Origin of the sequence: Actinocrinis puniceicyclus (assembly GCF_018283645.1) — a bacterium.
GTDB lineage: Bacteria > Actinomycetota > Actinomycetes > Streptomycetales > Catenulisporaceae > Actinocrinis > Actinocrinis puniceicyclus.
Genome location: NZ_JAGSXH010000007.1, coordinates 1 through 100,633, shown reverse-complemented (window position 1 = coordinate 100,633; position 100,633 = coordinate 1). Strand labels below are relative to the sequence as shown.

Annotated in this window: 93 protein-coding genes and 3 tRNA genes; 53 read left to right on the top strand and 43 right to left on the bottom strand. The window is 67.8% G+C overall.

What is annotated here, in order from left to right:
* From KGA66_RS03795 to hutH, 3 genes are all read right to left on the bottom strand, one after another.
* On the bottom strand, positions 1 to 2,209 hold a 2,209-nt coding region (locus KGA66_RS03795; protein ID WP_211464508.1), incomplete at its 3' end, for a (Fe-S)-binding protein.
* A gap of 164 nt (positions 2,210 to 2,373) precedes the next feature.
* The gene (locus KGA66_RS03790; protein WP_211464506.1) at positions 2,374 to 3,243 is read right to left on the bottom strand and encodes a MurR/RpiR family transcriptional regulator; all 870 of its coding nucleotides are present in this window, start codon (positions 3,241 to 3,243) and stop codon (positions 2,374 to 2,376) included.
* A 146-nt stretch (positions 3,244 to 3,389) separates the two neighbouring features.
* Positions 3,390 to 4,952 (bottom strand): histidine ammonia-lyase, encoded by a 1,563-nt coding sequence (gene hutH, locus KGA66_RS03785; RefSeq protein WP_211464504.1) that lies wholly within the window; start codon positions 4,950 to 4,952, stop codon positions 3,390 to 3,392.
* 201 nt (positions 4,953 to 5,153) lie between these two features.
* On the opposite strand from hutH, the gene hutU reads away from it, so the two are divergent.
* From hutU to KGA66_RS03735, 10 genes are all read left to right on the top strand, one after another.
* On the top strand, positions 5,154 to 6,845 hold the full coding sequence (gene hutU / locus KGA66_RS03780) for a urocanate hydratase (protein WP_211464502.1): 1,692 nt from the start codon (positions 5,154 to 5,156) through the stop codon (positions 6,843 to 6,845).
* Positions 6,842 to 8,131 carry an allantoate amidohydrolase gene (locus KGA66_RS03775; RefSeq protein WP_211464500.1) on the top strand — a complete coding sequence of 430 codons (1,290 nt, stop codon included), beginning with the start codon at positions 6,842 to 6,844 and terminating at the stop codon, positions 8,129 to 8,131. The genes hutU and KGA66_RS03775 overlap by 4 nt, the downstream gene beginning before the upstream one ends.
* Positions 8,132 to 8,144: 13 nt before the next feature.
* Positions 8,145 to 9,575 (top strand): formimidoylglutamate deiminase, encoded by a 1,431-nt coding sequence (locus tag KGA66_RS03770; RefSeq protein WP_211464498.1) that lies wholly within the window; start codon positions 8,145 to 8,147, stop codon positions 9,573 to 9,575.
* Positions 9,544 to 10,800 (top strand): imidazolonepropionase, encoded by a 1,257-nt coding sequence (gene hutI, locus KGA66_RS03765; protein WP_211464496.1) that lies wholly within the window; start codon positions 9,544 to 9,546, stop codon positions 10,798 to 10,800. The genes KGA66_RS03770 and hutI overlap by 32 nt, the downstream gene beginning before the upstream one ends.
* A gap of 143 nt (positions 10,801 to 10,943) precedes the next feature.
* Complete coding sequence (dnaK, locus tag KGA66_RS03760; protein ID WP_211464494.1) at positions 10,944 to 12,812, top strand: molecular chaperone DnaK; 1,869 nt, start codon at positions 10,944 to 10,946, stop codon at positions 12,810 to 12,812.
* Between the two features lie 169 nt (positions 12,813 to 12,981).
* The gene (grpE, locus tag KGA66_RS03755; RefSeq protein WP_312886724.1) at positions 12,982 to 13,629 is read left to right on the top strand and encodes a nucleotide exchange factor GrpE; all 648 of its coding nucleotides are present in this window, start codon (positions 12,982 to 12,984) and stop codon (positions 13,627 to 13,629) included.
* A 71-nt stretch (positions 13,630 to 13,700) separates the two neighbouring features.
* Positions 13,701 to 14,855 (top strand): molecular chaperone DnaJ, encoded by a 1,155-nt coding sequence (gene dnaJ / locus KGA66_RS03750; protein ID WP_211464493.1) that lies wholly within the window; start codon positions 13,701 to 13,703, stop codon positions 14,853 to 14,855.
* Position 14,856: 1 nt separating this feature from the next.
* Positions 14,857 to 15,348, top strand: coding sequence for a heat shock protein transcriptional repressor HspR (locus KGA66_RS03745; protein WP_211464491.1), 492 nt, complete (start codon positions 14,857 to 14,859; stop codon positions 15,346 to 15,348).
* Between the two features lie 71 nt (positions 15,349 to 15,419).
* Positions 15,420 to 18,002 carry an ATP-dependent chaperone ClpB gene (gene clpB / locus KGA66_RS03740; protein ID WP_211464489.1) on the top strand — a complete coding sequence of 861 codons (2,583 nt, stop codon included), beginning with the start codon at positions 15,420 to 15,422 and terminating at the stop codon, positions 18,000 to 18,002.
* A gap of 59 nt (positions 18,003 to 18,061) precedes the next feature.
* Positions 18,062 to 18,406, top strand: coding sequence for a hypothetical protein (locus KGA66_RS03735; protein ID WP_211464487.1), 345 nt, complete (start codon positions 18,062 to 18,064; stop codon positions 18,404 to 18,406).
* 24 nt (positions 18,407 to 18,430) lie between these two features.
* Here the strand turns inward: KGA66_RS03735 and KGA66_RS03730 are convergent, their stop codons facing one another.
* Positions 18,431 to 19,600, bottom strand: a complete 1,170-nt coding sequence (locus tag KGA66_RS03730) for a pyridoxal phosphate-dependent aminotransferase (RefSeq protein ID WP_211464522.1) — start codon at positions 19,598 to 19,600, stop codon at positions 18,431 to 18,433.
* Positions 19,601 to 19,816: 216 nt separating this feature from the next.
* On the opposite strand from KGA66_RS03730, the gene KGA66_RS03725 reads away from it, so the two are divergent.
* From KGA66_RS03725 to KGA66_RS03690, 8 genes are all read left to right on the top strand, one after another.
* A complete protein-coding gene (locus KGA66_RS03725; protein WP_211464485.1) occupies positions 19,817 to 20,350 on the top strand; it encodes a DUF2617 family protein in 534 nt (177 codons plus the stop codon).
* A gap of 92 nt (positions 20,351 to 20,442) precedes the next feature.
* A complete protein-coding gene (locus tag KGA66_RS03720; protein ID WP_211464483.1) occupies positions 20,443 to 21,558 on the top strand; it encodes a hypothetical protein in 1,116 nt (371 codons plus the stop codon).
* 163 nt (positions 21,559 to 21,721) lie between these two features.
* A complete protein-coding gene (locus tag KGA66_RS03715) occupies positions 21,722 to 22,663 on the top strand; it encodes a GntR family transcriptional regulator (RefSeq protein ID WP_211464481.1) in 942 nt (313 codons plus the stop codon).
* Between the two features lie 111 nt (positions 22,664 to 22,774).
* A complete protein-coding gene (gene pyrE / locus KGA66_RS03710) occupies positions 22,775 to 23,350 on the top strand; it encodes an orotate phosphoribosyltransferase (RefSeq protein WP_211464479.1) in 576 nt (191 codons plus the stop codon).
* 62 nt (positions 23,351 to 23,412) lie between these two features.
* On the top strand, positions 23,413 to 24,132 hold the full coding sequence (locus KGA66_RS03705) for a DedA family protein (RefSeq protein WP_211464477.1): 720 nt from the start codon (positions 23,413 to 23,415) through the stop codon (positions 24,130 to 24,132).
* A 185-nt stretch (positions 24,133 to 24,317) separates the two neighbouring features.
* Positions 24,318 to 25,340 (top strand): class II fructose-bisphosphate aldolase, encoded by a 1,023-nt coding sequence (fbaA, locus tag KGA66_RS03700; RefSeq protein WP_211464475.1) that lies wholly within the window; start codon positions 24,318 to 24,320, stop codon positions 25,338 to 25,340.
* A 167-nt stretch (positions 25,341 to 25,507) separates the two neighbouring features.
* Positions 25,508 to 26,791: an adenylosuccinate synthase gene (locus KGA66_RS03695; protein ID WP_211464473.1), complete on the top strand. Its 1,284-nt coding sequence runs from the start codon at positions 25,508 to 25,510 to the stop codon at positions 26,789 to 26,791.
* Positions 26,792 to 26,945: 154 nt separating this feature from the next.
* Complete coding sequence (locus KGA66_RS03690; protein WP_211464471.1) at positions 26,946 to 28,337, top strand: aspartate aminotransferase family protein; 1,392 nt, start codon at positions 26,946 to 26,948, stop codon at positions 28,335 to 28,337.
* Positions 28,338 to 28,434: 97 nt separating this feature from the next.
* On the opposite strand, the gene KGA66_RS03685 is transcribed toward KGA66_RS03690, so the two are convergent.
* The gene (locus KGA66_RS03685; protein ID WP_211464521.1) at positions 28,435 to 29,202 is read right to left on the bottom strand and encodes an enoyl-CoA hydratase/isomerase family protein; all 768 of its coding nucleotides are present in this window, start codon (positions 29,200 to 29,202) and stop codon (positions 28,435 to 28,437) included.
* A 167-nt stretch (positions 29,203 to 29,369) separates the two neighbouring features.
* Here KGA66_RS03685 and KGA66_RS03680 point away from each other — a divergent pair, with 167 nt between their 5' ends.
* Positions 29,370 to 30,773, top strand: a complete 1,404-nt coding sequence (locus tag KGA66_RS03680; protein ID WP_211464469.1) for an MFS transporter — start codon at positions 29,370 to 29,372, stop codon at positions 30,771 to 30,773.
* Here KGA66_RS03680 and KGA66_RS03675 read toward each other — a convergent pair.
* A complete protein-coding gene (locus KGA66_RS03675; protein WP_312886722.1) occupies positions 30,709 to 32,166 on the bottom strand; it encodes a CCA tRNA nucleotidyltransferase in 1,458 nt (485 codons plus the stop codon). The two genes, KGA66_RS03680 and KGA66_RS03675, sit on opposite strands and share 65 nt — an antisense overlap.
* A gap of 75 nt (positions 32,167 to 32,241) precedes the next feature.
* Between KGA66_RS03675 and KGA66_RS03670 the strand changes: the two genes are divergently transcribed.
* The 5 genes from KGA66_RS03670 to KGA66_RS03650 all read left to right on the top strand — a co-directional run bounded on the left by KGA66_RS03670 (position 32,242) and on the right by KGA66_RS03650 (position 39,696).
* Positions 32,242 to 34,374, top strand: a complete 2,133-nt coding sequence (locus KGA66_RS03670; protein WP_211464465.1) for a DUF6049 family protein — start codon at positions 32,242 to 32,244, stop codon at positions 34,372 to 34,374.
* A 54-nt stretch (positions 34,375 to 34,428) separates the two neighbouring features.
* A complete protein-coding gene (gene murJ, locus KGA66_RS03665; RefSeq protein WP_211464463.1) occupies positions 34,429 to 36,393 on the top strand; it encodes a murein biosynthesis integral membrane protein MurJ in 1,965 nt (654 codons plus the stop codon).
* A gap of 152 nt (positions 36,394 to 36,545) precedes the next feature.
* Positions 36,546 to 38,144, top strand: a complete 1,599-nt coding sequence (locus tag KGA66_RS03660; RefSeq protein ID WP_211464461.1) for a protein kinase family protein — start codon at positions 36,546 to 36,548, stop codon at positions 38,142 to 38,144.
* A gap of 149 nt (positions 38,145 to 38,293) precedes the next feature.
* Positions 38,294 to 38,908 carry an RNA polymerase sigma factor SigM gene (gene sigM / locus KGA66_RS03655; RefSeq protein ID WP_312886727.1) on the top strand — a complete coding sequence of 205 codons (615 nt, stop codon included), beginning with the start codon at positions 38,294 to 38,296 and terminating at the stop codon, positions 38,906 to 38,908.
* 62 nt (positions 38,909 to 38,970) lie between these two features.
* On the top strand, positions 38,971 to 39,696 hold the full coding sequence (locus KGA66_RS03650; protein WP_211464457.1) for an RsmA family anti-sigma factor: 726 nt from the start codon (positions 38,971 to 38,973) through the stop codon (positions 39,694 to 39,696).
* A 64-nt stretch (positions 39,697 to 39,760) separates the two neighbouring features.
* On the opposite strand, the gene trxA is transcribed toward KGA66_RS03650, so the two are convergent.
* The 10 genes from trxA to rpmH all read right to left on the bottom strand — a co-directional run bounded on the left by trxA (position 39,761) and on the right by rpmH (position 47,230).
* The gene (gene trxA / locus KGA66_RS03645) at positions 39,761 to 40,090 is read right to left on the bottom strand and encodes a thioredoxin (RefSeq protein WP_211464455.1); all 330 of its coding nucleotides are present in this window, start codon (positions 40,088 to 40,090) and stop codon (positions 39,761 to 39,763) included.
* A 90-nt stretch (positions 40,091 to 40,180) separates the two neighbouring features.
* Positions 40,181 to 41,155 carry a thioredoxin-disulfide reductase gene (gene trxB / locus KGA66_RS03640; protein WP_211464453.1) on the bottom strand — a complete coding sequence of 325 codons (975 nt, stop codon included), beginning with the start codon at positions 41,153 to 41,155 and terminating at the stop codon, positions 40,181 to 40,183.
* Positions 41,156 to 41,403: 248 nt separating this feature from the next.
* Positions 41,404 to 42,468 carry a ParB/RepB/Spo0J family partition protein gene (locus tag KGA66_RS03635; RefSeq protein ID WP_211464452.1) on the bottom strand — a complete coding sequence of 355 codons (1,065 nt, stop codon included), beginning with the start codon at positions 42,466 to 42,468 and terminating at the stop codon, positions 41,404 to 41,406.
* Positions 42,465 to 43,493: a ParA family protein gene (locus tag KGA66_RS03630; protein WP_211464450.1), complete on the bottom strand. Its 1,029-nt coding sequence runs from the start codon at positions 43,491 to 43,493 to the stop codon at positions 42,465 to 42,467. Before KGA66_RS03630 ends, KGA66_RS03635 begins: the two co-directional genes overlap by 4 nt.
* 396 nt (positions 43,494 to 43,889) lie before the next feature.
* Positions 43,890 to 44,597, bottom strand: coding sequence for a 16S rRNA (guanine(527)-N(7))-methyltransferase RsmG (gene rsmG / locus KGA66_RS03625; RefSeq protein WP_211464448.1), 708 nt, complete (start codon positions 44,595 to 44,597; stop codon positions 43,890 to 43,892).
* Positions 44,598 to 44,727: 130 nt separating this feature from the next.
* Entirely contained in the window at positions 44,728 to 45,243 is a 516-nt protein-coding gene (locus tag KGA66_RS03620; RefSeq protein WP_312886721.1) for a Jag family protein, read from the bottom strand.
* A gap of 67 nt (positions 45,244 to 45,310) precedes the next feature.
* Positions 45,311 to 46,402, bottom strand: coding sequence for a membrane protein insertase YidC (gene yidC / locus KGA66_RS03615; protein WP_312886720.1), 1,092 nt, complete (start codon positions 46,400 to 46,402; stop codon positions 45,311 to 45,313).
* Positions 46,403 to 46,441: 39 nt separating this feature from the next.
* Positions 46,442 to 46,714, bottom strand: coding sequence for a membrane protein insertion efficiency factor YidD (gene yidD / locus KGA66_RS03610; protein WP_211464446.1), 273 nt, complete (start codon positions 46,712 to 46,714; stop codon positions 46,442 to 46,444).
* Positions 46,711 to 47,085 (bottom strand): ribonuclease P protein component, encoded by a 375-nt coding sequence (gene rnpA / locus KGA66_RS03605; RefSeq protein WP_312886719.1) that lies wholly within the window; start codon positions 47,083 to 47,085, stop codon positions 46,711 to 46,713. The genes yidD and rnpA overlap by 4 nt, the downstream gene beginning before the upstream one ends.
* 7 nt (positions 47,086 to 47,092) lie before the next feature.
* Complete coding sequence (rpmH, locus tag KGA66_RS03600) at positions 47,093 to 47,230, bottom strand: 50S ribosomal protein L34 (RefSeq protein WP_211464442.1); 138 nt, start codon at positions 47,228 to 47,230, stop codon at positions 47,093 to 47,095.
* Positions 47,231 to 47,785: 555 nt separating this feature from the next.
* Here rpmH and dnaA point away from each other — a divergent pair.
* The 13 genes from dnaA to KGA66_RS03535 all read left to right on the top strand — a co-directional run bounded on the left by dnaA (position 47,786) and on the right by KGA66_RS03535 (position 62,325).
* Complete coding sequence (gene dnaA / locus KGA66_RS03595) at positions 47,786 to 49,348, top strand: chromosomal replication initiator protein DnaA (RefSeq protein ID WP_312886718.1); 1,563 nt, start codon at positions 47,786 to 47,788, stop codon at positions 49,346 to 49,348.
* A 945-nt stretch (positions 49,349 to 50,293) separates the two neighbouring features.
* Entirely contained in the window at positions 50,294 to 51,430 is a 1,137-nt protein-coding gene (dnaN, locus tag KGA66_RS03590) for a DNA polymerase III subunit beta (RefSeq protein ID WP_211464439.1), read from the top strand.
* A gap of 33 nt (positions 51,431 to 51,463) precedes the next feature.
* On the top strand, positions 51,464 to 52,495 hold the full coding sequence (gene gnd / locus KGA66_RS03585; RefSeq protein ID WP_312886717.1) for a phosphogluconate dehydrogenase (NAD(+)-dependent, decarboxylating): 1,032 nt from the start codon (positions 51,464 to 51,466) through the stop codon (positions 52,493 to 52,495).
* 50 nt (positions 52,496 to 52,545) lie between these two features.
* Positions 52,546 to 53,763, top strand: a complete 1,218-nt coding sequence (recF, locus tag KGA66_RS03580; protein ID WP_211464437.1) for a DNA replication/repair protein RecF — start codon at positions 52,546 to 52,548, stop codon at positions 53,761 to 53,763.
* Complete coding sequence (locus tag KGA66_RS31960; RefSeq protein ID WP_211464435.1) at positions 53,760 to 54,299, top strand: DciA family protein; 540 nt, start codon at positions 53,760 to 53,762, stop codon at positions 54,297 to 54,299. The genes recF and KGA66_RS31960 overlap by 4 nt, the downstream gene beginning before the upstream one ends.
* 514 nt (positions 54,300 to 54,813) lie before the next feature.
* Positions 54,814 to 56,838 (top strand): DNA topoisomerase (ATP-hydrolyzing) subunit B, encoded by a 2,025-nt coding sequence (gene gyrB / locus KGA66_RS03570; protein WP_211464433.1) that lies wholly within the window; start codon positions 54,814 to 54,816, stop codon positions 56,836 to 56,838.
* Between the two features lie 116 nt (positions 56,839 to 56,954).
* Complete coding sequence (gene gyrA / locus KGA66_RS03565; RefSeq protein WP_312886716.1) at positions 56,955 to 59,657, top strand: DNA gyrase subunit A; 2,703 nt, start codon at positions 56,955 to 56,957, stop codon at positions 59,655 to 59,657.
* A gap of 92 nt (positions 59,658 to 59,749) precedes the next feature.
* Entirely contained in the window at positions 59,750 to 60,535 is a 786-nt protein-coding gene (locus KGA66_RS03560) for a DUF3566 domain-containing protein (RefSeq protein ID WP_211464431.1), read from the top strand.
* A 105-nt stretch (positions 60,536 to 60,640) separates the two neighbouring features.
* A tRNA-Ile gene (locus KGA66_RS03555) sits at positions 60,641 to 60,714 on the top strand.
* Positions 60,715 to 60,985: 271 nt separating this feature from the next.
* Positions 60,986 to 61,162 carry a hypothetical protein gene (locus KGA66_RS03550; protein WP_211464429.1) on the top strand — a complete coding sequence of 59 codons (177 nt, stop codon included), beginning with the start codon at positions 60,986 to 60,988 and terminating at the stop codon, positions 61,160 to 61,162.
* Between the two features lie 197 nt (positions 61,163 to 61,359).
* A complete protein-coding gene (locus KGA66_RS03545; protein WP_211464427.1) occupies positions 61,360 to 61,866 on the top strand; it encodes a TspO/MBR family protein in 507 nt (168 codons plus the stop codon).
* Positions 61,867 to 62,007: 141 nt separating this feature from the next.
* Positions 62,008 to 62,142, top strand: a complete 135-nt coding sequence (locus tag KGA66_RS03540) for a DLW-39 family protein (RefSeq protein ID WP_211464425.1) — start codon at positions 62,008 to 62,010, stop codon at positions 62,140 to 62,142.
* A 107-nt stretch (positions 62,143 to 62,249) separates the two neighbouring features.
* A tRNA-Ala gene (locus KGA66_RS03535) sits at positions 62,250 to 62,325 on the top strand.
* 55 nt (positions 62,326 to 62,380) lie between these two features.
* Here the strand turns inward: KGA66_RS03535 and KGA66_RS03530 are convergent.
* The 12 genes from KGA66_RS03530 to KGA66_RS03475 all read right to left on the bottom strand — a co-directional run bounded on the left by KGA66_RS03530 (position 62,381) and on the right by KGA66_RS03475 (position 69,755).
* The gene (locus KGA66_RS03530) at positions 62,381 to 63,517 is read right to left on the bottom strand and encodes a tyrosine-type recombinase/integrase (RefSeq protein ID WP_211464423.1); all 1,137 of its coding nucleotides are present in this window, start codon (positions 63,515 to 63,517) and stop codon (positions 62,381 to 62,383) included.
* Positions 63,517 to 63,705: a helix-turn-helix domain-containing protein gene (locus KGA66_RS03525; RefSeq protein ID WP_211464421.1), complete on the bottom strand. Its 189-nt coding sequence runs from the start codon at positions 63,703 to 63,705 to the stop codon at positions 63,517 to 63,519. Before KGA66_RS03525 ends, KGA66_RS03530 begins: the two co-directional genes overlap by 1 nt.
* Positions 63,702 to 65,132: a replication initiator gene (locus KGA66_RS03520; RefSeq protein WP_211464419.1), complete on the bottom strand. Its 1,431-nt coding sequence runs from the start codon at positions 65,130 to 65,132 to the stop codon at positions 63,702 to 63,704. The genes KGA66_RS03525 and KGA66_RS03520 overlap by 4 nt, the downstream gene beginning before the upstream one ends.
* On the bottom strand, positions 65,129 to 65,905 hold the full coding sequence (locus KGA66_RS03515; RefSeq protein ID WP_211464417.1) for a deazapurine DNA modification protein DpdA family protein: 777 nt from the start codon (positions 65,903 to 65,905) through the stop codon (positions 65,129 to 65,131). Before KGA66_RS03515 ends, KGA66_RS03520 begins: the two co-directional genes overlap by 4 nt.
* A 118-nt stretch (positions 65,906 to 66,023) precedes the next feature.
* Positions 66,024 to 66,230 carry a hypothetical protein gene (locus KGA66_RS03510; RefSeq protein WP_211464415.1) on the bottom strand — a complete coding sequence of 69 codons (207 nt, stop codon included), beginning with the start codon at positions 66,228 to 66,230 and terminating at the stop codon, positions 66,024 to 66,026.
* Position 66,231: 1 nt separating this feature from the next.
* Positions 66,232 to 66,966, bottom strand: a complete 735-nt coding sequence (locus KGA66_RS03505; protein ID WP_211464413.1) for a DUF2637 domain-containing protein — start codon at positions 66,964 to 66,966, stop codon at positions 66,232 to 66,234.
* Positions 66,963 to 67,211, bottom strand: coding sequence for a hypothetical protein (locus KGA66_RS03500; protein WP_211464411.1), 249 nt, complete (start codon positions 67,209 to 67,211; stop codon positions 66,963 to 66,965). The genes KGA66_RS03505 and KGA66_RS03500 overlap by 4 nt, the downstream gene beginning before the upstream one ends.
* The gene (locus KGA66_RS03495; protein WP_211464402.1) at positions 67,211 to 67,540 is read right to left on the bottom strand and encodes a hypothetical protein; all 330 of its coding nucleotides are present in this window, start codon (positions 67,538 to 67,540) and stop codon (positions 67,211 to 67,213) included. Before KGA66_RS03495 ends, KGA66_RS03500 begins: the two co-directional genes overlap by 1 nt.
* Positions 67,541 to 67,646: 106 nt before the next feature.
* A complete protein-coding gene (locus tag KGA66_RS03490) occupies positions 67,647 to 67,844 on the bottom strand; it encodes a hypothetical protein (protein WP_211464400.1) in 198 nt (65 codons plus the stop codon).
* A gap of 76 nt (positions 67,845 to 67,920) precedes the next feature.
* On the bottom strand, positions 67,921 to 69,255 hold the full coding sequence (locus KGA66_RS03485) for an ATP-binding protein (protein ID WP_211464398.1): 1,335 nt from the start codon (positions 69,253 to 69,255) through the stop codon (positions 67,921 to 67,923).
* Complete coding sequence (locus KGA66_RS03480; RefSeq protein WP_211464396.1) at positions 69,222 to 69,437, bottom strand: hypothetical protein; 216 nt, start codon at positions 69,435 to 69,437, stop codon at positions 69,222 to 69,224. Before KGA66_RS03480 ends, KGA66_RS03485 begins: the two co-directional genes overlap by 34 nt.
* Positions 69,438 to 69,440: 3 nt before the next feature.
* Positions 69,441 to 69,755, bottom strand: coding sequence for a hypothetical protein (locus KGA66_RS03475; RefSeq protein ID WP_211464394.1), 315 nt, complete (start codon positions 69,753 to 69,755; stop codon positions 69,441 to 69,443).
* A gap of 127 nt (positions 69,756 to 69,882) precedes the next feature.
* Here KGA66_RS03475 and KGA66_RS03470 point away from each other — a divergent pair, with 127 nt between their 5' ends.
* Positions 69,883 to 70,680, top strand: a complete 798-nt coding sequence (locus KGA66_RS03470) for a GntR family transcriptional regulator (protein WP_211464392.1) — start codon at positions 69,883 to 69,885, stop codon at positions 70,678 to 70,680.
* Positions 70,677 to 71,459, top strand: coding sequence for a glycosyltransferase family 2 protein (locus KGA66_RS03465; protein ID WP_211464390.1), 783 nt, complete (start codon positions 70,677 to 70,679; stop codon positions 71,457 to 71,459). The genes KGA66_RS03470 and KGA66_RS03465 overlap by 4 nt, the downstream gene beginning before the upstream one ends.
* On the opposite strand, the gene KGA66_RS03460 is transcribed toward KGA66_RS03465, so the two are convergent.
* Positions 71,428 to 71,979, bottom strand: a complete 552-nt coding sequence (locus KGA66_RS03460; protein ID WP_211464388.1) for a hypothetical protein — start codon at positions 71,977 to 71,979, stop codon at positions 71,428 to 71,430. The genes KGA66_RS03465 and KGA66_RS03460 overlap by 32 nt on opposite strands.
* Before the next feature lie 1,977 nt (positions 71,980 to 73,956).
* Here KGA66_RS03460 and KGA66_RS03455 point away from each other — a divergent pair.
* Positions 73,957 to 74,880, top strand: coding sequence for an SRA domain-containing endonuclease (locus tag KGA66_RS03455; RefSeq protein WP_211464386.1), 924 nt, complete (start codon positions 73,957 to 73,959; stop codon positions 74,878 to 74,880).
* A gap of 228 nt (positions 74,881 to 75,108) precedes the next feature.
* Here the strand turns inward: KGA66_RS03455 and KGA66_RS03450 are convergent, their stop codons facing one another.
* Genes KGA66_RS03450 through KGA66_RS31370 form a run of 3 tightly spaced genes read right to left on the bottom strand, consistent with a single transcriptional unit; the run spans position 75,109 to position 76,951 of the window.
* On the bottom strand, positions 75,109 to 76,272 hold the full coding sequence (locus KGA66_RS03450) for a site-specific integrase (protein WP_211464384.1): 1,164 nt from the start codon (positions 76,270 to 76,272) through the stop codon (positions 75,109 to 75,111).
* The gene (locus KGA66_RS03445; RefSeq protein ID WP_246506958.1) at positions 76,272 to 76,475 is read right to left on the bottom strand and encodes an excisionase family DNA-binding protein; all 204 of its coding nucleotides are present in this window, start codon (positions 76,473 to 76,475) and stop codon (positions 76,272 to 76,274) included. Before KGA66_RS03445 ends, KGA66_RS03450 begins: the two co-directional genes overlap by 1 nt.
* A gap of 8 nt (positions 76,476 to 76,483) precedes the next feature.
* Positions 76,484 to 76,951, bottom strand: a complete 468-nt coding sequence (locus KGA66_RS31370; protein ID WP_312886715.1) for a replication initiator — start codon at positions 76,949 to 76,951, stop codon at positions 76,484 to 76,486.
* On the opposite strand from KGA66_RS31370, the gene KGA66_RS03435 reads away from it, so the two are divergent.
* The 5 genes from KGA66_RS03435 to KGA66_RS03415 all read left to right on the top strand — a co-directional run bounded on the left by KGA66_RS03435 (position 76,900) and on the right by KGA66_RS03415 (position 81,374).
* Complete coding sequence (locus tag KGA66_RS03435) at positions 76,900 to 77,649, top strand: ATP-binding protein (RefSeq protein ID WP_211464382.1); 750 nt, start codon at positions 76,900 to 76,902, stop codon at positions 77,647 to 77,649. The two genes, KGA66_RS31370 and KGA66_RS03435, sit on opposite strands and share 52 nt — an antisense overlap.
* Before the next feature lie 36 nt (positions 77,650 to 77,685).
* A complete protein-coding gene (locus tag KGA66_RS03430; RefSeq protein ID WP_211464380.1) occupies positions 77,686 to 78,297 on the top strand; it encodes a DUF3846 domain-containing protein in 612 nt (203 codons plus the stop codon).
* Positions 78,298 to 78,575: 278 nt separating this feature from the next.
* Positions 78,576 to 79,031 carry a hypothetical protein gene (locus KGA66_RS03425; RefSeq protein WP_211464378.1) on the top strand — a complete coding sequence of 152 codons (456 nt, stop codon included), beginning with the start codon at positions 78,576 to 78,578 and terminating at the stop codon, positions 79,029 to 79,031.
* Positions 79,032 to 79,854: 823 nt separating this feature from the next.
* Positions 79,855 to 80,409, top strand: a complete 555-nt coding sequence (locus tag KGA66_RS03420; protein ID WP_211464376.1) for a flavodoxin domain-containing protein — start codon at positions 79,855 to 79,857, stop codon at positions 80,407 to 80,409.
* A 95-nt stretch (positions 80,410 to 80,504) separates the two neighbouring features.
* Positions 80,505 to 81,374 carry a class I SAM-dependent methyltransferase gene (locus tag KGA66_RS03415; protein WP_438822015.1) on the top strand — a complete coding sequence of 290 codons (870 nt, stop codon included), beginning with the start codon at positions 80,505 to 80,507 and terminating at the stop codon, positions 81,372 to 81,374.
* A gap of 136 nt (positions 81,375 to 81,510) precedes the next feature.
* On the opposite strand, the gene KGA66_RS03410 is transcribed toward KGA66_RS03415, so the two are convergent.
* Positions 81,511 to 82,104 carry a DUF5324 family protein gene (locus tag KGA66_RS03410; protein WP_312886714.1) on the bottom strand — a complete coding sequence of 198 codons (594 nt, stop codon included), beginning with the start codon at positions 82,102 to 82,104 and terminating at the stop codon, positions 81,511 to 81,513.
* Positions 82,105 to 82,410: 306 nt separating this feature from the next.
* On the opposite strand from KGA66_RS03410, the gene KGA66_RS03405 reads away from it, so the two are divergent.
* Positions 82,411 to 82,953 (top strand): peptidylprolyl isomerase, encoded by a 543-nt coding sequence (locus KGA66_RS03405; RefSeq protein ID WP_369015801.1) that lies wholly within the window; start codon positions 82,411 to 82,413, stop codon positions 82,951 to 82,953.
* Between the two features lie 64 nt (positions 82,954 to 83,017).
* Positions 83,018 to 83,992, top strand: a complete 975-nt coding sequence (locus KGA66_RS03400; protein ID WP_246506964.1) for a rhomboid family intramembrane serine protease — start codon at positions 83,018 to 83,020, stop codon at positions 83,990 to 83,992.
* Positions 83,993 to 84,206: 214 nt separating this feature from the next.
* On the opposite strand, the gene KGA66_RS03395 is transcribed toward KGA66_RS03400, so the two are convergent.
* A complete protein-coding gene (locus KGA66_RS03395) occupies positions 84,207 to 84,452 on the bottom strand; it encodes a cell division protein CrgA (RefSeq protein WP_211464366.1) in 246 nt (81 codons plus the stop codon).
* Between the two features lie 250 nt (positions 84,453 to 84,702).
* Between KGA66_RS03395 and KGA66_RS03390 the strand changes: the two genes are divergently transcribed.
* Positions 84,703 to 84,864 carry a hypothetical protein gene (locus KGA66_RS03390; protein WP_211464364.1) on the top strand — a complete coding sequence of 54 codons (162 nt, stop codon included), beginning with the start codon at positions 84,703 to 84,705 and terminating at the stop codon, positions 84,862 to 84,864.
* Positions 84,865 to 84,919: 55 nt separating this feature from the next.
* Positions 84,920 to 85,567: an aminodeoxychorismate/anthranilate synthase component II gene (locus KGA66_RS03385; protein WP_211464362.1), complete on the top strand. Its 648-nt coding sequence runs from the start codon at positions 84,920 to 84,922 to the stop codon at positions 85,565 to 85,567.
* Between the two features lie 16 nt (positions 85,568 to 85,583).
* On the opposite strand, the gene pknB is transcribed toward KGA66_RS03385, so the two are convergent.
* The 6 genes from pknB to KGA66_RS03355 all read right to left on the bottom strand — a co-directional run bounded on the left by pknB (position 85,584) and on the right by KGA66_RS03355 (position 93,895).
* Positions 85,584 to 87,500 carry a Stk1 family PASTA domain-containing Ser/Thr kinase gene (gene pknB, locus KGA66_RS03380; RefSeq protein WP_211464360.1) on the bottom strand — a complete coding sequence of 639 codons (1,917 nt, stop codon included), beginning with the start codon at positions 87,498 to 87,500 and terminating at the stop codon, positions 85,584 to 85,586.
* 323 nt (positions 87,501 to 87,823) lie between these two features.
* A complete protein-coding gene (locus KGA66_RS03375) occupies positions 87,824 to 89,311 on the bottom strand; it encodes a peptidoglycan D,D-transpeptidase FtsI family protein (protein WP_211464358.1) in 1,488 nt (495 codons plus the stop codon).
* Positions 89,308 to 90,720 (bottom strand): FtsW/RodA/SpoVE family cell cycle protein, encoded by a 1,413-nt coding sequence (locus tag KGA66_RS03370; protein WP_211464357.1) that lies wholly within the window; start codon positions 90,718 to 90,720, stop codon positions 89,308 to 89,310. The genes KGA66_RS03375 and KGA66_RS03370 overlap by 4 nt, the downstream gene beginning before the upstream one ends.
* Before the next feature lie 63 nt (positions 90,721 to 90,783).
* Positions 90,784 to 92,385: a protein phosphatase 2C domain-containing protein gene (locus KGA66_RS03365; protein ID WP_211464355.1), complete on the bottom strand. Its 1,602-nt coding sequence runs from the start codon at positions 92,383 to 92,385 to the stop codon at positions 90,784 to 90,786.
* A 14-nt stretch (positions 92,386 to 92,399) separates the two neighbouring features.
* Positions 92,400 to 92,894, bottom strand: a complete 495-nt coding sequence (locus KGA66_RS03360; protein WP_211464353.1) for an FHA domain-containing protein FhaB/FipA — start codon at positions 92,892 to 92,894, stop codon at positions 92,400 to 92,402.
* 125 nt (positions 92,895 to 93,019) lie between these two features.
* Entirely contained in the window at positions 93,020 to 93,895 is an 876-nt protein-coding gene (locus KGA66_RS03355) for an FHA domain-containing protein (protein WP_211464351.1), read from the bottom strand.
* A 447-nt stretch (positions 93,896 to 94,342) separates the two neighbouring features.
* On the opposite strand from KGA66_RS03355, the gene KGA66_RS03350 reads away from it, so the two are divergent.
* Positions 94,343 to 94,428: transfer RNA gene (locus tag KGA66_RS03350), tRNA-Leu, on the top strand.
* Positions 94,429 to 94,565: 137 nt separating this feature from the next.
* Here the strand turns inward: KGA66_RS03350 and KGA66_RS03345 are convergent.
* From KGA66_RS03345 to KGA66_RS03335, 3 genes are read right to left on the bottom strand one after another with little or no spacing between them, the layout of a single operon-like run.
* Positions 94,566 to 94,781 (bottom strand): hypothetical protein, encoded by a 216-nt coding sequence (locus KGA66_RS03345; RefSeq protein WP_211464349.1) that lies wholly within the window; start codon positions 94,779 to 94,781, stop codon positions 94,566 to 94,568.
* A 22-nt stretch (positions 94,782 to 94,803) separates the two neighbouring features.
* Complete coding sequence (locus KGA66_RS03340) at positions 94,804 to 95,451, bottom strand: response regulator (protein ID WP_211464347.1); 648 nt, start codon at positions 95,449 to 95,451, stop codon at positions 94,804 to 94,806.
* Positions 95,448 to 96,980, bottom strand: a complete 1,533-nt coding sequence (locus KGA66_RS03335; protein ID WP_211464345.1) for a HAMP domain-containing sensor histidine kinase — start codon at positions 96,978 to 96,980, stop codon at positions 95,448 to 95,450. Before KGA66_RS03335 ends, KGA66_RS03340 begins: the two co-directional genes overlap by 4 nt.
* A 413-nt stretch (positions 96,981 to 97,393) precedes the next feature.
* Between KGA66_RS03335 and KGA66_RS03330 the strand changes: the two genes are divergently transcribed.
* The 3 genes from KGA66_RS03330 to KGA66_RS31365 all read left to right on the top strand — a co-directional run bounded on the left by KGA66_RS03330 (position 97,394) and on the right by KGA66_RS31365 (position 100,388).
* Complete coding sequence (locus KGA66_RS03330) at positions 97,394 to 98,308, top strand: ABC transporter ATP-binding protein (RefSeq protein WP_211464343.1); 915 nt, start codon at positions 97,394 to 97,396, stop codon at positions 98,306 to 98,308.
* Positions 98,305 to 99,348 carry an ABC-2 membrane transporter-related protein gene (locus KGA66_RS03325; protein WP_211464341.1) on the top strand — a complete coding sequence of 348 codons (1,044 nt, stop codon included), beginning with the start codon at positions 98,305 to 98,307 and terminating at the stop codon, positions 99,346 to 99,348. Before KGA66_RS03330 ends, KGA66_RS03325 begins: the two co-directional genes overlap by 4 nt.
* A gap of 254 nt (positions 99,349 to 99,602) precedes the next feature.
* Positions 99,603 to 100,388, top strand: a complete 786-nt coding sequence (locus KGA66_RS31365; RefSeq protein WP_211464339.1) for a DUF6193 family natural product biosynthesis protein — start codon at positions 99,603 to 99,605, stop codon at positions 100,386 to 100,388.
* The last annotated feature ends 245 nt before the right edge of the window (positions 100,389 to 100,633 follow it).

Sequence of the window (100,633 nt, the reverse complement as noted above, 5' to 3'; positions counted from 1 at the left end):
GGTGAGCGGGGTGAGCGGGGTGGTTCGGCCGCTTCACCGAACGCAGCAGAAGCTGCGAGACGTCGACCACTTCCATAGACTCGGGGACCTCGCCCGCCTGCTTGCGCGCGGTGATCGAGTCGCCGAGCATCACCAGGCAGTACGGGCAGGCCGTGGAGATCACGTCAGGGTTCGTGGACAGCGCCTCGTCCACGCGCTCGGTGTTGATCCGCCTGCCGATCCGCTCTTCCATCCACATGCGCGCGCCGCCCGCGCCGCAGCAGAAGCCGCGCTCCTTGCAGCGGTGCATTTCGGTGTTGCGCAGCCCGGGAACCTTGGCGATGATCTCGCGCGGCGGCGTGTAGACCTTGTTGTGCCGGCCGAGATAGCAGGGATCATGGTAGGTGATGTTCTGGTCGACCGGCGTGACCGCGGTCAGCCGGCCCTCGCTGACGAGGCGGTCGAGCAGCTGAGTGTGATGGACGACCTCGAACATGCCGTCGAGCTGCGGGTACTCGTTGGCCAGCGAGTTGAAGCAGTGCGGGCAGGTGGCCACGATCTTCTTGACGGGCGCGCCGCCGAACGCCTCGTTGAGTACTTCGATGTTCTGCCGCGCGAGCATCTGGAACAGGAACTCGTTGCCCAGGCGGCGAGCCGGATCTCCGGTGCAGCTCTCGCCGCCGCCCAGAACGGCGAACTTCACGCCCGCGATGTGCAGCAGTTCGGCGAACGCCTTGGTGGTCTTCCTGGCCCGATCCTCCAGTGCGCCGGCGCAGCCCACCCAGTACAGGTACTCGGTGTCGCGGAGGTCTTCGATGCTCTCGCCGAGGACCGGGACCTCGAAGTCGACCTCGCTGATCCACTCCAGCCGCGCCCTGGCCGGCACGCCCCAGGGGTTGCCTTTGTTCTCCAGGTTCTTGAGCATCGTGCCGGCCTCGGACGGGAACGAGGAGTCGATCATCACCTGGTAGCGCCGCAGGTCGACGATGTGGTCGACGTGTTCGATGTCGACCGGGCACTGTTCGACACACGCGCCGCAGGTCGTGCACGACCACAGCGCCTCGGCTGAGATGACGGCGTTGCCCTCCGGCGAGCCGACGAGCGGCCGCTGCGCCTCGGCGAGCGCGGAGGCCGGAACCGCGGCGAGCCGGTCCGGGCTGGCGGCCTGCTCGCCTGGCGCGTTCTCGGCGCCGCCGGCCAGCAAGTAAGGGGCCTTGGCGTGGGCATGGTCGCGCAGCGAGAGCACGAGGAGTTTCGGCGAGAGCGGCTTGCCGGTGTTCCAGGCCGGGCACTGCTCCTGGCAGCGTCCGCATTCGGTGCAGGTGGAGAAGTCCAGCAGGCCCTTCCAGGTGAAGTCCTCGACCTTGCCGACGCCGAAGACGTCGTCCTCCTTCGGGTCCTCGAAGTCGACCACCTCGCCGTGCGAGAGCATCGGGTTGAGGGCGCCGAGCGCCGTGCCGCCGTCCCGCTTCTTCTTGAACCAGATGTTGAAGAAGGCGAGGAAGCGGTGCCAGGCGACGCCCATGTTCGCGTTGAGCGAGATGGTGATCATCCAGGCGAGGGAGATCGTGATCTTCAGCGTCGCGACAAGGTAGACCAGGTTCACCAGTGTGCCGGTCGACGCCCCGGTGAAAGGACGGGAGAGCGGATAAGAGAAGAAGAAGTGAGCAGAGAAGCGTCCGCCGTCCTCGAGAGCGTTCTCGATGCCGCGCAATGCCAGGACGCACATGAGCACGCCGAGAATCGTGTACTCGACGTAGTACGCCTGCCACATGACCGAGCCGTAGAAGCGCGATGCGCGCGCGTCGGCCGAACGACTCGGCCGATTGACCAACCGCACTGCCATCAGGCCCAGGATGCCGAGCAGGCCGACAACGCTGAAGAACTCCGTGACGAACTCGTACGGCCACCACCGTCCGATCAGCGGCAGCTGGAAACGCGCGTCGAACAGCTGGCCGAACGCGTTGACCAAGGTGAAGAACAGCAGTCCGAAGGAGACCATGACGGCCCAGTGCGCCACACCGATCCATCGTTTGCCACGACGGGCCAGCCGAGTATGCCCGAGGAACTCGCGCACCGTGTTCCGGGTGCGCGCCGCCGGGTCGCCGGTGCGTCCAGGGGCCGGCTGGCCGGCCGTGATCAGCCGGTACATCCGGCTCAGCACGCGCGCGAACAACGCGAGACCGACCGCGGTCATGCCGAAGGAGATGATGATCGCGGCGATGTGCATGGTCCGCCCGTGCTCCTGTGTGGGTGCGTGATCTGTTGAGGGTACGGAGATCACAGGGAACTCTACTCGCCGGTAACTTACGTCGCGAACATGCGCCGGCGTGCCGTTGGTCACCCTCTGAGTGACCTCTGAGCCGTGTTTGAGAAGCAGCGCCGGATGAGGGCCTAGCTGTAAAACGCGTGGGTCTCGCTGAGCGACTCATACGCTTCGAGCCGGGCCTGAGTGCGCTCCGGCGCCGCGTCTGCGATCGCCTGAACCAGGAGCGACGCGAGTACGATCGGCGCCGCGTGCGAGTCGAACACCAGCCGCGAACCGACCGCGGCCGGCAATAGCACGTCGGCCGAGCCGGCGAACGGGACCAGCGGATTGTCCGTGACCAGCAGGATCTTCAGGCCCAGCGCGCGGGCGTGCTGGATCGCCGTCAGCGCCTCCCGGGCGTAGCGCGGCAGGACGAAGGCCACCAGCCACCGTGCGCCCGCCTGACGGGCCTGGAGCAGTGCGTCGTCCGCAGCGGTGCCCGCCGAGCCGACGAGCCGTACGTCCGGATGCACCCGTTGCGCGCTGTACGCGAAGTAATGCGCGACCGGCTGGGAGAGCCGCAGGCCCAGCACGGCCAGCGGAGTGGAGTCGGCCAGCAGCCGGCCGGTCTCGATCAGGCGGTCCGGGACGGCGGCGAGGCGTTGCAGGGCGGCGAGATTGGCCTGCTCGGCGGCGATCGCGGCCTGGAACTCGTTGCGGCGCACCTCTTCCGGAGACTCGCCCACCGAACCGAGCACGATGCCCTTGAGCGCGTCACGCAGCGCCGGATACCCGGAGAACCCGAGCGCGGCCGCAAAGCGGGTAACCGAAGGCTGGCTCACTCCCACCCGCTCGGCCAGGTCGACGCTGGACATGAACACCACCTCGGCCAGGTGGTCGATGAGGAACTGGCCGATGCGACGCTGTGCGGGCGAGAGGCGGCGGCCGTCGAGCAGGCCGAGCACCTGCTCGGTGGAACTGGCCGGCGCGTCGAGGAAGCCGGTCGGGTCGGGCATCACCGCTCCCACATCCGTCACCTCCGCCCACAACCGGCTCGTTGCGTGTGCGTTTACCGGACTGCGCCCGTCGCACCGCCACTCGAGTCTTGCCCTAGATCAGGAATTGGAAGGATAAGCCAGTTTCGCTCTTGTACGCTTTCTGTTTATCGCAGCGCACCGACAGCCTCTTCGACCGCTGCTAGCACGGCGCCGTCGCGTACCGCATCCTCGGCTGCCCTCAGTTCGATCGAAAGGTACCGATCCGGGCCCGGCCCTCCTACGCCTCGCTGCCTGAGCACCGCGATCGCAGCGGCGGTTCCGCAGGCCGGCTTGAGCGGAGCGCGCAGCTCAAGTGCGCGGGCGGCGGTCACCAGCTCGATCGTCAGGATGCGGGCGAGATTGTCCAGGGCGGTGCGCAGCTTGCGGGCCGCCGACCAGCCCATGGACACGTGGTCCTCCTGCATGGCGGAGGACGGGATCGAGTCCACGCTCGCCGGGTTCGCCAGCCGCTTGTTGTCGCAGACCAGTGCGGCCTGGGTGTATTGGGCGATCATCAGGCCGGAGTCGACGCCGGGGTCGTCGGCGAGGAAGGGCGGCAGGCCGTGCGAACGGGCCACGTCGAGCATCCGGTCCGTGCGCCGTTCGGCGATGGAGCCGACCTCGGCGGCGGCGATGGCGAGGAAGTCGAGCACGAACGCGACCGGGGCACCGTGGAAATTGCCGTTGGATTCGACCCGGTCCTCGTCCGGCAACACCACGGGGTTGTCGACGACCGACGCGAGTTCACGTTCTGCGACAAGCGTCGCGTACGCGAGCGTGTCACGGGCAGCGCCGGCTACCTGTGGGGCACAGCGTAGTGAATACGCATCCTGCACGCGGTTGCAGTCAGGACCGCGATGTGACGCGACCACGCCCGAGTCTCTAAGCAGCGTGAGCAGGTTCGCGGCGGAAGCGGCTTGACCGGGGTGCGGACGGATCGCCTGCAGTTCAGGCAGGAACACGCGATCCGTGCCGAGTTGCGCTTCGACGCTCATCGCCGCGGTCAGGTCGGCGAGCTTGAGCAGCCGGGTGAAGTCACGTAGCGCCAGGACGAGCATGCCCAGCATGCCGTCGGTGCCGTTGATCAGCGCCAGGCCCTCCTTCGGCTCCAGCACGAGCGGCGCGATCCCGCACTCGGCGAGGACCGGGCCCGCCTCGGCCGGCTTGCCGTCCCCGCCGATCACCTCGCCCTCGCCCATGAGCACCAGCGCGACGTGCGCGAGCGGGGCGAGATCGCCAGAACAGCCGAGTGAGCCGTATTCCCGCACGGCCGGAGTTACGCCGTGGTTGAGCAGCGCGGCCATGGTCTCGGCGACCACGGGGCGCACGCCGGTGTAGCCAGTGGCGAGAGTCTTCAGGCGCAGCAGCATCAGCGCGCGGACGACCTCGGGCTCGACCAGGTCCCCCATTCCGGCCGCGTGTGAGCGGATCAGCGAACGTTGGAGCGCGGCGCGCGATGCGGGGTCGATGTGCCGCGTGGCCAGCGCGCCGAATCCGGTGGAGATCCCGTAGGAGGGAGTCGGGGCGGCGGCGAGCTTGTCCACGGTGGCGCGACCCCGGCCGAGCGCGTCGAGGGCGGCGGGAGTCAGCTCGACCCGCGCACCCCGGCGGGCGACCGCCTCGATCTCGGCGAAGCTGAGGTCTGTGAAGCTGCCGGGCCCGGGACCGAGGTGGACGGTGCTGGTCATGGCTGCTCCTGTGTGTGACGGCGATGACATCTTGAATGGGATCATACGGTTGGCCGCAGCATTGAATGATTGCATAACATGTCTCGGGGTTCACGGGCCCCGGCTGCGGGCACGAGTACTGCGAACAGCTTTCGGCAGCCTCTGCGAGCAGTCCCGACAATCGTCAAGCTCCGAATTGCGGCAAGAGAGGGAACCTCGCGCATGACCGGTCCGCGTACGGTGCGCGCCCCGCGCGGCACCAGCCTCAACACCCTCGGCTGGCCCCAGGAGGCCGCGTATCGGATGCTTCAGAACAACCTCGACCCCGAGGTCGCCGAGCACCCCGAGGAACTGGTGGTCTACGGCGGCACCGGCAAGGCGGCACGGAACTGGGCTTCGTTCGACGCGCTGCTGCGGACTCTGACCACCCTGCGGGACGACGAGACGATGCTGGTGCAGTCGGGCAAGCCGGTCGGCGTCATGCGGACGCACGAATGGGCACCTCGCGTGCTGCTGGCCAACTCGAACCTGGTCGGCGACTGGGCGACGTGGGACGAGTTCCGCCGACTCGACGCGCTCGGCCTGATCATGTACGGCCAGATGACCGCGGGTTCGTGGATCTACATCGGAACACAGGGCATCCTGCAAGGTACGTACGAGACGTTCGCCGCGGTGGCCGCGAAACGATTCGGCGGTTCACTCGCGGGGACGATCACGCTCACGGCCGGTCTCGGCGGAATGGGCGGCGCCCAGCCGCTGGCCGTCACGATGAACGACGGCGTCGTGATCTGCATCGACTGCGACCCCCGAGCGATCAGCCGCCGGATGGAGCACCGGTACCTCGACGTGAAGGCGGATTCGCTCGATCACGCACTTCAGTTGGCAGTAGAGGCTCGTGACGCGCGTCGTCCTCTGTCGATCGGCGTGCTGGGGAACGCCGCCGCACTCGTACCGGAACTGTTGGCGCGTAACGCACCTATCGACATCGTCACGGACCAGACGTCCGCGCATGATCCGCTGATGTACCTGCCGCTGGGTGTCGAGTTCGAGGACATGAAGTCCTTCGCGGCGGACAAGCCCGAGGACTTCGCGCAACGGGCACGCGAGTCGATGGCGAAGCACGTGGAGGCGATGGTCGGCTTCCAGGACGCGGGAGCGGAGGTCTTCGACTACGGCAACTCGATCCGCGGCGAGGCCAAGCTGGCCGGTTACCGCCGCGCCTTCGACTTCGCCGGCTTCGTGCCCAAGTACATCAGACCATTGTTCTGCGAGGGCAGGGGGCCGTTCCGCTGGGCGGCTCTGTCCGGCGACCCGGCGGACATCGCGGTGACCGACCGCGCGGTGCTGGACCTGTTCCCTTCCCAGGAGAATCAGCAGTACGAGTCACTGGCGCGGTGGATCCGGATGGCCGGCGAGCGGGTGCACTACCAGGGCCTGCCCGCGCGCATCTGCTGGCTCGGCTACGGCGAACGCCATCTGGCCGGGCTGCGGTTCAACGAACTGGTCGCCTCCGGTCGGATCCAGGCCCCGATCGTGATCGGCCGCGACCACCTTGACTGCGGCTCGGTCGCCTCGCCCTACCGGGAGACCGAGGCGATGCTCGACGGATCGGACGCCATCGCGGACTGGCCGCTGCTCAACGCGATGGTCAACGTGGCCTCGGGCGCCTCGTGGGTGTCGATCCACCACGGCGGCGGGGTCGGCATGGGCCGCTCGATCCACGCCGGCCAGGTATCGGTCGCCGACGGCACGCCGCTGGCCGCCGCGAAGCTGGAACGCGTGCTGACGAACGATCCGGCCATGGGCGTGATCCGCCACGTCGATGCCGGCTATGACCGCGCGGTCGAGGTCGCCGAGGAACGATCCGTGACCATTCCGATGCTGACACCCGGTCCGCTTCGGGAAGGCGCGTGAACGAGGCCGCGGAGGCGACCGGGTTCGCGCAGTTGTGGTCCTCGCTCGCGGACATCGGCCGAGACCCGTCGACCGGCGGCTATCGGCGCTTCGCGTGGACCCCGTCGGACCTGGCCTGCCGGGACTGGTTTTCCGCGCAGGCCGCCGATCGCGGGCTCACCGTCGAGACGGACCGCAACGGAAACCAGTGGGCCTGGTGGCTGCCCGGGTCCGACGAACCCGGCGGCGGATGCGCGGAGCCGGCGGCGCGCGGCGCGCTGGCGGTCGGCTCGCATCTCGACTCCGTTCCGGACGGCGGCGCCTTCGACGGCCCGCTGGGCGTCATCAGCGCACTGTCCGCGGTGGACCTGCTGCGTGCGCGCGGCTGGAAGCCGCACCGGCCGGTCGTGATCGCCAACTTCACCGATGAGGAAGGAGCCCGCTTCGGCGTGGCCTGCGCCGGCTCTCGCCTGATGACCGGGCAACTGGACGCGGCGAGGGCCCGCGCGCTGCGCGACGCGGACGGTGTGCGGATGGCCGACGCGATGGAAGCCGCAGGACAGGATCCTGACGCTCTCGGCCGGGACGACGCGCGGCTGGGCGCGATCGGCCGGTTCGTGGAGTTGCACATCGAGCAGGGCAGAGACCTGATCGACCGGGGCGCCCCGCTCGGCGTGGCGGGTTCGATCTGGCCGCACGGCCGATGGCGCTTCGACTTCACCGGTGAGGCGAACCACGCCGGAACCACCGCGCTCGACGACCGGCGCGATCCGATGCTCACCTACGCGCACACCGTGCTATCCGCGCGCAAGAAGGCGCGGCTCGGCGGCGCGCTGGCAACTTTCGGCAAAGTCAGTGTCGAACCGAACGGCACCAACGCGATCGCGTCCCGGGTCACCGCCTGGCTGGACAGCCGCGCCGCAGATGAGAAGGCGCTGGACGCCGTGGTCGAGCGGATCGAGGCGGCCGGCCGTGAACGCTGCGAACGCGACGGCACAACCCTGACGGTTGTCAACGAGTCACGTACCGCTATCGTCGAGTTCAACCATACGTTGCGCGAGACGATCCGCGACACGCTGGCCGAGCGTTTCGGTCCGATTCCGCAACTGTCTACCGGCGCCGGGCACGACGCGGGCATCCTTGCCGCCGAGCTGCCGACCGCGATGCTGTTCGTGCGCAATCCCAGTGGGCTGTCCCACACGCCCGCCGAGCACGCGGAGACGGCGGACTGTCTCACCGGGGTCGCGGCACTGGCCGAGGTCGTCGCGCGGCTCGCCGGGGCGCCGGGCGCGGGATCGGGGGTTTGAGGCGGTGCTGGGGATGGACGACACGCGGGCACGGCACACGGAAACCGTGAGCACGGGAACTACGGTCGCGGACGCAAGGCGATGGCACGCCGAGGCCGCTTACGTCGCGGGCATGGTCGAGACCGATGTCCTGATCGAGACGCGAGGCGATCGCATCACCGCCGTCGCTCTGGGCGTCCCCGCGCCCGCGGACGCGGTGCGGCTGGCCGGGCTGACTCTCCCAGGCCTGGCGAACGCGCACTCGCACGCCTTCCATAGGGCGTTGCGCGGCCGCACACAGATAGGCGAGGGCACGTTCTGGACCTGGCGCGAGCAGATGTACCAGGCGATGGCCGGGCTGAATCCGGACTCGTACTTCGCGCTCGCGGTCGGCGTGTTCGCCGAGATGGCGCTGGCGGGGATCACCTCGGTAGGCGAGTTCCACTACGCACATCACGACCACGGCGGCGCCCAGTATGCCGACCCGAATGCGATGGGCCACGCTTTGATCCACGCCGCGCGCGCCGCCGGCTTGCGGATCACGCTGCTGGACACCTGTTACCTGACCGGCGGTATTCACGCGCGGTCGGGTAGGGCAGCGCTCAACACCACGCAGCAGCGCTTCTCCGACGGCGATGCGGACAAGTGGGCGCGGCGGGTGGAGAGTCTGCGCGCCGCGTACGCAGACGAAACAGACGTCATCATCGGCGCTGCGATCCACTCGGTGCGCGCGGTACCCAAGGATCAACTCGGCACAGTCGCCGCCGCGGCCGCGAAGTTCGACGCGCCGCTGCACGTGCACCTCTCCGAGCAGCGGGCCGAAAACGAGGCGTGCCTCGCGCGCTACCGGCTCACACCCGCGCAACTGCTCGAGTCCTCCGGCGCGCTGGGACCGAGGACGACGGCCGTTCACGCCACCCATCTGTCACAGGCCGACATCGAGGTGCTCGGCGACTCGGCGACGCGCGTGTGCATGTGCCCGACCACGGAACGCGATCTGGCCGACGGCGTGGGTGCGGCGCGCACGATGTTCGAGGCCGGATCCCCTATCGCGCTCGGCTCGGACAGCCAGGCCGTCATCGACCTTTTCGAGGAGGCGCGGGCGATGGAGTTGGACGAACGGCTGCGCACCGAGCGGCGCGGCCACTGGCCCAGCACGGATCTGCTCGACGCGGCGACCCTGGCCGGTCAGCGCTCGCTGGGCTGGGACGGCGCCGGGCGGTTGCACGCCGGGGCACTGGCCGACTTCACCACGGTGGGACTCGACTCGATCCGGCTGACCGGTACCAGCGTGGACGTGGCCGCCGAATCGGTCATCTACGCGGCCACGGCGGCGGACGTGCGGCACGTCGTCGTGGGCGGACGGGTCATCGTGCGGGACGGTATCCACAGGCTTGTGGACGATCCGGCCCGGCGGCTGGGCACGGCTATCAATGCTCTGTACCGGGGAAACACGCGTGTCTGATACGGCCGTTGTCACCGGGATCGGCGAATTGGCCACGGGCCGTCCACAGCCTGTGGAAAACAGTTCCCTGGAAGCGAGGCGCCCACGGGGAGCACTGTCAGTACTGCGCGATGCCGCGTTCGTGGTGCAGGACGGGCACGTCGCGTGGGTGGGTCCGGCGGCGCGGGCGCCTGCCGCGGACACCCTGATCGACCTCGGCGGGCGGGCGGTGGTCCCGGGCTTCGTGGACAGTCACGCGCACCTGGTGTTCGCCGGAGAGCGAGCTGCCGAGTTCGAGGCACGCATGACCGGGTCGCCTTACACGGCGGGTGGAATCCGCACGACGGTCGCCGCGACACGCGCCGCCGACGATCAGCGGCTGCGGGCGAACGTGCGCAGCCTCGTCGCCGAAATGGCCCGCCAGGGCACCACCACCGTCGAATGCAAGACAGGATACGGACTCACCGTCGAGGACGAGGTGCGCGCGATCCGCATCGCGCGCGAGGAATGCGACGTGGCCACTTTCCTGGGCGCGCACGTCGTGCCGACGGAGTTCTCCGGGCGGGGCGACGAGTACGTCGACCTGGTGCGCGGGCCGATGCTCGAAGCCTGCGCACCCCACGCCGACTACGTGGACGTGTTCTGCGAGCGTGGCGCTTTCTCCGAGGCGCAGTCGCGTCTGATCCTCGATGCGGCGGTATCCCGCGGCCTCCCGGTCAGGCTTCATGCCAACCAGCTCGGGCGCGGCCCGGGAGTACAGCTCGCCGTCGAGTACGGCGCCGCGTCCGCCGACCACTGCACCTACCTCACCGACGACGACGTCGCGGCGCTCGCCAGATCATCGACGGTGGCGACGCTCCTACCGGGAGTTGAATTCTCGACCCGCTCGCCCTACCCGGACGCGCGGCGCCTGATCGACGCGGGCGCTGTCGTCGCCCTCGCCACCGACTGCAACCCGGGCTCCTGCTACACCTCGTCGATGCCGTTCTGCATCGCCCTCGCGGTACGCGAGATGCGCATGTCGCCCGCGGAGGCGCTGCTCGCCGCGACGCTCGGCGGAGCAAGCGCCCTCGGCCGAACGGATGTCGGCCACCTCACGGTCGGCGCCCGGGCGGACTTCGCGGTCCTGGACGCGCCGTCATACCTGCACCTGTCTTACCGACCCGGCGTGCCGCTCGTGGCCGGCACGTTCAAGCGGGGACTGCTCGTCGCCGAGGGGAAAGCACAGGTCAAGCTCGGGGAATAGCGCAGCCGCCGGCGAAGTTGAGTCCAACAGCCTCAACCCTTATGGTTGAGTCGACTGGACTCAAGCGGGCCGCCGCGGCGCGGCTCGGCCGCTGAGCCCGGCCCCAGGCAGAAGCAGCGACGAGCAACCCTAAGGAAGCCACGATGGCACGTCCGGTCGGCATCGACCTTGGAACGACCAACTCGGTCGTCTCCGTCCTCGAAGGTGGCGAGCCCACCGTCATCACCAACGCCGAGGGCGCCCGGACCACCCCGTCGGTGGTCGCGTTCGCCCGCAACGCCGAGGTGCTGGTCGGCGAGGTGGCCAAGCGGCAGGCGGTGACCAACGTCGACCGCACCATCCGCTCCGTCAAGCGGCACATGGGCACCGACTGGAAGATCCAGATCGACGACAAGACCTTCACCGCACAGCAGATCAGCGCCTTCATCCTGCAGAAGCTCAAGCGCGACGCGGAGGCGTACCTGGGCGAGAAGGTGACCGACGCCGTCATCACCGTCCCGGCCTACTTCTCCGACGCCGAGCGCCAGGCGACCAAGGAGGCCGGCGAGATCGCGGGCTTCAAGGTCCTGCGCATCATCAACGAGCCGACCTCCGCGGCGCTGGCCTACGGGCTGGACAAGGGCGAGGGCGACCAGATGATCCTCGTCTTCGACCTCGGCGGCGGCACCTTCGACGTCTCACTGCTGGAAGTCGGCAAGGACGAGGACGGCTTCTCCACCATCGAGGTCAAGGCCACCAACGGCGACAACCACCTCGGGGGCGACGACTGGGACCAGTCGGTGGTCAACTTCCTGGTCAACCAGTTCAAGAACGCGCACGGCGTGGACCTGTCCAAGGACAAGATGGCCATGCAGCGTCTGCGCGAGGCGGGCGAGAAGGCCAAGATCGAACTGTCCTCCTCCACCGAGACCACGGTGAACCTGCCGTACATCACCGCCTCCGCCGAGGGTCCGCTGCACCTGGACGAGCGCATCACTCGCGCCCAGTTCCAGCAGCTGACCGCGGACCTGCTGGAGCGCTGCAAGGCCCCGTTCCACAACGTGATCAAGGACGCGGGCATCTCGGTGCGCGAGATCGACCACGTGGTGCTGGTCGGCGGCTCGACCCGGATGCCGGCCGTGGCCGACCTGGTGCGCGAGCTGACCGGCGGCAAGGAGCCGAACAAGGGCGTCAACCCGGACGAGGTCGTCGCGATCGGCGCCTCGCTGCAGGCCGGCGTGCTCAAGGGCGAGGTCAAGGACGTCCTTCTGCTCGACGTCACCCCGCTGTCCCTCGGCATCGAGACCAAGGGCGGCATCATGACCAAGCTGATCGAGCGCAACACCACGATCCCGACCAAGCGCTCGGAGATCTTCACCACCGCCGAGGACAACCAGCCCTCCGTGCAGATCCAGGTCTACCAGGGCGAGCGCGAGATCGCGGCCTACAACAAGCGGCTGGGCATGTTCGAGCTGACCGGTCTGCCGCCGGCGCCGCGCGGTCTGCCGCAGATCGAGGTCACCTTCGACATCGACGCCAACGGCATCGTGAACGTCTCGGCCAAGGACCTGGGCACCGGCAAGGAGCAGTCGATGGTCATCACCGGCGGCTCCGCGCTGCCCAAGGATGACATCGACCGGATGATGCGCGAGGCCGAGCAGTACGCGGCGGAGGACCACCGCCGCCGTGAGGAGGCCGAGGCGCGCAACCAGGCCGAGGGGCTGGTCTACCAGACCGAGAAGTTCATGCGGGACAACGCGGACAAGGTCCCGGCGGACGTCAAGGGCGAGGTCGAATCGGCCATCGCGGACACCAAGAGCGCACTGGGCGGCACCGACGTCGAGGCGATCAAGAGCGCCGCGGAGAAGCTGGCCACCACCAGCCAGAAGCTGGGCACCGCCCTGTACGAACAAGCGCAGCAGGCGCAGGCCGCGCAGTCCTCGACCGGCGGTGGCGCCGAGTCGGGCGGCGCGCAGCAGGAGTCCGACGACGTGGTCGACGCCGAGATCGTCGACGAGGGCAAGAACGGCTGAAAGCAGCCTTGTCGAACACGGACGGGCGCGCGCCGCGGGGTTCCCCTCGGCGCGCCGCGCGAACCGCGTTCCACGGGACGGGATCGCGGGCCGGGTGTGCGGCGACGGCCCGCACCCGCCCCGGCCCGACCCGGCCCCCGATCGATCGACTCCAGGAGAAGAGAAGAAAGTGAGCGACGACCTCTACCACCCCGGCCGCGACGCCGGCGAGGACGCCCGCCAGTACGGCGAGGACGAGGGTTTCGAGGCCGCCCCGCAGGTCGAGGGCGAGGAGTTCGCCGAGCGGGTGAACGAGGCGATCGGCGGCGAGCACGGCGACCCGGCCGCGAATCTCGCGGTGGCCGAACTGCTGGCCAAACTGGCCGAGCGCACCAACGAACTGCAAAGCGCGCAGGCCGAGCTCGGCGAGCGCACCGCCGACCTGCAACGCCTTCAGGCCGAGTACGTGAACTACCGGCGCCGGGTGGAGCGGGACCGGACCGCGGTCGCCGAGATGGCCCTGGGCAAAGTGCTCACCGGGCTGCTGCCGGTGCTCGACGACATCGGCCGCGCCCGCGAGCACGGCGAGTTGGAGGGCGGATTCCGGCAGGTGGCCGAGTCGCTCGAGAACTCGCTGGCCAAGCTCGGGCTCGAACAGTTCGGCGCGACCGGCGAGCTGTTCGACCCCAACGTGCACGAGGCGCTCATGCACACGGTGTCCCCGGACGTCGAGGAGGACACCTGCGTGGAGATCCTGCAGCCCGGGTACCGCCTCGGTGACAGGATCCTGCGGGTGGCCCGGGTCACCGTGGCCCAGCCCGGAGAGCCGGACGAGTAGCCGGTCGGCGTCCACGCCGCCCGGCAGCACAGCGATCTTCGAGCACCGCAAGGAGCAGAGGCGAACCTGAGATGAGCACCAAGGACTACTTGGAGAAGGACTACTACAAGGTGCTCGGCGTCCCCAAGGACGCTCCCGCGGCCGATATCAAGAAGGCGTACCGAAAGCTGGCCCGCCAATACCACCCGGACGCGAACAAGGGCGACGCCGCCGCCGAGGAGAAGTTCAAGGAGATCTCCGAGGCGTACGACGTGCTGTCCGACGACAAGCGGCGCAAGGAGTACGACGAGGCCAGGTCCCTGTTCGGCGGCGGGTTCCGCGGCAACAACCCGGCCGGCGGGTTTCCGTTCGACCTGGGCGACCTGCTCGGCAACACCGGCGGCGGCGCGGGCGGGCTCGGCGACATCCTCGGCGGCATCTTCAACCGCGGCCGGACCGGCACGACCCAGACCACCCCGGGCCGGCGCGGCGCGGACGTCGAGACCGAGGCCACGATCACGTTCATGCAGTCGATCGACGGCGTGACCATCCCACTGCGGATGACCAGTGAACACCCGTGCAGGGCGTGTGCGGGCACCGGTGCGAAGACCGGCACGACCCCGCGGGTGTGCCCGAACTGTTCAGGAACCGGGCAGGTCAGCCGCAACCAGGGCGGCTTCGCGTTCTCGGAACCCTGCCGGGAGTGCAAGGGCCGCGGCCTGGTAGTGGACGAGCCGTGCCCGACCTGCCACGGCTCGGGCCGCGCCGCCTCGACCCGGACCCTCCAGGCGCGCATTCCGTCGGGCGTGCGCGACGGAATGCGGATCAGGCTGAAAGGCAAGGGCGCTCCCGGTGAGCGCGGCGGACCGGCGGGAGATCTGTACGTGGTGGTGCACGTGAGGCCGCACCGGATTTTCGGCAGGGACGGCGACAACCTGACCGTCACCGTCCCGGTCACCTACCCCGAGGCGGTCCTCGGGGCGGACATCAAGGTCCCGGTGCTCGGCGGGATGCCGGTCACGGTGAAACTCCCGGCGGGCAGCGCCAACGGGCGCACGCTGCGGGTGCGCGGCAAGGGCGCTCCGCGCAAGGACGCCACCCGAGGTGACCTGCTGGTCACCTTCGAGGTGGCCGTGCCGACCAAGCTGAGCGAGGCCGCGAGCGCGGCCCTGGAGAAGTACCGCGACGCTACCGCCGATCACGACGTGCGAGGCGAACTGCTGGAAGCGGCGAAGGGAGAGGGCTGAAATGTTGCGGGACGACGCGCACCCCGGCGGCCTGCCGGCGGGCAACGAGGCGATCTACGTGATCTCGGTCGCGGCCGAGCTCTCCGGCCTGCACCCGCAGACGCTGCGGCAATACGACCGACTCGGGCTGGTCAGCCCCGATCGCGCGCCCGGCCGCGGGCGGCGCTATTCGGCGCGGGACATCGAGCGGCTGCGCGAAGTGCAGCGGCTCTCCCAGGACGAGGGTGTCAACCTGGCCGGCATCAAGCGGATCCGCGAGCTTCAGGACCAGGTCGACGCGCTCAGCGCCCGGGTAGCCGAACTGGAGGAGAGCCTGGCGATGGCCCGCGCGACATCCATCCCGCTGGCCGTGCCGGCGCAGCAGCCGGACCTGGCCGCCGGAACACACGCGGCATCCGCCGGCAGCCCGGCATACCGGCCGGATCTGCTTCCGGCGCTGCCGGCCTTCGGCACGTCCACGGCGCTCGTCGTCTGGAAGCCGCAGCAGCGCTGAGAGTGCCGATCAAGGTGCCTATTGACGGGAAGACCGCGGCAGCATAGGGACTACGGGACCAGGAGCACGTGATGGAGCCTTACAAGCTGACGACTCGATCGCAGGAGGCGCTTTCCGTAGCCGTCCGTTCGGCGGCTGCGGCGGGCAACCCCCACGTGGAGACCGCGCACCTGCTCCTTGCCCTGCTGTCGCAGCAGGACGGGACAGCCAGGCCGCTGCTGGAGGCCGTCCACGCCGACCGCGCCCGGCTGACCACCGAGGCCCAGCGCCTGGTCGACTCACTGCCGAAGGCGGCCGGCTCGACCGTGGCCGCGCCCGAACTGGCGCGCGCCGCGATCACCGCACTGAACCAAGCCGCCGACGAGGCGCGCCGCCTCGACGACGAATATGTCTCGACCGAGCACATCCTCACCGGCCTGGCTGCGGGCAGCGACCGGACGGCGACGCTACTACGCGACGCCGGCGCGACGCAGCAGGCCCTGCGCGAGGCGTTCACCAAGGTGCGCGGAAACGCCCGGGTCACCTCCCCCGATCCGGAGGCCACGTTCCAGGCCCTGGAGAGGTACAGCCTCGACCTCACCGCGGCCGCCCGGGAGGGCAAGCTGGACCCGGTGATCGGTCGGGACACCGAGATCCGGCGTGTGGTTCAGGTGCTCTCGCGGCGCACGAAGAACAACCCGGTGCTGATCGGCGAGCCCGGCGTCGGGAAGACGGCGGTCGTCGAGGGGCTGGCACAGCGGATCGTGGCCGGCGATGTGCCCGAATCCCTGCGCGGCAAGCGGCTGGTCTCGCTGGATCTCGGCGCGATGGTGGCCGGGGCCAAGTACCGCGGCGAGTTCGAGGAACGGCTCAAGGCCGTACTCGGGGAGATCCGCGACTCCGGCGGCCAGGTGATCACCTTCATCGACGAGTTGCACACGGTCGTCGGGGCGGGCGCGACCGGCGAGTCCGCGATGGACGCCGGCAACATGCTCAAGCCCATGCTCGCGCGCGGCGAACTGCGGATGGTCGGCGCCACCACGCTGGACGAGTACCGGGAGCACATCGAGAAGGACCCCGCGCTGGAGCGACGCTTCCAGCAGGTTCTGGTCGGCGAACCTTCCGCCGAGGACACGGTGGCGATCCTGCGCGGGCTCAAGGGCCGCTACGAGGCGCACCACCAGGTGCAGATCTCGGACGCGGCACTGGTCGCGGCGGCCACTTTGTCGGAGCGGTACATCACCGCTCGCTTCCTGCCGGACAAGGCGATCGACCTGATCGACGAGGCGGCCTCCCGGCTGCGCATGGAGATCGACTCGCGCCCGGTGGAGATCGACGAGTTGCAGCGGGCCGTGGACCGGCTGCGCATGGAAGAGCTGGCGCTGGCCAAGGAGTCGGATCCCGCCTCGAAAGAGCGTTTCGATCGCATCCGACGGGAACTGGCGGACCGCCAGGAGCAGCTGAGCGCCCTCAATGCGCGCTGGGAGCAGGAGAAGTCCGGACTCAATCGGGTCGGCGAACTCAAGAAGCGGCTGGACGACCTGCGCGGGCAGGCGGATCGGGCGCAGCGCGACGGCGATTTCGAGGCCGCATCGCGGCTCATGTACGCCGAGATCCCGGCGGCCGAGCGGGAGCTCGCCGAGGCGTCGCAGGCCGCGAACTCGCGCGAGACCATGGTCAAGGAGGAGGTTGGTCCCGACGACGTGGCCGAGGTGGTGGCCGCGTGGACGGGTATTCCGGCCGGCCGGCTGCTCGAGGGTGAGACCGCGAAGCTGCTGCGGATGGAACAGGAACTGGGCAAGCGGCTGATCGGCCAGCTCGACGCGGTACGCGCGGTGTCGGATGCGGTACGCCGAGCACGCGCCGGGATCTCTGACCCGGATCGCCCGACCGGATCATTCCTGTTCCTCGGCCCGACCGGCGTCGGCAAGACCGAGCTGGCGAAGTCGCTGGCGGATTTTCTGTTCGACGACGAACACGCGATGGTTCGCGTCGACATGTCCGAGTACGGCGAAAAACACACCGTCGCGCGCCTGGTGGGCGCCCCGCCCGGATACGTGGGCTACGAAGAGGGCGGCCAACTGACCGAGGCGGTGCGGCGGCGGCCGTACACGGTGGTGCTCCTGGACGAGGTGGAGAAGGCGCACCCTGAGGTCTTCGACATCCTGCTCCAGGTTCTCGATGACGGCAGGCTCACCGACGGCCAGGGCCGAACCGTCGACTTCCGCAACACCATCCTGATCCTGACCTCGAATCTGGGCTCGCAGTTCCTGGTGGACCCGGCGCTGGCCGAGGAGAAGAAGCGCGACCTGGTGATGAACCTGGTGCGCGTGACCTTCAAGCCGGAGTTCCTCAACCGGCTCGACGACATCGTGCTCTTCGACGCGCTCGGCACCGAGGAACTCGGCCAGATCGTCGAGCAGCAGGTCACCCGGCTTCAGCGCCGGCTGGCTGACCGGCGCCTGACGCTCGACGTGACCGCGGCGGCGCGGGACTGGCTGGTGCTGACCGGCTATGACCCGGCTTACGGCGCCCGGCCGCTGCGCCGCCTGGTGCAGTCGGCGATCGGCGACAAGCTGGCGAAGGCGATCCTCTCGGGCCAGGTTCGCGATGGGACCACCGTGCGCGTCGACGTGGCAGACGCGGACGACGGACTGTCGATCGCCGCGGCCTGAAGACACCCGGCCGCGGGACTCTCGTCCCCTCGCGCCCCGGTGTGGGCGAGGGGATAGTGATGAGTATGTATGGACACCGACAAGCAGCCGGACCGCAGGGCTCGCAAGCGCGGGCGGCCATCGCGGCCTTCGTCGTCTCCGCGCTCGTCGTGGGTACCGTCGTCGCCCGAATCGCGGGTTACAAGATCGGTGGCGAAACGATCGTACGGTGCCGCGACGGCCACTACTTCACGACGATCTGGATCCCCGGGGCGTCGCTGAAGGCGGTGCGCCTGGGCATGGCGCGCTGGCAGCGCTGCCCGGTCGGCAAGCACTGGACGCTCGTCTCGCCCGTCCGCGACGCGGACTTGACCGACGCCGACCGGCACTTCGCCGAGCAGCATCACGACGTGCGCGTACCGTGACCGCGGCGCGTTGACCCGGCGCCCTCACGCCCGTTCGGCCAACACCGCCAGACGCTCCAAGGCCTCGTCGAGCACTTCGGTCTTCTTGCAGAAGGTGAAGCGGACGAAGGCGGCGCCCGCGTCCTTGTCGTCGTAGAAGACCGCGTTGGGGATCGCGACCACGCCGCAGCGCTCGGGCAGCGCCCGGCAGAAGGCGAGACCGTCCTGCACTCCGAGCGGACGGATGTCGGTAGTGATGAAGTACGTGCCCTCGGTCACGCTCACGCCGAACCCGATGCGCGCGAGTCCCTCCGCGAGAAGGTCTCGGCGAGCGCGCAGGCTCTCGCGCAGTTCGCAGTAGTAGTCGCCGGGCAGTCGCAGCGCCTCGGCCACCGCGTACTGGAACGGCCCGCCGCTGACGTATGTGAGGAACTGCTTGGCGGTGCGCACCGCGGCGACCAATTGCGCCGGAGCGGTCACCCAGCCGATCTTCCATCCGGTGAAGGAGAAGGTCTTGCCTGCGGACGAGATGCAGACCGTGCGCTCGCGCATTCCCGGCAGCGTCGCCATCGGGATGTGCGAGCCTTCGAACACCAGATGCTCGTAGACCTCGTCGGTGATCACGATCAGGTCGTGCTCGATCGCCAGCAGCGCGATCCGGCGCAGTTCGGCGTCGTTGAGCACCATTCCGGTCGGGTTGTGCGGCGAGTTGATCAGGAGCACCTTGGTGCGGCTGGAGATGGCGGCGGCGAGAGCGTCGAGATCGGGATGCCAGCGCGGCTGCGATCCGGTCGGTGGGCGCAGTGTGGCGGGGACGCGGACTCCCCCCGCCATCGCGATGCAGGCCGCGTACGAGTCGTAGTAGGGCTCGAACGCGATCACTTCGTCGCCGGGGTCGACGAGGCCCAGCAGCGCGGCCGCGATCGCCTCGGTCGCGCCGGCTGTGACCAGTACCTCCGTGTCCGGGTCGTAGTCGAGCCGGTACCAGTCGGCCTGGTGGTCCGTGATCGCGCGGCGCAGCTGCGGAATGCCGGGTCCGGGCGGGTACTGGTTGCCGCGGCCTTCCAGGATCGCGCGGGCGGCCGCTTCGGCGATGGACGCGGGTCCGTCGGTGTCCGGGAAGCCCTGCCCGAGGTTGATGGAGCCGGTGGCCACGGCGAGTGCGGACATCTCGGCGAAGATCGTGGTGCCGAGTCCGTGTAGCCGCGAAGCCAGGACGGGACGGCGCGGGCCTTGCCGCGGGGACGCGGCAGCCGCGCTTTCGCCGCCCGTCGCGGCCGTTTCGCGATCGGCGGCTGACCTTTTCGGGTGCTCTGTCTCCGGCGTGGCGTGATGACCCACACGTCCTCCACTCGTTAACCCGAACGGGTCGTTCGTCTCACGTGCGACCCGCGCACGCAGAAGCCTACGGCGTGGGGAGGGTACGCATCGATGCTCGTCGAGTTGACCACCGGGTACCGAGATACGAACGCTGATGAACTCGCCTGGTCGATGGACCTGGGGCCGCGGCCGGCGCTGGCGATCCGGCGACTCGGACTCGCTCCGTTCCTCGCCGAGTTGCGGCTGCTCGGCGCTTCGCACCAGGTAGCGGTGTGGTGGTTCGGCGGGTCCGTGTCCTCGGCGCTCTCGGCGCCCAGGCGGATCCTGGTCTGCCGGGAGACGGTCGCGCGCCTGCCGCAGCCCACCGTGCCGCTGCCCCGGGCGGCAGAGCGCGACTTACACGGTTGGCGGTACACGATCGAGTCCGACGTGCGCACCTGCGCCGCGGGGGAATTCGGGCAGTGTGTCGCCGGAATCGAACGCCGAGCCTCCGAGGGTCTGGTCGGCCGGCATCCAGGGCGGCCGAGCGCGTTGACCGGGATCGTGATTCGGTCGTGGACGCGCGGCCTGTGGTGGACGACCTGGCACACGTATCCGCAGCAGCGGCAGGTCGTCACGACGCTCAGTCTTCTGCGCCTGGAGTGACGGACGTGTCGGCTCTCCCGCTCGATCCAGCCGCCCTAAAGCCGTGCTTTACCGGTCAATGAGTGGTCAATGAAAGGAAAACGGCTCATGCGATGCCCACAGCCACGCGGCGGCGTACGCTGGCCTGCGAGCACGGCGGTCCGTCGCCGTTGCGCGGCTATGCAGTGAGGGTGTCGATGCCGTACGAGGCCACGGTCCCGGTCCACCGCCGACTGCTCTGGCCCGCTGTCACCGACGCCGAGCGGTTGATTGGCGCGTTACCGAACGCGTCGGTCGACGCTTCCGGCGCTCAGGGCGTGGCCGGGCGGTTGCGTGTGCGTACCCGCGAACAAACGGTCACGTTCCGTGGAGTGGCGCGCATCGTCGAGGTCGTGCCGTCATCGCTGCGCGTGTCACTGGAGGTGGAGGCCGTCTTCGGGCGAGCCGGCGGCACCGTGGAAGGCACGGTGGAGATCACGCTTCGGCAATCCGGCTCCGGCACACGCGTCGTGGTCGGCGGGCAACTCGATATCGCCACGGGGACCTCGTCGCTTTCGGCTGAAGCGCTGGACGGTGCGTTCCAGCGCGTGGTGCAGCGGTGGTTCACAGCGCTCGCGGCGACCTCACCCGCTCAGTCCCCCTCGCCCCAGCTCGCCTCGCCGGAACGGCCCGGTCGGCCCGACGGATCGGCGCAGCAGCCCGGCCAGTCAGAGCGCCCGCCGCGGGAAGCCGAGGCGCATGAGGAACCGCGGGACGGCCGACCGACCCAGCGCGCTCCGCTCGCGGTGGTCCGGGATGTCTCCGACCAAGCCGGCCAAGGCAGCGCGAATACGGCTTCGCCGACGCAGCTTCCACGTGACGACGCCCCGGAACCGCAAGGAACGAACGAACGGAACGCGCAGCGCGGTCAAGAGTCCGCCGACGAGACTCGTGCCGAAGCGAAGCCCGCGCAGCCGCCCGCACTGGCGCCGCTGCGGCTCGTCGCCACGGCGCCGGAGCCGGGGGACAGCGGGGACGAGCCCTCGCTGCCGCCCGAAGCACCACGAGCCGGGCTCGTGCCCACGACGGGTCCGGAGCCCGTCGGCCCGGAGGAGACCGAGGACATCTGGAGCCGCCTGCGCGATCGCAGCGTGCCGCCGTGGATTCCGTTCCTGATCGGGGCCGTGACGGCTGCTCTCGGCACGTTCGCTTTCGCGCTCGCGGCGCTGCGGCGGCGCTACCGCCGCTGACACGGCGCCGACCGGCAGGAGCCGGTTCCCCGGAGGGTGAGTCTTGTCATCGGATCGAGTGGTTGTCGGCTGAATCGGCGGCTTCGGCTCGCCTGTACTCCTACTGTGTGCATCACGTTCTGTGCGTGACCGGACGCACACCGTGAGTCAGGAGTCGGAGCATATGTACGTTGAAGGGTGGAACGCCCATCGGGTCGTCCGGCCCAGCCGCCTGGCAAACGCCGTGATCGAACGGCTCCTGCTGCGGATACTGGACGGCGAGTTCCAGCCCGGCGGCGACCTGCCGCCCGAAGCCGCGCTGGCCCAGGAGTTCGCGGTCAGCCGCACGATCCTGCGTGAAGCCCTCAAGGCGCTGGAAGAGAAGCGGGTGCTGCGCATCCGACACGGCCGCGGCACCACCGTTCGACCCAAGGGCGACTGGAACATCCTCGACCCGCTGGTGCTCTCGGTCCTGCTGGAATACGGCGGCTCCGCGACGCTGGCCACCGAACTGCACGAAGTGCGCACCGCCCTGCACCTGCTGATGGCTGACCTCGCCGCGCAGCGGATCAAGCCCGAGCAGCGCGACCGGCTCGATTCGGCGATCGTTCAGATGCGCGCCTGCATGCCGAGCGACACGTTCCCGGGCGACGTGTTCGGCTACCGGGAAGCGGCACACCACTTCGGTAGGACGCTCGCGGACGCGTCCTGCAACGAAGTCGCGCGCTGCGTGGTGGAGACGATCGAGGTCCCAGCGCCCGATGCGTCACTGGGCGACGAGTTGGCTGCCATGGTCAAGACCCAGGAGTTCGCCGAACGGCTATATGCGCGCATCGTGCGCGGTACCGAGCTCGGGGGCGGCATCGAAAGCCCGGTAGCTCGGGAGAACGCGTCGGCATCCGAAGGCTCCGCCTCCGACGGCTCGGCATCTGACGGCTCGGCATCTGACGGCTCGGCATCTGAATCCGAGGCTGCCGGGTCGCGTTCGCCGGCGGCGGTCGGCCTCTCGCTGCCGACCCAGCCGAACCAGTCACCGCTGCTCCCCCAGCCGCTGCGCCGGCCGGCCGGAACGGAGGCTCGGCCGACGATGGTCGGAGCGGGGAGCGGGACGCGTTCGCTGCTGTGACGTCGTCGGACCTCACGCGGGCCGGCACCTAGAACGCAGCCTCTGGTTGGGGCGCGCCACGCACTGATCCGTATTCTTTGTGGGACGCCCCGACCGGAAGGATCATCCGCGATGTCGATCACCTTCGCCCCGGACAGCCGGAACCGGACCGAGCTGCTCGCGCAGATCAAGGCCAAGGCGGTCGTGCACGGCCGGGTGACGCTCAGCTCGGGGCGTGAAGCGGATTTCTACATCGATCTGCGCCGCGTCGGCCTGGACGGCGGGGCGGCCCCCCTGGTCGGCCGGGTCATGCTGGAGCTGGTGCGCGATCTGGATTTCGACGCGGTCGGCGGGCTGACGCTCGGCGCCGATCCGGTCGCCGCCGCCATGCTGCACGCGGCGGCCGCGCAACCCGAACTGGCCGGCGGCCGCAAGCTCGACGCGTTCGTGGTGCGTAAGAGTGAGAAGGCGCACGGCCTGCAGCAGCGGATCGAGGGGCCGGACATCGCCGGGCGGCGGGTGCTGATCGTGGAGGACACATCCACCACCGGCGGGTCGCCCCTGACCGCGGTCGAGGCAGCCCGCGCGGCGGGCGCGGAAGTCATCGCCGTCGCGGTGATCGTCGAACGCGGTGCCCAGCCCGCGATCGATGCGGCCGGGCTGCCTTATTACGCCGCCTACAGCCTTTCCGATCTCGGACTCGCGTAGCAGGTGCGCAACAGTGCGTCCGCGTTAAGTCGCCGGCCATCCCGCCCGGCTACTCTTACCGCGTGACACACTTGCTGGCCTTCAACCCGCTGAGCGCCGGGGACTACATATCGGCGTTCGGCGCGTATGCCATCCTCGGTGTTCTGGCGATCACCTTCGCCGAGACCGGTCTGCTCATCGGCTTCTTCCTGCCGGGCGACTCGCTGCTGTTCATCGCCGGATTCATGACGCTGCCGAACTCAAAGGAGCACCTGGCGCTCGCCCCCCTCCTGATCGGGGCGCCTATCTGCGCGATCCTCGGTGCCCAGCTCGGCCACTATCTGGGCCTCCGGTTCGGCCGCCGGCTTTTCGACAAGCCCGACTCCCGGCTGTTCAAGCAGGAGTACGTCGAGCGCGCCGAGTACTATTTCAACGACTACGGCGCCGCCAAGGCGATCCTGCTGGCCCGCTTCATCCCGATCGTGCGCACCTTCATGAACCCTGTCGCCGGGGTGCTGGAAGTGCCGGCGCGTACGTTCTTCGTCTACAACGCCATCGGCGGCGTGGTGTGGACCGAGGGCGTGCTGATCGCCGGGCACCTGGTCGGATCGACCATCCCGGCGTCGAAGGTCGACACCTACGTCATCCCGATCACCCTGCTGATCGTGCTGCTGTCGGCGATTCCGGTGATCAAGGAAGTGCTGACCGCGCGCAAGGACAAGCGCGAGGGTCGCGGCCCGGCGGTCCGCGACGAGCGGCCGGTTCCGGTCTCCAGCGGCGGACCCGGTCGGCACAAGAAATGAGCGATGCGGTGGCGCGTCCGGGCCGAGGAGTGTGGGTCACACCGCTGGATGGCTTTACCGGGTAGTCGTGTCACAGATCGGCCGTGATGACGGGATGACATCCCACATCACGGCCGTTTTCCATTCCTTCGAGCCGGTCTGCGAGACTTGGCGGTGAGAAGCCACGATCGTATCGAGGAGTCCACATGCCCATCGCAAGCCCCGAGGTGTACGCGGAGATGATCGACCGGGCCAAGGCCGGCCGGTTCGCCTACCCCGCCATCAACGTGACCTCGTCGCAGACGCTCAACGCCGCGCTGCGCGGCTTCGCCGAGGCCGAGAGTGACGGCATCGTCCAGGTCTCCACCGGTGGCGCCGAGTTCCTCTCCGGCAGCACGGTCAAGGACATGGTCACAGGCGCGCGGGCGCTGGCCGAATACGCGCACGTGGTCGCGGAGAAGTACGACATCAACATCGCGCTGCACACCGACCACTGCCCCAAGGACAAGCTGGACGGCTTCATGCGCCCGCTCGTCGCGATCTCGCAGGAGCGCGTCGCCAAGGGCCTGGAGCCGCTGTTCCAGTCGCACATGTGGGACGGCTCCGCCGTGCCGCTGGACGAGAACCTGCGGATCGCCGTCGAACTGCTGGAGCAGACCGCGAAGGCGCGCACCATCCTGGAGATCGAGATCGGCGTGGTCGGCGGCGAGGAGGACGGCGTCGCCAACGAGATCAACGAGAAGCTGTACACCACGCCCGAGGACGTGCTGAAGACGGCCGAGGCGCTGGGGATCGGCGAGAAGGGCCGCTACCTGCTGGCCGCCACCTTCGGCAACGTGCACGGTGTGTACAAGCCGGGCAACGTGAAGCTGCGCCCCTCGATCCTCAAGGAGATCCAGGACGCGGTCGGCGCCGAGTACGGCAAGGACAAGCCGTTCGACCTGGTCTTCCATGGCGGCTCCGGCTCGCTGCTCTCGGAGATCCGCGAGGCGCTCGACTACGGCGTGGTGAAGATGAACGTGGACACCGACACCCAGTACGCCTTCACCCGGCCGCTCGTGGATCACGTCTTCAAGAACTACGACGGCGTTCTGAAGATCGACGGCGAGGTCGGCAACAAGAAGGTCTACGACCCGCGCTCGTACGGCAAGGCGGCGGAGGCCGGCATGGCCCAGCGCGTGGTCACCGCGTGCCAGGACCTGCGCTCCGCGGGCACCAAGATCAAGTAGTCACGGGCGCGGCGGGACGCCGCCCGGTCCACTGCGGTGGCCCGGGCGGCGTCCCGCGGTGTCTTCCGAGGTGGCCGGGAAGCAAAGGCTCAGGTAGTCTCTTGATGCAAGAGGCCCGGTCGCGCTTGCACCGGGCCTTAACGATGTCCGGAAGAGGTGTAACCGGAATGCCAGCGCTTGTGCTCGTCGGCGCCCAATGGGGCGACGAAGGAAAGGGCAAGGCCACCGACCTGCTCGGTGGGTCCGTGGACTACGTCGTGCGCTATCAGGGCGGCAACAACGCAGGTCACACGGTCGTCATCGGCGACCAGTCGTACGCCCTGCACCTGCTGCCCTCCGGCATACTCACCCCCGGCTGCGTACCGGTCATCGGCAACGGCGTGGTGATCGACCCGGCGGTGCTGTTGCAGGAACTCGACGGACTGAACGCGCGCGGCGTCGATACTTCCAAGTTGGTCATTTCAGCCAACGCGCACCTGATCACGCCCTACCACCGCACGATCGACAAGGTCACCGAGCGCTTTCTGGGCAGCAGCAGGATCGGCACCACCGGCCGCGGTATCGGCCCGACCTACGCCGACAAGATCTCCCGCATCGGCATCCGGGTCCAGGATCTGTTCGACCCGGGCATCCTCGCCAAGAAGGTCGAGTCGGCCCTGCGCGACCGCAACCAGATGCTGGTCAAGCTGTACAACCGGCGGGCGATCGCGGCCGAGGCGATCGTCGAGGAGTACCTGGGCTACGCCGAGCGGCTGCGGCCCTTCGTCGTGGACACCTCGCTGCTGCTCAACAAGGCTCTCGAAGAGGGCAAGGTAGTCCTGCTGGAGGGTTCGCAGGGCACGCTGCTCGACGTGGACCACGGCACCTATCCGTTCGTCACGTCGTCGAACCCGACCACGGGCGGCGCGTGCTCCGGCTCCGGCATCGGACCGACGAAGATCACCCGCTCGATCGGCATCCTCAAGGCTTACACCACACGTGTCGGTGCCGGTCCGTTCCCGACCGAACTGTTCGACGCGGACGGTAAGGCTCTGCGGGAGAAAGGCCACGAGCGCGGCGTTACGACCGGCCGCGACCGGCGCTGCGGCTGGTTCGACGCGGTGATCGCGCGTTACGCGACGCGCGTCAACGGCCTGACGGACTTCTTCCTCACCAAGCTGGACATCCTCACCGGTTGGGAACGCATCCCGGTGTGCGTCGCATACGACGTGGACGGCGTGCGACACGACGAGTTGCCGATGACGCAGACCGAGTTCCACCACGCCAAGCCGGTCTACGAGTTCCTGCCCGGCTGGGACGAGGACATCACCAAGGCCCGGGACTTCTCGGACCTGCCGGTCAACGCTCAGAACTATGTGCGCACGTTGGAGCAGATGTCCGGCGCGCCGATCTCCGCGATCGGAGTCGGGCCGGCGCGGGACGCGACGATCCAGCTGCGCAGTTTCCTGTAGTCCTCGCCGGTCGAGGGCCGCCGACGGCCAGGGGCTGCTCGAGATTGCGATCATGGTCCGGACCGCGACTCTGGACAACCTGCACGGATCGGGCCGCCCCGTCGTACACAGTGCGGATGGAGCGTCCCGATCCGCGTTTCCTACGCTGGATGCCATGACCGATACCGCAGCCGCCGCCTCCCGCCCCGCCCCCGATCCGGACGGGGCCAAGGCCGTGTCAGAGCGCGACCGCGCGCACGTCTTCCACTCCTGGTCGGCGCAGGATCAGATCTCCCCGCTGCCGATCGCCGGCGCCGCCGGCTCCCGGTTCTGGGACTACCAGGGCAACAGCTACCTCGACTTCGCCAGTCAGTTGGTGTTCACCAACATCGGACACCAGCACCCGAAGGTGGTCGCCGCGATTCAGCAGCAGGCGGCAAGGCTGTGCACGATCGCCCCGGGCTTCGCCAACGACAAGCGGGCCGAGGCGGCGGAACTGATCGCCTCCTACGCACCGGAGGGACTCAACCGGGTCTTCTTCACCAACGCGGGCGCCGACGCGATCGAGAACGCGGTGCGGATGGCGCGCATCCACACCGGACGGCCGAAGGTCCTCACCGCGTATCGCTCCTACCACGGCAACACGGCCACGGCGATCAGCCTGACCGGAGACCCGCGACGGTGGGCGAACGAGAACGCGGGCCACCACGACGGCAACGTCGCGCACTTCTTCGGGCCGTACCTCTACCGCTCGCATTTCTACGCGACCACGCCGGAGCAGGAGGCGGAGCGCGCTCTGGAGCACCTGGAACAGACGATCGCCTTCGAAGGCCCGAACACTGTCGCGGCCATCCTGCTGGAGACCGTGGTCGGGACGAACGGCATTCTCATCCCGCCGCCCGGTTACCTCGCCGGCGTGCGCGCACTGTGCGACAAGTACGGCATCGTCTACATCGCCGACGAGGTGATGGCTGGTTTCGGCAGGACCGGAGCGTGGTTCGCGATCGACCACTGGAATGTGAGCCCCGACCTGATCGCCTTCGCCAAGGGCGTGAACTCCGGATATGTGCCGCTGGGCGGCGTGATCATCTCCGATGCGATTCACGACACTTTCCGCAACCAGGTCTTCCCCGGTGGCCTCACCTATTCGGGTCACCCGCTGGCTTGCGCCGCGGCGGTGGCGACCATCGAGGTGATGCGCGAGGAGCGGATCGTCGAGAATGCGGCGTGGCTCGGTGAGCACGTGTTGGGCCCGACCTTGCGAGGGTTCGCGCAGAGGCATCCGTCTGTCGGTGAGGTGCGCGGTATCGGCGCGTTCTGGGCACTGGACCTTGTGAAGGACAAGGCAACGCGGGAAATGCTGGTGCCGTACGGCGCCGGCGGCCCGGCGGCGGCCCCGATGAACGCAGTGCTCGCGGAGTGCAAGAAACACGGCGTCTGGCCGTTCACCCACTTCAACCGCCTGCAGCTGACCCCGCCGCTCAATATGACCGAGGCCGAGGCTCTAGAGGGTCTTACCGCGATCGACAAGGCACTCAGCGTCGCGGACGAATACGCCGCAGCGTAACCGTCGAACGCGGCGGTCTGGCGACGCCACATCCGAGACGTTCTCCGGCCGTGCCCGCCAAAAGGTGCGGCCCGGCGAACCGGCAGACCTAATACCGCTAGGCCGGCCAGCGCGGCTCACGTTTCTCCGCGAACGCGCGGATGCCTTCGATCCGGTCTTGGGAGAAGGCCGTCGCCCGCCACGCCGCGTCCTCGACATCGAGACCTGCGGAAAGAGGCAGGTCGATGCCCGCTCGCAGTGCATGCTTGGCGTTGCGCACTCCCACCGGTGAGTTCGCGGCGATCTGCGCGGCCAGCTTCAGTGCGGCGTCCCGAGCGGTGTGCTGACCAGTCACGCGCCGATTCACGATGCCGAGAGCGGTCGCCTCGTCAGCCGTAACGCGCCGTCCCGTATAGATCAGGTCCGCCGCACGTGCAACTCCGATCCGCCGCGCTAGCAACTGCGTACCGCCTCCGCCCGGCACCAGACCCACGCCGACTTCCGGCAGACCGAACTGCGCGCCGTCGTCGGCGACGATCAGATCGCAGGCGAGGGCGAGTTCGCAGCCGCCGCCGAGTGCGAAGCCGCTGACGGCCGCGATCGCGGGCACCGGCAGATCGATGATCGAGCCGAAGGCTCGGCGGAACACGGGCCGCTGAGCGAGCAGATCGGCGTCCGTGAATCCATTGCGTTCCTTCAGGTCCGCGCCGACACAAAAGGCGCGGTCTCCCAACGCGCTCAGCACGATCGCACGGATGGACGGGTTCGCAGCCAACGCACTCGCCTCGGCGGCGAGTTCGCGGGCCAGCGCGGTGCTGATCGCATTAAGCGCCGCGGGCCGGTCAAGGACCAGCTCAGCGACGTGGCCGTGCTGGCGCACCGCTATCGATGAGGAGGCGGCGTCCTGTGAGGGGGCAGCGTCGCCGCGAGGTTCATTCTCGTTCCGCCGGGACTCGACATTCTCTGAAGGCACAGCGGGAGCGTATCCGGGCTTACGCCGGTGTACGACCGCAGGCCGATGCGGGCGCTGTGGAATGCACCTACGCTGATCAAGTGGCCCTTACGGCGCCGCCCGACGGCAGCGGCGATTCCAGTTCCAGCACTCGCACCGGCACCCTGCCGCGAGTGCTGCGCACGTTGCTGACCGGACCGCACCTGCATTCCTTCAGGCTGCTGTTCGCCACCCGGATCGTGGGGCAGCTCTCGGACGGCACGTTCCAGGTCGCGCTGGCGTCCTACGTGATCTTCTCTCCTGAGAAGCAGGCCACGGCAGGCCAGGTCGCGGAGGCGTTCGCCGTGCTGCTGCTGCCCTTCACCGTCGTCGGCCCCTTCGCCGGGGTCTTTCTGGACCGCTGGCCGCGTCGACAGGTGCTGGTCCGGGCTAACTTGCTGCGCGCCGCTCTGGTCGTCGTGGTCGCGGTCCTGGTAGCGCTGCACGTGCCGAACGTGGTGTTCTACATCGGCGCCCTCGGAGTGCTCTCGGCCAACCGCTTCATCCTCGCGGGACTGTCCGCCTCGCTGCCGCACACCGTCCCGTCGAGACATCTGGTTGCCGCGAACTCCGCGTTGCCCACCGCCGGGACGCTCGCCGCGACCGCCGGCGGCGCCGTGAGCCTGATCGTGCACGCGCTGCTCGGTTCCGGGGACAACGCCACGATCGGTGAGCTGGCCTGCGTCGCGGCGCTGTACACCGCCGCGGCGATGTGCGCGGTCGGCATCGCGCGCACCGCGCTCGGCCCGGACCAGCAACCCGAGGAGAGCACCTGGTCGGCGGTGCGCACGGTCGCCGTCGGTGTGGCGCAGGGCGCGCGACACCTCGCGGCCAGGCCGGTCGCGGGCCGCGCCCTGCTGGCAGTGACCGTGTCGAGGTTCTGCTACGGCGTGGTCACCATCATGACCTTGCTCTTGTACCGCAACTACTTCAACAATCCCGATCAGCCGGCCAGCGGGCTGGCCGGCTTCGCGCTCGCGGTCGGCCTGTCCGGGGCCGGCTTCGGGCTCAGCGCTCTGATCACACCGTTGGCCACCCGGCGGCTGCGACTCGAAACCTGGATCACGGTGTGCCTGCTCGCGGCGGCGGTCACCGAACTGTGCTTCGGCCTGCCGTTCCGACCGGTACCGCTGCTCGCCGGCGCGCTGCTGCTGGGACTGGCGTCGCAGGGACAGAAGATTTGCACCGACACACTCGCGCAGCGATCGGTCGACGACGAGTACCGCGGCCGTGTCTTCGTCTTCTACGACATGGTGTTCAACGGAGCGTTCGTGCTCGCCGCCGCGTTCTCCGCGGCCGCGCTTCCGGCGAACGGCAAGTCGTACGTCGTGGTCACGATCGTCGCCGCGTGTTACGCGCTGGTCGGCCTCTGGTACGGCCTCGGAGCAACGCTCGCCGCGTTCAGAGTGCCGCGGCGGCGTCCTGATGCTCCGGTTGAGCCGCCCACCACTCCCGCAGTGCGCTGACTGCGGCATCGTGCTCCAACGGGCCCTGATCCAGCCGCAACTCCAGCAGGTGCTTGTACGCCCGGCCGACCACCGGGCCCGGCGAGACGCCCAGCACCCGCATGATCTGGTTACCGTCCAGGTCGGGGCGGATCGCGTCGAGCTCCTCCTGCTGTCGCAGCCGCTCGATGCGCGCCTCGAGCGAATCGTAGGTCGCGGCGAGCGCGGCGGCTTTGCGTCGATTGCGTGTGGTGCAGTCCGAGCGGGTCAACTTGTGCAGCCTCGGCAGCAGCGGACCCGCGTCGCGCACGTAGCGGCGCACGGCCGAGTCGGTCCACTCGCCGTCGCCGTAGCCGTGAAAGCGAAGGTGCAACTCGACCAGCCGAGCCACGTCGTCGACGATCTCGTTGGAGTACTTCAGCTCGCGCAGGCGCTTCTTGGTCATCTTCGCGCCCACGAGCTCGTGGTGGTGGAAGGACACGCCGCCGCCCGGCTCGAAGCGCCGGGTGCGCGGCTTGCCGACGTCGTGCATCAGCGCGGCCAGCCGCAGCACCAGGTCCGGGCCGTCGTCCTCCAGTGCGATCGCCCGGTCCAGCACCGTGAGGGTGTGCTCGTAGACGTCCTTGTGCCGGTGGTGTTCATCGATCTCGAGCCGCAGCTTGGGCAATTCCGGCAGCACGTGCTCGGCCAGTGCGGTGTCGGTCAGCAGACCGAGGCCCGGCCGCGGATCACCGGCGAGCAACAGCTTGGTCAGCTCGTCCCGGATCCGCTCCGCCGACACGATCTTGAGCCGGTCGGCCATCTCACGCATCGCCCCGACGACCTCGGGCGCAACGGTGAAATCGAGCTGCGCCGCGAACCGCGCGGCACGAAGCATACGCAGCGGATCGTCCGAGAACGACTCCTCCGGCGTAGCCGGCGTCCGCAACGTCCGCTTCGCCAGATCGAGCAGACCGCCGTGCGGATCAACGAACTCGCGCCGCGGCAGGCGCAGCGCCATCGCGTTGACGGTGAAGTCGCGGCGGATCAGATCACCCTCAAGCGTCTCACCGTAAGAGACGGCCGGCTTGCGCGACGTGCGATCGTACGCCTCGCTGCGGTAGGTGGTGATCTCCAGCTTGTAGCCGTCCTTCTGGCATCCGATCGTGCCGAACGCGATGCCCACGTCCCAAACCGCCTCGGCCCACCCCTTGACCAGTTCGAGCACCTGCGGTGGTCTTGCGTCGGTGGTGAAGTCGAGGTCCTCTCCGAGCCGACCGAGCAGACCGTCGCGCACCGATCCGCCGACCAGCGCGAGTTCATGGCCGGCCGCGGCGAAGCGCCTCGCCAGGCCGTCCGCCGCCGGGGCGAGGTTCAGCAGCCGCTCGGCCGCGGCGCGGGCGGACAGGTCGGGATCCGAAGGTGAGGTAGACACGTCATCCAAGGGTACGTGCTCCGGCCCGGGCGACCTGTCCGTCCGGCACCCCGCCGCGCAACTAGGATTTCGCCCGTGAGTTCGCTCCGCTTTCTGAGGAGTCCCGCCCGCGGCCTGCTCTCGCTGGTCGTGGTGTTGGCCACTCAGGTCCTGATGTTCGCCGCTCCCGCGCCCTCGTCCGCGGCGAGCGCGAACAGCGTGACGGTCGAACTCTCCTCGCTCAGCCCCGCGGTCGCGGTCAAGAACGGAACGCTGCACCTGGCGGGCACCCTGCTCGGCGGTTCCTCCGCGCACTCCGAGGTGGCCGTGCGGCTGGCGGTCGCGCAGATGCAGGTGCGCTCCGACCTGACCAGCAACGCCGGCACTGGATCGCGGCTCGTCTATGGTCACGATGATTCCGTCGGCAACCTGGCGCCCGGGGCGAGCGTCCCCTGGACACTCACGATGCCGATCTCCGCGCTCTCGCTCACCAGCCGGACCGTCTACGCGCTGGACATCGAGGCGTACTCCGGGGATCTGCGTATCGGTGCGCTGCGTACCTATCTGCCGTACGAGATGACCGGCGATTCAAGCTTCCATGCGACACAGATGGTCATGCTCCTGCCGATCACCGCGGTGCCGGCCCTCGACGGCCAAGTCGACAAGGACGTGCCTGAAGCCGCGAGCGACGCCCTTTCAGCGCAGTTTGCTTCAGGCGGCCGCCTCGACCAGATGCTGACCATCCCGACGACCAACAAGAGCGTCACGGTCTCCTGGGCGATCGATCCGGACCTGCTGACAACGGCGGATGAGGAAAGCCACGGCTACTCGCTCTATCCCGACAGCCACTCGGGAACCGGTGCGCAGAACGCCGCGAACTGGCTGACCACGGCAAAGCGCGTGCTCGGCGTCAGCGGCGAACTTTGGCAGTTGCCCGCCGCCGATCCCGACCTCGGTTCGCTCGGCCACACGAGTCCCGCCCTCGCCGCCGGCCTCGTCAAGAGCGCCACCGCCCGCTCCGGAGATCTGGTGGAGCAGTACGTCGGCCACGCTCCCCTGGGCACGGTGGCGTGGCCCGCCGACGGACAGGCCGACTCGGGAACGATCGCTCTGGCCGCAGCCGCGAATCCGGCGGCGATCGTGGTCAGATCGGACTCAGTCTCCCTACACACGCCCCTCGACAGCTACACCCCGACCGGCCGGACTCAGCTCGCCGGCCGACCGGCGGCCATCAGCGACGCCGCCTTGGACGCGATCTTCGCCGGCGACGCGGCCGACACGTCGTGGAAGGGTTCGAACCGTTCCCTGCTCGCCGCGCAGCGATTCCTCGCGGACAGCGCGCTGATCGCTTGGGAACGGCCGAATCTGGCCGTTCCCCGCACGATCATGGTCGCCGTTCCGCGCGGCATCAGTCCCGACCCGGCACTGTTCACCGCGGTCGGCCAGGCGTCCTGGATCAAGACGGTCGGCCTGTCCGCGCTGTTGGCGGCGCACCCCGACCCCCGCGCCCAAACCTCGCCGGCCAAGCGCGACCCGGCCTTGGCGAAATCCGACCTGAGCAACGCGCGGCTCGCGACCACCTCGGCGCTCAATTCGGCGCTCGGCGCCCTCGCCGGGATCATGATCGAGCCACAGCAGACCACCGGCAGCTACGGCCCGGCGGTGCTGCGCACTGTCTCCACCGCCTGGCGCAACGCCCCGGCGCTGCAAAGTGCCTTCAGCGGCGCCGTGCAGAATCGGCTCGAGACCACGATGAACCTGGTCACCCTGGTGAAGAAGTCGGACCTGACGCTCTCCGGCAAGAGCGGAGTGATCCCGTTCACCGTCGAGAACCGTCTGGAGCACCCCGTCCGCGTCGGCATCCGGATCACCACCAGCCGCCCCGGGCTGTCTGTCCAGACGATCACAGTGCAGGATGTCCCCCAGGGCTCCACCACGATCAACGTGCACGTGAGCTCCGCGGTCACCGGCACCCGCGTCACCGTCACGGCGCAACTGGTCACTCCGAACGGAGCCGATTACGGCCAACCGCAGTCGCTCCAGGTGACCGTCTCTTCCATCGGCTCGATCACCCTCGTCATCTTCGCACTGTCGGCCGCACTCCTGGTCATCGCTGTAGGGTTGCGTATCTATCGGGGCAGACGAACTCGTACCCCGCAGGCCGTGCCTGATCCGTCCGGCGCGTCTGTGGACAGCGGCGCCTTAGCCGAGGCGGAACGGGAACAATGACTGATTGAACGCGGGGCGGCCCGCGCGCGATGAAGGGTACCGAGGACCAGAGCCATGGCACGCTGGGCAGAAGATGATCGACCGCGCGCCGTCGCCCGGACTGAGCCCCCACCGCAGGATCTGTGGTACCCGGCGATACCCGAGAACGAAGCACCAGAGGATCGGGCTGCGCGCCGAGACGCCTATGCCGAAGCCGTCGATGCGACCCGCTTCAACCTGCCGGTCTTCGGCACATCGTTCCTCGACCCGGCAGCGCTACAACAGCTGATCCCGCCGCGGCGCGGCAATGTCCAGGGTCCGGCGACGCGTCCGGACGAGCTCGGCCCCTTCGAGCCGTGGACCCCGGCGGCGCCTGTCGCCGCCGGCACCGCCGAGGCGGCCCGCGAGCGCCAAGCCGCGCCGGCCACCAGCGTCTCGCGGGCAAGCCGGATCATGGCGCTGGGCACGATCGTGTCCCGCGTCACCGGAATGATCCGCCAGCTGCTGTTGGTCGCGGCACTGGGCACCGCGGCGCTCGGCACGGGCTACAACATCGCCAACAACGTGCCGAACACGATCTATCTCCTGGTGATCGGCGGCGCGGTGAACTCGATCTTCGTACCGCAGCTGGTGCGCGCCATGAAGGACGACCCAGACGGCGGCCGCGCGTTCATGGACCGGTTGCTCACCTTGACCATGGTCATCATGGCCGCGCTAACGCTCGCCTGCGTGATGTTCGCGCCTCAGATCGTTTCCCTCTTCAGTCCTAACGCGACGGACGCGAACCGCGCGGTAACCATCATCTTCGCGCGCTACATGCTGCCGCAGATCTTCTTCTACGGCATGTTCGTGATGTTCGGTCAGATCCTCAACGCCAAGGACAAGTTCGGCCCGATGATGTGGACGCCGGTGCTGGCGAACATCGTCCAGATCGCCACGTTCGGCGCCTACCTGTGGATCGCCGGGTACGTGCAGAGCACCGCCAACATCACTGCGAACGAGCTCGCGTTGCTCGGCTTGGGCTCCACTATAAGCATCGCGCTGCAGACCGTGGCGCTGATCCCTTACCTGCGCCAGGCCGGCATCGGCTTCCGGCCTCGGTTCGACTGGCGCGGCGTCGGGCTCGGCCAATCGATGAACCTGGCCAAGTGGACCATGGGCATGGTGCTGGTCGGACAGATCAGCACCACCGTGATCACCCGGCTCAGCAGTTCGATGGACACCAGCGGTCCGCATCAGACCGAAGGCGTCGGGTACACCGCCTACTCGAACGCCCTGACCATCTGGATCATGCCGCAAGCCATCATCACCGTCTCGATCATCACCGCGCTGTTGCCCCGGATGAGTCGCTCGGCGCAGGCAGCGGACCGCGGTGCGGTACGCGACTCGATCTCCTACGGCTTGCGCGTCAGCGCCGTCGCGATCGTGCCCTGTGCATTCCTGTTCCTGGCTTTCGGGCAGCAGATCGCCGCCCTGCTGTTCGAGCACGGCGCGACCAACGCGACCATGGCGCGCAACCTCGGTTACATGCTGATGGCGTTCGGGCTCGGGCTCATCCCCTTCTCCGCGCAATACCTGATGATGCGTGGGTTCTACGCCTACGAGGACACCAAGACACCCTTCATCGTCACCGCGTGGATCTCGTTCTTCAACGGTGGTCTGGCATACATCTCCTACGCGCTGCTGCACACAACCAAATGGGCGGTCGCCGGAATGTGCGTCGGCTATGTGATCGCCTACACGATCGGCATGGTGATGACCGCATCCCGGCTGAGCCGCAAATTGCGCGGGCTCGACACCGCGCGGATCGTGCGCACGCACGCGAAACTCGCCGCGTCCTCGGCGCTGGGCGCCGCGATCGGCGGGCCGATCGGCTTCGAGGTCACCCAGATGCTCCACGGTGGGCTGGTCGGCGCGAGCGCGGGTGTGGTGGTCGGCGGCGGTCTTTTTGGCGCGCTGTTCCTGGCTGCGGCGCGCAAGATGCGCATCGAAGAAGTCGACATGTTGCTCGGCACCATGCGTTCGCGGTTCGGCCGCTGAACCGAGACTCGTCCACCGAGCGTCGTTTCACCCGTGCGGCGCGTACACCGCGCTTCGGTTCGACGGTTGAGGACCGGGCACTAGCATGAGAGCGAGCGCGCTTCTCGCGCGCGGGAGCCCCACGACGCCAACGATGTACAAGAGGGAGGGCCGTGGCTTCCCTGGCCGAAAAGCCCGCCGGAGACAGCGAGAACTTCGACCGCGCCCGCTTCGATCAACGGGTTCGTGTCGGGGCCAGGCTGGCTGGCCGGTATCGGCTGGAACGCGAACTGCGCAGCTACTCCGGCGGTCCGCAGCCCGTTCCCCAGGGCTGGGTCGGCTTCGACGAACTGCTCAACCGCGAGGTCGGCATCGACCTGATCGACTCCAGGCATCCTCGGGCGCAAGCGGTGGAGGCGGCGGCAAGGAGCGCGGCGACGGTTCCCGATGTGCGCTTCGTGCAGGTTCTCGACGTAGCGGACGAGGAGGGTCTCGTCTATGTCGTGACTGAGTGGGTCTCAGACGCGTCCTCCCTGACACAGCGTCTCTCGCGCGGTCCGCTGTCCGTTGCGCTCGCCAGCCGGATCGCCCGGGAACTGGCGGTCGCCATCGCCGAAGCCCACGGCTGCGACCTGCGGCACGGTGCACTGGATCCGGACAAGGTAATACTGACCAGCACCAACCAGGTCAAGATCCGTGGCCTGTGTCTGGAGGCCGCGATGTCCGGGGCGCAGGCAGCGACCGCGCCGACCGAGGACGTCCGAGCGATCGGGGCGATCTGGTACGCCACCCTCACCGGGCGCTGGCCGGGCGAGCATCCGGCCTTCGGCCTGCCCGCCGCGCCACGCTCGCACGGCAAGCCGTTCACCCCTGCGCAGGTGCGCGCCGCGATCCCGAAAGCGGTGGACCAACTCGTCGAGCAGGCGTTGGAGGCTGCGGACGCCGAGGTGCCGGCCATCGACAGCGTGAAGGCGCTGACATCCGGCATCGCCGCGCTGCCGAAGCTGCGTGACGAGTCCGAGATCACTGATGTCATCGCACGCCCGGCCTTGCGACGTCCTCCGGCATATCCGGTAGCGACTCCGACCGCGGTGCAACAACTCGGGTCGCCCGGCGGTCGCGTCGGCCGCACGCCGCGCGGCGTCCTCGCGGCGATCCTCGGCATCGTGGTTGTCGTCGGTGCGGTCGCGGCCTTTCAACTCGGCGGCAGCAGCCAAGGGTCGGGCGCCCAGACCTCCCCGTCGAGCAGTCCGCAGACCAGTTCGGCCTCGTCCGCCCCGGTCACCGTCCGGCAGTTGTCCATCGCGAACGCGTCGATATGGGACTCGGACAAGGGCAAAGACGACATCGAGCGGCTGCAGCAGTCTTACAACGGCTCATCCGAAGGCTGGGTCACTACCACCTATATCGACGGCCCTGACATAACGTCTTACCGGAAGGGCACCGGCATCATCTTCGACCTCGGCTCGGCGCAGAAGGTGGGCAAGGTGACGTTCAGCGTGGGCGTACCCGGGGCCACGGTCGAGGTGTGGACCGCGGATGCCACCCTCGACTCGCTTCCTCCGGTGCAGAACTCGACCCCTCCCGGGTTCACCAAGCAGGTGACCAAGGCGGGCGTAGGAGGCAACGCAGAGGTGGACATCGCGTTCTCGGCAACCGTGACCACGCGATATGTCATGGTCTGGTTCACCGCGCTGCCGCATCAGGATCGCAGCCAGTACAACATCGCGGGCTATCGGGACAGCCTCGCGAACGTCAAGATCTACTCGTAGACGCCGCCTCGGCGGCACGGACGCCTCGGCAGGCCGGCTGCCGCCCGGAGGGGCGGCACGTTCCGGGGGAGGAGCGAATGCGATCACGGCGCGGCGACGATCAGCGTGCGCTCGACGACGACGCCGATCGCGCGCTGATCGCCCGGCACATCGGCGGCGACCGCGAGGCGTTCAGCGAGCTGTTCAATCGTCACCGTGACCGCCTCTGGGCGGTCGCGTTGCGCACCACGGGCGATCCCGAAGAAGCTGCCGACGCCCTGCAGGATGCCGCGGTCTCCGCGTTTCGCGCAGTCGCCGCTTTCCGCTCCGAAGCCGCGGTCGGCACGTGGCTCTACCGGATCGTGGTGAACGCGAGTCTGGATCGGGTGCGGCGGAAAGCAGCACGCCCGACCGTTCGTTACCCCGATGAACAGTCGGCCGCGTGGCAGCGCGCGGTGCGCGATCCGTCAGACATGGTGGCGAATCGCGAACTCCGCATCGTGTTGGAGGAGGCACTCTCCTCGCTGCCGCCGGATCAGAGGGCGGCGATCGTCGCAGTCGACGTCGAGGGATTGTCGGTGGAAGAGGCGTCACAGGCACTCGACATCCCGGCCGGAACGGTCAAGAGCCGCTGCGCGCGCGGCCGGGCGAAGTTGGCGCTGCTCCTGGCGGAGCTGCGGAACCAGCCGGCGGCCGCGCCCGTCCAAGAACAGACTCCCGGCCGGGGCGGCGCCGGCGCGGGCGTCGGGGACAGCCCGGAACCGATGGAACGAGGTGTGCGGTGACAACGGCACACGAGCCCCCTGGGAAGCCCGGCGTCCACTTGTCGGCCGATGAGTTGTCAGCAGTGGCGGAAGGCTCCCAGCCGACCGCTGAGAGCTCGTCAGAACACCTCCGGGACTGCCCGACCTGTCAAAGCGACCTGGACACGCTCAGCCAGTTGCTGACCGTCCTGGCAACGCTGGAGCGGCCGCAACTGCCGCACGAGGTCGCGCTGCGGATCGACGCCGCGCTCGCCCGCGAGGCGGCTGAGCGGGCGCCCACCACGCCGGCCGAAGAGGACGCGTCCTCTTCCCGCTCCGTCCGGGCTCGCGGCCGGGTCCGGTTCTCCCGCGGTCTCGGCTGGGCAATGGCCGCACTGGCCACGACCGCCGGAGGCGTGGTACTGGCGGCGAATCTCACCTCCTCGGGCAGTTCGGCCGGCAGGGCGTCCGCTGGCAGCGCCGCCCCGCGGCCGTACCAGAAGCTCGACAACAATGGCGCTCGTCGTGCCGAGGGGACTGCGGGTTCACCCGAGGTGCTCGCCCCTTCCACGCCGCTCGCTGTCTGGGTGAAGCAGGCTCTTGCCGGAATGACTCCGCGCGCGCGCATCAACTCGCCGTGCATTTCAGACCCGACGTTCGGCAGCGGTCAACCGCTGGCAGTAGTGAACGGTGACTATTCCGCAGTTCCCGCGGTGCTTGTCGTGTATGCCCTTGTTGGTGATCCCTCGACGGTGCGCGCCGTGGTGTACGCACAGCCGTGCACGCCGCAGAACTACCAGGTGCTGGCCCAGGGCCTGGTGGTGAAGTAGTCGAATTGCTCGGCAGCCCGACGGGTGCAGCGGTGCGCGAAGCAGAGCCGAACAGCGGCGGCGCTCAGGCGGAGATGAAGTCCTGCAGGTCGTTGAGCAGGGCCCGCTTGGGCTTGGCCCCCACGATCGTCTTGGCGACCTCGCCCTTGACGTAGACGTTGAGCATCGGGATGTTCAGCACCCCGTATTTCGCCGCGATCTGCGGGTTCTCATCGATGTTCACCTTGACGATCTCTAGCGAGTCGCTGTGTTCGACGGCGATCTGGTCCAGGATGGGCGCGATCATCCGGCAGGGGGCGCACCACGGCGCCCAGAAGTCCACCAGCACCGGCTTGGAGTTGTCGAGCACGTCCTGCTGGAAGGACGCGTCCGTTACATGCTTGAGGTCTGACATTCTTGTTGTCTCCCAGTGTCCATTCCGAACTGATGCCACCGCGGCCGCGTGGCCGTACACCGCACGGTTCTGCTGTCGTGCTGCCACGGATCAGACTGCGGGCGCGCCGTCCTTGAGTGCAGCGAGGTAACGCTCGGCGTCGAGCGCGGCTGAGCAGCCGGTACCTGCCGCGGTGATCGCCTGTCGGTACACGTGGTCCACCACGTCGCCGCAGGCGAAGACCCCGGGCAGGTTGGTGAGCGTGCTCGGCGACTCCACCTTGATGTAGCCCTCGGCGTCGATATCGAGCTGGCCGCGGAACAGGTCACTACGGGGCTCGTGTCCGATGGCGATGAACAAACCGGTCGCGTCGAGCGTGCGCTCCTCGCCGGTCACGGTGTCCCGCAGTCGCACGCCGCTGACACGGTCCTCACCCTCGATCCCCACCACCTCGCTGTTCCAGGCGAACGAGATCTTCGGGTTGCTGAAAGCACGATTCTGCATGATCTTGCTTGCCCGCAGTTGGTCGCGGCGGTGCACGACGGTCACCGAGCGGGCGAAGCGAGTGAGGAAGGTGGCCTCCTCGATCGCCGTGTCACCGCCGCCGACCACGACGATGTCGTGCTCGCGGAAGAAGAACCCGTCACAGGTGGCGCACCAGGAGACACCGTGGCCGGACAACCGCTTCTCGTCGGGTAACCCCAGTTCGCGATAGCCCGAACCGGTGGCGATGATGACGGTGTGGGCCAGATGCGCCTCTCCCGCGCCGTCGACGACGCGCTTTACCTCGCCGACCAACTCCACCTCGGTGACGTCGTCCGCCACCAGCTCCGCACCGAACCGCTCGGCCTGCTTGCGCAGGTTGTCCATGAGGTCCGGCCCCATGACACCGTCGGGAAAGCCCGGGAAATTCTCCACCTCGGTGGTGTTCATCAACGCACCACCCGCGGTCACGGCACCCTCGAAGACCAGCGGCTTGAGACCAGCTCGGGCGGTATAGATGGCCGCGGTGTACCCGGCCGGGCCCGAACCGATGATGATGACCTCGCGGGTCTGGCTGGCGCGCTCTTCCTGGTTCTGCGGCACGGCTCGCTGACCTTCCCTCTTCGTGTGGCTGCATGGAGACGAACAGATATGGGGTGGCGACTATTCCGGATACGTCGCCGATCGTGCAGGCTCGGACGACAGCTTTTCAGTAAGCAGATGGTCCTCCCTGTTCCACGTGAAACAGGAGGGACCATCGGCAGTGTTATCGCACCGGGCTCGCGTGTAGAGGTCGCCCCCCGCGCGCGCATCATGCCCGAGTCAGCGCGCTAGTTTCCCGCGCCGGAACACTAGTCGCCGGCCCGACCGCGTACACGCTCCCCCGGCACCAGGGTCGAGACAATGCGCTCAAGGTCTTCAAGAGAGGCGAACTCGACCACGATCTTGCCTCGACGCGCGCCCAGATCCACCCGGACCCGCGTCTCCAATCGATCCGACAGACGACCGGCCAAGTCCGTCAGCTCAGGGGAGACCCGGCTTCCCGCGCGAACCCTGCGCGGGGCCCGAGCGCGGTCGCTCTCCGGATCGCCCACCGCCACGATCTCCTCGACCGTGCGCACCGAGAGCCCCTCGGCGATGATTCGCTCTGCCAGTCGCTGCTGTTCCTCCGTCGTGTCCAGTCCGAGCAACGCGCGTGCGTGCCCGGCGCTGAGCAAGCCGCTCGCCACGCGCAACTGCACCTTGGGCGGCAGCTTCAACAAGCGCAACGTGTTCGACACCTGCGGGCGGGAACGGCCGATCCGGTCAGCCAGTTCCTCATGCGTGCAGGAGAAGTCCTTGAGGAGCTGGTCGTAGGCCGCGGCTTCTTCGAGGGGATTCAACTGCGAGCGGTGCAGGTTCTCCAGCAGCGCGTCGAGGAGCATCCGCTCGTCATCGGTCTCCCGCACGATCGCGGGGATACGGTCAAGGCCGGCGCGCTGGGCGGCACGCCAACGGCGCTCGCCCATGATGAGCTCGTATTTGCCGTTCCCACGCGGCCCCTCTGGACGGACCACGATCGGCTGGAGCAGCCCCACCTCGCGGATCGAGTGGACCAGTTCCTCCATCGCGGTCTCGTCGAAGTGATCGCGCGGCTGCTTCGCGTTCGGCACGATCGCGTCGATCGGCAACTCGGCGAAATGCGCGCCGGGTACCTCGTCGGCCACGATCGACGCGGCCACGAAAACCGGCTCCGCGGGCTCCGGCTCCTGATCCGCGTCCGGACGGTAGATCTCACCGAGCGGCAGGCGCCGTTGCGGCACGGACGGCGCTGCCGCCGGTGCGGTCAGCGCCGGGGCGCCATCGGATCCCTCCGCTGGCATGGTCGGGATCAGCGCCCCGAGTCCACGGCCGAGTCCCCGTCGCCGGTCGTTCATCGCTTCACCTCAGCGTCGATCCCAACATGAGTGCTGCCCTCATCCAACTGCACGGGGATGCGGGAAACCTTCTCCCGCGCCGCCCAACGCTCCGCGATTTCCCGGGCGGCCTCGCGGTAGGCCAGCGCCCCGGTCGATGCCGGGTCGTAGGTCATCACCGTCTGCATGTAACTCGGAGCCTCGGAAATGCGTACCGAACGCGGCACCGAGGTACGCAGCACCTGGTCAGGGAAGTGGGTGCGCACCTCGTCGGCAACCTGAGATGCAAGCCGGGTGCGCGCGTCGTACATCGTGAGCAGAATCGTTGAGACGTGCAGGTTGGGGTTCAAGTGCGCACGCACCAATTCGATATTGCGCAGCAGTTGCCCAAGTCCTTCGAGCGCGTAGTACTCACACTGGATCGGGATCAGTACCTCGTCCCCGGCCACCATCGCGTTGACTGTCAGCAGACCGAGTGAGGGCGGACAGTCGATCAGGATGTAATCCATCGAACTGTGGTAGACGGACAGCGCCCGCTGCAGTCGGCTCTCCCGAGCCACCATGGAGACCAGTTCGATCTCGGCTCCGGCCAGATCGATGGTGGCGGGCGCGCAGAAGAGACCCTCGATGTCGCTGACCGGCTGGACGATCTCATCCATCGAGTACCGCTCGATCAGAACGTCGTAGATCGAGGGGATCTCTGAGTGGTGGTCCACATTCAGCGCGGTGGAGGCGTTGCCTTGTGGATCGAGGTCCACCACCAGCACCTTGGACCCACCCTGTGCCAGGCCGGCCGCGATGTTGACGGTGGTAGTGGTCTTTCCCACTCCGCCCTTCTGATTCGCCACCACGAACGTGCGGGTACGGCTCGGCTTCGGCAACTCCGCGCTGCTACGGGAGAGCGCAGCCAGCGCCGCCTCCGCCTCACGGGCGATCGGTGTGTCCTCGGCTCGGCCGCGGCCGCCGTGCAGCAGATCTGTGTCCAGTTCGGGACGCACCACGTGGATGTCAGGCGCTCCCGCGGCGGGCGGCTCGTCGTAGGGCATCGGCCAACTCTCTTCCTCCGTCGCCGAGACGACGGCTCGTTCGGCGTCCTGGGCCCGCGGGTCGAGCTGCCAGGACCAGCTGAAGCCGTCAGGCGGCGTCGGCAGGTCCCGCGACTCGTCGAGCCGCCATCCTCGCGCAAGCGGCTCCCCGGCCGGTTCCGCGTGACCTGTCCCAGAGGCCGAATCGCCGTGACCGGGATCGTCCTCTGCAAAAGCACTGTACTGACCGTGCGCGACCATCATGTCCCCTCGCCGCCTCGGTCGGAGAAACTACTGAGTCAGTCGCGGCGCGTCTCCCCGGGAACTCACTCGTTGGGGTTACGTTTCACGTGAAACCCGCGCTGCTCAAGCAGAGCGGTCGACGTAAGACGTGCGCGCAGAGAGGCGGTGTCACATTTAACCATGCACGCCGCGACGAAAGCGTTGTCCCTCGCGCGTTCGCCTGGCGCCAGTCGGCTTGAAACCCCCAGGGCCCAGGTCGATGCGGATGACACGGGTCGCGGCGTTACCAAGGGTTTCGCCGACATCGACTACTCTCCAGGACTTGGCGCCGAGTGCGGCCAACGTGGGTTCAACCGCGGCGAGTTCATCCGCGGCCGCTTCTCCCTTCAAGGCAAGCATTCGGCCACCTGGACGCAGGAGTGGAAGACACCATCCGACTAAACGCTCCGTCGGTGCCACCGCGCGGGCAGTGACCACATCCGCACCCATCCGGCGAGCCCAGTCCTCGGCACGCGCCCGCAGCACTTCCGCGTTGTCCAGCTCCAAAACGTCGAGGCACTCTTCGAGGAAGGCGGTGCGCCGCAGCAGCGGCTCCAGCAAAGTCACCCGGAGATCCGGGCGAATGGCGGCGAGCACCACGCCGGGAAGTCCGCCGCCGGAGCCGACATCGACCACATGCGCGCCATGCGGAATCAACTCGACCACCGCTGCGCAGTTCATCAGATGCCGTTCCCAGAGGCGGTCGACCTCACGAGGCCCGATCAGCCCTCGTTCCACGCCCGGTCCAGCCAACAGCTCTCCGTAACTCCGGATCACCGGCAGCGCCGAACCGAAAAGGTCGACGGCCGCTCCCGGTGCGGCGGGAAGCTTCGCTTCGAGCATCAGATCTTCCTCGGTTTCACGTGGAACACATAGCGCCGGCGGACGCGGTAACGCATTCATCATCCCAAGAAACGGGCCGGCTCCGTCTCCATGGAGACGGAGCCGGCCCGACCGGTTCCAACGGCATGCTTCACACTGGCAGAACCACGACCCGACGGTTTGGCTCCTCGCCTTCGGATTCGCTGCGCAGGCCGGCGGCCGCGACGGCGTCGTGCACCATCTTGCGTTCGAACGGGCTCATCGGTGCCAGCTTCACCGGCTCCCCGGTCTCCTTGACCTTGCGAGCCGTCTCGACTCCAAGCCGTTCCAGGGCGGCTCGCCGGGCGGCACGGTGCCCGCCGACGTCGAGCATGAGCCGAGTGCGCTCGCCGGTCTCCCGGGTCACCGCCAATCGGGTCAACTCCTGCAGCGCCTCAAGCACCTCACCGTTCGGTCCGACCAGTTGGTCGAGCTCCGCGCCGACGATGGAGACCGAGGCGCGGTCGCCCTCGACATCCATGTCGATGTCCCCGTCGAGATCAGCGATGTCGAGCAGCCCCTCGAGATAGTCGGCTGCGATCTCGCCTTCCTCTTCTAGCCGGGTCAGCTCGTCCTCATTCTGCTCAGCGGACACCGCCTGCTCCGCCTCGACGGCCGATTCCGTCACCGTGCACTCCCTACGTCTCTCCTGGCCCCGCGTCGCCGGGCGGCACCTCGGGGGTCTTCCCGAAAAGCTATTTCTTCCGCCCGCTACGCGTGGTGCGAACCGGCTGACGACGCTGCGTCCTGGCTCGAGTGTCCTCTATCTGGTGCGTGTCCATCGCCTTGTCGGCGCCCGCAACCTTCGCCGCGGTCCCGTTGACCGCCTTGCCGTCCCTGACGCTCTTGCCCGTGGAGTTCGCGCTCTGAGCCGTGGGGACCGCGTCGGTCGGCTGATCCCCCTTGGTAGCCTGTCGCGCAGCTTTGGCCGCTTTCCGGGCCAGGTGTGCCTCGTGCGCCTTCGAACCCGGCTGCGGCGCGTTACGCAGCATGTAGAACTGCTGGCCCATGGTCCAGAAGTTAGTCGTCAGCAGGTAGATCAACACACCGACCGGGGCAACGAAACAGAAGAGCGCCATGAGCGGCGGCATGACGTACATCATCATCTTCTGCTGCTGGACCATCGGGTTGTCCGGCACGCTGTTCTTAAGGATCATCTGCCGCTGGGTGATGAACTGGGTGACCACGTAGACCGCCGTCATCGCGATGATCACGACCTGTACGGTCAGCCTGGTCGAACCCACCGCGACGAGTTGGGCCGCCGGAGTGTTGAAGTGCGCCGAGATCGGCGCCCCGAAAATATGCGCCTTGTTGGCGCTGGCCACCAGCACCGCGGTCATCGCACCGATCGAGCGGCCATTGGCCACCAGGTACAACATGCGGTAGAGCGACATGAAGAACGGCGACTGCACCACGAGGGGAAGGCAGCTGGCGAACGGGTTGGTCCCGTGCTCCTTGTAGAGCGCCATCATCTCGCGCTGCTGACGCTGCCGGATCTCGTTCTTCTTGGCCGGGTCGAACTTGGCCCGGTCCAGTTCCTTCTTGTACTTGTCCTGGAGCTTCTTGACCTCAGGCTGGATCCGCTGCATCGCGAGCATGGACTTCATCTGCTTGACGAACAGCGGGATGAGGGCCGCCCTGATCATGAGGGTCAGAAAGACGATCGACAGACCCCACGCCCAACCGCTGTCCGGCAGGAACACCAGGCTGAACAGCTTGTGGAATCCGGCGATGATCCAACTGACGCCCCAGATCAACGGATCCAGCAACGAATACAGAGACGACACGGTCAGGCTCCTCGGCTCGACTCAAGACCCACGAAAACCTCACACGGAACGGCGCGCCGAAGCAGCGTCCCCATCCACATCCACTATCCGCCACGCTCCGTGCGGAGGCACCGGGTCCACGCCTCCGGCACTCCACGGATTGCACCGCAGGATCCGCCACGCCGTTAGGATCGTGCCCTTGACCGATCCGTGCACCGAGATCGCCTCGTACCCATAGTGCGAACAGCTCGGGTAGTAGCGGCATACCGGACCCAGCATGCGCGAGATCGTCAGCTGGTAAAGGCGGATCAATCCCATCAGCACGTATTTCATCCGCTTCCCCCGAGTCTGCGCAGCGCCGAGTCGAGGTCTCGAGCGAGTTCGTCGCCCGCGGCCGCAGCAGCCGGGGGAAGCGCCCGAACAACCAGGACCGAGCCGCCCGGCAACCGATCGAGCCTGGCTGCCACCAGGTGGCGCAACCTGCGCTTGACCCGGTTGCGGGTTACCGCGGGCCCGACGGCCTTGCTTACGACGAAGCCCGCACGGGCAGGACCCGTGCGGGCTACGGCAACGCGCGGCTCGGGGGTGTCCAGGTCGGCCGACCACAGGTGTGCGACGAGGGTCGACCGGCCCGCCCGGCGCCCGCCACGCATCGCGAGGGCGAAGTCTTCGCCCCGCTTCACGCGGCGGTTTGCGGGCAGCACCTGGGAACTAGGCAGAAAGGTTGCGTCGGCCCTTGGCCCGGCGCGACGAGAGGATGGCCCGGCCGGCGCGCGTACGCATGCGCAGCCGGAAGCCGTGGGTCTTGGCACGACGCCGGTTGTTCGGCTGGAAGGTGCGCTTGGTCACTGGGGCTCCAGACAGGTGCTGACAACGGTCCTCAACGCCTCGATGCCCAGTGGCCGTCGTGTGGAGCGCTTGCTGCTCCGGTTGGCCCGCAATGTCCTGCAGAAAGCATCCATTGCCCAGGCATGACACAACACCGGTCGGCATCTCGACCTGCTTACGGTACGCGGACGATCGGCGATGGGTCAAACCGCTCAATCCGATCACCCACGGGCACCGAGCGAAGCTGCCTGTGAGCGCAGGACAGGCACGTCACCGGACGACACACATCAGGCGCGCGACCTTAAGCACAGCCTGTGGACAACAAGTTGAACAGGGCGCGCGGGATGGCTACCGTCATGCGAGTCACTAATGCCGGTCGAGTCGCCCGAGACCAGGTTCCCACCATGTCTGATCTGCACATATCGTCGCCGCTTCAGACACGGGCCAGGCGGCGCGACATCCCCGGAAGAGACACCGGCGACCCTGCCAAGCCAGACACCGAGTTTTCCACAGGACTTGTGGAAAACTTGTGGACGGGCGCGACCCCTGCCCAAACCCGACCCGTGAGTGGTAGCCGTGCCTGACGACAATTCCCGTTCCGCTGCGGCGGACGGCATCCCCCTGGACTTCACGTCGGTGTGGGCCACGTTCTTGGCGAACGTCGACGCGGCTGACTCGGTGAGCCCGGGGGACCGAGCCTTCCTTCGGGTGATCGTACCGATGGCGCTCGTCGGCGACACCGCACTGCTGAGCGTCGGAGACGAGTTCTCCAAAGGAGTGCTCGAGACCAAGCTGCGCGATCTGATCACCTCCGGGCTCGGGCGGATCCTCGGCCAGGAGATGCGCATTGCGGTGACCGTCGCGGCCGCCAAGCCGGCGCCGGCTCAGCAGGCTGCTCGGCTGCCGTTCGCGCCCGCGCCGGAGGAACGCTCACACCTGGATCCCGAGGGCGCGGCACAGCCCGGCGCCGGCCAACCGCCGATTCCGACGCCGACGCGCAGCCCCGAGTTCACCGAGGCCCGCGACGGGTCCTCGGCGGACGACGCGCACCCGCCGCGGCAAGGGCTCGCACCGCACGGCAAGCAGACGGGTTCAAGGGAGGGCGAGAACGCCCGGCTCAACCCGAAGTATCTGTTCGAGACCTTCGTCATCGGTTCCAGTAACCGCTTCGCCCACGCCGCCGCGGTCGCAGTCGCCGAGGCTCCGGCGAAGGCGTACAACCCGTTGTTCATCTACGGTGACTCCGGTCTCGGCAAGACCCACTTGCTGCACGCGATCGGCCACTACACGCGATCGCTCTATCCAGGGACGAAGGTGCGGTACGTCAGCACCGAGGAGTTCACCAACGACTTCATCAACGCGATCCGCGACGGCAAACAGGACCTTCTGCGCCGGCGCTACCGCGACGTCGACATCCTGATGATCGACGACATCCAGTTCCTGGAGAACAAGGAAGGCACGCAGGAGGAGTTCTTCCACACCTTCAACGCGCTGCATAACTCGAACAAGCAGATCGTCATCTCAAGCGACCGGCCGCCCAAGCAGCTGACGACGCTGGAGGACCGGCTGCGCTCGCGCTTCGAGTGGGGCCTGATCACCGACGTGCAGCCGCCCGAACTTGAGACGCGCATCGCGATCCTTCGCAAGAAGGCCGCGCAGGAGGGGTTGAACGCACCGCCGGAGGTGCTGGAGTTCATCGCCAGCAAGATCTCCACCAACATCCGCGAACTGGAGGGGGCGCTGATCCGAGTCACCGCCTTCGCCTCGCTCAACCGCGCGCCGGTGGACTTCCCGCTCGCCGAGGCCGTGCTGAGAGACCTGATTCCGGACAGCGCGGGATCCGAGATCACCACCGCGACGATCATGGCGCAGACCGCCGCGTACTTCGGACTCTCCATGGAGGACCTGTGCGGCACTTCGCGCAGCCGGGTCCTGGTGACGGCGCGCCAGATCGCCATGTACCTGTGTCGGGAACTGACCGACCTGTCGCTGCCCAAGATCGGGCAGCAGTTCGGCGGCCGCGACCACACCACGGTCATGCACGCCGACCGCAAGATCCGTCTGCTCATGGCCGAGCGTCGGTCGATCTACAACCAGGTCACCGAACTGACGAACCGCATCAAGTCGATGCGTGGCTGAGCGATCCCCTAACTAACGTAGTTACGTATCCACAGGGTGTGGAAAAGATGGCATGTTATCCACACGCCCTTGTGGATATCTAGGGCGTCGGTTCAATGCCCTATCTCACGCCGCATACGCGGTAACAAGACCGCGCACAACGATTGTCCACAGGCGCTCGGTCGGTTCTTTTCGTCCGGATCCGGGCGTGTCACCTCCGGCTGGCCTGAATGAGTCGACTAATGTACCCATCGACGCAGTGATGCGTGCATAGTCGAGAAAGCCGACAAAACAGACACAATCGAGTCTGGCGCTTCGGGTTTCCCACATCCTGTGGATACCTGGGGATAACTTCTGTGCATAAACGGTGCAGGTCTGGGCGTCGTAACTCGTCCGAGTGAACAGGTTATCCCCAAGCCTGGTGATCAACTTGGGGACAGCCTGTGCAAAACCGGGGCGCGGCTGTGGAAACTGTGGGGACAACTTTTCGCCATCCACAGGCCGCCGCCAATTATCCCCAGGTTCTCCACAAGCCCTGTGGACGAAAATTCGCGGACTGAGCTGCACTAAGAGCGCTTTTCCACATATCCACAGCGCCTACTACTACGACTACAGATATATAGAACCGAAACCCGAACTTCAGCAGCTTCCCGCCTGATCTGTGGAAAACCTCGACCGGTCGTCCGAGGTCCAACCTCCTGCGGTCCCGGTAAGGTGGCGCTTGCAGCGGCGGGGGAGCCCTCATCCGCCGTTCTTCCATCCACCGCCTGTGGAAAAACCCTCCACCGCTCGGCAACCACCCGGGCAGGGCAACTTTTGTCGGGGGAAGGCGGCATGATGGTGTCCGCCGTGGATGCGCGGTCGGCCGGTCCCCGCGCCTTGGCCCCCACTGCTCGCCACGGCCCCGTACACAGCTCTCACACAGCCGCCAGATCAGCGGCGCCCACTGCCAGGAGGCGGATACCGGTGAAGTTCCGAGTGGAACGCGACGTACTTGCCGACGCGGTCGCCTGGACCGCCCGCTCGCTGCCGGCCAGGCCGCCCGCCCCCGTGCTCGCCGGCCTGTTGCTGCGCGCCGAGAGCGGCCAGTTGACAGTCTCCGGCTTCGACTACGAGGTCTCTGCCCGGTCGGAGGTGTCCACCGAGATCGAGCAGGAGGGCACCGCACTGGTTTCCGGCAAGCTGCTCGCCGAGATCACCCGATCGCTGCCGAATCGGCCGGTGGAAATCACCACCGAGGGTTCGAAGGTGACCCTCGTGTGCGGCACCTCGCGCTTCACCCTGCAGACCATGCCCGTGGACGATTACCCCGCGCTGCCGCAGATGCCCGGGGCCAGCGGCGCGATCGCCGGTAACACGTTCGCCAACGCCGTGTCCCAGGTCGCGGTCGCCGCCGGGAAGGACGACACACTGCCGTTCCTGACCGGAGTCCGCATCGAGATCAACGGCGACACGCTGCGCTTGGCGGCGACCGACCGTTACCGCCTGGCGGTGCGCGAGATCCTTTGGAAGCCGGAGCGCGCCGACGCGGAAGCGGTCGCCTTGGTCCCCGCCAAGACCCTCTACGACATCGCCAAGTCCCTCACCTCCGGCGAGTGGGTGACCATCGCCCTGTCCGGCGAGGACGGCGCGGTGGGCGAGGGACTCATCGGCTTCGAGGCGGGCGGTCGGCGCACCACCACCCGGCTGCTCGAAGGCGAGTTCATCAAGTACAACGCGCTGTTCCCCTCCGAGTACACCGGAGCGGCCGTCATCGAGACCGCCCCGCTGATCGAGGCGGTCAAGCGGGTAGCGCTGGTCGCCGAGCGCAACACGCCGATCCGGCTGAACTTCTCCGCGGGTCAGGTGACGCTGGAGGCCGGCTCAGGGGACGAGGCACAGGCTTCGGAGACGATGGACGCGGTCTTCGACGAGGAAGACATCTCCGTTGCCTTCAATCCGGGCTACCTGCTTGAAGGTCTCGGGGCGATCGACGCACCCTTTGCGCAGTTGTCATACACGACGTCGACCAAGCCGGCCGTTCTGACCGGGCGCCCTGCCGTGGACGCCGATCACGACCCCGCGTACCGCTACCTGATCATGCCCATCCGGCTCTCCGGCTGAGAAAGACCGGGCGCGGCGCGAGCATCCTGTGCGGTGTGCGGCAAGCACACGCCGGCGATACGGTCGATCCGGAAATCACAACGCAGCCAAGACGAAGTCGATCGGACCGCGCGGCAGTCCACGGCATACGGACAGCAGAGGGAAGGCGTCATGGAACTCGGACTCATCGGGCTGGGCAAGATGGGCGGGAACATGCGGGAGCGCATCCGCCACGCGGGGCACACGGTGGTCGGTTATGACCGCAGCCCCGAACTGTCGGACGTCGGCTCGCTCAAGGATCTGGTGAGCGCACTTTCCGCCCCGCGCGCGGTGTGGGTGATGGTCCCGGCCGGCGCCGCCACCCAATCCACCATCGAAGAACTCGGCGAACTGCTGTCCGAAGGCGACGTCGTGGTGGACGGTGGCAATTCACGCTGGACGGACGACAAGAAGCACGCCGAACACCTTGCCTCCAAAGGCATCGGCTTCGTGGACGCCGGAGTCTCCGGCGGTGTGTGGGGGCTGCAGAACGGCTACGCGCTGATGGTCGGCGGTGACGACGCCGACGTGACGAAGGTTCAGCCGATCTTCGACGCGCTCAAGCCGGAGGGCGAGTTCGGGTTCGTGCACGCCGGAGCGGTCGGCGCAGGACACTTCTCCAAGATGGTGCACAACGGCATCGAGTACGCGATCATGCAGGCTTATGCCGAGGGGTGGGAACTGCTCGAGGCGGTGCCCGAGGTCACCGACGTGCGCGAGGTGTTCCGCTCCTGGAAGGAAGGCACCGTCATCCGCTCCTGGCTCCTGGACCTGGCGGTCGCCGCACTCGACCAGGATGAGCATCTGGAGAAGCTGCGCGGTTACGCGCAGGATTCCGGCGAGGGCCGCTGGACGGTCGAGGCGGCCATCGACCACGCCGTACCGCTTCCCGCGATCACCGCAGCGTTGTTCGCGCGATTCTCCTCCCGCCAGGAGGACTCGCCCTCGATGAAGATGGTCGCCGCGCTGCGCAACCAGTTCGGCGGGCACGCCGTCACCGGAGCTGACGGCAAGTCCGCCGCGGAGCACCACACGCCGGGAGCCTGACCGACGGCTCGAGCGTGATCGGAACGCCATCCCCCAGGAACGTGTAGGCAGTGCGTCTCAGCCATCTGTCTTTAGTGGACTTCCGGTCCTATGCCGGCCTCGAACTCGCGCTCGAGGCCGGCGTCGGTGTGCTCGTCGGGCCGAACGGCCAGGGCAAGACGAATGTGATCGAGGCCATCGGGTACCTGGCCAACCAAGGCAGCCACCGGGTCGCCCAAGACGCCCCCTTGGTGCGGGCCGGTGCCGAGCGCGCAGTGGTGCGCGGCGCGGTTCGTCACGAGGACCGCACCGCCATGATCGAGCTTGAGATCAACCCGGGACGGTCAAACCGCGCTCGGCTCAACCGCGCGCCGGTGAACAGGCCGAGGGACGTTCTGGGTTATCTGCGTACAGTGCTGTTCGCCCCGGAGGATCTGGCCTTGGTCAAGGGCGACCCTGCGGAGCGCCGGCGCTTCCTCGACGAACTGCTCGTGGCTCGCGCGCCGCGCTATGCGGGAGTGCGCGCGGACTACGAGCGCGCGCTCAAACAACGCAATGCACTGCTGAAATCCGCGTCAATGATGCGTCGCGCGGCACGTGGGGGCCAGGTTCCGGACCTGAGCACCCTCGATGTCTGGGATGCGCATCTGGCTAAGGCCGGCGCGCACCTGCTCGCCGCGCGACTCGAGTTGCTGCGTGCGCTCAGTCCGCTGGCGGACAAGGCGTACGGGACCATCGCGGGCCACCCGGGCGCGATGCTCGAGTACCGGCCGTCCTGTCCGCTTGACCCGCACGTACGCGACGGCGGCGACACTGTGGGGGTGGCCCCGGCTCCGGATCCGATGGGGCGCGGCCGCCGCCGTGAGGTCGACGAACTCGAAGCCGCCCTCGCCGTCGCGCTGAGCCGCTCACGGGCCGAGGAAGTGGAGCGCGGCGTCACGCTGGTCGGACCGCATCGTGACGACGTGCTGTTCGCTATCGACCACGGCGGCGGGGCGTTGCCTGCGAAGACCTACGCCAGTCACGGTGAGTCCTGGTCGTTCGCTCTCGCGGTCAAGCTCGCCTCCTACGACCTGCTGCGCTCTGACGGCATCGAGCCCGTACTGCTCCTCGACGACGTCTTCGCGGAACTGGACACCGCTCGCCGCACTCATCTGGCAGCGGTCGCCGCGTCCGCCGAACAGGTTCTCATCACCGCGGCCGTCGACGCGGACGTACCGCCCGAACTCGACGGCGTCCGGTACCGGGTCGCCAAGGGCTCGGTAACGCGTGGGGACACGGTCACGTGACCGAGCCGGACAACACCTCAGCACTGCGCGGCGCAGATCTCGCGCGGGCGGCACTGACGGCCGCGCGCAAGCGGGCCCGGGAGATAGAGGAGGGCAGGGCGTTACGCCGTGGCTCGGCCGCGGCCGGCCGGCGATCCGGCGCGCGTCCCGATGAACGGGACCCGCAGCCCCTCGAAGCGACTTTGACCCGGCTGCTCGCCGAGGCCGGATGGGAAACGCCGGCCGCGGTCGGCGGAATCATCCACGGCTGGGCGGATATCGTAGGTCCACGCATTGCCGCGCACTGCGAGCCCGTCTCGTATGAGGAGGGCGTGCTTACAGTGCAGACCGACTCCTCGGCGTGGGCCACCGAACTGCGAAACCTCTCGGTTTCGCTGCTCGCCCGCCTGAATGCGGCGGTGCCGCGCCGTGTCACGCCGGGGGGTCCGCCACGCCCGGCTATAGAGCGGATCGCCGTGCTCGGACCGAATCCTCCCAGTTGGCGGCGCGGTCGATGGTCGGCGAACGGCGGCGCCCGAACCTGTCGTGCCCCTTGAACGTGTACCGCTGATTGAACGTTCACCGGTGAGTGCTGCGACTCAATAGCAGGCGTCACCACGTATTGCTCCGGCACTCGATACGTACGTGCGCCGAATCCCGGCTGAATTGTCGCTGGCGCCGGACCGACCGCTACGTGTTCCGCCACGCCACTAAGGCAGGGATATTCTGCGGATATCGGTTGCCATGACACGACGTCCGCAACGACGCCGACACTGCGCCGAGTGACGGCTGACCCCTGAGTGCGTGGGGGGACACTCAGCCAGGGGTGGATCAGCTCAGAAGCGCCGTCAGGGCGCGTGTGCCGCCTCTTGTCCCCGCGAACCGGTAGAATGAGGACGGTTCAAGGCAGTCGAGGATCTCCGACGGACGGCGACGCCATCGCCGCGCGGCGGGTCCTGCGCCGGCCTGCCGCTGGTGCCGCGATGGCGCGCTCCAGCTCGTCGCCTTGCGGCCCCGGCGTCTTCCCCAGCCGGCCGGGCCGCTGACGTGTTGAGAAAGGGTTTCGCGTCCGTGGTCGCTTCAGAGCACTCCGTCCCCTCCGCCCCGGCGGCCGATCCGAACACCGCCGTCCCGGCGGTCGTCAAGAGCCCCAACGGCGACTACGACGCCAGCGCGATCAGTGTCCTCGAAGGTCTTGAGGCTGTCCGCAAGCGCCCCGGCATGTACATCGGGTCCACCGGTGAGCGTGGCCTGCACCACTTGGTTTACGAGGTGGTCGACAACGCTGTGGACGAAGCGCTGGCCGGCTACTGCGACAACATCCAGGTCACCCTGCTGGCTGACGGCGGCGTGACCGTTGTGGACAACGGCCGCGGCATCCCGGTCGGCATCGTGCCTGGCCAGGACAAGCCCGCCGTCGAGGTCGTGCTCACGGTGCTACATGCCGGTGGCAAGTTCGGCGGAAGCGGCTACGCGGTCTCCGGCGGTCTACACGGCGTCGGCGTCTCTGTGGTCAACGCGCTGTCCACCCGGCTGACCGTCGCGGTCAAGACCGAGGGCGCCCTGTGGACCCAGGAGTACCTGCGCGGTACGCCCACTGCCGATCTACACAAGGGCGGCGCCACCGACGAGACGGGGACCACGGTCACATTCTGGGCCGACGACGAGGTCTTCGAGACGACCACGTACAGTTTCGAGACCCTCTCCCGGCGCTTTCAGGAGATGGCCTTCCTCAACCGCGGCCTGACCATCTCGCTGACCGACGAGCGACCCGAGTTCAAGGACGAGGAGGGCAACCCGCGCGCGGTGCGTTACCGCTACGACGGCGGCATCGCCGACTTCGTCCGCCACATCAACGCCGCCAAGGGCGAACTGGTCCATCCCGCCGTCATCGAGTTCGCTGCCGAGGACACCGAGAAGCGGATCTCGGCCGAGATCGCGATGCAGTGGAACACCCAGTACTCCGAAGGGGTGTATACCTTCGCAAACACGATCAACACTCCGGACGGCGGTACCCACGAGGAAGGCTTCCGAGCCGCGCTGACGAACGTGGTCAACCGGTACGCGAAGGACCAGAGGCTGGTCAAGGACAAGGACGACAACCTCGCCGGCGAAGACATCCGGGAGGGTCTGACCGCGATCATCTCGGTCAAGCTCGGCGAGCCGCAGTTCGAGGGCCAGACCAAGGCGAAGCTCGGCAACACCGAGGCGCGCACTTTCGTGCAGAAGATCACCTACGAGCAGATGGCCGACTGGTTCGACCGCAATCCGAACGAGGCCAAGGACATCGTGCGCAAGTCGGTCCAGGCGGCGACCGCCCGGATCGCCGCGCGCAAGGCCCGCGAACTGACTCGGCGCAAGGGCCTGCTCGAGACCATGGCGCTGCCCGGCAAGCTGGCGGACTGTCAGTCCACGAACCCGGCGGAGTGCGAGATCTTCGTGGTCGAGGGCGACAGCGCCGGCGGCTCCGCCAAATCGGCGCGCGACCCAAGGGTGCAGGCCATCCTGCCGATCCGCGGCAAGATCCTTAACGTGGAGAAGGCCAGGATCGACCGGGTCCTGCAGAACAACGAGGTGCAGGCACTGATCTCCGCGCTCGGCACCGGCGTGCACGACGACTTCGACATCGCCAAGCTGCGCTACCACAAGATCATCCTGATGGCCGACGCCGACGTTGACGGCCAGCACATCACGACCCTGCTGCTCACCCTGCTGTTCCGGTTCATGCGCCCGCTGATCGAGGCGGGTCATGTGTACCTGGCGGCGCCGCCGCTGTTCAAGGTCAAGTGGACCGCCAACGACTTCGCCTACGCCTACTCCGACCGGGAGCGCGATGCGCTGCTCGCGGCTGGCGCCGCGGCCGGCAGGCGGCTCAAGGACGACACGGTCCAGCGCTTCAAGGGTCTGGGCGAGATGAACGCCGAGGAGTTGCGGATCACCACGATGGACCGGGACAGCCGCATTCTGCGGCAGGTCACCCTGGACGATGCCGCCCAAGCCGATGAACTGTTCTCGATCCTGATGGGAGAGGACGTCGAGGCGCGCCGCCTGTTCATTCAGCGCAACGCCAAGGACGTGCGTTTCTTGGATATCTGACGCTGTCTCGACATCTGACGACCCGTCCGGCCCGCGGCCCAGGTCCCGTGCGAGGCCCGCCGCCGTCTGTGACCGCAGACCCAGCAATCCGCGTAGAGCAGAAGGAAAGACCCTCCGTGGCAGACCAGAGCAACCCGACCGGCCCCGCCGATCCCGGCGCCGACGAACCCGCGATCGACGGCGCCGTTGCCGCACCCGTGATCGAGCAGGCGAACGACCGCATCGAGATGGTCGACCTGTTGACCGAGATGCAGCGGTCCTACCTCGACTACTCCATGGCGGTGATCGTCGGCCGGGCGCTGCCCGAGGTGCGTGATGGCCTCAAGCCAGTGCACCGCCGAGTGCTGTACGCCATGTACGACGGCGGTTACCGGCCCGACCGCGGCTACTTCAAGTGCGCGCGTGTGGTCGGCGAGGTGATGGGCGTCTACCACCCGCACGGCGACTCCGCGATCTATGACACGCTCGTGCGGCTCGCCCAGCCGTGGGCGATGCGGATGCCGTTGGTGGACGGCAACGGCAACTTCGGCTCGCCCGGAAACGACCCCGCTGCGGCGATGCGGTACACCGAGTGCAAGCTCGCCCCTCTCGCCATGGAGATGCTCCGAGAGATCGACGAGGACACCGTCGACTTCAACCCGAACTACGACGGGCGCTCGAGCGAGCCGGTCGTGCTGCCGAGCCGGTTCCCCAACCTACTGGTCAACGGCTCCTCCGGGATCGCGGTCGGCATGGCCACCAACATCCCGATGCACAACCTGCGCGAGGTCAACGACGGCGTGCAATGGTACCTCGCCCACCCCGACGCCACCGCGGCCGAGTTGCTCGATGCGCTCATCGAGCGGATCAAGGGCCCGGACTTCCCGACCGGAGCGAAGATCGTCGGCCGGCGCGGCATCGAGGACGCCTACCGCACCGGCCGCGGCTCGATCATCATGCGCGCCGTGGTCGAGGTCGAGGAGATCAACGGCCGCAACTGCCTCGTGGTCACCGAACTTCCCTACCAGGTGAACCCGGACAACCTGGCCTCCAAGATCGCCGACCTCGTGAAGGACGGCAAGATCCAGGGCATCGCCGATGTGCGGGACGAGAGCTCGTCCCGCACAGGCCAGCGCCTCGTGATCGTGCTGCGCCGGGACGCGGTGGCGAAGGTCGTGCTCAACAATCTCTACAAGCACACCCAACTGCAGGACACCTTCGGCGCCAACATGCTCGCGATGGTGGACGGGGTGCCGCGCACACTCTCCCTGGACGCGTTCATCCGGTACTGGGTCGACCATCAGGTCGAGGTCGTGGTCCGACGTACCCGGTACCGGCTGCGTAAGGCTCAGGAGCGCGATCACATCCTGCAGGGCCTGCTCAAGGCTCTGGACGCGATCGACCAGGTCATCGCACTGATCCGGAGTAGCCAGACAGTGGACGTGGCGCGGGTCGGCCTGATGAACCTGCTGGAGATCGACGAGGTTCAGGCCAACGCGATCCTGGAGATGCAGCTGCGCCGGCTCGCCGCGCTGGAGCGGCAGCGGATCGTGGACGAGCACGAGGACCTGCTGCTGAAGATCGCCGAGTACCGGGCGATCCTCGAGTCGCAGCCGCGGCAGCGGCAGATCGTCTCCGACGAACTGCAGGCTATCGTCGACAAGTACGGCGACGACCGCCGCTCGCAGCTGGTGCCCTACGAGGGCGACATGTCCATCGAGGACCTGATCCCCGAGGAGGACATCGTCATCACCATCACCCGTGGTGGCTATGCCAAGCGGACCAGGACAGACCTGTACCGCTCGCAGAAGCGCGGCGGAAAGGGAGTGCGTGGCGCCCAGCTCAAGCAGGACGACATCGTCGACCACTTCTTCACGACGACCACACACCACTGGATCCTGTTCTTCACCAACAAGGGCCGCGTTTACCGGGCGAAGGCATACGAACTGCCGGACTCAGGCCGAGACGCCCGCGGCCAGCATGTGGCCAACGTCCTGGCGTTCCAGCCGGACGAGACCATCGCCCAGGTTCTGGATCTGCGCGACTACGAGGTGGCTCCTTACCTGGTGCTGGCGACCAAGCGCGGCCTGGTGAAGAAGACCGTGCTCAAGGACTATGACTCGCCGCGTTCCGGTGGCGTCATCGCGATCAACCTGCGTGAGGACGACGAGTTGATCGCGGCGGAGTTGGTGTCTCCCGACAACGACCTGCTGCTGGTGAGCAAGAAGGCTCAGGCGATCCGTTTCCCCGCATCCGACGAGTCGCTGCGGCCGATGGGGCGTGCCACCTCCGGTGTGATCGGCATGCGATTCCGCGAGGATGACGAACTGTTGTCGATGAGTGTGGTGAAGGAAGGCACGTTCGTCTTCACCGCGACCGATCGCGGCTTCGGCAAGCGCACGGCGATCGAGCGGTACCCGGTACGCGGACGCGGGGGACTCGGCGTGATCGCGGCCAAGACCGTCGACGAGCGCGGAGATCTGGTCGGCGCGCTGATCGTTGACGAGAACGACGAGGTCCTGGCGATCACGGCGAGCGGCGGGGTGATCCGTACGGCGGTGGCGGGCATGCGCGAGACGGGCCGCGACACCATGGGAGTCCAGTTGATCCATGTCGGTAGGAAGGACGCGGTCATCGGGATCGCCCGCAACGCCGATTCGGACGCAGCGGAGGTCGTCGACGGGGAAGGTACCGGTTCGGACGATTCTGCTGCTGGTCACGGAGATGGCGATCCCGACAGCACGGAGCACGAGGGCCCCGCGATGGACAGCGCGGGCCAGGTGGCCGCAGACGGAGGTACCGTATCCGAAGCGGAACCGATGACCCCCGACGAGGCGTAATAACCAGGAGCGCGCCGGGGCGGGGCGTCGTAGCCGCCGCCCCGGGTATACGGCCTGGGCCTGCGGCCTCGCCGCAGGACATGCAGCTGACGATGAGCAACTTCGACGCAGGGGCCCTGGAGACGACCGTGAGTGAGAGCTCGAACCCGATGGATGCGCGGCCCGCCGGCAGCCGCAGCTACGGCGAAGCCTCTACCGCCGTGCGTCCCGCCGCGCAGGCGAGCCACTCCGCGCCCACGGCCGCCCCGTTCACCGCAGCGGCGCCTGCTTCCGCCCCGGCGGGAGCAGGTGTGGGAGCAGGCGCCGGTCAGTTCCAGCCCGCACCGGACTCCGGCGACGCGCGGCGCGGTGGGAGCAGTCCGGCAGACACCGTGGGCCGTGCACTGAGCGGCGCCGGCCGGTCGTTCGCGCGCGTAGGAGCCGCCATCGGCAGTGCCACGCAGGAGTCCCGGCAGAACCGCGGCGCGGCCTCGTCGTCCGTCGCACCACAGCCACGCGTCCGCAAGGCCCGCCTGCGGGTCGCCCGGGTCGATCCGTGGTCGGTGATGAAAGTGTCGTTCGTGCTGTCCATCGCGATGGGAATCGTCACCATCGTGGGAACCGCGGTCGTCTGGAACGTGCTCAACGCCCTCGGCGTCTTCAGTTCGCTCAACAAGACTGTGGGCGACCTGACCAGCAGCGGTACGGGAACATCCACCACGAGCTCTTTCAATCTGGCCAGCTTCCTCTCCTTCGGCCACGTCGAGGGCTACATGGTGATCATCGCGCTCGTCGATGTGGTCTTGGCCACGGCGCTGGCGACGCTCGGCGCGTACCTCTACAACCTCGCGGCCGGATTCGTCGGCGGCTTCGAGGTGACTCTTGCCGAAGACCAGTGACGGCGGGGGCATCGCTGGCCTCACGGGCGATTCTCGTTTTGGGGCGGCCCGCTCGATGCGCTAATCTGCTCTAGCGCCCACACCGTTCGACGGCAAGTGGGACATGGACCTATAGCTCAGTCGGTTAGAGCGCTTCCCTGATAAGGAAGAGGTCGGAGGTTCAAGTCCTCCTAGGTCCACGTTGCGCAAGCAGCACAGAAGCCCTGGACACTAGACCTGTCCAGGGTTTCTGTGCTGTTTCTCTCAATGTCAGGTAATCAAGCCGGCGACATTACAAGATCACTTACTGGTCCCGATGTCACAAAGTGTCACGATCTTGGTTTTGGCGCCCTTGCCTTGGCGCGGCTCAGCGCGTCCCGCGCCTCCATCAGGTCGTCTCGGCCGAGGCACTTGCGCGGATAGACCAGCGGCTGAGTAGCGTCCCGAACGTCTGCGCGGGATGCTGGCGGTATGGCGAAGTACGTGATCAACAAAGGTTACTCGACGAGCGAAGTCAGAGAGCGGGATGTAGTAGCTCACAGCTTCAAGACCGTGGGTGACTTCGTCGACTTTGTGGATACGACAGGAGAGATCATCTTGCGGGTCAAGGCCTCGCACGTTGTGACGATCGAGCGAGTCATCGAGTAGTCGTGCCAATCTCCTGGCTTGTGGGCGGCGGACTTCGGCAGGTGAGGGGGAGAGTAGCCGAGGCCTTGAAATCAGGCGCCTGGCAGACTTTGCATGCATCTTCACGCAGGTCTGAAGCGTTTTCTTCATTCTCGCGGCCATCGTGATGTTCTGTTAGAACAGCGCATGAATAGTGCCAAATGGGTATAAGAAAGCGTATGACGTCCAACATGAACGCAGCCTCGCCCACGACACGATGGGCACCATACGCGGCAACCGCATCCGCCGTGGCGCTGACCGCTCTGCTGGGAGCGAAACCAGTCGATCCACGGGGAGAGTGGTACAAGACGCTGGACAAGCCGGCATGGCAGCCGCCGGCATGGGTCTTCGGCCCGGTATGGGGTTCGCTGTACGCATCCATCGCCTGGGCGGGCGGCCGGGCCCTGACGAAGGCGGACGAGGCGACTCGCCTACGTCTCGCCGCGAGTCTGGCGACCAATCTCGCCTTGAACGCCGGATGGACCTGGCTGTTCTTCCGCGCCCGCAGCCCGAGGAGCGCGGTGGTCAGCACGGCTCTGCTGGATGCCAGCAACGCGGAGTTGATCCGCCGTCTCGCACGTATCGACGCAGTTGCGGCCACCGCGCTCGTTCCATACGGGGGATGGTGCGCGTTCGCGACGGTCCTCAACGCTTCGATCGCGCGTCGTAACCCGTCCGCAGGCTGACGCGGTACCAGCGCGGTAGGCCGCGGCGGTTATTTGCCCTGCGGGGATCGAACGGTATTGCGCGGCTGTTATCCTCGACTCGCACGGGAACTGTCGGGAACGGACAGGCCGTTTCGAACTCTAGTGAGAGGGCCGGTTGCCATGAAGAAGCTGCTCCTGCTCGCCCTGGTCGCCGCGGGCGGTTTCCTGGTCTACCGGCAGGTCCAGGCCGATAAGGCGGAGCAGGACCTGTGGACCGAGGCTACCGACCCTGTCCCGGCCGGCAACAAGAACTGACCGCCGGTCGGTCGGCGCAAGTCGCGGGCGCACATGCGGCGCGCCTTGTAAGATCCAAGGGAGCGCCGGGACGTGTCGGTGATGCCAGACCGTCGCGGTCACGCCGCGGGGCCATAGCTCAACTGGCAGAGCACCGCCTTTGCAAGGCGGGGGTTAGGGGTTCAAGTCCCCTTGGCTCCACCAGCACGAAGACCCCTCACCAATCATGGTGAGGGGTCTTTGACATCAGCAGGTGACATCAGTGCGGACGGTCGGGCCTCAGCAGCCGGTCAACGGTCTTGATCGCCTCCCGCTTCGACTTCTCGACCACGTGCGTGTAGACGTTCATGGTCACGGCGATCTGCGAGTGCCCGAGCAGTTCCATCAGTAGCCGCGGTTCGACGCCGGAGTCTGCCAGGAGCGTGGCGAAGCCGTGCCGAGCGTCGTGGAGGCGAACCGAGCGGACGCCGGCCCGCTGCGCGAGGTTCACGAACGAACGGTGCAGGTTGCGCCCCTCGACCGGACGACCGGTGCGGGTGACGAACACCCAGTCATTCGCGACCCAGCCGGCACCGGCCTTCTCGCGCATCGAGAGCCAGCGAAGACGCTGCCAGCGCAGCGCGATCACGCAGACCAGCGGAAGCGGCATCGAGCGCTTGCGGCCCTTGGTCTCATCCTCGTAGAGCACGCCGTCACGACGCTGGAGCTGTCGGCCGAGCCGGATCGTCCGCGAGCCGAAGTCGACCTGCGACCACTTCAGGCCGACAATCTCACCGCGCCGCAGCCCGAGCGCGATCGCCAGCAGAACGGCCGCATACGTGGAGTCGCCGCGGGCGACCTTCAGGAAGGCCAGCGTCTCGTCAATCGTCCATGGGTCGTGCACGGCGGACTCGACACGGGGCGAGTCGACGAGCATGGCGACGTTCCGCGAGATCAACTCTTCCCGGCAGGCCGCCGACAACGCTGACCGGAGCACCTTGTGAGACTCCTTGGCCGTCGCGGCGGTGTTCTGCTGAGCGTGAGCGTTCAGGAACTTGCGCACCTCCGACACACTCAGAGCCTCCAGCCGCTTCGCGCCCAGCATCGGGACGAGGTATAGCCGGATGTGCATGGCGTACTTCGAATGAGTGGTCTTCTTGCGCTGCGGCCTGATGACCTCCTCAAGCCACAACGGAAGCCACTCGCTCAGCCGAGGCGAGCGCGTCGGAGTCGGGATGCCGGCGCGTGCCTTGTCGACGAGCTTGCGGCGCGCATCCTCAACCTGCTGACGAGTCTTGCCGTAGACGAACTTGCGCTTCTCGGTGCCGTCAGGCTGAAGCACGTAGACAGCAGCCTGCCAGCGCCCGTCTTTGCGCAGCGTCACCGTACCCATGCCATTGGCGTTGCGTTTGGCCATCAGTACTGCTCCTCCAGGCGACGGGTGATGTACGCGGACAAGGCGGTTACCGGGATGCGCCGGGCACGCCCGACCTTGATCGAGGCCAGTTGACGAGAACGGATCAGGTCATAGACGGCATGGCGGCCCACCCGAAGCGCGGCCATCACCTCAGGCACCGTCAGGGCGTCGATGTCGGTCACAGTCATGGCGCGGCCCCCTCCAGGTCAGGCATGTGACGAGGGATCGGAGAGGACGCCGAAGCGTCCGCCGGTCCCGCATAGCTCCAGTGGTTGATCACGAGTACGTCGGGTGACTCGGCCAGTGCGGCGGTAAGCGGGTCGTGGCGTGCTGTGTGGTCGGCGCGTTCCTGGCGCAGCGCGCCAAAGGTGGTCGAGTACGTGCGGGATTTAGTGGCGAAGTGGCCGCGGAAGCCGAGCATGTGAGCCCACTTGCGCAGCCGGAGCGGTTCGAGTTCGCGGATGGCGCCGAGTTGCCAGCAGGTGTCGATGAGTCGGCGGGCGTGGTCGGTCAGGTTCCATTGGTCCAGGTCGAGGGTGCGGCCGATGCCTGAGCAGGCGGAGCAGGGTACGAGCGCGTCCGGTCGGTCGAGGGTGCGCAGGGTGACGCGGCCGGAGCCGGCGCAGGTACGGCAGGCCATCGGCGGCAGCTCGACACCGGCGGACTCGGCGGCTTTGGTGGCGTACTTGGCGATGTAGCGGGCCACGCGCACATCCGTCAGGTCGTCGGCGTGGTCGAACTGCCCGGCGGCGATCGCGCGTACGTCGATTTGCTCGCCCCAGGCCAGAACCGGAGCGCCGAGAGCCTTGGACTCGGGCACCTCGACCGAGGTGCGGGCGACGCCCTCCCGGATCGCTTGCTCCAGCAGTTCAGCGGTTGCCCAGGCTGGCGGAGGCGAGAGCGGTCCGTCCGGTCCGTCGAGGCGGGCGACCGCGTGGAAGTGCACGATGCCGCGCGCCTGGTACTCGGCGACCTTGGCGAAGTTGACCCGTACCAGCTTCTCGGCGCGGCGGCGGGGTAGGCCGAGGCGTCGAGCCAGCGCGCGGCGAATCTCGGTCAGGGTGGCGGACCACAGCGCGCCCGCCATGGCGTTGAACAGGACATGGCCCTGATAGTCGTAGGTGGACGGATCGAGGGGCGTCCCGATCAGCGGGTCATCCGCGCGATGCCAACGAACGCAGCCGGAGCCGTCGCGCCGCGGCTTGCACGGGCGAAGCTGGCCGGACTTGTCCGGGCCGAGGTGCACCGGGCCGAAGGACGGGGCGGTGACGGTGACGAACAGTCGGGGGTGCGCGGCGACGGCGGCGGGGGTGTTCTTTCCTCCGCGCAGGCCAGCGGCTACGAGGTTGTAGGCGTCGAACTTGTACAGCGTGGAGCAGTAGCCGCATACCGAGGCGCGGCGGTTGCCGCACGAGACGGTGATCTGCTGGTCGGTGGTCGAGTCGAGCAGGGTTCCGGTAGTGGCTTCGATCACGTCACGGCCGCCGACCAGCCGCAACGGACGTTCGCAGGTCCCGGCTCGGTCGAGCAGGTCTTTCGCCTGGACGACGCGCACGAGCGAGCCGAGGTCGCCGCTTCGGAAGCCGAGCGCGGCCAGGTCGAGGGTGTCGGTCACGCGGCACCACCAACCGGCAGGCTCAGTTGCACGCTGCGCAGCGCGGTGAGGATGCGTCGGCGCCAGGAGCTCGCGAAGGGCAGGCAGTTGGCTTCGTTGCGGTGGGTGGGGGTGCACCCAGGTGTGTGACGGCCGTTCAGGCTCCAGGCCATCGAGTCGGCCGAGGCCAGGTGTTCGGCGTAGTGGCTCAGACCCAGGGTTTTGACGCCGAACCCGTGCAGGTTCAAGCCGAGACCGGCCAGGACACTGACGATCGCGGCAATTTGTCCGGTGGCTTGGCGGCGGCACACCGAGCCCAGGCCGACCAGCGGAAGCGTAGCAAGGTCGATTCCGGCACGCTCGTAGCGACGCAGGCAGGCGAGGTAGTCGGGCAGCACCCAGCCTTGCAGAACGGGGACGAACGGCAGGTCCGGGGCGAGTTCGCGCAGCCGCAGGTAGTTGCCGACGGTGCGAGCCTGATGCTCGGTGACGCTCAGGCCGGTTTTGGCGAGCATGAACGGTTCGCACATCAGGTCTTGCGGTGCGGCCCAGGTCAGCAGGCCGATTTCGTCGCGGTAGCGGCGTACGGCGGCGACGTACTGTTCGGGTGTGGTCTGCCAGGCGCCGTACATGCTCAGTTCGGTGAAGCCGCCGGAGTCCAGCGCCCAGGGTGCGCGAGCTCGCGGCAGCGTCGCGCGTCCGGTCAGGCGGCGGTGCGAGATGAACAGCGGGAAGTCAACCAGGCTCAGCCAGTTGGGGTGATGGGCACCGAGGTAGAAGCGGGTTTCGGGCATGATGAGAACACCTCCATCTCTGCTCTTGCGGGTAGTGGGAGGAGCCCGGGGGGACGGCCGTTCTGTCTTTGGCGAGAGGAAAGGCCGTTCCTCCTGGGCGCACCGGTCACGGGACCGGTCAGCGGCGCGGTAGCGGCATGGCCGCGAGAGCTTGCGGGTAGTGGTTGGCAAGCCCTGCCCACACGGGGTGCGCGAGGACGGCGGCGAGGTGGTCGAGGGTGGCGGGGTCGAGGGACGCGAGCGCTCCGGCGAGGGCGGGGCGGTCGCCGTTCTCCAGGGCGCGTACGGCCAGCTCCAGATAGACGGCTTGGGTCGTGTCGGCCACGTCAGGCACCTGCCGATCCGGTGAGCAGGTGCGTGTGGACGGCGCGGGCGAGGGGCGGATTGACGCGCAGCTTGCGGGCCAGGGTGGTCAGGTCGATCGGGGTTCCGGTGACGGTCTGGTGTTCGTCGGCGACGCGGCGGGCCCACTCCAGGAACTTCGGAGACACCTCCGGCAGTTCGGGCACCGGCTCCGACGAGGCAGCGGCCACGGGCGCGGGTGCGGCCAGCGGCTCGACCTGCTCGACGACACGGCTCAACGACGTGCGGATCGAGTCGACCGGCCGAGCGGCAGCAATGACCGGTAGCGCGGCGGTTGCGTCGACCACGGCCGGAACATCAGCCCGTGCCGGAGCCGGAGCGGGAGCCGTGGCGGGTGTCGGGTCGTGGGTGAGCAGGGTGCATACGAGGAAGGCGACGGCGGGCCAGACGCCGAGGGCGACTGCGACTAGCCGGTCAGGGTTCTGCCACGCGCCGAGGATGTTCGCCGCGAGGGAGGCGGCCAGGCCGAGCAGGAAGGCGCACCAGGCCAGGCCGGCAGGGGCCTTGGTCGAGCGCGCGGCGGTCAGCTTGCGGTAGGCGGCCACGGTGAGCAGGTCGACGGACAGCGGGTAGAGCCACGCTTTCCAGCCGGACTGTCCGTGCACGGCCGCGAGGTCGTGGATGTGGGAGAAGGAGAGCGAGCCGGTCAGCACGGCCTGGAACAGGACACCATCGGTGAAGCGGCGAAAGGCGGTCATCTGGCAACCTCCTTACGGTTGGCGGGGCGCACGGTCAGGTGTGCGCGGACCTGGGCGGCGATGTAGCGGTGCTCGGCGCGCGTGAGGTGCAGGCGCTCACCGTCCAGGGCCCGCTGGACGGCAACCAGGTCGACCGGGCCGGCGGGGGTGTCGAGCGTGAGCCCGTCCGAGGGGATGCGGTCTTCCGGCCCGCCGGTGGTCTCGGCGAACAGCGGCAGCTGAAGGGCGCAGGTAGGGGCGGTCATCAGCGGGACTCGATCCGGTGCGCCCAGTGCGGTTCCGGCTTGCCGACGTACCGGCCCTGGATGCCGGTGACGGCCAGGAACTGCGCGGAGGCCTCGATCGGCAGGCCGTTGCCCATCCGGGCCAGCTCGGCCAGTACCAGGCGGCGGGAGTGCTCGGTCAGTGCGGAGAGGTTCAGTTCACCGTCGCGTACCTGCTGGGCCAGTTCGCGCGGGTGACGCTCGGTCCACTCGATCTGGATGCGGGGGCCGCACACGCGCAGCCCGAGGAAGAAGCCGGTCAGGGTGCCACCGACGCCGGCGGCCAGGGTGAGCAGTTCGATGCCGTCCATGTCAGTTCTCCTCTCTGTGTTCGGGTGTTGGTTTGTTGAGCCGGGTAGGTCGCGCCGGTCACCAGGCCGAGGGGCGTGGACTGGTGGCCAGCGGCGGCGGCCGGATCTACAGGTGCGGCCGGGCGGTCGAGGCAATGGCCGGAGCGTTGTCAGCGGTACCGGTGCCAAGGCAGGCCAGGCAGACGCCCATCTGGCCGCGCACGGTGCCGCGACGACGGGTGACCGGCTGCGCAGTCTGACCCGAGCCCTGGCAGGCCGGGCACGGGTCCGGCTCGACAACGACGGGCCTTGACTTACGAGGCATGTCGCCTCCTTCCGGGTTGAGGCATGGGACGGGTAGGGACTTTGCGCGCGTGGCACTGAACTGCGGGGATGATTGGTTAGGCGGGGATGGTGTCGGCCGGGGCGAGCGCGGCGGCCAGCAGCCGGCGCGGGTCGGCGGTCAGGTGCGCGGTCGAGGCCGCAAGGGCGATCGCGTCGCGGTCGGTCACGTACGGGATGCGGGCGAGGCTGTAGCCGGGGCGGCCCTCCGCCAGGACCGAGACCACGCCGACATAGGCGGGGTCTTGCAGGCGGCGCGGGTGGGCGTGCGGGTAGTCGTTGATGTCGTCGCCGAGCGCGGCGATCGCGGCTTCCTTGGAGCGCTGCGCGAAGGACAGCGCGATCTGGCAGTTATCCCGGATCGTGGTCGGGATCGCCTCCCCGGTCGGCTTCTGGGTCAGCAGCATGACTTGAATGCCGACGGTGCGGCCTTTGCGCACCAGTTCGTCGAGCATCCCGACGATGTCGCGCACCCGGTTGTTGCGGTCCTTCGCGCCCGGGTCGGTGCTCTTGGTCTCGTGCAGGAAGGTGTGTGCCTCATCGATCACCAGCACGGTCAGCGGCCATGCCTCGATCGGGTCACCGGCCCAGAAGGAGCGTCGGCGCAGCACGGCGCGAATCGCGTTCTTCCGGTCGGTGTACAGGGCGTGCACCTGCGAGACGATGTGGTGCGCCCGGTCCAGGTCGTCGCCGCAGTGCAGGTAGGCGCGGGCCTTAAGGTCGGACAGTTCGAAGTCCTTGCCGTCGATCAGCGCGAACTGCACCAGCGGCGACGGTGCGAGGGTGGCGAAGCGGTGGTAGACAAGGCTGGTCTTGCCGTAGCCGGACAGGCCGCCCACCGCGATGCCGGAGACCTCCGCGGTACGCACCTTCACCGGTTGCCCGTCGCGGCCGACGCCGAGAACCCACGTGCGCAGGTCCACCGGGGCATCCGGGGAGGGAACGAAGAGCGTGCGCTGGCGCAGCGCGTCACGCAGCACGACCCGCAGCGTCAGGTACCCGGGCCGGGCTGGCGAGGCTTCCAGGTAGCGCACGCGCCAGGCGTTGGCCAGGTCGTCGGCGGAACGTTCGAAGTCCTCCAACCCGACCTGACCCACCGTCTTGACGCTCACCGTCAGGCCGTTCGGTCCGGGAGCGACGGCGATGCGCGGGATCAGCAGCCGGTCACGCGAACGCATCATCAGCGTCTCTCCGCCGGCCGGGGCCGCCTGGTCGGCTTGATACAGGCCGCAGCGCAGCGCGGTACGACGCCAGGTGAACCGGATACGCCAGCCCTTACGCAACACCGCCCGCCCGAGCCGATCGGCCCGCACATACCTCACCGCGGACACCGAGGTCACCAGCATCGGAGCAGCGGCGATCACGCCCGGAACGACGAACGCGAGATCTGCCATGAGCGCACCTCCCCCACAATGAACCGGACCAGCAACCGGGCCGCCCGGTACACGAACCGACCCACCAGGAACACCGAGACCGCCAAATCGCGGCCGACCAGCACCATGGGGTGGCCGGCCAGCCGCCGGGCGGCGAACACCACGGCGACCGGCACCACCACAAGCAGAACCAGCAGCAGCACGGCTCAGCCCCGCACAACCGTCAGAGCGGAAGCCCGGTACATGTACCAGGCCTTACCGTTCTTTACGTCGGTCACCAGCGTCAGCCCCGCGGCCTTGACCATCGAGCCCAACTCCACCTGCTCGGCCAACCCGGACTGCGGCACCGTCACCCGCATCGCCAGCGGCTGCCCGTCGTCGGTGGGCATGACGACCTGCACGTCATACAGCGGCTCCTTGGTGTTGCGGTCCAGCGCCTGAGCACCGGTCTCCCGGTCCACCTGCGGTGCGGCCCCGCCCATCGCGATCAGCGGGCGAGTCGGGTCAAGCGGAACAATCAACACAAGCTTCTCCAGTCATCTATACGTCTAGTTCTCTTTAGGACTCTGATTCGATAGTGACGGACCGTCTGGTTGTCGTCAAGTCCTATTGAGGAGCTAATGTGTGAGGGACGCGAGGAGGCATCAGATGGCCAAGTACGAGCGGATCGCAGCCGAGCTGCGACAGAAGATCATGAGCGGATCGCTCGCACCCGGTGAGCAGCTAGACCCAGAATCGAAGCTCGCCGAGGAATACGGCGTCACGATCCCGACCGCCAGGCAAGCTCTCAGCGTGCTTCGCGCCGAAGGCCTGATCATTACTCGACACGGCAAAGGCCGATACGTCCGCAGTGCCCGTACTCCGGTGCGCAGGACACCTGAGCGCTATCAATGGGAGAAGGCGCGCGTACACCTGCCCGAGGAACAGCGCCGAGCGACCGGAGCCACCGAGCAGGACACAGGCCTGACATACGACGACCTGAAGTTCTCCGCCGAATACGACGACATCCCTGCAGATGAGCAGCTGGCCGAGGACTTCAAGGTCGAGCCCGGAACTCGCATGCTCCTGCGTACCTACCGCACCACATCCCGGCACGAGAGCGCGCCGATCAGCCTTTCGCGCTCCTATCTCGTCTACGACGTGGCCGCACAGAATCCGGCGCTACTGGACCAGAACAACGAGCCGTGGCCAGGCGGCACTCAGCACCAGCTCAGCACGCTCGGAATCGAAGTCGACCGCATCACCGACGAGATCACAGCCCGGCCGCCACTGGCCGACGAGGCGGAACAACTCGGCATCGACGCACAGGGCGTCTCGGTGTTCGAACTCAAGCGCACGTCCGTCGACACCGCAGGCCACGTAGCTGAAGTCGCGTATGTCATCCTGCCCGGAGACCGAACCGAGTTCATCTACACGACCACGCTCGAGCGCTGGGAGACCGCATGAACACCATCTCTGTACTCACGCCGGTCTACCAGCCAGAACCGGAGTACCTGACAGCCGCATACGACGCACTCGCCGCGCAAGACCTCCCGGCCGGCTGGCAATGGGAATGGGTCGTACAAGAGGACGGCGAGACGGGACGCGCCCGAGCGATCCTGCCCGACGATGAGCGCATCAGTTTCGGGTTCAACCCGCACGGTGGTGTGGCGATCACGCGGAACCTTGCTCTCGCCCGCGCTAAGGGTCACCTGATCAAGAACCTAGACCAGGACGACCAGCTCACCACGGGCTCTCTTGCCCGCGATATCGCAGTGCTCGAAGCCAAGCCCGACGTTCAATGGACCACTTCCCGCGTGCTCGACCTCATGCCGGACGGCTCGACTATCGGCTTCGACAACGACCCGCCGACCGGCCGCCTGTATCCGGGCCAGATCCTGAAGCACTGGCGCGAGCACAACTACCGGCTGCCCGTGCACCCCACGACCGTGTGCATCCGCCGCAACCTGGTCACAGCTGTCGGCGGGTGGATGTCCGTACCCGGCTCCGATGACACCGGGATGCTGATTGCCGCGAGCATGCTCGGTACCGGCTACTTCATCGGCGAAGTCGGCTTGCTCTACCGCAAATGGCCCGGCCAGGTCTCGGCCCAGCCCGAGCACAAGGAGGCGACCACGTGGACCCTGCGCATGCAGTTGATCAGCGAGCGCGCCGACGCCATCGCTGAACTGGCAAAGCAGCAGCCGGCGAGCGTCACGAGTCCTGCCGCGCCGACGGCAGGTTGAGCGTCAGCCCCGAGTGGTCGGCAGCCAGTTCGCCCCGCACGCCGAGATCTGAGCGCGCAGCGTTGTGAAACTCGTTGATCAGCTGGAACGCGCGAACGTGCAGCGCCCGCCAGCCCGGCAGGTCCTCATCAGTGAGTTCGCGCGCCCGCCAGTCGATCGCCAGCACGGCCCGATTCAGCTCATGGCCAGCGTCGACGACCTCAGCGCCGCCGAGCAACACGAGCTGTTCAAACAGCAGGGCGCGCGACCGCTCCGCATCAATGAGTCCCAGAGTGAGCTGATCAATCGTCTTGTCGATCGTCCGCAGACCCTCTCTGGACTCGAAGAGCAGCACCGCGGCATAGATCACGTCACGCACGTGAGCGACGTAAGACACGTACGTGTCTAGCTTGCGTTCATCCCACCGCAGCGCGAGGCCGCGACGATCCTTGCCGCGTTCCACGAGGTAACTCGCAACGTACGTCGACAGAGCGCCCACGAGAACGCCGACGATCGTTACAAGTTGAGTCGCGAGATCCATCTACGCTGCCTTTGCCTCGTTCCAGCGACGACAGCCGTAGCCGTATCAGAGTTCTGGTGCGCGAAGCAAGCGAAGCACGTTTGCACCAGCGAGCGCAGTCGATCAATGGGCTAGAACTTTCTCTACGAGGATCAAGGCACACCGCTTCGCGGTGTGCAGCCCGTCGCCGCCCGAGCCGTCGTCTCCTGTCTTCGCCCCGACTCCGTCTCGGCCCGCGCCGGGCGAACCCGGAAGCAGGACGCGCGCACGCTCCCAGGCGAGAAGCCGGACAGTCACGCCGGACGCGCCAGCAGGACGCCCGCGGGCACGACGACGAAGCTGAGCCATCGGCCGAGCTGAACGGGCAGGGCCCAGGCGCACGAGGTTACCGCGGACCGCTTCGGCGCTGCCGGACCCGCGCCAGCGTTCCGCGCGCGGCCGGCGCGCCAGCGTCCGCGAGACACGACACAGGACAGCACACACAGCAGGACGGGCACGGACACAACGACACCCACGACGCCCGCAGCAGTCAGCAGCTCCCGGCACTCGACAGGCACAGCGCCCACCTGCACCAGAAGCCCGAACAGCCGAACACCAGCAGGCCAGACAGCGTGCCGTTCGAGAACACGGGGGCGCTGCCCCCGAACCCCCGGCCCTCCTCGGAGATAGGCGGAGCAACCGGTGCGGGAGGGTAGGGGAAGGAAGAGGGTGGGTCGGCCCTGGCACCTCCTCGCCCGGTCACCACGAGGGTTGCCAGACGACGGCCGACAGGTCAAGGCAAAAGGCGGCCTTGACCCGCCGACCACCGCCCGGCAAAGCAGGAGCTTGCCCGATCGAGGAGATACCAGAACCTCAGCCCGAAAAACTAGCTGCGCTCCGCCGGTAGGAGCTTGATAAAGCATACAAAGAGGCAGGTCAGCGCGCGTCACCCATTTGGAGTAACGCCCTACCGGGCGTTGACGGGTCGCAGAATCATGGCGGAGTCCAGCCCGCCTGAGCCGAAATGCCTTGGCCGGTAGTCGGCTCAGGCGGACCGTCGCCCCACTCAGGAGGCACTATGAGTCTGCCCGATCCACAGCAGCCCTTGTCAACCGCCGGATGGCTCCGAATCGCGGAACGCGTAGGCGCCGGACTGTGCACCGTGGCTATCCACGCCTGCTCCTGCGCCATAGCAGGGGTGCTCGCGATTCAGCACGAACCGGCGCCGCTGGTCGGCTTCGCTCTCGCGACGAGCCCGTGCGCAGCCCTCGCGGTGAGGCGGCTGCGAGCGTAACGGCGGGTGATGCCGTGACCGTGAGAGAAGCTACGGCACCACCTCTAAGCAACCAGTTGACTCAGCAGGAAGTCAGCGAAGTCTCTGACAACAGACGACACTGGCCGACAACGGACGACAGCCGAGCTGCGACAACGGCCATCAGTCGACAGCCGACGAGACTAGCCGACGACGCGGAACGACGTTCGGGACGAAGAGGCCAGGAGGGTGCCGGAGCGAACTCCGGCACCCGGCCTCGGATGAGGCTAGCCATAATGGCTGGACCATCGCCGAAGTATGGAGCAACGGCGGGCCGGTGGAATTACTTCCCCGGAATGACCCAGTTGCTGAGGCTGGGCCTTCCTGCTTCAGCGGCACCCAATGACCTGAAAGAGCTGGTCACGCCCAATGCTTGGGTTTCGCGGGGCTCGGGTACCTTCACAGGCGTTTATAGCGACTCCCTGCTGTCCAAGGCGTCGTCGAGGTTAAGGCCAGCGACAACGTCAGAGAGAACGTCGGCAAGGCCATCACCTCCTCTCGATAGAGAGACAGCTCTGATGGTACCGATAGCGTGCCCGTCGCGTGCCCGTTTGGAGAGGTGGCCAGGGTCAGTCGCGTGTACTCACGGACAATCGGCCGCTAGGCCGCAGGCCAGCGACTCATGCTCGAACTCTAGATCGATATCAGGCCCTTTGTAAAGCAATAGTTCCCCGGACGTCGTCGGCAGCCTGATGCAGTATGTTCATATGACTATCGAGGCTGTGCAGGGTGACGACTGGCATCTAGCCCCTGGTGATCTCGTTCGACGAGTAGAGCTGCACGCGCGGTACGGAGGCAGCAACCAGAACGGCATCAGTCCGTGCCGCGAGTCGCCGAACATCTTGATCTTCACCGATCCACGCTCAGGGCACTTCCACGGCTACTATGACCGGTGGGCCGAGGATGGAACCTTTCGGTACACAGGCGAGGGACAGCACGGTGACCAGGAGTTTGTTCGCGGAAACCGCGCCATCAGGGACTGCATTGAGCAGGGCCGCCACTTGCGCCTGTTTGATGGTGCCAAGGGCGAAGTTCGCTACGTGGGCGAGTTTGTTCTGGACGACGTCGAGCCATTCAGCTACGGCCAGGCGCCGGAGACCGGCAACGGACCCATGCGTCAGGTGATCCAGTTTCATCTAGTCCGCGCCGAGCGCTCCGAGCCGATCACCATCCCGACGTTGCCGGTAGGAGGTACCTACCAGCCAGCGGACGAATCGGTACAGCCGGCGCCCGCTCTGCCAGGAATCCCTGACCCGGACCTGATCGGCCGGAACCTCAGCGCTCATCGCCGGCTCCAAAACGATCTGGCCAAGGCACTGGATGCGCGCGGTCGCATCCCGCTGTCCCCGCTTCCAGAAGACCCTGACTTCGACATCGCCTGGCATGACGCGGACGGCACGCTCACCGTTTGCGAGGTGAAGTCGCTCACCGACGCGAGCGAGACGCGTCAACTACGCATGGGCTTGGGCCAGATCCTTGACTACCTCGATTTGCTTGCGGCGCGATCGACCGCGGTGCGAGGAGTCCTATGGGTCGAGAGGAAGCCGTCCAGCCTTCGTTGGCTCGAGTTATGTGAGCGCGCCGGCGTTGCGTTGGCGTGGCCAGGTACCGAAGATCTGATCATCGGCTGAGCTCGATTGGTGACATCCGCAGTGACATCAACGGAGGGGGACAGCGTGGTATCTGGCGGTCCCTCCCAGCGTGTGCCGACCGAGGCTGAGCAGCGCGGGCACCGGTGAGTCGAACGGCCGAGCGAATTTGCAAGGCGGGGGTTAGGGGTTCAAGTCCCCTTGGCTCCACCAGCACAAAGACCCCTCACCGATCATGGTGAGGGGTCTTTGTGCCCGTTGCGTGCCCGATCAGGCCGAGGAGCCGCTCTCCGGTGGCTTCTTCTTCGCCTTGTTGGCCTTGGCCTGCCGAGCCCGTTCCTTCGAGATCATCTTGTCCAGCGCGGCGGCGATCACGTGGTCACGGCCCTGGGAAGCGTGCTGGTAGCCGAGCGCCGCGTTCAGCGTGGAGTGCCCGATCCGTTGCATGAGCTCCTTCAGGGTCGCGCCGGTTTGGGCCGCGATTGTCGCTCCGGTGTGGCGGAGGTCGTGAAACCTGATCTGAGGCACGCCCGCGTCCTTGAGTGCGTCGAGCCAGAGCCGCCGGAAGTTCGCCCGCCGCAGCACGCCGCCGAGCGGCGAGGTGAACACGTACGAGTCCGGCGCGGCGTCGACGAAGGCGGCGAGGTGGCCGGCCAGGGCCGGGCCGATCTGCGAGGGGAACGCCACGGTACGCAGGCCCGCGTCTGACTTCGGTTTCTGGTCAAGCAGTATCCGGCCGTTGTCGACCTCGACGACGATCGACTCAACCGTCACCGTGCACGCCACCACGTCGATGTTCCGCCGCCGTAGCCCGACCAGCTCGCCCCAGCGCAGGCCGGTGAAGGTGCCGAGCAGGACGAGCGCCTTGTAGCGGTCCGGCATCCGATCTATCAGCGTGTATATCTCGCTGATCGTCAGAACGGGCCGCTCCTTCCACTTGTAGAGCGCCGCGCCGTCGATCTGGCACGGGTTGCGACGGATCACCTCATCCTTCCGGGCGGTGTTGAAGATGGCCCGCAGCAGCGAGTACGCCCGCGCGACCGAGGCAGAGCCGAGGCCGCCATCGTTGATCTGCTTGTACCAGCGGCGAATGTCCGCGGGCTTGATCTCTCCAATTGGCTTGCCGCCGAGGTAGGGCACGATGTGCAGCCGGAGCAGACCGACCGACCGCGCCCGCGTCGAGGCCCGCATCTTCGGATGGTCGCGAAGCCACTCCTCGGCGAACTGCTCAAGCGAGACCGCGCCGGCGTCCGGGTTGATCCAGTCATCCCGGTTGATCTCGGCTTCCTTGTCTACCAGCCACTTTTCCGCCTCGGTCTTGGTGCGGAAGGTCTCCGGCGTGGGTCGGTCGACGCCGTCCGGGCCGAGGTAGCGCACCTGATACCGGCCGGAAGGCAGTTGCCGGATGCGGCCGAAGCGCCGCTTGCCAGCCATCAGGCCACCGTCGTCAGGTGACGAACGGCGCGCCGAGTCGACAGCGGCAGAACGGTTCCGGCCTGGACGAAGTCGACGACGGCCGAGCGCGGGATGCGCACGTGTCGGCCGAGGCGGACGACGGTGATGCGCCGCTCGGCGACCAGGCGGCGGACGAACCGCGGCGTGGTATTGAACAGTTCGGCGGCTTGTTCGACGGTCAAGAGAGTGTCTATTCGGGGCCTCCTTCCGGGTCGGGTGAGTGGTCGGTGTGGCCAGACTGCGGCGTCGATGACGACGGTTGGTCGGCCGGTCCGGCGTAGTTCCAGTGGTTGACGACCAGCACGTCGGGGCTGTCGACGAGCGCGAGCGTCAGCGGGTCGCGGCGCGCGGTGTAGTCGGCGCGTTCCTGGCGCAGCGCGCCCAGGGTTGTCGAGTAGCCGCGAGATTTGGCGGCGAAGTGGCCGCCGAAGCCGAGCATGTGAGCCCACTTGCGCAGCCGCAGCGGTGCGAGTTCCGCAATCGCGCCGAGCCGCCAACACGTTTCGATCAGCGTCCGGGCGTGGTCGGTCAGGTCCCAGTGGTCGAGGTCGATAGTTCGACCCAGCCCGTTGCAGGTGGAGGGGGGTAGAGCAGCAGGTCGGGAGGGTGCAGGAGGTAAGTGGGTGGGTCGGTCCGGCCCCCTCGTCTGCCCCGTCATCCCGAGGGGTGCCAGACGCCGGCCGACAGGTCAAGACGGAAGAACGTGTCTTGACCCGCCGACCAACGCCGGCAGCGCAAGCACCTGCCAGGGCAGAGGACTCGGCCACCCGACGCACCCGCCGGGTCGCCGCGCACTTCCCTACCGGCAAGACCCTCGGGTCCTGGCGCGTGGAGGACTCCTCGATCCCCACCGCCACCCAGAACGCCCTAACCACCCTCGAATGGATCGGGCGCAAGGAGAATTTAGTCGTCAGCGGACCCTCGGGTACAGGAAAATCGCACTTCACCGAGGGGCTCGCACACGCCGCGATCGAAAACGACCTGCGGGTGGCCTGGTTCACCCTCGAGACCCTGGAGAGCACCCTGGCCCGCACGAAGATCGACGGGTCGATGGCCAAGACGGTGGCCCGGATCTGCCGGGCCGATCTGATCGTGATCGATGACGTCGGCCTGTTGCCGGTGGCCGCCGACGCGGCCGAGGCCTTCTACAGGATCATCGACGCCGCATATGAACGCCGCTCCATAGCTGTGACCAGCAACATTCACCCTTCGGGCTTTGACACGATCATGCCCAAGACCATTGCGACCGCAGGAATCGATCGTCTCATGCACCACGCGCATTTCGTCCAGACCCAGGGCGATTCCCACCGCCTCGCCGAGGCCCTGGCCGGCAGGGGCGTGGTCCCGCTCACCTAAAAGCCCCGGTCAACCAGAGCCCATCCCATGAAGGCGTTGGGCATCGACCGAGACGGGCGCGTGGCCGATGTGGAACTGTCCCGCGACCGGTCCGTCGGCGTCATCCACGGGCTTCGTGCCGTCATCGGCTGCGCGGCGGTCGAGCGGCTGGTGGTCGACGGCGGGCTCGCGCTGTGGGTCGACGAGGACGGCATCGCCGCAGGGCGTCCGGTCAACTGGCCGGCGAGCCTGCTCGCGCGAGAGCTCGGGGTGCCGATGCGGCTGCGCGGCACGGCCGTGGTGACCGGGGCCGTCGGCCAGTGGGGCCGGACCGTCGGTTTGAGCGGTGCCCAGATCGACGATCTGTACCACCGCCTGGGAGCGCCCAGCCCTGCGCTAGGCCTGCCCTCGGGTCGGGACGGACCAGGCAGTCCGCAACTGCACCCAGCCTACCTGCGGCAGAGGGCGGGAACGCCCTGGGGATTTCTGATGTCCGCCAGCAGGGATCCACGTGGCCATCTACAGGGATTTCTGATGGCCACCAGCAAGGAGAACACCTGTCCGCCCACAAGGAGAACCTCGTGGCCATTGACACCCGGTTCCAGGTTCGGATCGGCGGTCCAAGACGCCATGCCTCCACGACTGTTGGATCGGAGCGCCGCGTGTTGACCGCGGCTTCGAACCGCTTACGTAGGCGGCGCACATCAGCGTCCTTGATCGCGGCGATCGTCCACAGTCCCCTCCAGCTCATCGCAGCATGATCGCGCATCCCCGCGTGCGCGACCGTCCGCCGTGGCAGCCGGTCCTCACCGAAGTCAGCGTCTTGTCTCGCAAGGGTGCTGGCGCTAACCTTGGCCCGGTCGTCAGCCGCGTGAGAGATCTCCGCAAGCCACACCATCATCAGCCCCGGCTATCGGGCACCAGCACGTGCATAGCGAGGTTGTCCTATGGTCTCCAGTAAAGTCATTCAGCGTTGCACCAATGTCGTCGCGCCTGCGCTCGCGCCCGGCGAGCAGATCCAGATGATCGAAGTGCTTCAGCTCGGCAAGGTATCGGCCAAGCGCCAGGTCGCCACCGCCGCTGTGGCCGGCATCGCCTCCGGCGGTCTTCTCATCGTCGCGGCGAGGCCGCGACCGTATCTCATGGTGATGACCGACCAGCGCATCGCACTCGTGGACTTCGTGAACACCAACGTCGGCAAGAAAATCGCGCTCTCAGTCCCCCGGGCGAACTTCAAAGCCGGGCCGCTGAAGGGGCATCTGCTCACGTACTCGATGCAGGTCGACACCATCGATCCCGCGATGTCGTACCGTTTCAGTTGGGGTCGAGCTCAAGCGAAGATCGCCAAGCGGGTGGCTGCGGCCCTCGGCAGCCCGATCGCGGCCGCCGACCAGACGGTGTAGCGCAGGCGGGGTCACGTGCCCATGCCTGCTTGTCGCGTGCCCGCCAGGATCCGGAGCCGACAGCCACAGCGGCGCCCGCGGTAGACCGGTCCAACGAGGTGAAACGAGGCGACGCCCGCGTGGCCGAGCTTAGAGAGTTCAAATACTCTTCCCGGCCGGGCCGGTGTGCGCTGCGCTCCCTCTGTGGAGGAGTCATCGATGCGGGTCACCTTCGCGACGCAATCGGCCTGTCCCATGCGGCCGAACGAAGGTTGCCGAGCGCGAGCGGGTCGCCGCCACGCGGCGCGGTACCGTCGAACGTGAGTCAGCCCTCGTCGACCTGGCCGCGGCCGAGCGGGCTTCGCGGAATGTGCGGGATGGCTATTGGATCGCATCGACGAATCCTGACTCCGCGGCGCATGCGCGACAAGGACACGTCGGCCGCGGGAGCGTGCGCCGAGCCGCGCTGCTCAGTGGAGCCGCCGCCGTTGAGCGCTACGGACTCATGGACTGGACACAGGCACTCGACGTGATCCAAGCTCACGGCCCGAGCCAGCTCATCCGGCAGGTCCGGGAGGCCGAGCTCTCCGACGAGCAGTGCGCGCGTGGTTCAGAAACGAGATCCACGACGACGCTACCGTGATCTTCTGCGCGCCCGGCCAGCTGGCCGGTCTCGAGCGCTGACGGCCTCGTCGGCGATTGCGCGCCCGAGACAGACGAACTGAGCAGACGGGCGGATTTTCCGGACAAGAGATCCCGCCCGGATGAGGACATCCGACCCTGGCTGGTAGGAAAAGCGTGCCTAGCGTCGTAAGTGTGAGTGCTTATCGACGGAGGTGACGCCATGGCGGTGCTGGTCGCTTACGCGAGCGCGTACGGTTCAACACGGGAGATCGCCGAACGGATCGGCGATGTCATCCGCAGGTCGGTCCCTCGGGTCGACGTGCGACCGATCGATCAGGTGACCGGGCTGTCTCACTATGACGCGCTCGTGCTTGGTAGCGCGGTCCACAACCAGGCGTGGCTGCCGTCCGCGGAGGACTTCGTGCGGCGTAACGCAGGGCTGATGTCGACCAAGCCATTGTGGATGTTCAGCGTCGGCATGCCGGCCGCCTTGAGGGGACCGATGCGGCGGATTGCGGCGACGGAGGAGCACAAGCTGCTCGCTCGGTTCCAAGGAGTCGTGAAGCCGGCCGGACACCGCTTGTTCTCCGGCGTGATTGCGGCGCACGAGATCTCGAAGACCGGCCGGATCATCTTTCTGTTGATGGGTGGCCGCTACGGCGACTATCGCGATTGGGCCGCAATCGAGCGCTGGGCGGACGGTATCGGTCGCTCTCTGAGCGAGCCTGCGCGCCGGCACGTCCCAGCTCGGCACCTGCTGCGCCGCGCGCGCTGATCCGAACTCGGCGAGCCTGGCGGTCGCACCGACGACCCCGAGTGAATTCCGTTGCGACGCGAAAGCCGAGTCGAGATCGTTGCCGCATGGTGCGCATGCCGACAGAGAATCCGTGCCCGGAACCGAACGTGAACCCTCAAGCTGGTCAGCGAACTGATCGGCTCTCGTCGCGCCCGGCGCCAGAGCTTGCACCGGAGATCCTTGACTACTACGCACAAGGCCGTGAGGACGGTCGCCTGCGGTACGGCGCAGGGCGCCTGGAGCTGTTGCGCACGCAGGACATCTTGCGACGAGTGCTTCCTGAGCCTGGCGGGCGCCTGCTCGACGTCGGCGGCGCCAGTGGGGTGCACGCGCAGTGGCTCGCCTCGGACGGCTGGAGTGTCGAGCTTGTCGATCCCGTGCCGCTGCACGTCGAGCAGGCCGCAACCGTTTGTGGGATCGTGGCGCGGCTGGGCGACGCCAGGGCGCTGGACGCGCCCGACGCCTCGGTCGATGTGGTACTCCTGCTCGGGCCGCTCTACCATCTGCCGGACGTGATCGACCGGCGGGCGGTGCTGGCCGAAGCGCGGCGCGTGCTGCGACCCGGCGGCACCGCCGTTGTCGCCACCATCAACCGATACGCCGGTCTGCACGACCAGCTCAATCGCGGCGGCTGGTTCGAGCCATGGCGGCGCGCCCGGCTGGTAGTGACCGCGGCGACCGGTTTGGTCGAACCCGGCGGGGATTTCACCACGGCTTACCTGGAGCCGCCGGGCGAGGTCGACGCCGAAGTGGCCGGCTGTGGCTTCCGCGTGACCGGACAGTATGGCGTCGAGGGCACCGCATGGCTGATGAGCGATCTCGACGCGGTTCTCGACGACCCAGACAGACTCGCCGCCCTACTTGCGGCTCTGCGCATCGTCGAGTCAGAGCCGACACTCCTCGGGGTATCCGGGCACTTGCTCACAGTGGCAGTCCCGGAATAGGCGTTCTTGCCGTGCCTCACCCACTGCTCAACGGGCAGGCTTACGGCGGGCCGCCCAAAAGACACCGCCAAACGGCGCGCTCGTCGGAACCTGTGCGTTCCGACGAGCGCCGCATACGGGGTTCGCTCAGTTGGCGTCAGCGGTCACCGCTGCGATTGTCGGACGAGGTCGACGACGAATCCGGTTCGGATTCGTCCCCCGTACCCGACTTGAAGCCGTGGTCCGCCGCGTTCACCTGATCGGCCGCAGCTTCGGTTGCCCTGAGCGCGGTTTCGACCGCTTCGTCCTCTACCCAGACCTGGTCGCGCGAGCGCTGCCAGAGCACGGCCGCGGTGCCCAGCGCGGCTCCGGCCGCCGCAGCCCCACCGATCAGCCACAGCTTGCGGTGACCGCGGCCGTTGTGCTTGAGGTGCTCGATCTGGGCGGCGGTCACCTGGCCGCGTGCGGCCGCCAGGGTCGCATAGGCCCGATCGGACAACTCGGCGCGCAACGGAGCAGAGCGCTGTACCGCCGCGTCCGCGACCCGTGAGGAGAGCTGCGCCGCCGCCGGCACCAGTTCCTCTCGCACGCGGTGCGATGCGTCCGCCAGGGCGGGCGCCACGGTTGAACGGGCATGCTCCAACCGGGGGGCGGCCTCCGTACGCAGCGTCTGATAGTGATCGCGAAGCCACGGCTGGACGGATTGTACAGATCCGCGGCTCAGCGGCTGGGAATGGCTCGTCTTGGTCACGGCTCGGCCCTTCACCCTTCCGTCGTTCGGACGCCTCCCGCTTTCCCGCGACCGCTATGACTATGCGCGGATTGCGCCGTTCGGCGCGCGCAGTTCCCGGTCAACTGGACAAATCGTCCGTGAACCACTCGGTACCGCCGCGCGGATTGACACAGATCAGCTACCGCTCAGCTACCGCGGCGCAGTGAACCGGTGGCGCGTGGGAAGATGTGCAGGGACATGCACCAGCCGACGTAAGCGGCCGGCCGAGGGGCGTGACGCCGGGGGCGTTCCACAACGTAGCGAACGATGGAAGCGAGGGCCGCCATGGCCGAGGAGACCTACGCCGTACTCAAGACCACGCACGGGGACATCACCGTGCGGTTGTTCCCGAATCACGCGCCCAAGACGGTACGCAACTTCGTGGAACTGGCCGAGGGCGGCAAGGAGTGGCTCGACCCGCGCACCGGGCAGAAGACGACCGCGAAGCTGTACGACGGCACCATATTCCACCGCATTATCCCCGGGTTCATGATCCAGGGCGGCGACCCGCTGGGGCAGGGCACCGGCGGTCCGGGTTACCGTTTCGACGACGAGATCCATCCGGAACTGGCCTTCACCAAGCCTTATCTGCTGGCCATGGCGAACGCCGGCAAGCAGGGCGGCCGGGGCACCAACGGCTCGCAGTTCTTCATCACCGTGGGCCAGACCGCATGGCTCAACGGCAAGCACACCATCTTCGGCGAGGTCGCGGACCAGGCCGGCCGCGCGGTGGTGGACGCCATCTCCAACGTGAAGACCGGGCCGATGGACCGGCCGGTCGACGATGTGGTGCTCGAGTCCGTGGTGATCGAGCGCCGCGCATCCTGACAGGCAGTCAGCCCCGCGCTGACTGCCGATTCGGCTCGCATTCATCGGGGATAGGACTGTGACGATGCCGTCCGACGAGCTGCCGACGACCACTTCCGGCGCCGGCGCCGTGTCGGGTGCGCCGGTCTGCTTCCGGCACACCGACCGGGAGACATATCTGCGTTGCGCCCGCTGCGACCGCTCTATCTGCACTGACTGCATGGTGCCCGCTCCGGTCGGCTTCCAGTGTCCCGAGTGCGTCCGCGGCGGCAGCCGGGAAGTGCGGGAAGTCCGCACGACCGTCGGCGGCAAACCGCACACCCGCCAGGGTCTGGCGACCGGCGTTCTGATCGGCGTCTGCGTCGTGATGTTCGGGCTTCAGAACGTGGTCGGCCCCGCGTTCACGGATCGGATGGACCTGCAGGCCATGGCGCAGCAGATTTCCACGCTGCCGTCCGCCCGCCACATAGGAGTCGCCTACGGGGACTGGTATCGCCTGGTCAGCTCCATGTTCGTGCACCTGAATCTCGCGCACCTGGCTATGAACATGGTGTCGTTGTGGTGGATCGGCGTAGCCGTGGAGAGCCGCCTTGGCCGCACCCGCTATGTGCTGACGTATTTCACGTGCGGCATCGCGGGCTCGGCAGCGTCATACGCGTCGCTGCATGCTTATGGAGCCAGTCTCGGTGCCTCTGGCGCGATCTTCGGACTGCTCGGCGTCTTCGCGGTGCTCGCCTATCGCGAGCGGCTGAACATGCAACCCGTGATCACGGTGATCCTGCTGAACCTCGTCTTCAGCTTCACCTGGGGCGGGATCAGCTGGCAGTCGCACGTCGGGGGGCTGGTCGCCGGCCTGCTGCTGGGGATCGCGTTGGCATACGCGCCGAGGCCGCGCACGATGATCGCCTGGTTCAGGAATCCACAGAACGTGGTTCCCACCGTGGCCGGGTCGTTGATCCTCCTGGTCGCCACGATCGTCGTACTTGTACACACCTCGCAGCTGCAGGATCAGGCCAGTACCAGCGCATTGAGCGAGGCTTGGACGCGGTTGCGCGGCTAGCTTCTTCGCCCAGGTGGGGACGCATCTGCAGGGTGCGTGGCCGCGGTGTCATGCGTCGGCTTCCGGGCTGCCGCCTCCAAGGTTATCCACAGATCGTGTGAAGTTTTCCACACTGTGGATAACCTGTGGAGAAGGCGGCCCGGAGCCTGTGGATAACTCCGGCTCCGGAGGCCGCCCGCGGCGCTACGGTCGACGACGCAGGTTCCCGCCGCGCTCAGCGCCAGCGTGTTGAGAGCGTGAACCCGACCGCGATGAACGCGAAGCCTATGAGCACGTTCCAGGCGCCGAGGTTCGAGATCCAGTGCAGGTTCAGATAATACGAGACGATCCAGGCCAGACCGATCAGGAAGAACGCCACCATGAACCGGGGCACCCAGGCCGAGGACTCGACCTTGATCTTCTGGACCTTCTGCTCGGGCGGGGTGTAGGCCACCTTGTCCCGAGTCTTCGACTTCGGCACGGAACTCTCCTGCTCACTGACTCACCGACTGCTGTACGGCACCCATAGCGTAGCCGTGCGATGCCCGTAGCGACAGCATGCGGCGGGCTTTCTCAGCCTTACCTGCGGTGTGTCCACCGGTTCTCAGGAAAGTAAGCAGTAAGGTGGCTCGGGGTTACCGATCTGCCACTCAAGGTGCGCATCCGTGTCGGGCGTGCTGCGTGGCACGGGAACCGGTAGGAGACGCGCATGGAAGGACAGGGGATGACGCGTGTACGCGTGGATCTGGCGACACCTGCCCGGAGCGCTGTGGATGCGAGTCCTGTGGGCGCTGGCCATCCTAGGTGTCGTCGTGTTCGTACTCTTCCAGTACGTCTTTCCCTGGCTCGAGCCTCATCTGCCGTTCTCCGGCGGCGGCTCGCTTTCCCAGTAGCCTGAGCATTCCCGGCCGCCCGTGCATCCCGCGCACGGACGGCTACGCTGGCCCCATGGCACGCATCCTGGTGGTCGACAACTACGACTCGTTCGTCTTCAATCTGGTCCAGTACCTCTACCAACTGGGCGCGGACTGCGAGGTGCGCCGCAATGACGCCGTCAGGGTCGAGGATGCCGCAGCTTACGACGGCGTGCTGCTCTCTCCCGGACCGGGCACCCCCGAAGAGGCCGGGATCTGCGTCGCCATGGTGCGCCACTGCGCCGCGATCGGTAAGCCGTTGTTCGGGGTCTGCCTCGGTCTTCAGTCGATCGCGGTGGGTTTCGGCGCCGTCGTCGACCGCGCTCCCGAACTCCTGCACGGCAAGACCAGCCTCGTAACGCACGACGGCGCCGGAGTGTTCGCCGGGCTGAAGAATCCCTTCACCGCCACGCGCTACCACTCCCTCGCCGTGGAGCCGGACTCGCTGCCCGGCGACCTGGTGGTCACCGCCCGCACCGGCTCCGGCGTGATCATGGCCGTTCGCCACGTGAGTCTTCCGATCGAGGCGGTGCAGTTCCACCCCGAATCCGTGCTGACCGAGGGCGGGCACCGGATGCTGGCCAACTGGCTGGCGGTCTGCGGCGACGCCGAGGCGGTCCAACGCTCCGACGGCCTCGCACCGGTGATGGGTGCGAGGCCGTCGGAGCCGGTCAGTCGTTGACTGCGGTGCGCTTTCGTCAGCCGCCGTTCCCACCGCCACCGCCGAGCAGGCCGCCGCCGCCGGAAGCGGATGCGCTGGGTGAGGGGGACGGGCTCGGCGTCGGGCTCGGCGAGGCGCCGTTGGAGCAGTACACCTTCACCACAGTCCCCTTGCCTGCCTGCGCATTCGCACCAGGATCGGTGTTGATGGCGTAACCACCCTGTACTTCGCTGCTGAACTGGTTAACCTGCTGGGTCTGGAACCCGGCGCCCTGCACGGCCTGCAGCGCCTGCGTGCAGGTCTGGCCGAGGACCGGCGGCACCGTGGCGTTGCCCGGCCCACTGGAGACCACCACCGTGATCTGCGTCGTCACCGGCACGACCTGACCGGCCAGCGACTTGCCGTTGCCGTCCTGTAGGTCGATCACGTTACCGGCCGGGACCGTGCTGCTGGCCTGGTCCTGTTCCTGGAGGTTGGTGAAACCGCTGCCCTTGAGAGTGGTCTCCACCGTGTCCTTGGTGTTGGTGTTCAGCGCCTTCGTGTCCGGCAGCTTCTTCTGCGTCGCACCGGTGGACAGACAGTAGTTGACCGAAGTGCCTTCGGTCGTGACAGCCCCGGTCTGCGGGCTCTGCGAGATGATCTGCCCGGCCGGGACCGTGGTGCTGCTGGCCGCGTCGCCCGAACAGGTGTTGCTGCCGAGTTTGAGGTTGTTCGCCTGAAGCGCCGTCTGCGCCTGCGCGACCGACTTGTTCGTGATGCTCGGCACCGTCGTGCTTTTTCCGTTCGCTCCGCCACCGAGCAACTTGTTGAAGACCACGATCGCCAGCACGACGGCGATCACCGCGACGACGGCCAGGATGATGTAACCGGCCTTGTCGTTGGACTTCTTACCGCGTCCGCCCGCGCCGCCGGCGCCGTCGCCACGCCGGCGGACCGGATCATCTGCGGGCCCGTCCTCATAAGAGGGCTGGTACTGCGTCGGCTGATATCGCGTCGGCGGTCCGTAACCGGCCGTGGTCTGTCCGCCGCCGTAGCCCGCGGCGCTCGGCACCACCTGCGTCGGCGCGTTCGCTGCTCCGTACCCTGCCACCAGAGTGGGTGCCGCAGCGATCGGACGCCCGTCGAGCGCGCGCTCTATGTCGGCACGCATCTCGTCCGCGGACTGGTAACGCTCGTCCGGGTGCTTGCCGAGCGACTTGAGCACGATCGCATCGGCGACCGCGGGGACTTCCGGGTCATGGTGGGATGGCGGCAGGGGCGCTTCCCGCACGTGCTGATAAGCCACTGCCACGGGAGAGTCGCCGACGAACGGCGGTCGACCGGTGAGCAATTCGTAGAGCAGGCATCCGGTCGAGTAGAGATCGGAGCGCGCATCGACCGTCTCGCCCTTTGCCTGTTCGGGCGAGAGGTACTGCGCGGTACCGATGACCGCGGAGGTCTGCGTCATCGTCATGCCCTGGTCGCCCATGGCCCGTGCGATACCGAAGTCCATCACCTTGACCGCGCCGGCTCGGGTGAGCATGACGTTGGCCGGCTTGATGTCGCGGTGGATGATCCCGTTGCGGTGGCTGTAGTCGAGAGCCTGAAGCACTCCGGAGGTGATCTCCAGTGCTCGCTCGGGCAGCAGCCGCCGGCCGGAGTGCAGCAGGTCGCGCAGCGTCGAGCCGTCCACATACTCCATGACGATGTAAGGCAGCGACACGCCACCGATGTAGTCCTCGCCGGTGTCATACACCGCCACGATCGCCGGATGGTTAAGCGAGGCTGCGGACTGTGCCTCCCGGCGGAACCGGGCCTGGAACGTCGCGTCCCGCGCCATGTCTGCGCGCAGCGTCTTGACCGCGACTGCCCGGCCCAGCCGGATGTCGCGCGCCATGAACACCTCGGCCATGCCGCCGCGACCCAGTACCGCGCCGAGCTCGTACCTGTTGCCCAGGCGACGCGGCTCTTCCATCTGCTCAGCCCTTCCCCTGTCGCCGAACCGCCAGGCCTGGTGCCCGCGGGAGCGGCGATTCGCCGGGTTCCGTCTTCATGCCGTTGTGCGTCCTAGCCGTACTCGACAGGATGCCGTGCCGTGCTCTTCCAGGGACACTGTGCCGCGTGCGACACCGTGCCCGCTGTACCCTGTCGGCCCAAGCCGCGCCGCCGCGCTCAAACCTGTTCGGCGCGATTGTTTCACGGCTAGCGACGCCCGCAGTAGAGCTTCGCGGCAGTGGCGGTCCGAGTGTGCGCCGGGGGAGCACGAAACCGGCGTCCGGACGGTTCACCACCGCCGGTTCAGCGCTGCGAGCCGAGCACCGCCTGGATCACGTCCTTCGCGATCGGCGCGGCCAGCGTGCCACCGTACACGTCGCCCGCGTTCGGGTTGTTGTCCTGCACGAGAACGGCTACCGCCACCTTCGGGTTGTCCGCCGGAGCGAAGGACACGAACCACGCGAGCGCGTTCTGCCCAGTGCCACGTTGTGCGGTACCCGTCTTGCCGGCGACTTGGACGCCGTTGATCTGCGCCGCGGTTCCCGTTCCGTTCTGCACGACCGAGACCATCATGTCCTTCAGCTGGCCGGCTTGCTGCGAGGTGATCGGGTTGTACAGCTGCTTCGGCTCGGTCGTCGAGATCACGTTGCCTTTCGTGTCGAGCTCCTGCTTGACGAGATAGGGAGCCATCGTGACACCTCCGTTCGCGACGGTCGCCGCCATCATCGCGCCCTGAAGCGGCGTCATGCGAACGTTGAACTGGCCGATGGCGGACTGGGCGACCGAGGCGTCGAAGGTGAGGTTCTTCGGGAAAGCGGAGGTCACCGCGTTCATCGGCACCGACGGCCCGGTCTGGTTGAAGCCCCACTTCTCCGCTTCGGCCTGTAGCTTCGCGCCGCCCACGTCGAGTCCGACCGTGCCGTAGACGGTGTTGCACGAAAGCGTGAAGGCTTGAATCAGCGTCGTGTTCCCACACGTCTCGCCGGCGTCGTTGGACAAGGACGCGGTGGTGTCCTTGAAGGTCAGCACGTTGAGAGGTGAGGGGATGACCGTGTTCTCGTCCACCGGCTGGCCGTTGATCCCGTTGTCCATGGCCGCGGCCGAAGTGATGATCTTGAATGTCGAGCCGGGCGGGTAGGTCTGTGACAGCGCCCGGTCGAGGTTCGGCTGCAGCGGGTCGGACTTCAGAGCGTTGGCCGCGCTCGCTTCAGCCTTCGTGTCGTGCGTTGCGAGCGAGTTCGGGTCGAATGAGGGCGCGGAGACCAGGGCGAGCAGCGCCCCGGTCTTCGGGTCGAGCGCCACGACGGCGCCCTCGATCTCCTTGCCGCCGCCCGCCTTGGACAGTCCGTTGTAGGCGGCCTGCTGCGCCGCGGCGTTGAGCGTCAGCACGACCGAACCGCCGCTCTTGCCCTTGTTCTCGATCGTGTTCAGGAACTGCTGGGTGGCCAGCCGCGCGTCCGTGCCCTGCAACAGCGAGTTCTCGTAGTGCTCGATCGAGGTCGAGCCGAAGTTGACGGAGAAGTAGCCGGTCGCCTGTGCGTACAGCGGACCGTTCGTGTACTGCCGCTGGTACTTCAGGATTCCGCTGCTCGGGGTCGAGGTCGCGATGGGCTTGCCGTCGACGATGATCTGCCCACGCGGGTTCTGGAAGGCGTAGATCAGGTTGCGGCGGTTGTCCGGGTGCGAGGAGTACGAGGACGCGTTGACGAACTGGATGTAGTTGGCGTTGACGAACAAGGCGGCGAACAGCGCGAGGCAGAAGATCGCCACCTTCTTGATCGGCCGGTTCACGCCTGCACCACCTGGGTCATCTCGTCGCTCAGTGGAATCGCGGGCGGCAGCGGACGCCGGGCCGCGTCGGAGATCCTGATCAGTAGCGCCACCAGGATCCAGTTGGCCATCAGCGCCGAGCCGCCGTAAGCCAGGAACGGCATCGGCAGACCGGTCAGCGGAATGATCCGGGTGACCCCGCCCGCGGTGATGAACACCTGGAGCGCGAAGGTCGCCGCGAGTCCTGCGGCGAACAGCTTGCCATACGGGTCGCGCACCAGCAGTGCCGTCTTCACGCCGCGCACCACGATGATCGCATAAGCGACGAACAGCGCGGTCAGCCCGACCAGGCCCAGCTCCTCGCCGACGGTCGCCAGCATGAAGTCGGCGTTGTTCGCGAAACCGATCTGGTATGAGTAGCCGCGGCCGAGCCCCGTGCCGAACAGGCCCCCGTTGGCGAACGCGTAGAGCGACTGGGCCAGCTGCCGGGTCTGGCCGGTCACGTCGGAGAACGGATGCAGCCAGGCGTGGACCCGGACCATCACGTGCGAGGACATGTTCGCCACGGCGGCTGCGCCGCCGACGAACAGCAGCAGGCCGAACAGCAGCCAGCTGGTGCGCTCGGTGGCCATGTACAGAATGATCACGAAAGCGCCGAAGAACATCAGCGACACGCCCAGGTCGGTCTCCCGGATCAGGATGAGCATCGCGAACGCCCAGCAGACCAGGATCGGCCCGAGGTCCCGGCCGCGCGGTAGGTACAGACCGAGGAAACGGCGGCTGGCCAGCGCGAGCGCGTCTCGCTTGGCGTGCAGGTACGCGGCGAAGAAGCTGACCAGCAACAGCTTGCCGAACTCGGCCGGCTGCACCGAGAAGCCGCCGAGCCGGATCCAGCTGCGCGCGCCGTTGACCTCGGAGATGCTGGCCGGCAGCACCGCGGGCAGCGCGATGAGGAACAACCCCACCAGCGCCGAGATGTACGCGTAGCGCTGCAGGACGCGGTGGTCGCGCAGGAAGATCACCAGCACGATGAAGACGGCCATCCCGAGCACCGTGTAGATCGCCTGGTTCGGTGCGGCTCCGGCCTTCGGCGCGAGCTTGTTGGCGATGTTGTACGGGTCGAGCCGGTAGATGAGCACCAGCCCCAGGCCGTTGATCATCGAGGCGACCGGCAGCAGCACCGGATCGGCGTAGGGGGCGAAGCGGCGCACGACCAGGTGGGCCGCCAGCAGTGTGATGCCGAACTCCGCGCCCAGCGCCGCGAGGTTCGGCGGGGTCTTGCCGGTCATCGCCTTGCCGGTGTCGGCATAGGCGAACAGTGCGATACCGAGCGCGAACACCAGCAGCAGTGCCTCGATGTTGCGCCGCTTGGGAACGTGCGGCTCGCCGGGCGGATGGGCCGCCTGAGCGGCCAGTGGCGTGCTCGTCATGCGCATCACGTTCCTGTCATTCCGGTCCACGGCACCAAGTCCGGCTTTCGCCCGTCGCCGTCGTCAGCTTGACCCGCCGCCGCCCGAATCACCGGACGCTCCCGGACACTGCGCCGACAGTTGGTTCGATTCGGCGATGCTGGCGCTGGGTGACGGACTGGGCGCCATCAGGGGCGGCGGGGTAACCATCGCCTGCTTCGACGCGCTCGCGCTCGGCCTGGTGCCTGTCGACCCGCTGGCCGAGGGCCGGGTGGAGACCGCGGACGGTGACACGCTCGCGGTCACGCTCGGGTTCAGCGACGCCCCCGGAGCCGTGGTCAGCGCGGTGCAGTCCTGACCGAGGACGGAGAGCGTGTTCACGATCGACTGGGCGTCGGACAGGCTGGTGGCGGTTATGGTGTCACGCACCCGTTCCTGACTGGCCATCGGCAGGGTACTGACCGCGACCTGTGGCGTCGTCGAGTAAACATGCGACAGCCGGAAGCCCGCTACTGATGCGTTCACACCCTTGTAGATCGCGACATGGCCGTTATCGGATGCAACGTAGTACTGCTGTTGCGTCCAGTAGTAGGCGCCTCCTCCCAGCCCGCCGAGCACGACCACGATCGCGGCCAGGGCGACGGCCGGCTTCACCCAGCGCCGATTCTTGGGATCAGGCGCCCAGTCGCCTACTTGAGGTCCCTCCGTGTCGTCGGCGGACTTCTCGCGCCGCTCGTGCCTGCGCAACCGGGCGGCGCGGCCCGCGGGAGTGTCGACCGGGATCTCGTCGGTGTTGCCCGCAGTATTCGTGCCAGGCATCGCGGCCTGCGCCGGCAGTGCGCCGAAGGAAGGCAGGCCGGCGCCGCCGGGGTGCTCGGCCGCGGCTCCCACTGTCACCGGCATCTCGATGTACTGGGTCTGTGCGTTCGCGGAGGAGCCGGGTCCGCCTGTGCTGGGGTCGAACACGTCGGCCACGATGCACGTGACGTTGTCCGGGCCGCCGGCGCGCAGGGCCAGCTGGATCAACGACTCCGCGGCCTGGTGCGGATCGGCGTACCCTGCGAGCGTGGACTCCAGGGTGTCGAAGGACACGAAGCTGGACAGGCCGTCGCTACACAGCATCAGCCGGTCACCGGCCTGGACGTCGGCCATCAAGATGTCCGCGTCGGCGACCTGGCCACGTCCGTCCAGTGCGCGCATGAGCAGCGAGCGCTGCGGATGGTGGCCCGCCTCCTCCTCGCTGATGCGCCCCTCTTCGACCAGGCGTTGGACCCAGGTGTGATCCGCGGTCAGCTGTTCCAGCCGGCCGCCGCGCACTCGATACGCGCGAGAGTCGCCGATGTGGGCGAAGGCGACGCTTTGCTCGCTGAACAGGAAAGTCGTCAGCGTGGTGCCCATACCCTCAAGCTGAGGGTTCTCCGTGATGATGGTGTGCAGCCGCTCGTGCGCCTCGTCGATCCGCTCGGCCAGCGCGCGCATCGGATCCCCCGGCGGTTGGGGCAGCGCGGGCGTGTCCAACTGCGCGATGGTCTGCACGACCACCGAGGAGGCGAGTTCACCGGCCGCCTGGCCGCCCATCCCGTCGGCCACGACGAGCAGCCGTGGCCCGGCGTACCCCGAGTCCTCGTTGCCGTCGCGGATCAGGCCGACGTGGGATCGGGCCGCATATCGCAGGGACAGGCTCATCTACGCTTCTTCCGCTACTTCCGCAGCTCGAGGACGGTCTTTCCGATACGGATCGGCACGCCCAAGGGAACCGGTGCGGGACCGGTGATCTTGGTCCGGTCCAGGTACGTGCCGTTGGTGGAGCCGAGGTCTTCCACCACCCACTGACCCGAGGCGTCCTGGTAGATCCGGGCGTGGCGGCTGGAAGCGAAATCGTCGTCGAGAACGATAGTGGAATCGTGGGCGCGGCCGAGAGTGATCTGTTGCGTTCCCAGCGGGACGCTGGTGCCGGCGAGCGAACCCGAGGTGACGTAGAGCTTGCTCGGCACCCCGCCACGGCGCGGCCGGGCGGCCGCCTGTCCGACCGGCACCGCGCCCGACACCGGCCGGGCGGAGGGCCGGGCGACGCGAATGCGCGAAGCCGCCGCCCCGAAGAGGTCGGTGCGGATCACCGCGATGGAAATCAGGACGAATACCCATAGCGCGGCCAACAGCCCCAGCTTCATCAGGGTGAGGGTGAGACCGGTCATCGTCCTTTACTAACTCCTCGAAGCGGTTGCCGCGCGGTCACCGTATCCTGAGAAGACAGGTACAGCACACCGCGGGCCTGTGTGTCCGTGATCCGCCGCGTTGACGACGGTGATCGCCGGTGTGTTCAAACCTGCCGGAAGACGATCGTGGTGTTGCCGAGATGGATGACCGATCTGTCGCGCAGTTGCGCCTGGCGTACATGCTGGTCGTCCACCACGATGCCGTTGGTCGAGCCGAGGTCCGAGATCACCGAGGGCGTCCCGGTGCGGATTTCGGCGTGTCGGCGCGACACCGAGGGATCGTCCACGCGCAGATCCACATCCGTCCCACGGCCCATAGACGTCACCGGGCGGGTCAGCGGATGCCGAACGCCGTTGATCTCGACCCAGAACGAGGGGACCGCTGGTCCGCCCAGCGGTGGCCCGGGGGGCGGATATCCGCCCGGTGCCGGCCGCGGCGGAGCGGCCATCCCTGCGGCCGCGCCCATCGCACCCATGCCTGCCATGCCCGCGCCCATACCGCCTGCGCCTGGTGGTGGGGGATAGCCCGGAGCGCCTCCGTAGGGCGCGTAGCCTGCCGCGGGATCGGGGTAACCGGGTGCGCTGGCGGGACCGGGCATCTGTACGACGCCGGCCAGGGCCTGCGAACGGATGCGGAACATACCGGTGGCGAGGTCGGGTGCCCGCTCGAACTTGACCTCGACCGGCCCGACGAACATGTAGCGCTGGTCGCGTCCGTGTTCCTGGACGAGCTCGGCCAGTTCGGCGGACAGCGGGCCCGCGTACGTCGTGAGCCGCTCGTAGTCGTGGTCACCGAGTTCGACGGTGAAGTCGTTCGGCACCATGGTTCGGCCGCGGCTGACCACCGCCGCGCGATCGTCGCATTCGCGTTGCAGCGCGCTGGCGATCTCGACGGGCTGCACCTCCGACTTGAAGGCTTTCGCGAAGGCGCCGTTGACCAACCCCTCAAGGCGACGCTCGAAGCGCTGTAGAACTCCCACGGACACCCCCTTCAGGCGTGTTAGGCGGTCGGCTGGCTGGCCGCACGCGGCTCGCCGCGGCCGCGGGACGGCCGGGCGGGTACGTTGCACCTCGTACTCTCTCATTGCGCGAGCGTTCGCCGCATCGCCGCGCCCAGATGAGCCAGTGCGAGGCACGTGGAGCTGACGTTCCACCACTGATCGTATCTTCGAGCGGCGGACGGGCGTCACCTGTTCCGCCACCATCCTCCCCCGCCGCGCGTATTCCACGCGTCACGCCCGAAACGCGACCGGAAGCCGCACGATCGGGTAGCGATTCAGGCAACTGTGCGGATGCCGGGTGGCGGTCGGCGGCGAGGTTGTGCGCGCGGTTCCGAACACGTGGCGCGGCAGGCTGCTCGGTGTTCGCGACCCGACCGAAACGATTTGGGACGGCGCCTGCCCGACTGCTATGGTCATCCTCGTTGCGCGCGAGTGGCGGAATGGCAGACGCGCTGGATTCAGGTTCCAGTGCCCGCAAGGGCGTGGGGGTTCAACTCCCCCCTCGCGCACCACGTTGAACCGAGACAAACAGGCCGTCCAATCCGAGGAAATCCTCGGAGAGGGCGGCCTTTGTGTCATACCTGGAGACGTGCCTGTGGCCTGCCTCCCGGAGGCGGGCACAGGTGTAGTAGGGGTGTCTTCTCTGTAGTCAGCCGCCGGCGCCGGCGACGAAGTCCGCAGGATCTCCGGGGAGCACAGCGGGAGCTACGGCAAGGCCGTCGAGTGGCTCGGCCACCTCTCCGCCGCACAGACCTGCGCTGACAGCCGTCGTGGGCGCGCCACTGGCCCGGCCGCCCTGCAGCGGGGCGCCGTCGTGTTGCGTGTTGCGGGCGACCGCGAGGGTGGCCTCGTACGCGTACTTCATCTCGCTCTTGCCGGGCGGCAGATTAATCTCCCTGGTAGCTGCCGGTCTGGTGGCGGAGGGCGAAGATCGCTGCATGCACGCGGTCTTGCAGGCCGAGTTTGGTGAGGATGCTGCGGACGTGGGTCTTGACAGTCTGCTCGCCGATCTCCAGACTCCGGGCGATTTGCCGGTTGCTCTGACCGCGGGCGATCAGCTGGAGTACCTCGCGTTCGCGTGGTGACAGCGGCTGTAGCGGGTCCGGCGGAGGTGGTCGGCGCAGCGCCTGGGTGAGCCGGGTCAGCAGTTCGGGGCTGAGGCTGGCGGTACCGGCGGCCGCGTCGCGGATGGCGGCGATGACGTGCTCGGCCGGGGCGGTTTTAAGCAGGAAGGAGGTCGCGCCGGCGTGCATGGCGCGGACGAGGTGCTCGTCGTCGGTGGCGGAGGTGAGCACGACGACGGCAGGACGGTGCGGTGTGTCGTGCAGCGCGGCGATCACGGCGTGCCCGTCCAATCCGGGCATGTACAGGTCGAGTAGCAGGACGTCCGGGCGGATGGCGGTGACGACGTCCACGGTCTGTCGGCCGTCTCCGGCTTCACCGGCGACCTCGATGTCTGGTTCCTGGCCCAGCAGGTAGCACAGCCCGTCCCGGACGACGCGGTGGTCGTCGGCGATCACCACGCGAATGGTCATGGCACCGGCACCCGGACGGTGAGCGCCGCGCCGCGCCCGGGTGCGCTGTCGATGTCCACGGTGCCGCCGAGTTCGCCGGCCCGGTCACGGATGTGGGCCAGCCCGGAGCCGGCGTGCGGGGCGGTCGGCTCGAAGCCGGTGCCGGTGTCGCGGACGGCAAGCTCGACGTGCCCGTCCTGACGGGCCAGGGACACGGTGAGGTGGCGGGCCTTGCCGTGCCGGACGGCGTTGACGCAGGCCTCCTGGGCGATGCGCAGCAGGGCGTGCTCGACGGGTGCGGGGACGGTGACGTCCTCCAGGCTGGCGTTGACACTGACGCCGAGCCGGTGGTGGTAGGCCGCACAGATCTGCCGCAGGGCCGGGGCGAGCCCGGCACCGTCCAGGCTGGCCGAGCGCAGCTCGATCAGAAGTGCCTGCATGTCGTGCAGTGCCTCCTCGCTGATGCGCTCGAGCGCCTGTGCCTCCTGGTTGCCTGGGTCGGCCCGGCGCATCCCGGCGGCGATCATCCGCACGCCGAACAGGTGCTGGGAGATCGCATCGTGGATCTCTCGCGCGATCCGGGCTCGTTCCGCGTCGCGCGCGTCCCTGGTGGCCCGCTGCCGTTCGGCGGCCAGCGCGGAGCCGAGCTGACGGGCCATGGTAGTGAAGTTCGCCTCCAGCCGTCCGATCTCGTCGCGGCCGGAGGCGGGCAGGGCGACGGTGTAGTCGCCGTCGGTGACCGCGAGAGTGGCCCGTTCCAGGCGGCGTACCCGGCGCACGAGGCGGCGCGTGGCCAGTCGCCCGAACAGCACGCCGACCGGCACGGTGACGATGAGCAGCGCGGAGGGCGCTGACAACAGCGCCGCGCTGGTCTCGCCGTGCTGGCCCAGCTCGCTCCACGCACGAATGGGGTTGATGAACCGGGGAGCCGACCATGGCGCCTGGAGGTAGACGGAGGCGGCCAGTCCCGGTGCGCTGGCCGACGGCCTGCCGGTGCCGGCGCGGCCCGCCGACCAGATCGTCCAGAGCACGCTGCCGTACGGCGTGGACATGTCGCCGGCTTTGATGCGGCCGCCTGTGATTGCCTGGGCTGCCGGGGCGGGCAGTTCGGTGGCCGCCGCCACGCCGGGCGGGTACCGGTACGGCGCGGAGGACGCGACGACCGTGCCGTCGGCGGCGACCACCACGACCGCAGTGATCGCCTGGTCGCTATGGATCGGGCCGGTGATCGCCGGAACCAGCAGCAAGCTGCCATCAGGAGCCGGCCGGGCCTGGCCCGGCAGCGTGGGCTGACCGCGGTCGCCGAGCACGGTTCCGGCCGGCACGCCACCGGGATAGCGCTCGAAGAGCTGCTGGCCGTAGCTCTGCGCGGTGGCGTCCACCTGGGCCTGCAGCTGGGTCTGCACCTGGACGCCGTTCACCAGTTGGGGTACCTGGAAGCCGAGCACGAGCGCCTCGACCAGCACTACGACGGCGAGTGTGACGAGAATATACGAGGCGACCAGCCGACTCGATAGCCCCCAGGCCCTGCTGCGCATACGGTCCAGCACGCCTGCACGCTACCTGCGCGCACGCCTGCGGCGTATCCCTCCAAGGAGGGACCCGCACTACCTCCGGCGCGTGGCGTGCCTGCCGCCGCCGGCCGGGACGCTAGCGGCGTGAACCCGAATTCATTCTCTCCAGCCCGCCCTGTCCTGTCCCGCCGTGAAGGGCACGAGACCACGCCCGCCGTTGCGATGACGGCTCAGCAACAGGGTCGCCATCGACCGCGACGGGGCATCTGATCATCCCGGCCGCGCTTCGCCCCGAAGAGTCCGCGGAGGCCCACGAAGCGTTCGACTGCGTATACGCATCCCCGGCCCAGACGCGGCCACCGGCCGTGGCCGGCCACGCGCGCCGCGACCGCGTCGGGGATCGAGGCACTGCTCGCCAGCACGTTCCGCACCACCACCGAAGAGGAGAAATGACCGCGATTCTGCAAGCTCACGCGCTGGGCATGCAGTACGGGCGGCGCCCGGCGCTGACCGACTGCACCTTGAACATCCCGCCCGGACACGTGGTCGGTCTCGTCGGCCCCAACGGCGCCGGCAAATCCACGCTGCTCAAACTCGCCTGCGGCCTCCTGAACCCGACCTCGGGCAGCATCAGCGTGCTCGGCAACACCCCGGGCTCAGGCCCCGGGCAACTCGCCCGCGTCGGCTTCGTCGCCCAGGACGCCCCCGTGTACACGAACCTGTCCATCGCCGACCACCTGCGGCTCGGCGCGCGACTGAACCCGCGCTGGGACCGGGGCTTCGCCGAACGACGCATCGCCCAACTCGACCTGGACCCCAAGCAGAAGGCCGGGAAACTCTCCGGCGGCCAGCGTGCCCAGCTCGCCCTGACCGTGGCGGCCGGGAAGCGGCCGGAACTGCTCATCCTCGACGAACCGGTCGCCGGCCTCGACCCGCTCGCCCGCCGCGAATTTCTCAAAAACCTGACGAAATCCGCCGCGGAGAACGGCACCAGCGTCATCCTCTCCTCCCACCTGATCTCCGACCTGGAACGGGTCTGCGACTACCTGATCGTGCTCGTCTCCTCCCGCGTGCGCCTGGCCGGCAAGGTCGATCAGCTCATAGCCGCCCACCACCGGATCGTGTGCACCCTCCGCGATCCCGACGCACTGCCGACCGGGCTCGAGGTGATCTCGGCCGAACACACCGACCGGCACAGCACCTTCGTCGTACGCACCGACACCCCGCTCCCGGCCGAAGACTGGGCCGCGCAGCCGCTGAGCATGGAAGACCTGGTACTGACCTACATTGGAACCGCCGACCCCGGCCTCCGCCCGGCGACGCAGGGCTCGCAGACCGCGTTGGATTCGGAGGCGGGGCGATGATCTGGCTGACCTGGCGTCAATTCCGCACCCAGACCTTCGCGATCCTTGCGCTGCTCACCGCCGCCGCGATCTACGCCCTGATCACTGGAACGCAGCTGCGGCACTCCTATACGGCCGACCTGGCCACCTGCCAGGCACAGAACACATGCTTCGGGCTGCTCAACGGGCTGCAAGAGGACTACAACGGCCCGCTCCAGCTCGCCGAGATGCTCGTGATCGCCGCGCCCGGCCTGATCGGGATCTTCTGGGGCGCCCCGCTGATCGCCGGGGAACTCGAGCGCGGCACCCACTACCTGTCCTGGAACCAGTCCGTGACCCGCACCCGCTGGCTCGCGGTCAAGCTCACCGGCGTCGCGCTGGCCTCCATCGTGACCGCCGGCCTGCTCAGCCTCCTGCTCACCTGGTGGGCCAGCCCGCTCGACACCATCTCGGGCAACCGCTTCGGCACCCAGGCCTTCAACGCCCGCGGCATCGCCCCGCTCGGCTACGCCGCCTTCGCCTTCGCGCTCGGGGTCACCCTCGGGCTGCTGATCCGGCGCACCCTGCCCGCTATGGCTGTCACCCTCGCCGTCTTCATCGCCGTCCAGGTCCTGATGACCGTCGCGGTCCGCCCGAACCTGCTGCCCGCGACCACCACCGCCGTGCCCATCAATCAGGCCACGATGAGCCAGGCCATGAGGTTCGACCGTTCCGTCGCGGTGACCGGCCCCGTCACCATCGACCTGCCCGCGCCGCCCGGCTCCTGGATCCAGTCCGAGACCCCGGCCCTCACCAGCGCCGGCCGACCCCTCCAGACCGGCGAGATTCTCAGCTGCTGGAATCAAGCCTTCGGCCAAGCCGGGGCCTCGGGCAAGGCCGGATCACCGGGCTTTGGCCCCCTCGGTGCTTGCCTCGCGCCCCAAAACCTGCACGTCGACGTCACCTACCAGCCCGCCAACAGTTACTGGCCGCTGCAGTGGAGCGAGACCGCCCTCTACGTTGTCCTCGCCGCGCTGCTCGCCGCCGTCTGCTTCCAGCGCGTCCGCAGGCTCCGCAGCTGAGACCATTGCGCACCCAGCAACGGTCTGGGCCGTCAGGGAGCCGCGGAACCTACACCTACACCTACACCTACACCTACACCTACACCTACACCTATACCTACACCTATACCTACAACGGCCGGTGTAGGTTCGCTTAGCTCTAGTCAGGCCGGAACGCGTTGACCTGGCGTTCTTCCCTCGGTTTCACCACGTGGCGGCACGGCTGAGTCTCAATGACGTGGCGGATTCTTCACCGGGGGCGTCAGACTATGGCTGTGAGCTCGAACTCTTCCCCGGTTAGGCGTGAGCCGTCGTTTGCGGACCCTGATCTGTATCCGGACGTGGCGGAGGCGCGTAGTCTCGCCGCGGCTTTGACCTCAGTGGCGTCGGAGCTCGGACTCTCTCTGGGAGAGGTTCTGACCAACGACTCGGACCCGTATCGGTCGGCAGGCGTCGAGAGCCTGGCTCCCGACCGTAAGCCGTCCTGGATCATTTTGGGTTCCGTCGAACGATGGTTCACCTTCAGTGGCTGGTGGCAGGGAGTCGAGCTGATCACCGGCTCGACAGTGGATCTTGGAGAGATGGCCCGAGCCCTCGACGCCTGGCGCAGTGGTGCCAAGATCCGGGAGATCCACGAAGCGGCGACCTTCGTCAAGGTCAGCGAGCTGGCAGAAGCCCACGAACTCGGTCCTGCCGAGGCCGTCGCTGTGAAGTGGCGCCGGCTCTTGGAGCGTCTGCGTCAAGACGTGGACAGACTGGAGCTTGCGCGGTCGGTCCTGGCGTTAGCCGAGACGGCGTTTGACGAGCCGAAACTTCGTCAGCTGTATCCGTTCACCAGTCACTGGTCGCTTCATTTCACGACCTGCACCGGCTTCCCGTTCTCGTGGGACGTGCCGTTCGTCGATCCGCTGAGCGATGGTCGACACGTGGTCAGCGGTCCGTCGCGAGGGACCGTGGTCGGTGAGGCCGACACTCCGGAGGACGCCGTCGCCATGGTGGTAGCCGGGTTGCCGGAGAATTGCGGACCGGCCGTTGCCGGCACCGCAGACGACCCACGATGAGGCTGATGACGTGACGGCCATAGGGCTGATAGGGCTCGTTGAAAATGTAGGTCGATGCTCGGGTTGAGTGTTGGTGGCGTTCTTCGCAGGAGCAATTGTCAAATCCTGTGGATGTGACGTGCTGATCAGGCTGCGGTGAGCTGTTCGCGCTCGACGAGTTCGCCGCGCTCGAAGCGTGCTCCGGCGCGTACGAGGGCGACGAGGTGGGGCGCGTTTACGGCGCGCCAGCGGTCCTGCGCGGACTC

Coding starts and splice junctions, on each gene's coding strand:
- KGA66_RS03525 (WP_211464421.1), bottom strand. CDS start 63,705: ATGACTGTGACCGACATCGACGCCCTGACGGTGCCTGAGGTGATGGCC.
- KGA66_RS03360 (WP_211464353.1), bottom strand. CDS start 92,894: ATGACCGGTCTCACCCTCACCCTGATGAAGCTGGGGCTGTTGGCCGCG.
- KGA66_RS03695 (WP_211464473.1), top strand. CDS start 25,508: ATGCCAGCGCTTGTGCTCGTCGGCGCCCAATGGGGCGACGAAGGAAAG.
- yidD (WP_211464446.1), bottom strand. CDS start 46,714: ATGAAATACGTGCTGATGGGATTGATCCGCCTTTACCAGCTGACGATC.
- KGA66_RS03485 (WP_211464398.1), bottom strand. CDS start 69,255: ATGGCAGATCTCGCGTTCGTCGTTCCGGGCGTGATCGCCGCTGCTCCG.
- dnaK (WP_211464494.1), top strand. CDS start 10,944: ATGGCACGTCCGGTCGGCATCGACCTTGGAACGACCAACTCGGTCGTC.
- KGA66_RS03630 (WP_211464450.1), bottom strand. CDS start 43,493: ATGCCCTACGACGAGCCGCCCGCCGCGGGAGCGCCTGACATCCACGTG.
- KGA66_RS03690 (WP_211464471.1), top strand. CDS start 26,946: ATGACCGATACCGCAGCCGCCGCCTCCCGCCCCGCCCCCGATCCGGAC.
- fbaA (WP_211464475.1), top strand. CDS start 24,318: ATGCCCATCGCAAGCCCCGAGGTGTACGCGGAGATGATCGACCGGGCC.
- KGA66_RS03495 (WP_211464402.1), bottom strand. CDS start 67,540: ATGGACGGCATCGAACTGCTCACCCTGGCCGCCGGCGTCGGTGGCACC.
- KGA66_RS03455 (WP_211464386.1), top strand. CDS start 73,957: ATGACTATCGAGGCTGTGCAGGGTGACGACTGGCATCTAGCCCCTGGT.
- KGA66_RS03385 (WP_211464362.1), top strand. CDS start 84,920: ATGGCACGCATCCTGGTGGTCGACAACTACGACTCGTTCGTCTTCAAT.
- pyrE (WP_211464479.1), top strand. CDS start 22,775: ATGTCGATCACCTTCGCCCCGGACAGCCGGAACCGGACCGAGCTGCTC.
- KGA66_RS03770 (WP_211464498.1), top strand. CDS start 8,145: ATGGACGACACGCGGGCACGGCACACGGAAACCGTGAGCACGGGAACT.
- KGA66_RS03370 (WP_211464357.1), bottom strand. CDS start 90,720: ATGACGAGCACGCCACTGGCCGCTCAGGCGGCCCATCCGCCCGGCGAG.
- hutU (WP_211464502.1), top strand. CDS start 5,154: ATGACCGGTCCGCGTACGGTGCGCGCCCCGCGCGGCACCAGCCTCAAC.
- KGA66_RS03330 (WP_211464343.1), top strand. CDS start 97,394: ATGACCGCGATTCTGCAAGCTCACGCGCTGGGCATGCAGTACGGGCGG.
- KGA66_RS03715 (WP_211464481.1), top strand. CDS start 21,722: ATGTACGTTGAAGGGTGGAACGCCCATCGGGTCGTCCGGCCCAGCCGC.
- KGA66_RS03735 (WP_211464487.1), top strand. CDS start 18,062: ATGAGTATGTATGGACACCGACAAGCAGCCGGACCGCAGGGCTCGCAA.
- KGA66_RS03425 (WP_211464378.1), top strand. CDS start 78,576: ATGGTCTCCAGTAAAGTCATTCAGCGTTGCACCAATGTCGTCGCGCCT.
- KGA66_RS03420 (WP_211464376.1), top strand. CDS start 79,855: ATGGCGGTGCTGGTCGCTTACGCGAGCGCGTACGGTTCAACACGGGAG.
- trxA (WP_211464455.1), bottom strand. CDS start 40,090: ATGTCAGACCTCAAGCATGTAACGGACGCGTCCTTCCAGCAGGACGTG.
- KGA66_RS03490 (WP_211464400.1), bottom strand. CDS start 67,844: ATGCCTCGTAAGTCAAGGCCCGTCGTTGTCGAGCCGGACCCGTGCCCG.
- KGA66_RS03465 (WP_211464390.1), top strand. CDS start 70,677: ATGAACACCATCTCTGTACTCACGCCGGTCTACCAGCCAGAACCGGAG.
- KGA66_RS03515 (WP_211464417.1), bottom strand. CDS start 65,905: ATGCCCGAAACCCGCTTCTACCTCGGTGCCCATCACCCCAACTGGCTG.
- KGA66_RS03500 (WP_211464411.1), bottom strand. CDS start 67,211: ATGACCGCCCCTACCTGCGCCCTTCAGCTGCCGCTGTTCGCCGAGACC.
- hutI (WP_211464496.1), top strand. CDS start 9,544: ATGCTCTGTACCGGGGAAACACGCGTGTCTGATACGGCCGTTGTCACC.
- KGA66_RS31370 (WP_312886715.1), bottom strand. CDS start 76,951: ATGACGGGGCAGACGAGGGGGCCGGACCGACCCACCCACTTACCTCCT.
- KGA66_RS03405 (WP_369015801.1), top strand. CDS start 82,411: ATGGCCGAGGAGACCTACGCCGTACTCAAGACCACGCACGGGGACATC.
- pknB (WP_211464360.1), bottom strand. CDS start 87,500: ATGGAAGAGCCGCGTCGCCTGGGCAACAGGTACGAGCTCGGCGCGGTA.
- KGA66_RS03725 (WP_211464485.1), top strand. CDS start 19,817: ATGCTCGTCGAGTTGACCACCGGGTACCGAGATACGAACGCTGATGAA.
- KGA66_RS03635 (WP_211464452.1), bottom strand. CDS start 42,468: ATGAACGACCGGCGACGGGGACTCGGCCGTGGACTCGGGGCGCTGATC.
- KGA66_RS03505 (WP_211464413.1), bottom strand. CDS start 66,966: ATGACCGCCTTTCGCCGCTTCACCGATGGTGTCCTGTTCCAGGCCGTG.
- KGA66_RS03340 (WP_211464347.1), bottom strand. CDS start 95,451: ATGACCATTCGCGTGGTGATCGCCGACGACCACCGCGTCGTCCGGGAC.
- KGA66_RS03460 (WP_211464388.1), bottom strand. CDS start 71,979: ATGGATCTCGCGACTCAACTTGTAACGATCGTCGGCGTTCTCGTGGGC.
- KGA66_RS03470 (WP_211464392.1), top strand. CDS start 69,883: ATGGCCAAGTACGAGCGGATCGCAGCCGAGCTGCGACAGAAGATCATG.
- KGA66_RS03790 (WP_211464506.1), bottom strand. CDS start 3,243: ATGCCCGACCCGACCGGCTTCCTCGACGCGCCGGCCAGTTCCACCGAG.
- KGA66_RS03450 (WP_211464384.1), bottom strand. CDS start 76,272: ATGGCTGGCAAGCGGCGCTTCGGCCGCATCCGGCAACTGCCTTCCGGC.
- KGA66_RS03560 (WP_211464431.1), top strand. CDS start 59,750: ATGAGCAACTTCGACGCAGGGGCCCTGGAGACGACCGTGAGTGAGAGC.
- murJ (WP_211464463.1), top strand. CDS start 34,429: ATGGCACGCTGGGCAGAAGATGATCGACCGCGCGCCGTCGCCCGGACT.
- clpB (WP_211464489.1), top strand. CDS start 15,420: ATGGAGCCTTACAAGCTGACGACTCGATCGCAGGAGGCGCTTTCCGTA.
- KGA66_RS03540 (WP_211464425.1), top strand. CDS start 62,008: ATGAAGAAGCTGCTCCTGCTCGCCCTGGTCGCCGCGGGCGGTTTCCTG.
- KGA66_RS03530 (WP_211464423.1), bottom strand. CDS start 63,517: ATGGCCAAACGCAACGCCAATGGCATGGGTACGGTGACGCTGCGCAAA.
- KGA66_RS03325 (WP_211464341.1), top strand. CDS start 98,305: ATGATCTGGCTGACCTGGCGTCAATTCCGCACCCAGACCTTCGCGATC.
- dnaJ (WP_211464493.1), top strand. CDS start 13,701: ATGAGCACCAAGGACTACTTGGAGAAGGACTACTACAAGGTGCTCGGC.
- KGA66_RS03365 (WP_211464355.1), bottom strand. CDS start 92,385: ATGAGCCTGTCCCTGCGATATGCGGCCCGATCCCACGTCGGCCTGATC.
- KGA66_RS03745 (WP_211464491.1), top strand. CDS start 14,857: ATGTTGCGGGACGACGCGCACCCCGGCGGCCTGCCGGCGGGCAACGAG.
- KGA66_RS03415 (WP_438822015.1), top strand. CDS start 80,505: ATGCCGACAGAGAATCCGTGCCCGGAACCGAACGTGAACCCTCAAGCT.
- hutH (WP_211464504.1), bottom strand. CDS start 4,952: ATGACCAGCACCGTCCACCTCGGTCCCGGGCCCGGCAGCTTCACAGAC.
- KGA66_RS03345 (WP_211464349.1), bottom strand. CDS start 94,781: ATGAAGTACGCGTACGAGGCCACCCTCGCGGTCGCCCGCAACACGCAA.
- rsmG (WP_211464448.1), bottom strand. CDS start 44,597: ATGCTCGAAGCGAAGCTTCCCGCCGCACCGGGAGCGGCCGTCGACCTT.
- KGA66_RS03545 (WP_211464427.1), top strand. CDS start 61,360: ATGACGTCCAACATGAACGCAGCCTCGCCCACGACACGATGGGCACCA.
- KGA66_RS03720 (WP_211464483.1), top strand. CDS start 20,443: ATGCCCACAGCCACGCGGCGGCGTACGCTGGCCTGCGAGCACGGCGGT.
- KGA66_RS03550 (WP_211464429.1), top strand. CDS start 60,986: ATGGCGAAGTACGTGATCAACAAAGGTTACTCGACGAGCGAAGTCAGA.
- KGA66_RS03400 (WP_246506964.1), top strand. CDS start 83,018: ATGCCGTCCGACGAGCTGCCGACGACCACTTCCGGCGCCGGCGCCGTG.